106 protein-coding genes and 2 pseudogenes (1 of these 108 only partly in view) are annotated in these 111,189 nt (G+C 72.5%); 62 read left to right on the forward strand and 46 right to left on the reverse strand.

Annotation, left to right across the window (positions count from 1 at the left end):
• Positions 1 to 130 precede the first annotated feature (130 nt).
• From ACTWQH_RS05320 to ACTWQH_RS05340, 5 genes are all read right to left on the reverse strand, one after another.
• Entirely contained in the window at positions 131 to 2,698 is a 2,568-nt protein-coding gene (locus ACTWQH_RS05320) for an ABC transporter permease (RefSeq protein ID WP_443285153.1), read from the reverse strand.
• Positions 2,699 to 2,705: 7 nt separating this feature from the next.
• A complete protein-coding gene (locus ACTWQH_RS05325) occupies positions 2,706 to 3,488 on the reverse strand; it encodes an ABC transporter ATP-binding protein (RefSeq protein WP_443285154.1) in 783 nt (260 codons plus the stop codon).
• A gap of 119 nt (positions 3,489 to 3,607) precedes the next feature.
• Complete coding sequence (locus ACTWQH_RS05330) at positions 3,608 to 4,636, reverse strand: ABC transporter ATP-binding protein (protein WP_443285155.1); 1,029 nt, start codon at positions 4,634 to 4,636, stop codon at positions 3,608 to 3,610.
• 24 nt (positions 4,637 to 4,660) lie between these two features.
• The gene (locus ACTWQH_RS05335; protein WP_443285156.1) at positions 4,661 to 5,494 is read right to left on the reverse strand and encodes an ABC transporter permease; all 834 of its coding nucleotides are present in this window, start codon (positions 5,492 to 5,494) and stop codon (positions 4,661 to 4,663) included.
• Positions 5,487 to 6,230, reverse strand: a complete 744-nt coding sequence (locus tag ACTWQH_RS05340) for an ABC transporter permease (RefSeq protein WP_443285157.1) — start codon at positions 6,228 to 6,230, stop codon at positions 5,487 to 5,489. Before ACTWQH_RS05340 ends, ACTWQH_RS05335 begins: the two co-directional genes overlap by 8 nt.
• Before the next feature lie 164 nt (positions 6,231 to 6,394).
• Between ACTWQH_RS05340 and ACTWQH_RS05345 the strand changes: the two genes are divergently transcribed.
• Positions 6,395 to 6,883: a GNAT family N-acetyltransferase gene (locus ACTWQH_RS05345; RefSeq protein ID WP_443285158.1), complete on the forward strand. Its 489-nt coding sequence runs from the start codon at positions 6,395 to 6,397 to the stop codon at positions 6,881 to 6,883.
• Positions 6,884 to 6,910: 27 nt separating this feature from the next.
• Here the strand turns inward: ACTWQH_RS05345 and ACTWQH_RS05350 are convergent, their stop codons facing one another.
• Genes ACTWQH_RS05350 through ACTWQH_RS05370 form a run of 5 tightly spaced genes read right to left on the reverse strand, consistent with a single transcriptional unit; the run spans position 6,911 to position 13,674 of the window.
• A complete protein-coding gene (locus tag ACTWQH_RS05350) occupies positions 6,911 to 8,521 on the reverse strand; it encodes a hypothetical protein (RefSeq protein WP_443285159.1) in 1,611 nt (536 codons plus the stop codon).
• Between the two features lie 12 nt (positions 8,522 to 8,533).
• Positions 8,534 to 9,964, reverse strand: a complete 1,431-nt coding sequence (locus tag ACTWQH_RS05355) for an ATP-binding protein (protein WP_443285160.1) — start codon at positions 9,962 to 9,964, stop codon at positions 8,534 to 8,536.
• Between the two features lie 25 nt (positions 9,965 to 9,989).
• Positions 9,990 to 11,546: an SCO6880 family protein gene (locus ACTWQH_RS05360; protein ID WP_443285161.1), complete on the reverse strand. Its 1,557-nt coding sequence runs from the start codon at positions 11,544 to 11,546 to the stop codon at positions 9,990 to 9,992.
• A gap of 3 nt (positions 11,547 to 11,549) precedes the next feature.
• Positions 11,550 to 12,848 (reverse strand): hypothetical protein, encoded by a 1,299-nt coding sequence (locus ACTWQH_RS05365; RefSeq protein ID WP_443285162.1) that lies wholly within the window; start codon positions 12,846 to 12,848, stop codon positions 11,550 to 11,552.
• The gene (locus tag ACTWQH_RS05370) at positions 12,838 to 13,674 is read right to left on the reverse strand and encodes a hypothetical protein (protein ID WP_443285163.1); all 837 of its coding nucleotides are present in this window, start codon (positions 13,672 to 13,674) and stop codon (positions 12,838 to 12,840) included. The genes ACTWQH_RS05365 and ACTWQH_RS05370 overlap by 11 nt, the downstream gene beginning before the upstream one ends.
• A 279-nt stretch (positions 13,675 to 13,953) precedes the next feature.
• Between ACTWQH_RS05370 and ACTWQH_RS05375 the strand changes: the two genes are divergently transcribed.
• A complete protein-coding gene (locus ACTWQH_RS05375; protein WP_443285164.1) occupies positions 13,954 to 15,366 on the forward strand; it encodes an arylsulfotransferase family protein in 1,413 nt (470 codons plus the stop codon).
• Between the two features lie 58 nt (positions 15,367 to 15,424).
• Here the strand turns inward: ACTWQH_RS05375 and ACTWQH_RS05380 are convergent, their stop codons facing one another.
• The 4 genes from ACTWQH_RS05380 to ACTWQH_RS05395 all read right to left on the reverse strand — a co-directional run bounded on the left by ACTWQH_RS05380 (position 15,425) and on the right by ACTWQH_RS05395 (position 18,272).
• The gene (locus ACTWQH_RS05380; RefSeq protein WP_443285165.1) at positions 15,425 to 15,718 is read right to left on the reverse strand and encodes a transcriptional regulator; all 294 of its coding nucleotides are present in this window, start codon (positions 15,716 to 15,718) and stop codon (positions 15,425 to 15,427) included.
• A complete protein-coding gene (locus ACTWQH_RS05385) occupies positions 15,715 to 15,984 on the reverse strand; it encodes a hypothetical protein (RefSeq protein ID WP_443285166.1) in 270 nt (89 codons plus the stop codon). The genes ACTWQH_RS05380 and ACTWQH_RS05385 overlap by 4 nt, the downstream gene beginning before the upstream one ends.
• 112 nt (positions 15,985 to 16,096) lie before the next feature.
• Positions 16,097 to 16,795 (reverse strand): HAD family hydrolase, encoded by a 699-nt coding sequence (locus ACTWQH_RS05390; protein WP_443285167.1) that lies wholly within the window; start codon positions 16,793 to 16,795, stop codon positions 16,097 to 16,099.
• Positions 16,796 to 16,823: 28 nt separating this feature from the next.
• Positions 16,824 to 18,272, reverse strand: a complete 1,449-nt coding sequence (locus ACTWQH_RS05395) for an MFS transporter (protein ID WP_443285168.1) — start codon at positions 18,270 to 18,272, stop codon at positions 16,824 to 16,826.
• A gap of 160 nt (positions 18,273 to 18,432) precedes the next feature.
• On the opposite strand from ACTWQH_RS05395, the gene ACTWQH_RS05400 reads away from it, so the two are divergent.
• On the forward strand, positions 18,433 to 19,032 hold the full coding sequence (locus tag ACTWQH_RS05400; RefSeq protein ID WP_443285169.1) for an NADPH-dependent FMN reductase: 600 nt from the start codon (positions 18,433 to 18,435) through the stop codon (positions 19,030 to 19,032).
• 424 nt (positions 19,033 to 19,456) lie between these two features.
• Positions 19,457 to 20,059, forward strand: a complete 603-nt coding sequence (locus tag ACTWQH_RS05405) for a gamma carbonic anhydrase family protein (protein ID WP_443285170.1) — start codon at positions 19,457 to 19,459, stop codon at positions 20,057 to 20,059.
• Here the strand turns inward: ACTWQH_RS05405 and ACTWQH_RS05410 are convergent.
• Positions 20,044 to 20,559, reverse strand: coding sequence for an Lrp/AsnC family transcriptional regulator (locus ACTWQH_RS05410; RefSeq protein ID WP_443285171.1), 516 nt, complete (start codon positions 20,557 to 20,559; stop codon positions 20,044 to 20,046). The two genes, ACTWQH_RS05405 and ACTWQH_RS05410, sit on opposite strands and share 16 nt — an antisense overlap.
• A 166-nt stretch (positions 20,560 to 20,725) precedes the next feature.
• Between ACTWQH_RS05410 and hppD the strand changes: the two genes are divergently transcribed.
• The 3 genes from hppD to ACTWQH_RS05425 are packed head-to-tail and all read left to right on the forward strand — an operon-like array spanning position 20,726 to position 23,576.
• Entirely contained in the window at positions 20,726 to 21,922 is a 1,197-nt protein-coding gene (gene hppD, locus ACTWQH_RS05415; protein WP_443285172.1) for a 4-hydroxyphenylpyruvate dioxygenase, read from the forward strand.
• Positions 21,923 to 21,927: 5 nt separating this feature from the next.
• Complete coding sequence (gene fahA / locus ACTWQH_RS05420) at positions 21,928 to 23,091, forward strand: fumarylacetoacetase (RefSeq protein WP_443285173.1); 1,164 nt, start codon at positions 21,928 to 21,930, stop codon at positions 23,089 to 23,091.
• Positions 23,079 to 23,576, forward strand: a complete 498-nt coding sequence (locus ACTWQH_RS05425; protein ID WP_443285174.1) for a GNAT family N-acetyltransferase — start codon at positions 23,079 to 23,081, stop codon at positions 23,574 to 23,576. The genes fahA and ACTWQH_RS05425 overlap by 13 nt, the downstream gene beginning before the upstream one ends.
• On the opposite strand, the gene ACTWQH_RS05430 is transcribed toward ACTWQH_RS05425, so the two are convergent.
• Together ACTWQH_RS05430 and fabG are read right to left on the reverse strand one after the other, a co-directional pair.
• Positions 23,494 to 24,570 carry a TIGR03617 family F420-dependent LLM class oxidoreductase gene (locus ACTWQH_RS05430; protein WP_443285175.1) on the reverse strand — a complete coding sequence of 359 codons (1,077 nt, stop codon included), beginning with the start codon at positions 24,568 to 24,570 and terminating at the stop codon, positions 23,494 to 23,496. The two genes, ACTWQH_RS05425 and ACTWQH_RS05430, sit on opposite strands and share 83 nt — an antisense overlap.
• The gene (gene fabG, locus ACTWQH_RS05435; RefSeq protein ID WP_443285176.1) at positions 24,570 to 25,274 is read right to left on the reverse strand and encodes a 3-oxoacyl-ACP reductase FabG; all 705 of its coding nucleotides are present in this window, start codon (positions 25,272 to 25,274) and stop codon (positions 24,570 to 24,572) included. Before fabG ends, ACTWQH_RS05430 begins: the two co-directional genes overlap by 1 nt.
• Before the next feature lie 190 nt (positions 25,275 to 25,464).
• Here fabG and ACTWQH_RS05440 point away from each other — a divergent pair, with 190 nt between their 5' ends.
• The 7 genes from ACTWQH_RS05440 to ACTWQH_RS05470 all read left to right on the forward strand — a co-directional run bounded on the left by ACTWQH_RS05440 (position 25,465) and on the right by ACTWQH_RS05470 (position 33,629).
• Positions 25,465 to 25,755, forward strand: a complete 291-nt coding sequence (locus ACTWQH_RS05440; protein ID WP_443285177.1) for an acyl carrier protein — start codon at positions 25,465 to 25,467, stop codon at positions 25,753 to 25,755.
• A 2-nt stretch (positions 25,756 to 25,757) separates the two neighbouring features.
• On the forward strand, positions 25,758 to 27,017 hold the full coding sequence (locus tag ACTWQH_RS05445; RefSeq protein WP_443285324.1) for a beta-ketoacyl-[acyl-carrier-protein] synthase family protein: 1,260 nt from the start codon (positions 25,758 to 25,760) through the stop codon (positions 27,015 to 27,017).
• Between the two features lie 83 nt (positions 27,018 to 27,100).
• Complete coding sequence (locus ACTWQH_RS05450; RefSeq protein WP_443285178.1) at positions 27,101 to 28,228, forward strand: beta-ketoacyl synthase N-terminal-like domain-containing protein; 1,128 nt, start codon at positions 27,101 to 27,103, stop codon at positions 28,226 to 28,228.
• 231 nt (positions 28,229 to 28,459) lie between these two features.
• Positions 28,460 to 30,778, forward strand: a complete 2,319-nt coding sequence (locus ACTWQH_RS05455; protein ID WP_443285325.1) for an MMPL family transporter — start codon at positions 28,460 to 28,462, stop codon at positions 30,776 to 30,778.
• A gap of 237 nt (positions 30,779 to 31,015) precedes the next feature.
• A complete protein-coding gene (locus ACTWQH_RS05460; RefSeq protein WP_443285179.1) occupies positions 31,016 to 32,008 on the forward strand; it encodes an AvrD family protein in 993 nt (330 codons plus the stop codon).
• Between the two features lie 99 nt (positions 32,009 to 32,107).
• Positions 32,108 to 32,887, forward strand: a complete 780-nt coding sequence (locus tag ACTWQH_RS05465; RefSeq protein ID WP_443285180.1) for an AAA family ATPase — start codon at positions 32,108 to 32,110, stop codon at positions 32,885 to 32,887.
• 82 nt (positions 32,888 to 32,969) lie between these two features.
• Entirely contained in the window at positions 32,970 to 33,629 is a 660-nt protein-coding gene (locus ACTWQH_RS05470; protein WP_443285181.1) for a TetR/AcrR family transcriptional regulator, read from the forward strand.
• 85 nt (positions 33,630 to 33,714) lie between these two features.
• On the opposite strand, the gene ACTWQH_RS05475 is transcribed toward ACTWQH_RS05470, so the two are convergent.
• Complete coding sequence (locus ACTWQH_RS05475; RefSeq protein WP_443285326.1) at positions 33,715 to 34,641, reverse strand: NADP-dependent oxidoreductase; 927 nt, start codon at positions 34,639 to 34,641, stop codon at positions 33,715 to 33,717.
• A 148-nt stretch (positions 34,642 to 34,789) separates the two neighbouring features.
• On the opposite strand from ACTWQH_RS05475, the gene ACTWQH_RS05480 reads away from it, so the two are divergent.
• On the forward strand, positions 34,790 to 35,302 hold the full coding sequence (locus ACTWQH_RS05480) for a nitroreductase/quinone reductase family protein (RefSeq protein ID WP_443285182.1): 513 nt from the start codon (positions 34,790 to 34,792) through the stop codon (positions 35,300 to 35,302).
• 8 nt (positions 35,303 to 35,310) lie between these two features.
• Here the strand turns inward: ACTWQH_RS05480 and ACTWQH_RS05485 are convergent, their stop codons facing one another.
• Positions 35,311 to 36,081 carry an AfsR/SARP family transcriptional regulator gene (locus tag ACTWQH_RS05485; protein ID WP_443285183.1) on the reverse strand — a complete coding sequence of 257 codons (771 nt, stop codon included), beginning with the start codon at positions 36,079 to 36,081 and terminating at the stop codon, positions 35,311 to 35,313.
• A gap of 582 nt (positions 36,082 to 36,663) precedes the next feature.
• Between ACTWQH_RS05485 and ACTWQH_RS05490 the strand changes: the two genes are divergently transcribed.
• From ACTWQH_RS05490 to ACTWQH_RS05500, 3 genes and pseudogenes are all read left to right on the forward strand, one after another.
• Positions 36,664 to 37,461: a sensor histidine kinase gene (locus ACTWQH_RS05490; RefSeq protein ID WP_443285184.1), complete on the forward strand. Its 798-nt coding sequence runs from the start codon at positions 36,664 to 36,666 to the stop codon at positions 37,459 to 37,461.
• Complete coding sequence (locus tag ACTWQH_RS05495; protein ID WP_443285185.1) at positions 37,461 to 38,147, forward strand: response regulator; 687 nt, start codon at positions 37,461 to 37,463, stop codon at positions 38,145 to 38,147. Before ACTWQH_RS05490 ends, ACTWQH_RS05495 begins: the two co-directional genes overlap by 1 nt.
• 196 nt (positions 38,148 to 38,343) lie before the next feature.
• Positions 38,344 to 38,424, forward strand: a pseudogene (locus tag ACTWQH_RS05500) (hypothetical protein); the annotation flags it as partial.
• A 69-nt stretch (positions 38,425 to 38,493) separates the two neighbouring features.
• On the opposite strand, the gene ACTWQH_RS05505 reads toward ACTWQH_RS05500, so the two are convergent.
• Positions 38,494 to 39,591 (reverse strand): sigma-70 family RNA polymerase sigma factor, encoded by a 1,098-nt coding sequence (locus ACTWQH_RS05505; protein WP_443285186.1) that lies wholly within the window; start codon positions 39,589 to 39,591, stop codon positions 38,494 to 38,496.
• A gap of 130 nt (positions 39,592 to 39,721) precedes the next feature.
• Here ACTWQH_RS05505 and ACTWQH_RS05510 point away from each other — a divergent pair, with 130 nt between their 5' ends.
• Positions 39,722 to 41,323, forward strand: a complete 1,602-nt coding sequence (locus ACTWQH_RS05510; protein WP_443285187.1) for a protein kinase domain-containing protein — start codon at positions 39,722 to 39,724, stop codon at positions 41,321 to 41,323.
• 4 nt (positions 41,324 to 41,327) lie between these two features.
• On the opposite strand, the gene ACTWQH_RS05515 is transcribed toward ACTWQH_RS05510, so the two are convergent.
• The 6 genes from ACTWQH_RS05515 to ACTWQH_RS05540 form a co-directional block, all read right to left on the reverse strand.
• Complete coding sequence (locus tag ACTWQH_RS05515) at positions 41,328 to 42,212, reverse strand: Fpg/Nei family DNA glycosylase (protein ID WP_443285188.1); 885 nt, start codon at positions 42,210 to 42,212, stop codon at positions 41,328 to 41,330.
• Positions 42,213 to 42,324: 112 nt separating this feature from the next.
• Entirely contained in the window at positions 42,325 to 42,639 is a 315-nt protein-coding gene (locus ACTWQH_RS05520; protein WP_443285189.1) for a DUF4229 domain-containing protein, read from the reverse strand.
• A 47-nt stretch (positions 42,640 to 42,686) separates the two neighbouring features.
• Entirely contained in the window at positions 42,687 to 43,253 is a 567-nt protein-coding gene (locus ACTWQH_RS05525; RefSeq protein WP_443285190.1) for a GNAT family N-acetyltransferase, read from the reverse strand.
• A 10-nt stretch (positions 43,254 to 43,263) separates the two neighbouring features.
• On the reverse strand, positions 43,264 to 44,433 hold the full coding sequence (gene mqnE / locus ACTWQH_RS05530; RefSeq protein ID WP_443285191.1) for an aminofutalosine synthase MqnE: 1,170 nt from the start codon (positions 44,431 to 44,433) through the stop codon (positions 43,264 to 43,266).
• Between the two features lie 43 nt (positions 44,434 to 44,476).
• Positions 44,477 to 44,938, reverse strand: coding sequence for an Lrp/AsnC family transcriptional regulator (locus ACTWQH_RS05535; protein ID WP_443285192.1), 462 nt, complete (start codon positions 44,936 to 44,938; stop codon positions 44,477 to 44,479).
• Positions 44,939 to 45,005: 67 nt separating this feature from the next.
• Positions 45,006 to 45,710 (reverse strand): UbiX family flavin prenyltransferase, encoded by a 705-nt coding sequence (locus tag ACTWQH_RS05540; RefSeq protein ID WP_443285193.1) that lies wholly within the window; start codon positions 45,708 to 45,710, stop codon positions 45,006 to 45,008.
• Between the two features lie 150 nt (positions 45,711 to 45,860).
• Here ACTWQH_RS05540 and ACTWQH_RS05545 point away from each other — a divergent pair, with 150 nt between their 5' ends.
• The 7 genes from ACTWQH_RS05545 (at position 45,861) to ACTWQH_RS05575 (ending at position 53,031) form a co-directional block, all read left to right on the forward strand.
• Positions 45,861 to 47,159, forward strand: a complete 1,299-nt coding sequence (locus tag ACTWQH_RS05545) for a hypothetical protein (RefSeq protein WP_443285194.1) — start codon at positions 45,861 to 45,863, stop codon at positions 47,157 to 47,159.
• A gap of 70 nt (positions 47,160 to 47,229) precedes the next feature.
• On the forward strand, positions 47,230 to 47,880 hold the full coding sequence (locus tag ACTWQH_RS05550) for a rhomboid family intramembrane serine protease (RefSeq protein WP_443285195.1): 651 nt from the start codon (positions 47,230 to 47,232) through the stop codon (positions 47,878 to 47,880).
• Positions 47,856 to 48,506, forward strand: a complete 651-nt coding sequence (locus ACTWQH_RS05555; protein ID WP_443285196.1) for an O-methyltransferase — start codon at positions 47,856 to 47,858, stop codon at positions 48,504 to 48,506. The genes ACTWQH_RS05550 and ACTWQH_RS05555 overlap by 25 nt, the downstream gene beginning before the upstream one ends.
• Positions 48,507 to 48,941: 435 nt before the next feature.
• Positions 48,942 to 50,894, forward strand: a complete 1,953-nt coding sequence (locus ACTWQH_RS05560) for an AMP-dependent synthetase/ligase (RefSeq protein WP_443285197.1) — start codon at positions 48,942 to 48,944, stop codon at positions 50,892 to 50,894.
• Positions 50,884 to 51,525: a hypothetical protein gene (locus tag ACTWQH_RS05565; protein ID WP_443285198.1), complete on the forward strand. Its 642-nt coding sequence runs from the start codon at positions 50,884 to 50,886 to the stop codon at positions 51,523 to 51,525. Before ACTWQH_RS05560 ends, ACTWQH_RS05565 begins: the two co-directional genes overlap by 11 nt.
• Before the next feature lie 13 nt (positions 51,526 to 51,538).
• The gene (locus ACTWQH_RS05570; RefSeq protein ID WP_443285199.1) at positions 51,539 to 52,468 is read left to right on the forward strand and encodes an SMP-30/gluconolactonase/LRE family protein; all 930 of its coding nucleotides are present in this window, start codon (positions 51,539 to 51,541) and stop codon (positions 52,466 to 52,468) included.
• 11 nt (positions 52,469 to 52,479) lie between these two features.
• Positions 52,480 to 53,031: a DinB family protein gene (locus ACTWQH_RS05575; protein ID WP_443285200.1), complete on the forward strand. Its 552-nt coding sequence runs from the start codon at positions 52,480 to 52,482 to the stop codon at positions 53,029 to 53,031.
• A 63-nt stretch (positions 53,032 to 53,094) separates the two neighbouring features.
• On the opposite strand, the gene ACTWQH_RS05580 is transcribed toward ACTWQH_RS05575, so the two are convergent.
• Positions 53,095 to 53,298 (reverse strand): cold-shock protein, encoded by a 204-nt coding sequence (locus ACTWQH_RS05580; RefSeq protein ID WP_311632077.1) that lies wholly within the window; start codon positions 53,296 to 53,298, stop codon positions 53,095 to 53,097.
• Positions 53,299 to 53,570: 272 nt separating this feature from the next.
• On the opposite strand from ACTWQH_RS05580, the gene ACTWQH_RS05585 reads away from it, so the two are divergent.
• From ACTWQH_RS05585 to mqnC, 3 genes are read left to right on the forward strand one after another with little or no spacing between them, the layout of a single operon-like run.
• Complete coding sequence (locus tag ACTWQH_RS05585) at positions 53,571 to 54,425, forward strand: menaquinone biosynthetic enzyme MqnA/MqnD family protein (RefSeq protein WP_443285201.1); 855 nt, start codon at positions 53,571 to 53,573, stop codon at positions 54,423 to 54,425.
• 11 nt (positions 54,426 to 54,436) lie between these two features.
• Complete coding sequence (locus ACTWQH_RS05590; RefSeq protein ID WP_443285202.1) at positions 54,437 to 56,452, forward strand: serine/threonine-protein kinase; 2,016 nt, start codon at positions 54,437 to 54,439, stop codon at positions 56,450 to 56,452.
• Between the two features lie 56 nt (positions 56,453 to 56,508).
• Complete coding sequence (gene mqnC / locus ACTWQH_RS05595; RefSeq protein ID WP_443285203.1) at positions 56,509 to 57,705, forward strand: cyclic dehypoxanthinyl futalosine synthase; 1,197 nt, start codon at positions 56,509 to 56,511, stop codon at positions 57,703 to 57,705.
• Positions 57,706 to 57,782: 77 nt separating this feature from the next.
• Here mqnC and ACTWQH_RS05600 read toward each other — a convergent pair whose 3' ends face one another.
• The 5 genes from ACTWQH_RS05600 to ACTWQH_RS05620 all read right to left on the reverse strand — a co-directional run bounded on the left by ACTWQH_RS05600 (position 57,783) and on the right by ACTWQH_RS05620 (position 62,214).
• Positions 57,783 to 58,157 carry a hypothetical protein gene (locus tag ACTWQH_RS05600; protein WP_443285204.1) on the reverse strand — a complete coding sequence of 125 codons (375 nt, stop codon included), beginning with the start codon at positions 58,155 to 58,157 and terminating at the stop codon, positions 57,783 to 57,785.
• Between the two features lie 271 nt (positions 58,158 to 58,428).
• Entirely contained in the window at positions 58,429 to 59,778 is a 1,350-nt protein-coding gene (locus ACTWQH_RS05605) for an ABC transporter substrate-binding protein (protein ID WP_443285205.1), read from the reverse strand.
• Between the two features lie 19 nt (positions 59,779 to 59,797).
• Positions 59,798 to 60,763, reverse strand: a complete 966-nt coding sequence (locus tag ACTWQH_RS05610; protein WP_443285206.1) for a carbohydrate ABC transporter permease — start codon at positions 60,761 to 60,763, stop codon at positions 59,798 to 59,800.
• A 27-nt stretch (positions 60,764 to 60,790) separates the two neighbouring features.
• Positions 60,791 to 61,741: a carbohydrate ABC transporter permease gene (locus tag ACTWQH_RS05615; protein ID WP_443285207.1), complete on the reverse strand. Its 951-nt coding sequence runs from the start codon at positions 61,739 to 61,741 to the stop codon at positions 60,791 to 60,793.
• A gap of 176 nt (positions 61,742 to 61,917) precedes the next feature.
• Entirely contained in the window at positions 61,918 to 62,214 is a 297-nt protein-coding gene (locus ACTWQH_RS05620) for a YciI family protein (protein WP_443285327.1), read from the reverse strand.
• A 60-nt stretch (positions 62,215 to 62,274) separates the two neighbouring features.
• Here ACTWQH_RS05620 and ACTWQH_RS05625 point away from each other — a divergent pair, with 60 nt between their 5' ends.
• Positions 62,275 to 62,961 carry a Crp/Fnr family transcriptional regulator gene (locus tag ACTWQH_RS05625; protein WP_443285208.1) on the forward strand — a complete coding sequence of 229 codons (687 nt, stop codon included), beginning with the start codon at positions 62,275 to 62,277 and terminating at the stop codon, positions 62,959 to 62,961.
• Positions 62,962 to 63,051: 90 nt separating this feature from the next.
• Here the strand turns inward: ACTWQH_RS05625 and ACTWQH_RS05630 are convergent, their stop codons facing one another.
• Complete coding sequence (locus ACTWQH_RS05630) at positions 63,052 to 63,744, reverse strand: hypothetical protein (protein WP_443285209.1); 693 nt, start codon at positions 63,742 to 63,744, stop codon at positions 63,052 to 63,054.
• Positions 63,745 to 64,170: 426 nt separating this feature from the next.
• Between ACTWQH_RS05630 and ACTWQH_RS05635 the strand changes: the two genes are divergently transcribed.
• The 9 genes and pseudogenes from ACTWQH_RS05635 to ACTWQH_RS05675 all read left to right on the forward strand — a co-directional run bounded on the left by ACTWQH_RS05635 (position 64,171) and on the right by ACTWQH_RS05675 (position 70,208).
• Entirely contained in the window at positions 64,171 to 64,920 is a 750-nt protein-coding gene (locus ACTWQH_RS05635; protein WP_443285210.1) for an RDD family protein, read from the forward strand.
• An 89-nt stretch (positions 64,921 to 65,009) separates the two neighbouring features.
• Positions 65,010 to 65,528, forward strand: a complete 519-nt coding sequence (locus ACTWQH_RS05640) for a general stress protein (RefSeq protein WP_443285211.1) — start codon at positions 65,010 to 65,012, stop codon at positions 65,526 to 65,528.
• 120 nt (positions 65,529 to 65,648) lie between these two features.
• Positions 65,649 to 66,114, forward strand: a pseudogene (locus ACTWQH_RS05645) (Uma2 family endonuclease); the annotation flags it as partial.
• Positions 66,115 to 66,116: 2 nt separating this feature from the next.
• The gene (locus ACTWQH_RS05650; RefSeq protein WP_443285212.1) at positions 66,117 to 66,902 is read left to right on the forward strand and encodes a helix-turn-helix domain-containing protein; all 786 of its coding nucleotides are present in this window, start codon (positions 66,117 to 66,119) and stop codon (positions 66,900 to 66,902) included.
• Positions 66,899 to 67,138: a DUF397 domain-containing protein gene (locus ACTWQH_RS05655; RefSeq protein WP_443285213.1), complete on the forward strand. Its 240-nt coding sequence runs from the start codon at positions 66,899 to 66,901 to the stop codon at positions 67,136 to 67,138. Before ACTWQH_RS05650 ends, ACTWQH_RS05655 begins: the two co-directional genes overlap by 4 nt.
• Positions 67,135 to 67,764 (forward strand): maleylpyruvate isomerase N-terminal domain-containing protein, encoded by a 630-nt coding sequence (locus tag ACTWQH_RS05660; RefSeq protein WP_443285214.1) that lies wholly within the window; start codon positions 67,135 to 67,137, stop codon positions 67,762 to 67,764. Before ACTWQH_RS05655 ends, ACTWQH_RS05660 begins: the two co-directional genes overlap by 4 nt.
• A gap of 125 nt (positions 67,765 to 67,889) precedes the next feature.
• Positions 67,890 to 68,492 carry a Uma2 family endonuclease gene (locus ACTWQH_RS05665; RefSeq protein WP_443285215.1) on the forward strand — a complete coding sequence of 201 codons (603 nt, stop codon included), beginning with the start codon at positions 67,890 to 67,892 and terminating at the stop codon, positions 68,490 to 68,492.
• Positions 68,493 to 68,924: 432 nt separating this feature from the next.
• Positions 68,925 to 69,149, forward strand: a complete 225-nt coding sequence (locus ACTWQH_RS05670) for a hypothetical protein (protein ID WP_443285216.1) — start codon at positions 68,925 to 68,927, stop codon at positions 69,147 to 69,149.
• Positions 69,150 to 69,371: 222 nt separating this feature from the next.
• Positions 69,372 to 70,208, forward strand: coding sequence for an undecaprenyl-diphosphate phosphatase (locus tag ACTWQH_RS05675; protein WP_443285217.1), 837 nt, complete (start codon positions 69,372 to 69,374; stop codon positions 70,206 to 70,208).
• A 3-nt stretch (positions 70,209 to 70,211) separates the two neighbouring features.
• On the opposite strand, the gene ACTWQH_RS05680 is transcribed toward ACTWQH_RS05675, so the two are convergent.
• Both ACTWQH_RS05680 and ACTWQH_RS05685 read right to left on the reverse strand, forming a co-directional pair.
• Complete coding sequence (locus tag ACTWQH_RS05680) at positions 70,212 to 71,369, reverse strand: abortive phage infection protein (protein WP_443285218.1); 1,158 nt, start codon at positions 71,367 to 71,369, stop codon at positions 70,212 to 70,214.
• A gap of 219 nt (positions 71,370 to 71,588) precedes the next feature.
• Positions 71,589 to 73,175 carry a S8 family peptidase gene (locus ACTWQH_RS05685; protein WP_443285219.1) on the reverse strand — a complete coding sequence of 529 codons (1,587 nt, stop codon included), beginning with the start codon at positions 73,173 to 73,175 and terminating at the stop codon, positions 71,589 to 71,591.
• A gap of 372 nt (positions 73,176 to 73,547) precedes the next feature.
• On the opposite strand from ACTWQH_RS05685, the gene ACTWQH_RS05690 reads away from it, so the two are divergent.
• The 3 genes from ACTWQH_RS05690 (at position 73,548) to ACTWQH_RS05700 (ending at position 75,572) form a co-directional block, all read left to right on the forward strand.
• On the forward strand, positions 73,548 to 74,690 hold the full coding sequence (locus ACTWQH_RS05690) for an amidohydrolase family protein (protein ID WP_443285220.1): 1,143 nt from the start codon (positions 73,548 to 73,550) through the stop codon (positions 74,688 to 74,690).
• A gap of 9 nt (positions 74,691 to 74,699) precedes the next feature.
• Positions 74,700 to 75,302 (forward strand): hypothetical protein, encoded by a 603-nt coding sequence (locus tag ACTWQH_RS05695; protein ID WP_443285221.1) that lies wholly within the window; start codon positions 74,700 to 74,702, stop codon positions 75,300 to 75,302.
• A gap of 99 nt (positions 75,303 to 75,401) precedes the next feature.
• Positions 75,402 to 75,572, forward strand: a complete 171-nt coding sequence (locus tag ACTWQH_RS05700; RefSeq protein ID WP_443285222.1) for a hypothetical protein — start codon at positions 75,402 to 75,404, stop codon at positions 75,570 to 75,572.
• A 10-nt stretch (positions 75,573 to 75,582) separates the two neighbouring features.
• Here ACTWQH_RS05700 and ACTWQH_RS05705 read toward each other — a convergent pair whose 3' ends face one another.
• Positions 75,583 to 75,963, reverse strand: coding sequence for a hypothetical protein (locus ACTWQH_RS05705; protein ID WP_443285223.1), 381 nt, complete (start codon positions 75,961 to 75,963; stop codon positions 75,583 to 75,585).
• Between the two features lie 91 nt (positions 75,964 to 76,054).
• Here ACTWQH_RS05705 and ACTWQH_RS05710 point away from each other — a divergent pair, with 91 nt between their 5' ends.
• Together ACTWQH_RS05710 and ACTWQH_RS05715 are read left to right on the forward strand one after the other, a co-directional pair.
• Positions 76,055 to 76,783 carry a demethylmenaquinone methyltransferase gene (locus ACTWQH_RS05710; protein WP_443285224.1) on the forward strand — a complete coding sequence of 243 codons (729 nt, stop codon included), beginning with the start codon at positions 76,055 to 76,057 and terminating at the stop codon, positions 76,781 to 76,783.
• 70 nt (positions 76,784 to 76,853) lie between these two features.
• The gene (locus ACTWQH_RS05715; protein WP_443285225.1) at positions 76,854 to 78,167 is read left to right on the forward strand and encodes a geranylgeranyl reductase family protein; all 1,314 of its coding nucleotides are present in this window, start codon (positions 76,854 to 76,856) and stop codon (positions 78,165 to 78,167) included.
• A gap of 38 nt (positions 78,168 to 78,205) precedes the next feature.
• Here ACTWQH_RS05715 and ACTWQH_RS05720 read toward each other — a convergent pair whose 3' ends face one another.
• The 3 genes from ACTWQH_RS05720 to ACTWQH_RS05730 form a co-directional block, all read right to left on the reverse strand.
• Positions 78,206 to 81,070 (reverse strand): AfsR/SARP family transcriptional regulator, encoded by a 2,865-nt coding sequence (locus tag ACTWQH_RS05720; protein WP_443285226.1) that lies wholly within the window; start codon positions 81,068 to 81,070, stop codon positions 78,206 to 78,208.
• A gap of 153 nt (positions 81,071 to 81,223) precedes the next feature.
• Positions 81,224 to 82,078: a C40 family peptidase gene (locus tag ACTWQH_RS05725; protein WP_443285227.1), complete on the reverse strand. Its 855-nt coding sequence runs from the start codon at positions 82,076 to 82,078 to the stop codon at positions 81,224 to 81,226.
• 296 nt (positions 82,079 to 82,374) lie between these two features.
• The gene (locus ACTWQH_RS05730) at positions 82,375 to 83,157 is read right to left on the reverse strand and encodes a sulfite exporter TauE/SafE family protein (protein WP_443285228.1); all 783 of its coding nucleotides are present in this window, start codon (positions 83,155 to 83,157) and stop codon (positions 82,375 to 82,377) included.
• A 342-nt stretch (positions 83,158 to 83,499) separates the two neighbouring features.
• On the opposite strand from ACTWQH_RS05730, the gene ACTWQH_RS05735 reads away from it, so the two are divergent.
• From ACTWQH_RS05735 to nuoN, 14 genes are all read left to right on the forward strand, one after another.
• The gene (locus ACTWQH_RS05735; protein ID WP_443285229.1) at positions 83,500 to 83,859 is read left to right on the forward strand and encodes an NADH-quinone oxidoreductase subunit A; all 360 of its coding nucleotides are present in this window, start codon (positions 83,500 to 83,502) and stop codon (positions 83,857 to 83,859) included.
• Positions 83,860 to 83,920: 61 nt separating this feature from the next.
• A complete protein-coding gene (locus tag ACTWQH_RS05740) occupies positions 83,921 to 84,475 on the forward strand; it encodes a NuoB/complex I 20 kDa subunit family protein (protein ID WP_443285230.1) in 555 nt (184 codons plus the stop codon).
• Positions 84,476 to 84,560: 85 nt separating this feature from the next.
• A complete protein-coding gene (locus ACTWQH_RS05745) occupies positions 84,561 to 85,295 on the forward strand; it encodes an NADH-quinone oxidoreductase subunit C (RefSeq protein ID WP_443285231.1) in 735 nt (244 codons plus the stop codon).
• On the forward strand, positions 85,295 to 86,629 hold the full coding sequence (locus ACTWQH_RS05750) for an NADH-quinone oxidoreductase subunit D (protein ID WP_443285232.1): 1,335 nt from the start codon (positions 85,295 to 85,297) through the stop codon (positions 86,627 to 86,629). The genes ACTWQH_RS05745 and ACTWQH_RS05750 overlap by 1 nt, the downstream gene beginning before the upstream one ends.
• A 47-nt stretch (positions 86,630 to 86,676) precedes the next feature.
• On the forward strand, positions 86,677 to 87,534 hold the full coding sequence (gene nuoE / locus ACTWQH_RS05755; protein WP_443285328.1) for an NADH-quinone oxidoreductase subunit NuoE: 858 nt from the start codon (positions 86,677 to 86,679) through the stop codon (positions 87,532 to 87,534).
• Positions 87,527 to 88,882, forward strand: a complete 1,356-nt coding sequence (gene nuoF, locus ACTWQH_RS05760) for an NADH-quinone oxidoreductase subunit NuoF (RefSeq protein WP_443285233.1) — start codon at positions 87,527 to 87,529, stop codon at positions 88,880 to 88,882. The genes nuoE and nuoF overlap by 8 nt, the downstream gene beginning before the upstream one ends.
• A complete protein-coding gene (locus ACTWQH_RS05765; RefSeq protein WP_443285234.1) occupies positions 88,879 to 91,578 on the forward strand; it encodes an NADH-quinone oxidoreductase subunit G in 2,700 nt (899 codons plus the stop codon). The genes nuoF and ACTWQH_RS05765 overlap by 4 nt, the downstream gene beginning before the upstream one ends.
• Complete coding sequence (gene nuoH, locus ACTWQH_RS05770; RefSeq protein WP_443285235.1) at positions 91,578 to 92,963, forward strand: NADH-quinone oxidoreductase subunit NuoH; 1,386 nt, start codon at positions 91,578 to 91,580, stop codon at positions 92,961 to 92,963. Before ACTWQH_RS05765 ends, nuoH begins: the two co-directional genes overlap by 1 nt.
• Positions 92,956 to 93,669 carry an NADH-quinone oxidoreductase subunit NuoI gene (gene nuoI, locus ACTWQH_RS05775; RefSeq protein ID WP_443285236.1) on the forward strand — a complete coding sequence of 238 codons (714 nt, stop codon included), beginning with the start codon at positions 92,956 to 92,958 and terminating at the stop codon, positions 93,667 to 93,669. Before nuoH ends, nuoI begins: the two co-directional genes overlap by 8 nt.
• Entirely contained in the window at positions 93,669 to 94,571 is a 903-nt protein-coding gene (locus ACTWQH_RS05780) for an NADH-quinone oxidoreductase subunit J (protein ID WP_443285237.1), read from the forward strand. Before nuoI ends, ACTWQH_RS05780 begins: the two co-directional genes overlap by 1 nt.
• Complete coding sequence (gene nuoK, locus ACTWQH_RS05785) at positions 94,568 to 94,867, forward strand: NADH-quinone oxidoreductase subunit NuoK (protein ID WP_443285238.1); 300 nt, start codon at positions 94,568 to 94,570, stop codon at positions 94,865 to 94,867. The genes ACTWQH_RS05780 and nuoK overlap by 4 nt, the downstream gene beginning before the upstream one ends.
• Before the next feature lie 14 nt (positions 94,868 to 94,881).
• Positions 94,882 to 96,777: an NADH-quinone oxidoreductase subunit L gene (nuoL, locus tag ACTWQH_RS05790; protein ID WP_443285239.1), complete on the forward strand. Its 1,896-nt coding sequence runs from the start codon at positions 94,882 to 94,884 to the stop codon at positions 96,775 to 96,777.
• A gap of 6 nt (positions 96,778 to 96,783) precedes the next feature.
• Positions 96,784 to 98,400 carry an NADH-quinone oxidoreductase subunit M gene (locus ACTWQH_RS05795; RefSeq protein WP_443285240.1) on the forward strand — a complete coding sequence of 539 codons (1,617 nt, stop codon included), beginning with the start codon at positions 96,784 to 96,786 and terminating at the stop codon, positions 98,398 to 98,400.
• On the forward strand, positions 98,393 to 99,997 hold the full coding sequence (gene nuoN / locus ACTWQH_RS05800; protein WP_443285241.1) for an NADH-quinone oxidoreductase subunit NuoN: 1,605 nt from the start codon (positions 98,393 to 98,395) through the stop codon (positions 99,995 to 99,997). The genes ACTWQH_RS05795 and nuoN overlap by 8 nt, the downstream gene beginning before the upstream one ends.
• 134 nt (positions 99,998 to 100,131) lie before the next feature.
• Here the strand turns inward: nuoN and ACTWQH_RS05805 are convergent, their stop codons facing one another.
• Positions 100,132 to 100,680, reverse strand: a complete 549-nt coding sequence (locus ACTWQH_RS05805) for a hypothetical protein (RefSeq protein WP_443285242.1) — start codon at positions 100,678 to 100,680, stop codon at positions 100,132 to 100,134.
• A 153-nt stretch (positions 100,681 to 100,833) separates the two neighbouring features.
• On the opposite strand from ACTWQH_RS05805, the gene ACTWQH_RS05810 reads away from it, so the two are divergent.
• Both ACTWQH_RS05810 and ACTWQH_RS05815 read left to right on the forward strand, forming a co-directional pair.
• Positions 100,834 to 101,850, forward strand: a complete 1,017-nt coding sequence (locus tag ACTWQH_RS05810; protein ID WP_443285243.1) for a polyprenyl synthetase family protein — start codon at positions 100,834 to 100,836, stop codon at positions 101,848 to 101,850.
• 251 nt (positions 101,851 to 102,101) lie between these two features.
• The gene (locus tag ACTWQH_RS05815; protein WP_443285244.1) at positions 102,102 to 102,974 is read left to right on the forward strand and encodes a LolA family protein; all 873 of its coding nucleotides are present in this window, start codon (positions 102,102 to 102,104) and stop codon (positions 102,972 to 102,974) included.
• 52 nt (positions 102,975 to 103,026) lie between these two features.
• On the opposite strand, the gene cyaB is transcribed toward ACTWQH_RS05815, so the two are convergent.
• From cyaB to ACTWQH_RS05845, 6 genes are all read right to left on the reverse strand, one after another.
• The gene (gene cyaB / locus ACTWQH_RS05820) at positions 103,027 to 103,593 is read right to left on the reverse strand and encodes a class IV adenylate cyclase (protein WP_443285245.1); all 567 of its coding nucleotides are present in this window, start codon (positions 103,591 to 103,593) and stop codon (positions 103,027 to 103,029) included.
• A 144-nt stretch (positions 103,594 to 103,737) separates the two neighbouring features.
• Positions 103,738 to 104,829, reverse strand: coding sequence for a 2-oxoacid:ferredoxin oxidoreductase subunit beta (locus tag ACTWQH_RS05825; protein ID WP_443285246.1), 1,092 nt, complete (start codon positions 104,827 to 104,829; stop codon positions 103,738 to 103,740).
• Positions 104,819 to 106,711: a 2-oxoacid:acceptor oxidoreductase subunit alpha gene (locus ACTWQH_RS05830; protein WP_443285247.1), complete on the reverse strand. Its 1,893-nt coding sequence runs from the start codon at positions 106,709 to 106,711 to the stop codon at positions 104,819 to 104,821. The genes ACTWQH_RS05825 and ACTWQH_RS05830 overlap by 11 nt, the downstream gene beginning before the upstream one ends.
• Before the next feature lie 239 nt (positions 106,712 to 106,950).
• Positions 106,951 to 107,610 (reverse strand): response regulator transcription factor, encoded by a 660-nt coding sequence (locus ACTWQH_RS05835; protein WP_443285248.1) that lies wholly within the window; start codon positions 107,608 to 107,610, stop codon positions 106,951 to 106,953.
• 140 nt (positions 107,611 to 107,750) lie between these two features.
• Entirely contained in the window at positions 107,751 to 109,094 is a 1,344-nt protein-coding gene (locus ACTWQH_RS05840) for a sensor histidine kinase (protein WP_443285329.1), read from the reverse strand.
• An 8-nt stretch (positions 109,095 to 109,102) separates the two neighbouring features.
• A complete protein-coding gene (locus ACTWQH_RS05845; RefSeq protein WP_443285249.1) occupies positions 109,103 to 110,293 on the reverse strand; it encodes a sensor histidine kinase in 1,191 nt (396 codons plus the stop codon).
• 174 nt (positions 110,294 to 110,467) lie between these two features.
• On the opposite strand from ACTWQH_RS05845, the gene ACTWQH_RS05850 reads away from it, so the two are divergent.
• Positions 110,468 to 110,839, forward strand: coding sequence for an NADH-quinone oxidoreductase subunit A (locus ACTWQH_RS05850; protein ID WP_443285250.1), 372 nt, complete (start codon positions 110,468 to 110,470; stop codon positions 110,837 to 110,839).
• Positions 110,830 to 111,189: the 5' portion of an NADH-quinone oxidoreductase subunit B gene (locus tag ACTWQH_RS05855; RefSeq protein WP_443285251.1), read on the forward strand. The gene runs 222 nt beyond the window's last position; only the first 360 of its 582 coding nucleotides appear in the window; it begins with the start codon at positions 110,830 to 110,832; the stop codon falls past the right edge of the window. Before ACTWQH_RS05850 ends, ACTWQH_RS05855 begins: the two co-directional genes overlap by 10 nt.

Here is a 111,189-nt window from a genome sequence, read left to right on the forward strand (position 1 = left end):
CCCGCCCTTCGGGGCTCCGCCCCGGCCCCCGATCGCCGCCCCCACCCCAGCACCCCACCCGGGGGTGAGGCGCCGTCGTCAGCCACCCCGGGTGGCGGCAAACGGGGGTGCGGGGGCTTGAGCCCCCGGGTCACTCCGTCGCGATCGCGCGGAGCACGTTCATGCGGCCCGCCCGGAACGCCGGGACGAGCGCCGCGATGAGGCCCACCACCGCCGAGCCGGCGAAGACCGTCGCGATCGTGCCCCACGGCACCTCCAGCACCGAGAAGCCCGACTCCGCCAGCACCTGCTGCCCCGTCACGCCCCACGCCATGCCAAGCCCCAGGCCCAGCAGCGCGCCGAACAGCGCGATCACCACCGACTCCAGCCGCACCATGCGCCGCATCTGCCGCCGCGACAGCCCGACCGCCCGCAGCAGGCCGATCTCCCGCGTCCGCTCGATCACCGACAGGGCGAGGGTGTTCACCACGCCGAGGATGGCCACGATGATCGCCAGCGCCAGCAGCCCGTACACGATGTTCAGCAGGCCGCCGATCTCGTCCTCCATGAGCTGCTTGTAGTCCTCCTGGTCGCGGACCTCGAACTGCGGGAAGGCCGCGAGGCTCTCCTCGAGCGCGGCATGCATCGCCGCCCGCTGACCCTCATCGGCGGCCTCGGCGAAGACCGAGATGTTCAGCGGCATCTGGTCGGCGGGCAGGTGCGCCCGCGCCGTGGCCGTGCTCAGGTACATCGCGCCCTGGTCGAAGAGCATGTCCTCGGACGTGATCGCCCTCAGCGTCAGCGTGACCCCCTTCTCACCCCCCACGAACCGCGCCGTGACCTCGTCGCCGACCGCCAGCCCGTGCTCCTCGGCGAACGACTCGCCCACCGAGATGCTGTCCCGCTCGTACGCCGCCGCCAGCTCGCCCGCCACCGTCGGCGTCCTCAGGTCCTGGGCGTACGTCGGGTCGGCCGCGACGACCTCCTGCTCCGAGCGCTCGCCGTCCGGCGTCGTCAGCACCAGGTTCACGCCCCGGTACTCCGTGACGTGCGCCAGGCCCGGCGTGCCCTTGACCGCCGCCACGACCTGCGGCGTCAGCGGCGCGTCGCCCCAGGACTCGATGAGGTAGTCCGCCCCGACCGAGCGGTCGAGCTGGTCGGAGGCCGAGGCCACGACCGAGGACGCCAGCACCGACAGCGAGCCGACCAGCGCGAGACCGATCATCAGCGCCCCGGCCGTGGCCCCGGTGCGGCGCGGGTTGCGCAGCGCGTTGCGGCCCGCCATCCGCCCGACCGAGCCGAAGACGCGCAGCACCACGGCGTTCAGCACGCGCACCAGGAACGCCGCCAGCAGGGGGCCGACGACGATCGCGCCCAGCAGCGTCAGCAGCAGGCCGAGCCCCAGGAACGGCGCGCCGTCGGCGGTCTCTCCGGCCGTGGCGGCGGCCAGCAGCGCCGCCGCGCCCGCGCCCGTCAGCAGCAGGCCCAGCGCCGCCCGCACCCGGCCCGGGCGCGCGTCGCCGGGCGGGGTGCCCGCGTCGCGCAGCGCCGCCATCGGCGAGACGCGGCCCGCCCGCCGCGAGGGCAGCCACGCCGCCAGCAGCGTCGTGGCGACGCCGACGACCATGCCGGTGATGGGCGTGGCGGCGTTGACCGTGAGCTGCGAGGTGTCGAGGTTGATCCCGGCGGACTCCATCAGCGTCAGCAGGCCCAGCGCGAGCCCGATGCCCACGCCCACGCCCAGCGCCGAGCCGACGGCGCCCAGCATCAGGGCCTCCACCAGCACCGAGCGGCCCGTCTGGCGGCGGCTGGCGCCGATCGCGCGCATCAGGCCGATCTCGCGGGTGCGCTGGGCGACCAGCATCGAGAAGGTGTTGACGATGAGGAAGATCCCGACCAGCACCGCGACCCCGGCGAAGCCGAGCATGGCGTAGCGCATCACGTCGAGGAAGCCGCCGACGTCCTCGTTCATCGACTGGGCGCTCTCGGCGCGGGTCTCGACGTCGTAGCCGCCGCCCAGGGCGGCGGCGGCGCGCCGCTTCAGCTCGGCGTCGCCGACGCCCTCGGCCGCGTCGAGCTGCACCTCGCTGACCAGGTCCGCGGCGCCCAGCAGCTCGCTGCGCGCGGCGTCCGGCGCCATCAGCAGGTAGGTGGCGCCCGGGTTGGTGCCCTGGAAGGTCGCCAGGCCCGTCAGCGTCACCGGGAAGCCGCCGCCGGCCGTGGTCACCTCCACCTCGTCGCCGACCGCGAGCCCTTCGCGCTCGGCGGTGTCGGCGTCGATCAGCGCCTCGCCCGGGCCGGAGGGCTCCCGGCCCTCGGACAGATCCAGGGTGCGCTGCGCGACCGCGTCCCAGCCGGTGCCGATGGTCGGGCCCTGCGCGTCCACGGACTCGCCGCCAGGGCCGGTGAGCGCGATGTCGTCGGTGAGGACCACGCCGTGGGCGGCGGCGACGCCGTCGACGCCGGCCAGCTCGTCCGCCACCGAGGCGGGCATCGTCACGGGCCGGCCGGTGTCGTTGGCGTTCTCCTCTTCCTCCGGCGCGACGGTGACGTCGGCGCTGATGGAGGTGAAGAACTTGTCGAAGGTGGAGTTGAGGGTGTCGGAGAAGACGAGCGTGCCGCAGACGAACGCCACCGACAGCATGATCGCGACGCCGGACAGCAGCATCCGGCCCTTGTGGGAGAAGAAGCTCCGCAGGGAGGTCCTCATCACGGTCATGGCGCGCTCACGCCTTCCGCTGGAACTGGGCGACGTCGAAGCGCCGCATGCGGTCCAGCACCAGTTCCGCGGTGGGGGCGTACATGTCGTCGACGAGGCGGCCGTCGGCGAGGTAGAGCACGCGGTCGGCGTAGGCGGCGGCCACCGGGTCGTGGGTGACCATGACGATGGTCTGGCCCAGCTCGTCGACGCTGCGGCGCAGGAAGCCCAGGATCTCGGCGCCCGCGCGCGAGTCCAGGTTGCCGGTGGGCTCGTCGCCGAAGATGATCGCGGGGCGGGCGGCGAGGGCGCGGGCGACCGCGACGCGCTGCTGCTGGCCGCCGGACAGCTCGTTCGGCCGGTGACGCAGCCGGTCCGCGAGGCCGACGGTGGCGATGACCCGGTCCAGCCAGGCCTTGTCCGGCTTCCGCCCGGCGATGTCCATGGGGAGGGTGATGTTCTCCAGCGCGTTCAGCGTCGGGAGGAGGTTGAACGCCTGGAAGACGAAGCCCACGTGGTCGCGGCGCAGCCTCGTGAGCCTCGTGTCGCGCAGGCCGGTGATCTCGGTCGAGCCGATCCAGATGCGGCCGGAGGTCACGGTGTCGAGCCCGGCCAGGCAGTGCATGAGGGTCGACTTGCCCGAGCCGGAGGGCCCCATGATCGCGGTGAACGCGCCACGCTGGATGTCCAGGCTCACCCCGTCCAGCGCCATCACCTGGGTCTCGCCCGATCCGTACGCCTTGACCACCGTCTCGGCGCGGGCGGCGACGGCCGCGGCCACGCGGGGAGGAATCGGTACAGCCGTTGCCACGGCAGTCTCCTTGCTTGTCGTTCCTGTGGTGCTGTCATGTCAGGTCAGGTACGCAAGCAACGGTGCCGTTCAGCGGGGGTGCCGCACGATGGTGTGCGTCTCCGTATCGGGCCGGGGGATTACCCCACCCTCACGCCCCCGGCAGACCCCATCGGCCCCCTCTCGCCCCTCTCCCCGCTCTCCCTGCCCATGGCGTACATCCGGGCGATGACCTCCTCGATGTCCGGCTCGCGCAGCGACAGGTCGAGCAGCGGATAGCCCTCGGCGATGCGCGCCACCAGCGGCGCCGCGCTCGCCGTCGCCGGGAACGACAGCCACTGGCGGGGCCCCTCCACCCGAACCGTGCGCGCCCCCTCCACCTCGATCGGCGCCAACTCCCGCTCCAGGTCCACCACCAGCGTCCGCTCGCTCTCTCCCACTTCGTGCAGCCCGCCCAGCGGCCCGTCGTACATCAGCCGCCCGTGGTCGATCACCATCACGCGCGAGCAGAGCTGCTCGATGTCGGTCAGGTCGTGGGTCGTCAGCAGGATCGTCGTGCCGCGCTCGGCGTTGAGGTCTCGCAGGAACTCGCGCACCTTCGCCTTGCTGACGACGTCCAGGCCGATCGTCGGCTCGTCCAGGTACAGCACCTCGGGATCGTGCAGCAGCGCCGCCGCGATGTCGCCGCGCATCCGCTGGCCCAGCGAGAGCTGCCGGACCGGAACCTCCAGAAGCGGGGCGAGTTCGAGCAGCTCCACGCACCGCGCGAGGTTCTCCTCGAAGCGCCGCTTCTCGACGCGGTACATACGCCGCACCAGGCCGTAGGAATCCCGCAGCGGCAGATCCCACCACAGGGTGGTGCGCTGCCCGAAGACGACGCCTATACGCCGCGCCAGCCGCGTCCGGTCGCGCGCCGGGTCGATCCCGGCCACGCGCAGCCTCCCGCCGCTGGGCGTCAGGATCCCGGTCAGCATCTTGATCGTGGTCGACTTGCCCGCGCCGTTCGGGCCGATGTATCCGACCATCTCGCCGCGCGGCACCCGGAAGGAGATCCCGTCCACCGCCCGGACCTCCCGCCGCTGCCGCCGCAGCCTTCCCTTCCGCACCCGCACGTGAAAGGTCTTCTCCAGGTCCGCGACCTCGATCAGCTCGCTCAGATCGTCGTCCATGGGCCCTCCCTCCTCCGCTCCTCGTCAGCTTCCCGTGCTCCGATAGCTCCGCACCCCTGCCCGCCACGCCAGCGCCGCGACGGCGCACATCGCCGCCGCCACCACGGGCGAGAGGAAGTTCACCCAGCCCGGCAGCCCCAGCGGATCCTCCCGCCCCAGCACCCACAGCACCGGCAGCCAGTTGACGAACGCCAGCGGCATCACGAACGTCACCCCCCGCACCAGCTCCCGCGCGAAGATCGACGGCGGGTACTTCAGCAGGGCGTTCCCGCCGTAGGTGAAGGAGCTCTGCACCTGGGCGGCGTCCTCCGCGACGAACTGGAAGGCCCCGCCCAGCGTCCAGATCGAGCCGAAGATCGCCGCGCCGCTGAGCATCATCACCGGCAGCCACGCCGCCTTCGCCACCGTCCAGTCCACGCCGTCGAGCTCGGTCAGCGCCCAGACCAGCACGACCAGCGCCTGCGCGATCCGGCCGAGGCGCCGCAGCGCGAACCGGTCGGCCGTCACCTGGGCGTACACCGGCACCGGCCGCACCAGCATCGTGTCCAGCGTGCCGTCCCTGATGCGGCCGCCGAGCACGTCGAGGTTGCCCAGCACCAGGTCGGCGAGGCCGAGGGAGACGCTGGAGGTGGCATACAGCAGCGCCACCTCGCCGACGGAGAAGCCGCCCAGGGCGTCGATCTGCGAGAACATGACCAGGACGGCGAAGAAGTCGAGCGCGCTGGTCGCGGCGTTGCCGAACACGTGCAGCGCGAACGTCGTCCGGTAGGTCATGGTCGAGCGCACCCACATCGCCGCGATCAGCGCGTACGCCCGCACCACCTCGCCGGGCGCCCCGGGCCCTCCGCGCTCAGCCACCCTGCACCACCACCTTCCGGGTCGCCGCCGCCTGCACTGCCCGCCCCGCCGCGAGCAGCACCACCGCCCACGCGGCCTGGAACGCCAGCGCCCCGGCCACCTCCACGCCCGCGTGCCGCCCGACCAGCACGTCCGCCGGCACCTGCAGCATCCCCGCCCACGGCAGCCACTGCACGACGTCGCCGAAGGTGCCGGGGAAGACGTTCAGAGGCAGGGACAGGCCGGAGAAGAACATGCTGAGCAGGATGGAGATCATGAAGACGCCCGAGGCGTCCAGCAGCCAGAACGCCGTCAGCGCGACCAGGTACCGGAGCGAGAAGCTGAGGACGACCGCCAGCACCGTCGCGCACAGGAACCACAGCCACGTCAACGGGCTGCGCGGCAGCGCCAGATCGAACGCGAGCGCCCCCGCGACCATCGGCACCACCCCGCGGCCCAGCAGCTCGAAGCCCGCCCGGCCCAGGTCGGAGGCGAACCACCAGAGCTGGAAGTCGACCGGCCGGTACAGGTCGATGGCCACGTCGCCGTTGCGGATCCGCTCCTGCAACTCGTGGCCGAAGCCGTGCCCGAAGATCGCGACCGGGGCCAGCAGCGCCTGGCCGATCCACACGAAGGTCAGCGCCTGGGCCTGGTCGTAGCCGCCGAGGTGCGGGCGTTCGTCCCACAGGGCTATGAAGGCGTAGCAGATGATGAAGCCGAAGACGGTGTTGGTGAACACCCCGGCCGCGGTGGCCATCCGATAGGTCGAGTAACGGCGGAATCCACTGATCGCGACGGCCCCATACACAAGCAGACGAGCCTAATCCCGCGCTCCGGCCGCCCGCCACCGAATAAATTCCCCGTCCGGCTCGGCCCGTTCACAAGATTTACTAAGCGGTGAGCTGGTGGAAGCATCGGTCCATGGCGTACAAGATCCGGCGGGCCAGCCGCGAGGACTGGCGGGAGCTGAAGGCGCTGCGGCTCGCCGCGCTCCGCGATCCCGTGGCGCCCGTGGCGTTCTTCGAGAGCTACGAGAGGGCGGCACGGCTCGGGCGCAGGGACTGGGAACGCCGCGCCTCCGGGGAGCTGGACGGCACCGTCACCTTCGTCGGCGAGGACGAGGACGGGCGGTGGGGAGGGATGCTGTCGGTGGTCACGACGCCGCGCTGCGCCGAGGTCATCAGCGTCTACATGCTGCCCCAGCACCGCGGCACTGGCCTGGCGGCGGAGCTGATGCGCACGGCCATCGCCTGGGCGGGCGGCCGGGAGGTCCGCCTCCGCGTCCACCAGAACAACCCGCGCGCCGCCCGCTTCTACGCCTCCCTCGGCTTCCGCCCCACCGGCGGGACGAACCCGGACCCGCGCGACCCGTCGCAGTACGCCTACGAGCTGGCGCTGCGGCCGGACTGACTCCCCGGTCTGCTCGGTCTACTGGGTCTACTCGATGACCGTGAGGCTGGGCTGGTCGGCGGTGACCGCGTCGACCAGGGCGTGGCGCAGCGCCGCCGTCTCCTTCTGGTCACCGACCACGTACAGCGTGCCGCCCTCGCCCGCGACGTTGTCCAGCGCCAGCGTGTCGACCCTCCCCGGCGAGCAGGACTGCCGTATGTGCAGCTGCTCCAGGCCGCCGAGCGCCCTTGCGATCAGGTCGAGCGCGGCGTCACGGCGACCGGGGTGGGTCGTGAGGGTGCTCTCCAGCTCCATCGAGGCGCCGGGAGTGGCGCGCGCGTGGGTGCGCAGGATCTTTCCGGCCTGGCCGGGCTGGCCGGAGGAGTTGCCGCCGTGGTTGGCCCAGCGCAGCACGTGCTGGATCGACTCGCCCGCGAGCGCGGCGGCGTGCAGATAGCAGCGCAGCAGCGTCTCGGCCGCCTCGGCGTCGAGCTGGAAGATCGGCTCGGTCGGCCGCACCGCCGCGAGCAACGCCGCCGCGCGGCGCCGCGCGACGTCCATGTCCCCGCAGCCACGCTGCGGCGCCCACCGCAACCGCACGGGCGCGTCCGTGACATGCCCGGGGTCATAGACGTGCACGGGCCCCACCTTGCCGCGCTGCCGCGCGGTCTTCGCCCACAGCCGCCCATCCGGATCGACGACGACGAGCCCTTCGGGCCCACCCACGACGGCGCCCACGACATCGCGGGCCGCGGCGGCCGGGCCCTGCCGGCCGCCCCGGCCGGGCGTTACGGGCATCCGCGCGGAACTCCCGCTCGCCGCGCCCGCGTCGGCCCCGTCGTGGCCGTCCCAGCCGGGCGCCAACCCGCCGGGACCACCCGCAGCCGGGTCCCCGGGCGCGCCGTGCGTGCCGTACGCCGCCGGTGTACGCGGGTCTTGCCACCCCGCGCCCTCCGGCGCGTAGGGGTCGCCGGTGCCGGCCGCCCCAGGGGTCCGCTGGGCGTCCGGGCCGGATGGATGGGGACCGGCCGCCCCGCGACCGTGCCCGCCGTCCCGACCCGGCGCCGCGTGTGCCTCGGCGGGGCTCCGGCCCGCGCCGCCCGGCCCATGGGGCGAGCCGGGCACCGAAGGCGCCTCGTACTGGCCCGTGGGGACCTCCGGCTCAAGGGCGACCCTGCCCCCGTCCGCGCCCTCCCCCTCCACGGAGCCGGAGGGGCGGAGCCCCTCTGCCGGGGCCTGCTTCTCCCTCCCCGCGTGCTCCCTCCCCGCGTGGCGCTTCGCGCGCCAGCGGGCCACCTGGATCGCGATCAGCAGCGCCGTCGAGAAGAGCATCACGACCTGCGTCAGGAAGACCAGCCACAGCACCGTCGCGCTCGACAGCTGCTCCGGCGGCGTGGCGGGCCACGCCCCGGCCACGTCCCGCGGATCCGTCAGGAAGGACCGCAAGGCCGTGCCCGTCCGCACGAAGCTCACGTTCTCCGGCCAGGAGCCGTGCGCCACCACGCCCCCCAGCCCCGTCGAGGTCCACGTCAGGGCCGCGAGGCTGGCCAGCAGGGCCACGCCGCCGACCAGCAGGCCGTCCGGCACGCCGCCACCCGCGCGCCGTTCCGGCCTGCCCTGCCGCTGCCGCTGCTCCTGTCCGCCCGGCTCGTACGCCACTTCGCGGCCCCTCTACACCACGCCTTGGCCCTGGCGTTTTTCGAACGCCGCCGCGCGCGCCTCCGTCTCGGCCTCGAACAGGTGGTGCTCCTGCCCGGGTTCGAGCTCCAGGAGCTCGTCGCGCTGCAGGGCCGCAGCCGACTCGGTCATGGCGCGGTCGGTGAAGACCAGCGGGCGTTCCGCCTCCGTCACCAGGTGCTTGACGACCTGCACGTTCCCGTTGACGTCCCACACCGCCATGCCCGGGGTGAGCGTCGGGATGATCTCCACCGCCCAGCGCGGCAGGCCAAGCACCTGTCCCGTCGCCCGCGCCTCGTCGGACTTCTGGGCGTAGATCGTCCTCGTGGAGGCCATCTTCAGGATGGCCGCGGCCTCCTTGGCCGCCGCCCCGTCGACCACGTCCGACAGGTGGTGCACCACCGCCACGAACGACAGCCCCAGCCGCCGCCCGAACTTCAGCAGCCGCTGGAAGAGCTGCGCCACCGACGGCGAGTTGATGATGTGCCACGCCTCCTCGACCAGGAAGATCCGCTTCCTGCGGTCCGGCCTGATCCAGGTGTGCTCCAGCCACACGCCGACGATCGCCATCAGGATCGGCATGGCGATCGAGTTCCGGTCGATGTGGGACAGGTCGAAGATGATCAGCGGCGCGTCGAGGTCGATGCCGACCGTCGTCGGGCCGTCGAACATGCCCCGCAGGTCGCCGTCGACCAGCCGGTCGAGCACCAGCGCCACGTCAAGGCCCCAGGCCCTGACGTCCTCCAGGTCCACGTTCATGGCGTCGGCGGACTCCGGCCGGGGGTGGCGCAGCCGCTCCACGATGTCGGTCAGTATCGGCTGGCGGTCGGTGATCGTCTGGTTCACGTACGCGTGGGCGACCTTCAGCGCGAAGCCGGACCGCTCGTCCAGCGACCGCCCCAGCGCCACCTCGATGATGGTGCGCAGCAGCGCGAGCTGCCCGGTCGTGGTGATCGCCGGGTCCAGCGGGTTGAGCCGGACGAGCTCGTCGAGCGAGCCCATCGGGTCGAGCCGGATGGGCGTGATGCCGAGCTGCTGGGCGATGAGATTCCACTCGCCGACGCCGTCCTCGCCCTGCGCGTCCAGCACCACCACCTGCCGCTCGCGGAACCGGAGCTGGCGCAGCACGTACGTCTTCTCCAGCGCGGACTTGCCGTTGCCGGACTCGCCGAGCACCAGCCAGTGGGGCGCGGGAAGTTGCTGCCCGTAGAGCTGGAACGGGTCGTAGATGTACCCCTTGCCCGAGTACACCTCGCGGCCGATGATGACGCCCGAGTCGCCCAGGCCCGGCGCCGCCGTGGGCAGGTAGACGGCCTGGGCCTGCCCGGTGGAGGTGCGCACCGGCAGCCGCACCGTCTCGGTCCGGCCGAAGAGCAGGCTGGTGAACGCCTCGGTGATGGCGTTGAGCGGATCTCGCGGCGGCACGACGGCACCTCCTCCCTCAGCGGTCTCAGCGACGGATCCCGGTCGCGAACGGGAGCGTGTTCACGAACGCCCTGTGATGTTCCCGGTCGCACCACTCAAGCTTCAAATACGATTTACCCGCGGAGGCGCGGATCGTGCGCTTGTCCCGGGCAAGTGCTTCGGGGTTCGGTGAGGATACCGTGAGGTACCCGACCAGATTCACCCCCGCGGCTCCCGAGGCGAGGTCGTCTCCCCGCTGGTCCACGCGGCCGTGCGCGGCGACGTCGCGCGGGTCGACCGTGCGGTTCATCTTCGCCGCCCGCGAGGCCTCCGCCTCGTCGTTCGTCTTCTCCGTCAGCATCCGCTCGATCGCCACCTCGGTCGGCTCCAGGTCCATGCACACCGCCACGGTCCTGATCACGTCGGGGGTGTGCACCAGCAGCGGGGCCAGGAAGTTGACGCCCACCGGGGTCATGGGCCACTCCTTGACCCACGCCGAGGCGTGGCACCACGGCTCCCGCGTCTCCGACTCCCTCGTCTTCGCCTGGAGGTACGTCGGCTGCCGCGCGTCCAGCTCCGCCGGCCAGGCGTTCCGCTGCGACATGGCCTGGATGTGGTCGATGGGGTGGTCCGGGTCGTACATCGAGTGGATCAGCGAGGCCAGCCGCGCCTCGCCGAGCGGCTGCCGCACCCGGATGTCGGCCTCGGTCAGCCGGGCGCAGATGTCGGTCAGCTCCCGCGCCATGATGACCGCCAGCGCCTCGTCCTGCGACATGCGCTTCCGGTCCCGCGTCGCGCGGGCCGCCTTCGCCACGGTCTGCGCCTCCTGGCTCAGCTCCCGCGAGTGGTGCATGCACGCCACCAGGTACGCCCGGTGCTGCTCGCTGGAGGTGGACACCATCGACTGCAGCTGGTCGTAGCTCTCGCGGATCCACGCGGGGGAGTGCTCGTCGCCCCGGTCCAGCACGTCGTTGGCGTGCGCGTCGGGGTCGGCCGGAAGAGTCCTGGCCAGCATCTGGAGCCGCGTCACGTGGCCGTCGCCGTTGGCCACGTGCTTCAGCAGCGTGCCGAACCGCTCGACCAGCGCCTCCTGGTCCTCGCTGTCCCGCAGCCCGACGCCGGGGCCCTCGATCTCTATGGCCGCGGTGATGGTGCGCCGGTCCTGGTGCAGCAGCACCGCGATCTCGTCGGGGCCGAACGCCGCCGCCAGCCACCGCACGCGCCCGACCCCCGGCGGGGTCCCGATCTCGATCTCCCGCCCGTCGAGGGTGATCCCCGCCTCCGGCGCCGCGGAACGGTACCGCGCGCCTCGGCGCACCAGCCGCCGGAAGGATCGCGTCACTTCAAACCACCTGTAGAACGTCCGCCCGTTGTAGGGCACATACACTGCCGCGAGCGCCAGCATCGGAAACCCGGCGAGGCCGACGATCCTGATCGTCAGCACCGGGATGAGGATGCCGCTCATCATTCCGAGGAACGCCCCCGCGACGATCAGCGCGATCTCCCCGGTCTCGCGGTTGCGCCCGACGATGGACTGCGGCCGCGCCCGACCGATCAGGTACGTCCGGCGGCGCGCCTGCAGGGTCTGCTGTGGTGAGGTCACGGCCTAGCTCCCCCCTCCGCGCCCGCCCGGCGTGCCGGGCCCCGGCGTTCCCGCCCGGGGCGGAGGCGGAGGCGTGGCCCCGCCCCGGCCCGCGCCGCCGCGGTTGCCGTGCGCGGCGACGCCGCCCGCGATGCCGCCCGCGATGCCGCCGGCGGTCCCGCCGCCACCCCCGGCGGCGCCCGAGCCGGACGCGCCGCCGCCCCCGGCGTTGGCCCCGGCCGGGGTGCCCCGGGACCCGTGGGCGGTCATGCCGGCCTTCATCGTGTTCGCCGTGGAGGAGACGGCGGCGCCCGCCGCCCGGCTCGCCGTGTCCTGCCGCATCTGCCGCTGGCTGACGATCTCGTCGCCGAAGCCGGGCACGAAGCGGTAGATCATCGCCGAGGCGAAGATCGCCAGCAGGATGATGGACAGCCCCGAGATGATGGCCGAGGTGGCCGTGGGCTCGCCCTCCTCCGCCTCGGTCAGGGCGCCCGCCAACCCCAGCACGATCGCGATCACCGGCTTGATGAGGATCACCGCGATCATGATCCCGGCCCAGCGGCGCACGTGCTGCCAGAGGTTCTTGTCCACCAGCCCGGCGTACACGGCCGTGCCGAGCATCGCCCCCACGTACAGCATCGCGGCCCGGATCGTCAGCTCCAGGAACAGCACCCCCGCCGCGAGGATCGACACCAGCGACACCACGATCAGCATGATCGGGCCGCCCCCGATGTCCTCGCCCTGCTCCAGCGCCGCCGCGAACTCCCCGAAGAACACCTCCGAGTTGCTCCCGGTGCCCGCGATGATCGCGTCCGTCACGCTGTCGGTCGCGCCCACCACCACGTACAGCGCCAGCGGCGTGAAGGCCGAGGCCATGACGCACAGCCACAGGAAGCCGATGGCCTCGCCGATCGCCGTCGTCAGCGGCACGCCCCTGATGGCGCGCTTGACGATGGCCAGCAGCCACAGGATCAGCGTCAGCACGGTCGAGGCGGCGAAGACCACGGCGTACTGCCGCAGGAAGGAGGCGTTGGTGAAGTCGACCGTGGTGGTCTCCGACACCAGCTCCGACAGCTCCGTCACGATCCAGGAGGCCGCCTCGGCGCAGCCGTCGGCCAGCGAGGACAGCGGGTCGAGCGACGAGTCGTAGTCCTCGCCGTTGCCCCCGCCGCCGCTCTCGGGGTCGCCCTCGCAGTAGTCCTGCGCGGCACCGTCGATCAGGTCGCAGGGGTCGTCCGATGGCTCCGCCGACGGTTCCGCCGACGGGTCGCCGGTGGGCTCGTCGTCCTGCAGGGGCAGCGCCCAGGGCGCGCTAGCGCGCATAGGTGAACCCCCCGAACCGCTCGACCGCATCGGACATCTCCTCCGCCGACGACGCGCGCTGGTCGCGCGCGACCGGAACGGGTCCATCCTCCTGGCTGGAGCCGGTCACCTTCCAGTCCCCGTCGGCCCACACCAGGTCGTAGGTGGTGGTGTACCAGCTCTCCGTCACCGGGTTCGTCGACTCGACGCCCGCCAGCCCGAAGAGCGCCGAGTACCACACCGCCACGCGCGCGCTGTCCGCGCCGAACTCCACGACGCTGGTGCCGACCGGCACGACGCGCGAGACGAAGTCCATGCCGGCGGGCACCTCGCCGTCCTCCTCCAGGCCTATGCGGGTGAGGAAGTCGGGGTCGGAGTACGCCGCGTCCAGGTCGGCACTCCGCTCGGCGGCGACGTCCGGGGCGTAGACGGCCCCGACGATCGCCTGCCGCTGCTCGGCGTCGAACATGCCCTCACCCTCGAGCGCCACCGCGTAGTTCGCCGCCGCGCTCTCCGCGCCCTGCTCGGTCTGCGCGAACCCGGAGGGAATCCCCGCGACCTCGCCCTCCACGGGCAGCTCGCCGCTGGGCGCGGTCGCCTCGGCCTGCCCACCGCCCGCCGGCTCGTCCGACGCGCTCCCCTCACTGCCCCCGCCCCCGGTCTGGTTGGCGATGACGATGGCGCCCAGCAGCAGCACGATCACCCCGAGGATGGTGACGAGACTCCGTCTCGGCGAGGCGGGCTGACGAGGCGAGGGATCCTCTTCCTCCGGAAGCCGCGTCCGCGTCCGGGTCTGCACGGGGAGCCGACGGGCGCGCAGGTCGTCCAAGTCGTCGCCGTAACTCATCTCGCGCCCCCTTAGCTGCGCCGAGTCTATGCCTTCCACACACGACGTTAGCGCCCTCGGCTGACAACGGCGTCTGCGCAAGCGGGGTTCACGAGGTCGCGACGGGCGCACGCACGTAACGGGGGAGGACAGCGAGGCGATTGGGGGTAGTGGTGAGGAGGGGGGTGCCGCAACTCACGCAGACACGCGTCTGTGCCTCGTTCGACTGGGAGGTCGCACGCAGTGAAACGCAATCGAGGCTTACGACTGTTAGCGGGAAGCGCCGCCGTGCTGGGCTCGGTGGCGCTTGTTGTGTCCGGCGCGCCCGGCGCGCAAGCCGCGGCGGCCGGAGAGGTCGCCCCGTATCAGGCCGAGATCCTTCGGCAGGCCCCCACCCTCACCACGACCACGACCGGCCAGGAGGACCCCGGCTACCTGCTGACCACACCCGGCGTCGGCATGGGCAGCAACGGCGGCGCGGCGATCTACGACAACAGCGGCGAGCTCGTGTGGTTCAGCGAGGGCAACTACTCCAATCTCAAGGAGATCACCTTCCAGGGCGAGCCCGCGCTCGCCATGCTGCGCGGCGGCGGCCAGGCCGTGGTCCTCGACTCCTCCTACACCGAGGTCGCCTCCTTCGGCATGGACGGCTACGACGCCGACTTCCACGCGCTGGCGTTCAACGAGGACGGCAGCCGGGCGCTGCTGGCCGCCTACAACCCCGTCAGCTACGACCTGAGCCCGTGGGGCGGGCCCGCCGACGCCCAGGTCGTCGATGCGGTCGTCCAGGAAGTGGACACCCAGACCGGCGAGGTCACCTTCGAATGGCACGGCCTCGACCACATCCCGGTGGACGAGACCAACCAGCCGCTGACCGAGGAGGGAGTGGACTACCTCCACGCCAACTCGCTGGCTTACGACAGCGACGGCAACATCCTCATGAGCGCCCGCCACACCAGCGCCGTCTACAAGATCGACATCGCCACCGGCGACATCATCTGGCGCTTCGGCGGCGAGAACAGCGACTTCACCTTCGCCGACCCCGCCGCCATGCCGAGCTACCAGCACGACGCCACCCGCCTGCCCGACGGCAGGCTCGCGGTCTTCGACAACGGCGTCGGGCGCAGCCCGCAGGCCTCGCGCGGCGCCGTCTGGGAGATCGACGAGCAGGCCATGACCGCCGACCTCGTGCTGGACCTCCAGCCGCAGGAGCCCGTCTTCGCGGAGGTCACCGGCTCCAGCCAGCCCACGACCAACGGCAACCAGCTCGTGAACTTTGGCAACACCGGCCGGCTCGTGGAGTTCAGCGGCTCCGAGCCCGTCTTCACCGCGACCTTCGCCAGCACCTCCACCTACAAGGCGGAGCGGAGCACGGACTGGGTGGGCACCCCGGCCACCGCGCCCGACGTGGCCTGGACCGAGGCGGCGGGCGACGGCAGCCGCGACCTCTACATGAGCTGGAACGGCGCCACCGAGGTCGACGCCTGGCGCATCGAGGCCCGTGACGCCGACGCCGACGCGGACGCCGACGCGGCAGGCGGCGGCTCCTTCGAGACGGTGGCGACCGTCGACAGGACCGGCTTCGAAACCGGCGCCGAGGTCGCCGTGCCGCAGGACGCCGACATCCTCCGCGTCAGCGCCCTCGACGACGCGGGCCACGTCCTGTCCGCCCGCACCCTCACCGACGGGGTGACCGCGACCATCGGCGAGTGAGCCACCGGCCCCTCGTGACCCGGCCGCTGCCCTGCCTCCGCAGTGGCAGCGGCCGCCGTCAGAGAGCCGGGTCCGACGGCCCCACGATCGCGCGCAACGCCGCGAGATGGCCGCGGTATGCCTCCCGGCCCTGCCGGGTCAGGCACAGCCACACGCGCTGCCGGGTGTCGCGGACGGCCTTGCGCTGCTCGACGTAACCGGCGTCCATCAGCACGGTGACGTGCTTGCTCAGCACGGAGGCCGAGACGTCGAGCTGCCGCTGGACCCGGCCGAACTCCGCCTCGCCCGCGGTGTCCAGCAGGGCGCAGATGCGCAGCCGGTTCGGGGCGTGGATGGTGGTGTCGAAGCTCACGCGGCCGTCCGGGGCTGGGTCCTGCGGTGCAGGCGCACGAAGGCGAGGTGGCAGCCGATCGACGCGGCGGCGCTGATCAGTGAGGCCGCGATCAGCCACACCGGCCACCCCGTGACGCGGAACGCCACCGCCGCGCCCGTCACCAGCGCCGGCAGGCCGACCATGAGCGGCACGGTCGCCCGCTTCGGCAGCACGTCGAAGCGCAGCGCCACCCCGGTCTTCTCACGCCATGCCCTGGCCGCGCGGCTCAGGAGTCCCAGGTACACCGCGATGATCGTCAGCGTGATGCCTATCCAGGCCGGGCGCGGCAGCAGCCACTCCGATTCGGCTACGACGCCCCCGTAGGTGATCGGGAGCGCGGCGGCGGGATCGGCTTGATCAGAAGAGGTCGAGGAGCTCGGTGAGGGAGGAGATCCAGGGCACCCCGCCGTTCGCCGCCGGGGGCGCGTCCCGGCACATCGCGCGTCCCGCGTAGCCGAGGTCGATCGCCGCCGCGACCAGGGCGGGGTCGTCGTCGATGAACAGGCACTGGGCCGGAGCCAGGCCCAGGGCGGTGCTGGCGTGGTGGTACATGCGCGGGTCGGGCTTGTTGCAGCCCAGCTCGGCGGAGATCGCGTACGCCTCGAAGAACTCGTGGATGCCGAGGGCGGCGTGGAGGTCGGGCAGCCCGGGCCAGGCATCCGAGACCACCGCCATCCGTATGCCCCGGCGGCGAAGCTCCTCGAGGGTGCGCGTGACGTCCGGGAAGGTCTCCAGGATGGTGGCCGGGTCGACGGGGCGGCTCAGCTCGGCGAGGAGTCGGGGCGTTGGGTCGATGCCGAGGTGGGTGAGGAGCACGCGGTGGTAGTCGTCGTAGTCGGGCGTCGAGTCCGACGCGTCGAGGAAGCGGTCGCCCGCGGCGATGGCGGCGGCGAAACGCTCGGGAGAAATGGAGGGGACATGGCCGAGGACGGTCGGCTCGAAGTCGGCGCGCGGGTTCCACCGGCCGCCGATCGGCTGCATCAACACGCCGCCGGAGTCGAACAGGACGGCACGCAGGTCCCCCGTGGGCAGCGGCTCTCGTGGCTCTTGCGTCACCTTGAGACACTACGCGACGCCGCGCGGGTCATCGATCTGCCGCCCGCCCGCGCGGGAGGAACGGCACCAGCACCATCGCGGCGCCCGTGATCAGGCCCGCGGCCAGGAAGGCGTCGGCGTACCCGTCCACCACGTCGCCGGACTCGGCCGCCACCGCGCCGAGGATCGCCAGGCCCAGCACCGAGCCGATCTGCCGCGAGGTGTTGATCAGCCCCGCGATGCCGCCCGCGTCGGCCGCGTCGGCGCCGGTCGTGGCGGCGTCCGTCAGCGGCGTCATCAGCAACGCCAGGCCCGCGGACATCACCAGCCCCGGGCCGAGGATCGAGGAGAGGAAGGTGCCGTCGGCGTCGAGGACCGCGCTCTGCCACAGGAAGCCGCCCGCCGTCAGCAGGCCGCCCGCCACCGTCAGGGCGCGGCTGCCGACCCGGGCCATCAGCGCGGGGGAGAGCTGCGAGGCGGCGACCAGCGCGGCGGTGTGCGGCAGGAACGACAGGCCGGTGCGCACGGCGCTGTAGCCGAGGACGTTCTGCATGTAGAGGGTGAGGAAGTACCAGAGCGCGAAGCCGCCGACCATGCTGGTCAGCGTCACGAGGTTGCCGACGGCGACACTGCGGACGCGGAACAGCCGCAGCGGCATCAGCGGGTGCGGGCTGCGCGCCTCCACGGCCACGAACGCCGCGAGCGCGAGCAGGCCGCCGACCGCCCAGCCCAGCGCCCCGGGCGCCGTCCAGCCGCTCGACTCCGTCTCGGTGATGCCGTACGCCAGCGCCGCGACGCCGCCGGTCACCAGCACCGCGCCCGGCAGGTCGAGACCTCCGGACCGACCGGGCCGCTCGCCGCCCGGCTCGCGCAGCCACAGCAGCGCGACCGCGCCGACGAGCAGGCCGATCGGCACGTTGATCAGCAGCACCCAGCGCCAGGAGGCGTAGTCGGTCAGCGTCCCGCCCACGAGGCCGCCCGTGGCGCCGCCCGCCGCGCCCACCGCCGTCCAGGCCGCGATGGCGCGGGTGCGGGCGGCCCCCTCCGGGAGGTTTCCGGTGAGGAGCGAGAGCGTGACCGGCGCGAGGATGGCGGCGCCGACGCCCTGCGCGGCGCGGGCGGCGATGAGGAGCCCGCCGCCCTGGGCCAGGCCGCCGACCAGGCTGGCGGCGGCGAAGAGCCCGAGCCCGGCCAGCAGGATCGGCTTGCGGCCGAAGAGGTCCGACAGCCGGCCGCCGAGCAGCAGGAAGCCGGCGAAGGTGAGGGCGTAGGCGTTGACGACCCACTGGAGGCCGGAGGGGCTGAGGGTCAGGGCCTCGCGCATGCTCGGCAGCGCCACGTTGACCACCGACACGTCGAGCACGACGAGGAACTGGCCGACGTAGGAGGCGAGGAGCACCGGCCAGATGCGGGCCCCGCCGGTGGTGGCGCCGGTGGTGGTGGGGCGGGGGCTGGCGGCGGGGGAGGACGACGGTGCCGTCGTCGACTGCTCGGTCATGCCCGCATCGTGTCCGGGCGCACCCCCGGACCGGATCGGGCCCCGGGCCGATCTGATCCGTACCTGTGTCCTAGGACCGAGTCCGGCTTGACCTCAACCTCGGTTGAAGTTCCACGCTGGGACTCACGAGATCCCCCACCGAAACAGACAGGACCGAGGTATGCCAACGCCAACGCCGACGCACAGCAACGCCGAACGCCTCACCATCGCCGTCATCACCGGAAGCGTCCGCGAGGGCCGGCTCGGCCCCACCGTGAGCCGGTGGTTCGCCGAGCAGGCCGCCGCGTACGCCGCCGACACCGCGACCGTCGACCTCGTGGACCTCGCCGCCGTCCCGCTGCCCCTGACCATGCCGGGCTCCGACGCCGCGCTCGCGGACGTCAGCCCCCGGCTCGCCGCCGCCGACGCGATCGTCGTCGTCACGCCCGAGTACAACCACAGCTTCCCGGCGTCCCTGAAGAACTTCATCGACTGGCACAACCACGAGTGGCACGCCAAGCCCGTCGGCTTCGTCTCCTACGGCGGCCTGTCCGGCGGCGTGCGCGCCGTCGAGCACCTGCGGGCCGTCTTCGCCGAGCTGCACGCCGTGACCGTCCGCGCGACGGTCGCCTTCCCCGACTGCTGGCGGCAGTTCGACGCCGACGGGCAGCCGGTCAACGCCGAGGCGAGCGCCCTCGCCGCCAAGTCCCTCCTCGACCAGCTCATCTGGTGGGGCAGCGCGCTCCGCGCCGCCCGCACCGCCAACCCCTACGTGGGGTAGAGCGCCGCGTGTTCGGCGCGGAGTCACTGCCCTGGCGCCGCGCCGTAACGCATCGGCCAACGGCTCCTCGTAGACAACCGGCGGAGAACGCCGTGCCGGCCCACCCGAGGAGACACCCGACGAGAACCGCCACCCGCGTCATGCTGGCCGCCGCCGTGCTGGCCACGGCGGTGGCCGCGCCCACCGCCGCCGGGCAGGCCCGTCCTCGCACCCGCAGTCGCACCCGCAGTCGCACCCGCAGTCGCAGGACGAGCCCGTCGTCCAGGCGGTGCGTCAGGTGGGCCGACCACCGGCGGCGGCGGCACGCTGCGCATGTGGGCCGCGCCCGACGACGGCGAGGAAACGGCCGGCACCGAGATCCTCATCTACGAGGCCCAGGTGGACTGATCTCCACCGCGCGAGGCACCCGAGGGAGGATGTCCGCATGACGACTCCCGCATCGAACGGCACACCGAACGGCACACCGAACGCCTCACCGAACAGCGCCGCACCGAACGCCGCGTCGCCCGCCATCGTCGAGTTCGGCGGCGCCCGCCCCCGCGTCGATCCCGAGGCGTGGATCGCGCCGGGCGTGGTGCTCGTCGGCAACGCGCGCGTCGCCGCGCGGGCCAGCGTCTGGTACGGCGCGGTGCTGCGCGCCGACATGGACAGCATCACCCTCGGGGCGCGCAGCAACATCCAGGACGGCTGCGTCCTCCACACCGACTACGGCTTCCCGACCGTCGTCGGCGAGGGCGTGAGCGTCGGGCACCGGGCGGTGCTGCACGGCTGCACCATCGGCGACGACGTGCTCGTCGGCATGGGGGCGATCGTGCTCAACGGCGCCCGCGTCGGGGAGGGCTCCCTGATCGCGGCCGGGGCGGTGGTGCTGGAGGGCGCGGAGATCCCGCCGGGCTCGCTCGTCGCCGGCGTGCCCGGCAAGGTGCGGCGCGAGCTGGCGCCCGAGGAGCGCGACCGCGTCCGGGTCAACGCCGAGCACTACGTCGACCTGGCCGCCCGGCACGCGGCCGCTCACTCCTCCCGGTAGGCCGGGGCCCGGCGCGGCCCGGAGCGCGGGTGCTCGGCCAGCAGCGGCAGGGTGCGCGGCGCCACCACCGTCGACAACACGACGACGCTGGTGGAGCGGGCGATGCCGGGCGAGCGGTTGAGCTTCAGCAGGATCTGCTGGAGGTCCTCGTGCGAGGAGGCCGCCAAGCGGCAGATCACGTCCGAGGAGCCGGTCGTGGCGTACGCCTCCAGCACGGCCGGGATGGCGGCGAGCTCGTCGGCCACCCTGTCCAGGGCGCCCTGCGCGATCTCCAGGGTGACGAACGCCCGCACCGGGAAGCCGGCGGCGGCCACGTCCACGTCCGGGCCGTAGCCCGTCACCACGCCCGCCCGCTCCAGGCGTTCCAGCCGGGCCTGGACGGTGCCGCGCGCCACGCCGAGCGTCCGGGACAGCTCCAGGATCCCGGCCCGGCCGCCGGCGGCCAGCGCGCGCAGCAGGTCGACGTCGAGCGAGTCGAGGGCGTAGGGCACGGGCGGCATGGGGTCTCCTCAACAACCGGCGGCGACTGGCGGCACATGGTCGGCAGCTGGCGGCAACTGGTCGGATTGTCCAGCAGATGCGGGCATCCGGCCCGCGATCTGGACAGCGCTACCAGAAGGACGCGCCATTGTTGCGCAGTCAGGCGGGGCGCGCTCTCCTGGTCACATGAGCGGCGCGGAAGGCATGCGACTCACCGGGCAGGAGAAGGCGGCGCGGCTGAACGCCGAGCAGCTGCGGCAGCTCGTCGGGCTCGTGGAGCACGACGCCGAGGGCGACCCGTTCCCGGTCTCCGGCTGGGACGCGGTGGTGTGGGTCGTCGGCAACGCCACCCAGGCCGCCCTGTACTACCAGGCGGTCCTCGGCATGGAGCTGGTCGCCTACTCGGGGCCCGAGACCGGCAACCGCGACCACCACGCGTACGTCCTGCGCTCGGGCGCCGTCCGCTTCGTCGTCAAGGGCGGCGTGGACCCGGCCAGTCCGCTGCTCGACCACCACCGGCGGCACGGCGACGGCGTCGTCGACATCGCGCTGGAGGTGCCGGACGTGGACCGCTGCGTCGCGCACGCGCGGGCGCGGGGGGCGCGGATCCTCGAGGAGCCGCGCGAGGTGGGCGACGAGCACGGCACGGTGCGGCTGGCGGCGATCGCGACGTACGGCGAGACCCGGCACAGCCTCGTGGAGCGCTCCCGCTACGCCGGCCCCTACCTGCCCGGCTACGAGGCGCGCGAGCCGACCGGCGAGCCCGCGCGGCTCTTCCAGGCGCTCGACCACGTGGTGGGCAACGTCGAGCTGGGCCAGATGGACCGGTGGGTGGCGTTCTACAACCGGGTGATGGGCTTCACCAACATGGCGGAGTTCGTCGGCGAGGACATCGCCACCGAGTACTCGGCCCTGATGAGCAAGGTGGTGGCCAACGGCGACCACCGGGTGAAGTTCCCGCTCAACGAGCCGGCGCGGGGCAGGAAGCGCTCGCAGATCGACGAGTACCTCGACTACTACACCGGCCCCGGCGTACAGCACCTGGCGCTGGCCACCAACGACATCCTCGCCACGGTCGACACGCTGCGGGCGCGGGGCGTGGAGTTCCTGCCGACGCCGGACACCTACTACTCCGACCCCGAGCTGCGCGCCCGCATCGGGCACGTGCGGGTGCCGATCGACGAGCTGCGCGGGCGCGGCATCCTCGTCGACCGCGACGAGGACGGGTACCTGCTCCAGATCTTCACCCGGCCGCTCGGCGACCGGCCCACGGTCTTCTTCGAGTTCATCGAGCGGCACGGCTCGCTCGGCTTCGGCGTCGGCAACTTCAAGGCGCTGTTCGAGGCGATCGAGCGGGAGCAGGCGCGGCGGGGCAACTTCTAGTGCCGGTGGAGCCGACGCTGCCCTACGGCAGCTTCACCACGGCCGACCAGCCCGGCCGCCCCCGCGTCGGCGTCGCCCGCGGCGACACCGTGCTGGACCTGACCGCCGCCTCGGCCTCGCTGCTGCCCGAGCACGCCGCGCTCTTCGCCGCCGGCACGCTCGACCCGCTGCTCGCCGCCGGGCCCGAGGCGTGGGCGCGGGTGCGCGCGGCCGTGACCGGGTGGCTCGTCGAGCCGGGCGGGGGCGACCTCGCGCCCGAGCTGCTCGTGCCGCGCGCCGCCGCCCGGATGCGGCTGCCGTTCGCCGTCGCCGACTACGTCGACTTCTACGCCAGCGAGCACCACGCCGCCAACCTCGGCCGCATCCTGCGCCCCGGCACCGACCCGCTCACCCCGAACTGGCGCCACATGCCCATCGGCTACCACGGCCGCGCCGGCACGGTGGTCGTCTCGGGAACGCCGGTGACGCGGCCGTGCGGCCAGCTCCGGGCGGCCGACGGGAGCGTGGCGTACGGGCCCTCGCGGCGGCTGGACTTCGAGGCCGAGCTCGGCTTCGTCGTCGGCACGCCCTCGGCGCCGGGCCGCCCGGTGCCGCTGGCCGAGGCCGGGCGGCACCTGTTCGGCGTGTGCCTGGTCAACGACTGGTCGGCCCGCGACATCCAGGCGTGGGAGTACGTGCCGCTGGGCCCGTTCCTCGGCAAGTCCTTCGCCACCTCGATCTCGCCGTGGGTGGTGCCGCTGGCCGCGCTGGAGAGCGCCCGCGTGCCGCCGCCGCCCCGCGACCCGCGCCCGCTGCCGTACCTCGACGACGCCGGGGCCGAGCCGCCGTGGGGCCTGGACATCCGGCTGGAGGTGGCGCTCAACGGGCACGTGGTCTCCCGGCCGCCGTTCGCCGCGATGTACTGGACGGCCGCCCAGCAGCTCGCCCACCTGACGGCGAACGGCGCCTGGCTGCGCACCGGCGACCTGCTGGCCTCCGGCACCGTCAGCGGCCCGGGGCGGGACGAGCGCGGCTCGCTCATCGAGCTGTCGTGGAACGGCGCCGAGCCGCTGACGCTACCCGGCGGCGCCGAGCGGGCGTTCCTTCAGGACGGCGACGAGGTCACCATCACCGCCCGCGGCCTCGACTTCGGCGAGGTGCGCGGGCGCGTGGTGGGATGGGGGGCATGAGTGATGTGCACATACGGGCCGCCGGGGCCGGGGACGCCGAGGCGGTGCTGGCGTTCTGGAAGCGCGCGGCCGAGGGAGTGAGCGTCAGCGACGACATCGAGGGCGTGCGCGGGCTGGTGGCGCGCGACCCGGAGGCGCTGCTGCTGGCCGAGCGGGACGGCGAACTGGTGGGCACCGTCATCGCGGGGTTCGACGGCTGGCGGTGCCACCTCTACCGGCTGGCGGTGGCGCCCGAACGCCGGCGGCAGGGCGTCGCCACGGCCCTGCTGGCGGCGGCCGAGCGGCGCTTCGCCGCGCTCGGCGGGCGCCGCGCGGACGCCATGGTGCTCCACGCCAACGAGCAGGCCCACCACGCCTGGGCCGCCCGGGGCTACGAGCGGCAGCCGCACTGGGGCCGGTGGGTCAAGCCGCTGCCGGGGCAGGGGCCGGCGCCGACAGCAGGCGCAGCTCGCTCACCAGCGGAAGCCAGCGCTGCGGATCGGTGACGTTGGGCTCGTAGAAGCCCATCGTGGTGGCCATCCCGGCGTACTCCTCGTGCAGCGCCCGGGCCACCTGGGCCGGCTCGCCGACGAACGCGAAGGTGCGCAGCACCGTGTCGTCGATGACCGACGGCATCTCGTCCGTCCTGCCCTCGGCCGCCAGCCGGTGCAGCTCGTCGCGCACCCCGCCCAGGCCGTGGAGCTCCAGGATGCGCTCGTAGGTGGGCGCGGCCGTGTAGAACGCGATCTGGGCGCGGGTGCTGGCCACCGACCGCTCGAACTCCTCCTCGGTGCGGCCCGTCGCGATCATCGGCGTGAAGTGGAGCTCGAAGCCGTCCATCGGCTTCCCGGCCTTCTCCCGGCCGCGCCGCAGCGCGGGCAGCGTCACCTCCTCAAGGAAGAGGCGGGTGCTGATGTTGTGCACCACGAAGCCGTCGGCCACCTCGCCGGCCATCTCCGTCATCGCCTCGCCCACCCCGGCCAGCACCACGGGCGGCCAGCCGTGCGGGTTGGGGCCGGGGTTGAAGAACGGCGCCATCAGCGTGTGGCGGTAGAACTCGCCGCGGAAGCGGAGGCGTTCGCCCGTCTCGAAGCTGCGCCAGATCGCCCGCAGCGCCATCACGTACTCCCGCATCTGGGCCACGGGGCGCGCCCACGGCATGCTGAAGCGCTTGGTGACGTGCGTCTTGAGCTGGGTGCCGAGGCCCAGGGTGAAGCGGCCCTGTGAGACGAGCTGGAGGTCGTTGGCCAGCATCGCCGTGGACATGGGGTTGCGGGCGAAGGCGACGGCGATGCCCGAGCGCAGCGCCATGCGCGAGGTGGAGCCGGCGGCCACGGTCAGGCTCAGGAACGGGTCGTGGCGGGTCTCGGAGACCACCAGCTCGTCGTAGCCCGCCTCCTCCAGGCGGCCGGCGAGCCCGCCGAGCTCGGCCGGGGAGACGGAGATCGCCGCGAAGCCGGTCTTCATCGGCGCGGTGGGGGCGTTGGTCGGTGCGTTCATCAGTACCCCATTCCGTAGCCGCCGCTGACGGGGATGACCGCGCCCGTGATGTAGCTCGCCTGCTCGCCGGCGAGGAAGCGCACCAGCGGCGCGACCTCCTCGGGCCGCCCGGGCCGCCCCATGGGCGTGGCGCCGAGGATGTCGGCGCGGCGGCCGTCGCTGAGGTCGGCCACGAGGTCGGTGTCGATCAGGCCGGGCGCGACGACGTTCGCGGTCACGTTGCGGCGCGCCACCTCGTACGCCAGGGAGCGCGCGAAGCCGATCATGGCCGACTTGGAGGCGGCGTAGTTGCTCACCCCGCTCGCGCCCATCATGCCGGCGGCCGAGCCCATGAAGATCAGCCGCCCCCACCGGGCCCTGGCCATGTCCAGCAGGGCGCGCCGGGCGACCCGCACCGCGCCGAGGAAGTTGGTGTCGAGCACCTCGTGGAAGTCCTCGTGGTCCATGCCGAGGAAGAGGTTGTCGCGGGTGATGCCGGCGTTCGACACCAGCACCTGCACCGGACCGTGCTGGGCGGTCACCTCGTCGAACATGGCCTCGACGGAGCGGGGGTCGGTGACATCGCAGCGAACGCCGAACAGCCCGTCGGGCGGCGATCCGGTGCGGTAGGTGACCGAGACCTTGTCGCCCGCCTCGGCGAACTCCCGGGCGACGGCGAGGCCGATGCCCCTGCTGCCGCCGGTGATGAGGACGGAACGGCTCACTGAATGCCTCCCTGTGCACTGCCGCTGAATTCCCGTTGCCGCCAGACGCTGCTGGGCGCACATCAAAGCGAGGTCAATGCGGCGTCAATGCGTGTCACTTAAGGGGAATTCCGCTGGTGAATTCGGCGAGCGGCTGGTTAGCGTCGGCAGCGCCAAGAACAAAGCCGCAGCAATGGAGGAGTGACATCTCATGGCGGAACAGCTGACCACCGTTGACGCCCCCGTGGATATTCCCGCGATGCGCGACGCGATACGTGAGATCGTCATGGCCGAGCTGGAGGTCGAGCCGGGGGAGCTCAACGACGAGGGCCACTTCGTGGACGAGTACGACGCCGACTCGCTCTCCCTGATCACGATCGTCAGCCGGGTCGAGAAGGAGCTGGGCGTCCGCGTCCCCAAGACTGAGCTGAAGAAGATGACCAACCTCGCCGCCACCTTCGGGGTCGTCGAGGCGCACGTCGACGGCGAGGCGGTGAGGTGACGGTGGGCGCATCCGGCGGTGCACCCGGCGGTGCATCCGGCGGCGGGGCGGGAGCCCGCGTCGCGGTCACCGGCATCGGCGTCGTCAGCAGCGTCGGCGTCGGGGTGGCCGCGTTCAGCGCCGCGATCCGTGGCGGGCGCACCGGAACGTCGCCGATCAGCAGCTTCGACGCGGGCGGCTTCCCGGTCACCATGGCGGGCGAGGTGCGCGGCTTCGCGCCCGGCGAGTGGCTGGAGAACATCAACGCCCGCGACTGGGGCCGCAGCGCCCAGTTCGCGGCGGTCGCCGCCCGGCTGGCAGTGCGCGACGCCGGGCTCGACCCGGACGCGCTCTCCCGCGCCGAGGCCGGCTCGGTGATGGGCACGACGGGCGGCGAGTCCACCGTGCTCCAGGAGCTGGTGGAGTCGGCCCTGGACGACGGCCTCAAGAGCCTCGAACCGGACCTGATCGCGCAGCTGCCGGCCAGTCAGATCGCCAACGCCGTCAACAGCGAGCTGCTGCTGACCGGCGAGGCGCAGACGGTGCCGACGGCCTGCTCCGCCAGCAACTTCGCGCTGGGCTACGCCTATGACCTGGTGCGCGGCGGCGAGGCGGACATCATGATCGCCGGCGGCGCGGACGCCGTGAACCGGGCGACGCACGCCGGGTTCTACCAGCTCGGCGCGCTCTCCCCGGACGTCTGCCGCCCGTTCGACGCCGAGCGGGAGGGCATCCTGACGGCGGAGGGCGGCGTCGCGCTGGTGCTGGAGCCCCTGGAGGCGGCGCTGGCGCGCGGCGCGCGGCCGTACGCCGAGCTGCTGGGGTACGGCGTCAACTGCGACGCCAAGCACATGGTGAACCCGGACGCGGCGAGCATCGCCGAGTGCATGCGGCTCGCGCAGCGCGACGCGGGCGTGGGCCCGGAGGAGATCGACTACATCTGCGCCCACGGCACCGGCACGCCCACCAACGACGCGACCGAGATCGCCGCCGCCCGGCAGGTCTTCGGCGACCGGCTGCCGCCCATCAGCTCCATCAAGTCGATGATCGGCCACACCATGGGCGCGGCGAGCGGCCTGGGCGCGGTGATGTGCTGCAAGGCGCTCCAGGAGGGCTTCCTGCCCCCGACCGCGAACGTGCGCGCCGTCGACCCGCAGCTCGGCCCGGGCGTGGACTGCGTGCCGGGCACGGCCCGGGCGGCCAGCCCTCGGGTGGCGCAGAACCACGGCTTCGCGTTCGGCGGCAACAACGCGATCACCATCTTCGGGAAGGTGGCGGAATGACAGCCACGGCAACGGCGACGGCAACGGCAACTGCGACGGCGACGGCAGCGGCGAGGGCAGCGGCGGCGCCTGCGACGACGACCATGACGATCACCGGCTGCGGGGTTCTCTCCGCGGCCGGGCCCGGCCTCGCGGCGCTGGCGGCGGCGCTCAGGGACGGCGGCGCCACGGCGGCGTCCGAGCCGGCCGCCGACCCGGTCGGCGAGTTCCCGCCCCGGCCGCTGCGGCCGGTGCCGGCGTTCGACATCCGCGACTACCTGGGGCGCAAGGGCACCAGGAAGCTCGACCGCTTCAGCACGCTGGGCCTGGCCGCCGCGCGGCTGGCGCTTCAGGGGCGCGGCGACGGCGGGGAGGCCGTGGATGCCGGCGACGACGAGACGGGCGTGGTGCTGGCCACCAGCACCGGCAGCCTGCGCAGCCTCACCGCCGTCGCCCGGGACACGCTGGTGCAGCCCAAGCCGTACCTCGTGGACCCCTCGGCGTTCCCCAACACCGTCATGAACAGCTGTGCCGGCCAGATCGCGATCTGGAACGGGCTGCGCGGCCTGAACGCCACGGTGGCGGGCGGCCAGGTCTCCAGCATCGCGGCGCTGCGGTACGCCCGCACCGCGCTCGCGCGGGGGCGGGCGCGGCGCCTGCTGGTGGGCGGCGTCGAGGAGCTGACCCCGGCCGTGGCCTGGGGCAGGCACCGGGTGGGAGGCCTGCTGCCGGACGCCGCGCTCGGCGAGGGCGGCGGGTTCCTCGTCGTCGAGCCCTCGGCGTACCGCCCGGCGGAACGCGCCCGCGGCGCGCTCGCCGAGGTGCTGGCCGCCGAGGTCGCGTACTACGGCGGCGCGCTGAACCACCGCGTGAGCCTCGCCGACGGGCTGGCCCGGTGCCTGGAGCGGGCCCTGGCGCGCGCCGGGGTCGACCCCGCCCGGGTCGACGTGGTCTCGGCGGGCAGCGGCCACCAGGTGGCGCTTCGGCGCATCGAGGAGCGCGCACTGGCCCGCGTGCTCCCGGCGGCCGGCGGCCGCGCCGTGATCCGGGTCGCCGACGCGCTGGGCGACTGCTACAGCGCGAGCGGCGCCATGCAGCTCGCGGCCCTGCTCGCCGTGTGGGGGGACGGGGATCACCCGGGGGGACAGCGCATCGGCCTGGTCACGAGCGTCGGCCACGACGGGAACGTGGGCTGCGCCGTGGTGCGCGAGGCGCGCTCCGCCGACTCCTGACGCCCCTGACTGCCCCTGACGCCCCTGACATTCCGACAACCGCCCCACCACGGGGCAATGTTGACAGTGTGAGCATCGCCGATACGATGAGCTCGCGGGGATGTTGTCAGCGTTCACATCCTGGCGGCTCATGCCCACCAGGCGGCTCGCTCACCGATCTCGTCCGTGCACACCACGCACACCACGCACACCATCCACACCGACTCCGGCATCCCGAGGGGGACGCTCATCATGTTCACCTGGCTCGGCCGCCTCGCCTTCCGGCGGGCCCGGCTGCTGCTGATCATCACCGGGCTCGTGGTCGCGGTCGCCGGCGTGCTGGCGACCGGCGCGATGGAGCGGCTCAAGGTCGGCGGGTTCCTCGACCCCGAGGCCCCCTCGACCGAGGCCGCCGAGCTGATCGACTCCCAGTTCGGCGGGCAGGCGAACATCGTCTTCCTCGTCGAGGCGACCGAGGGCGCCGGCGAGGGCGCCGGAGAGGACGCCGGTGAGGGCAGCGGCGGCGGCTCGGTGGACTCGCCCGCCGTGCGCGAGGCGGGCGAGCGGCTCACCGAGCGGCTCGCCGCCGAGCCGGAGCTGAGCAACGTCGTCTCCTACTGGTCCACCGGCGCGCGGGCGTTGAAGTCCACCGACGACCGCTACGCCGTCGTCACCGCCCACGTCGCCGGCGACGAGCACGAGGCGCTGGAGCACACCCAGGACCTCCACGACGAGTACGAGGGCTCGCTGGGCGCGGCCGAGGTGACCTTCGGCGGCTGGCAGGGCGTCAACCGCGACATCTTCGAGAACGTCATGACCAGCCTCGCCATCGCCGAAGCCATCGCGGTGCCGCTGACGCTCATCCTCCTGCTCGCGGCGTTCGGCAGCGTCGTCGCCGCCACCCTGCCGCTGGCCATCGGCCTGCTCGCCATCGTCGGCACCTTCGGCCTGCTCAGCGTCCTCGGCAGCGTCACCGACGTGTCGATCTTCTCCGCCAACCTCACCACCGCGCTCGGCCTCGGCCTGGGCATCGACTACGCCCTGCTGATCGTCGCCCGCTACCGCGAGCGGCTCACGGCGGGCGACAGCGTCGAGGACGCCCTGGTCAACACCGTGCGCACGGCGGGCCGCACCATCGTCTTCTCGGCCGCCATCGTCGCCGCCTCGCTCGCCACGATGCTGCTCTTCCCGCTGTACTTCCTGCGCTCCTTCGCCTACGCGGGCATAGGCGTCGTCACCATCGCGGCCCTGGCCGCCCTCTTCGTCGTCCCCGCGCTGCTGGCGCTCCTCGGGCACCGGATCAACGCCGGCAAGCTGCCCTGGGTCACCGGCATCCGCGGCGGCGACGCCCCGTTCTGGGGCAGGCTCGCCCGCGGCGTGGCGCGGCGCCCGCTGCTGGCCGTGCTGCCGGTCGCCGCCGTGCTGCTGGTCGCGGCGTCGCCGCTGCTGGGCGTCCAGTTCGGCACGCCCGACGAGCGGGTGCTGCGCGACGACGTGGCCAGCCGCGAGGTCAGCACCACCCTGCGGGAGGACTTCGAGGGCTTCGACGACAGCGCCATCGAGGTGGTCACCACGACCGGGCTGTCCGACGAGGCCCTCGCCGACCTCGCCACCCGGATCTCCGAGCGGCCCGGCGTCGTCCAGGTCGAGACCAGCGGCGGGGTCTACGCCTCGGGCCAGGCCGTGCCCGGCGCGCGGCCCGCGGCGGAGCGCGGCAGCGACGACGCCGAGTGGCTGACCGTCGCCACCGACCTGACGCCCAAGTCCGACGAGGCCACCGACCTCGTCCGCGACCTGCGGGCGATGGAGGTGAACGCCGGCGACCCCGGCGGCGGCGAGGCGACGACGCTCCTCGTCGGCGGCACCGACGCCGAGCTCATCGACACCCGCGACGCCATCGGCTCCCGGCTGGCGCTCGCCCTGGCCGTGATCGTGCTCATCACCTTCCTGGTGCTCTTCCTCTTCACCGGCAGCGTGGTGCAGCCGCTGCGGGCCCTGCTGCTCAACGGGCTCGGACTGGTCGCCACGCTCGGCGCCATGGTGTGGGTCTTCCAGGAGGGCCACCTGTCGGGGCTGCTCGGCTTCACCCCCCAGCCGACGGACTCGGCCATGTCGGTGCTGATCTTCTGCGTCGTCTTCGGACTCGCCATGGACTACGAGGTGTTCGTCATCGCCCGGATCAAGGAGATGCACGACGCCGGTCTCGGCGACCGGGAGGCGGTGGAGCAGGGGCTGTCCAGGACCGGGCGGATCGTGTCCACGGCCGCCGGGCTGCTGGCCGTCAGCTTCCTCGCCTTCGGCACCAGCTCCATCAACTTCGTGCAGATGTTCGGCCTCGGCGCGGGGCTCGCGATCCTGCTGGACGCCGTCCTCATCCGCGGCGTGCTGGTGCCGGGCTCGCTGGCGCTGCTGGGGCGGGCGGCCTGGTGGCTGCCGGGCCCGCTCAAGCCGGTGCACGCCCGCCTCGGCCTGTCGGAGGCACCGGAGGAGGCCGCGCCGCCGCCGGCCCCGGCAGCGGGGAGCGGCGATGCCGGGCCGCCCAAGCGGCCCGTGGCCTCCGGACGCCGCTGAGCTGAGGCCGCCGACGTCGGCGACGTCGCCGACGTCGCCGCCCCCAGACCCCCGGCCCGCCCTCCTGTATGACCAGCAGGAAGGCGGGCCGGGGCCGTTTCCTCTCCATCTCCCGTCTCCCGCCTTCCCTCGTCCATCTTCCATCGGAAATTGACGGCGGTTTGATGTCCCGCCGCCAGGATGAGCCCAGAAGAAAAAGGAATCACGTGGTCACCGAAGAACCGGAGGCGAAAAAGGGTGACGACAGCGCTGAGGTTCACCTCGATCGACGATTTCCTGGGCGACGGCAGAAAGCGCTACTTCAGCCAGGGGTTCAAGCGCGTCAGCCAGCGGCTGACCGGAATAGCCGTGGGGCCCGGGGAACACGGCGCCGGCCAGGTCGCCGCGACCGCCGCCGTCACGTACCCCGCCGACTGGTCGCGCAAGAACGCCGCGATGGACCTGCGCCCCCACCTGTCCTCCGTGGACGCCATGGTGATCGGCGTTCAGCTCGCGGAGATCCACCTGACCCACGCCCACCGCCTCACCCCCGAGCAGCGGCGCGCCTGCTGGCTGCGGCGTTTCGTGATGCGCTCCGGGGGCCGCCCCCAGGAGTCCCTGGCCAGCTTCCCCGTGACCGCCGTGCTCCGCGAGACCCGCCCGCGTCACGGGCTCGTGCGGCCCGCGGTGTCCACCTTCGACATCGGCGTCGGCGGAATGCGCATCGCGTGCGAGGTCGAACACGACCTGGGCGACCGGGCTTTCGACGACGCCTGGTACGACACGGCCGAGGACGTCCTCGGCGACGCCGCCGACCGCTACTACGGCGACGGCTTCCGCGCCCGCGACCACGACATCCGCGAGGTGGACCTCGCGCCCGACGGCAGCCACGTGCGGGCGGTGGCCGCGATCGCGGACGCGCGGGTCTCCCGGGAGGGCTTCGGCGCCGCGTACCAGCCCTCGCGCACCATGGTGGACTGCTTCCTCGCCCTGGCGCAGCTCGCCCAGCTCCTCATCTACCACGAGGACAACCTCAGCCGGGGCCAGAGCAACACGCTGTGGATGCGCAGGCTGACGATGACCTGCGACCGCCCGGACGCCCCGCTCGGCGAGGCGTTGCCGCTGGCGGTCCACCGCGAGCGCAGCGACTTCCTCGACACCGGCGACGGGCAGTGGCGCAAGGCCGACATGACCGGCGACTTCCAGAGCGTGCAGGCGCGCTCCTCCATGGCCCACAGGCTGCCCGCCTGACGACGCCTGACGACGCCTGACGAACGACCAGCAGACCAGCAGACCAGCAGAGCGACAGAGCGACCGACCAAGGACCGACGAGGACACAGGACACAGCCGATGGAACGACAGATCAGGCTCGCCGTCTCCGGCACCTACTCGACCGGCAAGACGACGACCACCGAGGCGATCGCGATCGCCACCGGCATCCCCCGCACCCACGCGCTGACCGCCCGCGACATCCTGCACGACCTGCTGCCGGGCAGGCGCCTCGACCAGCTGTCGGCGTCGGAGCTGATGGTGATCGGATTCCGGCGCATGGAGGAGCGCATCCACCACGAGGCCGCCGCGATGGAACGCACCGGGTCGTTCGTCGCCGACGGCTCCGTCATCCACGAGTGGGTCTACGGCCACGTGCGCATGCGCGTCGGCATCAACCCGCAGGCCAACCGGTGGAGCCGCATGGCCCGCGAGATCGCCGGGATCCCGCTGAAGCCGATGGTCAGGCAGACCATGGACGCCTGGGGCACCGTCGTCAAGAACCGGGCCAGGAACTACTACGACGCCTTCATCCACCTGCCGGTCGAGCTCCACATCAAGCAGGACGGGCACCGCCCGGTCTCCGAGGAGTTCCGCAAGCTGGCCGACCGGCTGCTGCTGGAGACGGTCCAGGACATCGGCATCCCGCACCACGTGGTCCGCGGCAGCCTCGCCGAGCGCGTCGGGCGGATCGTCGAGCTGTTCGACCTGCCGCTGGTCATGCCGCTGGAGGACGCCGTGGCCATGGCCGAGGAGTCGGTGAAGCGGCAGCGCGAGAAGCTGGAGCAGCGGGCCCGCCAGCAGGAGGAGTCCAACCCGGTCTCGCGGCGCAAGCGCCTCAAGTACGCCATCCGCTTCTGAGGTTGCGCCTGAGGTTGGGTCCGAGATTCGGTCCGAGATTGGGCCCGGGGCTGGGCCCGAGGCCGGCCGTACACTGGTGGGCGTGACGACGGCGGTGCGCAGCCAGGACGGTCGGGGCGCCAAGGGCGCGGGCAAGGGCGCCTACCACCACGGCGACCTGCACAACGCGCTGACCGACGCCGCCGTCGAGCTGGCCGCCTCGGGCGGGCCGCAGGCCGTCGTGCTGCGCGAGGCCGCCCGGCGGGTGGGCGTTTCCGCGGCTGCGGCGTACCGGCACTTCGACAGCCACGCCGACCTGCTGCGCGCCGTGAAGCAGCGGTCCCAGCGGGCGCTCGACGAGGCGATCGTCACGGCGTTGGCGGCGCAGGAGCCGCTGCCCGACGAGGGCGATGACGCCGTGCGCCGCCTGCGCGCCATCGCCCGCGGGTACGTCACCTTCGCCCTCGCCGAGCCCGGCCTGTTCCGCTCGTGCTTCTGCCACACCCACGGCGACGCCACCGCCGAGAGCGTGCGGGAGTACGACACCTTCCGGCTGCTGCACGAGGTGCTCGACACCCTCGTCGCGGCCGGGCGGCTCAGCCCTGAGCTGCGGGAGGGCGGGGAGACGGCCGCCTGGGCGACCGTCCATGGCCTCGCCACCCTGCTGCTCGACGGACCGCTGAGCGCGCTGCGTCGGGAACACCGCCCCGCCGTCATCGAACGCACCCTGGACGCGGTGGTCAACGGGCTGCGCCTGGAGTGAGCCGACGCCGCCGGGCGGACGCCGCCGGGCGGGTGCCGGGCGTAGCGGCTCACAGCCAGGCCAGCTCACACCACCTCAGGCCACCTCACGCCACCTCGAGCACGATCTTTCCGGTGGTGTGGCCCGTGGCGATCAGCTCGAACGCCTCGGCCACCCGCTCCAGCGGCAGCGTCCGCGTCACGGTCACCTTCAGCGCGCCCCCGGCGGCGAGTTCGGCCAGCCGGGCCAGCTCGGCGTGGTCCGGCTCCACCAGCATGGGAACGCCGCGTCGCCCGTCCGCGCCCGCGATCGGCTGCGGCGGTCCGCCCGCCACCCGCACCAGCGTGCCCCCGGGTCGCAGCGCGGGCAGCAGCCGGGCCGTCTCCTCGCCCCCCAGCAGGTCGAGGATCACGTCGGCCCCCGACACGGCCTCGGACTCGGCCACGTCGGTCGTGGTGTAGTCGATGACCTCGGCCGCGCCGAGCTTCCGCACGAACTCGTGCTTGGCCGCGCTCGCCGTGCCCGTCACCGTGGCTCCCAGCGCCACCGCGAGCTGCACCGCCAGGTGGCCGACCCCGCCGGCCGCCGCCGTCACCACCACGCGCTGGCCGGGCTCGACGCGGGCGATGTCCACCAGCGCCTGCCAGGCCGTCAGCCCGGCCAGCGGCAGCGCCGCCGCCTCGGCGTGGCCGAGGGCCGCGGGCTTGGCCACCAGGTGCCGGGCCGGGCTGGTGACGTACTCGGCGTAGCAGCCCGCCGGGTGCGGGAAGCGCACCAGGCCGCACACCGCGTCGCCGGGCGCGAAGCGCGTCACCATCGGGCCGACGGCCCGCACCACGCCCGACATCTCCCAGCCAAGCGGGAAGGGGTAGCTCACCGGCAGGCCGCCGCCCACGCTCACCCGCCGGTCCGCCGGGTTGACACCGGCGGCCCTGACCTCCACCAGCACCTCGCCGAGCCACGGCGAGGGCCGGTCCCTCTCCCTCACGCGGACCCCGTCCGCGCCGCCGCCCTCGGCGATGGCCGCCCGCATGACCGCTCCCGTAGCTCCCGTAGCTCCCGTGCCGTCGTTCGTCATCGATCAACTCCGTTGTGGTGGCTGTGTCTTCTTGCTCTTCTTGTGTTGTGTCTTTGGAGGCATCGCGCTGCCGCGGCGCCCCGGGATGTGCTGGGCTGGTCGCATGGCCAGTGACGTGGAGGTCGCGCGGGCTGCCGCCCGGCAGCGCGCGCATGCCTACAACCAACGGATCGTGCGGGCGCTGCGCGAGGGCGGCGGCCGGATCGGCGACGGGTCGCTCATCGACAACGGGCACCTCGTGCTGCTGCTGCACACGACGGGATCGCGCAGCGCCCGCGGCCATCTGACGCCGCTGTACTACACGGTCGACGGCGGCGGCGACGGCGTCGATGGCGGCCACGGCCATGGGCGGATCGTGGTCGTCGCGGCGCGGGGCGGCATGGACAGCAACCCCGACTGGTACTTCAACCTCCTGGCCACCCCCCGGGTGGTCGCCGAGGTCGGCGCCGAGCGGGCGGAGTTCATCGCCCGCCCGGTCACCGACCCCGCCGAGCGCGACCGCCTCTTCCGCCGGCACGCCGACCAGCACCCCGTCTTCGACGACTTCGCGCGGCGCACCCGCCGGCGTTTCCCCGTCATCGTGCTGGAACGGGCCGATCGGCCCGCGCCCGGCTGACAGGCGTGTCAGGCGGCCGCGGCCGGCTGGAGCGCGAGCAACTCGCTGTGCAGCCGCTCCACCTCGGGCGAGGGGTCGATGCCGAGTTCGCGCACGAGCAGCGCCCGCAGCGCGCGGTAGGCGGCCAGCGCCTCCGAGCGTCGGCCGGACTCCCGCAGCGCCTCGATGAGCCGCAGGTGGAAGTACTCGTGGAGCGGGTGAGCGGCCACCAGGTTCCGCAGCTCCGGGACGAGTTCGCGGTGGCGGCCGAGCATGATGTCCGCGTCGATGCGGAGTTCCAGCGTGCGCAGCCGCAGCTCGTCCAGGTAGGTGAGGTAGCCGGAGAGCACAGGCCCGGCGGGGACGTTCGTGAGCGTCGGCCCCCGCCACATCTCCAGCGCCTCGTGCAGCAGCGTGGCCGCCTCGGACGCCTGGCCCCTCCCCAGCGCGGCCCGGCCCCGATCGACGGTCCGCGCGAAGACCTCGGCGTCGATCTGCTCGGCCTGGGCGCGCAGCATGTACCCCGAGGGCATGGTCGCCAGCAGCCCTGCGCCGACCGGCACCGGGCAGTCGCGTTCCAGCATGGCCCTGAGGTGGTAGACGTGAGTTCGCAAGGTGGTCATGGGTCTGCGCGGCAATCGGGCTCCCCACAGCTCTTCCGCGATGGTGCCGAGTTCGACAACCTGGTCGCGTCGCGCCACCAGCAGCGCCAGCACGGTGCGGACCTTCGGGCCGCGCGGCACGTATGCGCCGTTGCTGGTGTGGATCTCAAGCGGCCCGAGCACGCCGAATTTGATCATGATTCCCCTCCTGGCTGTGATGCCTGGTTCAATGCGTAGCAGTCGCCGAGTGGGAGGGACAACGCAGACGCATCGAACGACTCTCCGCATGCCTCCAATGAGGTATCGAGTTGTCCAATCTTGTTTCCGCACAGTCATGGGATTGCTACAAAGTGTGGAGGAACTGAGGAGGACTCAGGTGTATGCTGGTTCCCACCAGGGGGTGAGGCGACCCCGATTCCCGATTAACTACTGGATATGACCGTCCGGTAATCGGAACATCGAGAACCACGCACAACTACGCACAACAGCACAGGCAGGGGGCTTGCTGTGGTACACGGGGTAGCGTCGGCGACCGAGGCCGCCGAGGCGGTGGAATCTCGTCGCCCATCGATCCTGAGCGCGTACGAGAACGAGCTATTCCAGATCGGATCGCCGCTCATCGCGGAGGACCAGATCCGAAGAGGCTGCCTATGGCAGGCGAGTAACGCCATCTCCGACTGCGTTCGCAGTGTCGAGGCCGGGCAGGTGCTGTTAGACACGGGCAATCTGCCTCAGCTGGATCAGATGGTCGACAAGTTCACGGCCATGAATCTCCATCCCATGGACTATGTGCTGGCGTCTCACATCTTTCTGGAGAAGGCGACCTCCGAAATATGCCAGGCACTTCTTGACACCGGAAGCACGCACGCGGTTTTCACCACGGCAACATCGTCGCTGGCGCGCAGCGTCAGCAACCGCATCAGGTTCCTCGCCCGGCTCTACGACTCCAACTCGCTCGACGCCATCGGAGAGATCCGCATGGTGGAGCGACGCCGCCTCGCCCGCGACATCCACGACAACATCGGCAACAGCGTGACCCTCGCGATGCGCCACGCTGACAACGCCATGGCGCGCCGCGACGACCGCGACAGAGTGGACGAGCAGGTCCTCAAGACCCGGCGCGCCCTCACCGAGGCCATGCGCCACATCCAGGACGTGCTGTGCGAACTGCGCGGCCAGGACCCGCTCATCGGCCTCTTCGAGGCGCTGAAGATGTTCGCCGAGCACATCGAGCCGGAGACGATGGAGGTCGACTTCTCCCTGACCGGCGAGGACTGGCGGTTGCCCGACACGAACCGCAAGGAGATCTTCCTCATCATCTGCGAGGCGCTGCGCAACGCCGTGGCCCACTCCGGCGGCGACCGCGTCCGGATCTCGGTGGCGGTCCTCGACCAGGAGGTCTCGGCCGAGGTCGCCGACAACGGGAAGGGCTTCGCCGCCGCGAAGCCCTTCTCCACCGGGTACGGCCTGCGGGCCATGCGCGACAGGGCCGCGCTGCTCGGCGGCACGTGCGAGGTGCTGAGCGCGGTGGGCGACGGGACCCGTGTCCAGGTGTCGATACCCCTGAGGGAGAGGTGATGCGGGCCGCACGGCACCCCCGGCGCATCGGCATCCTCCTCGCCGACGATCACGTCCTCATCCGCGAGACCATGCGGGAAATGCTCCTGGCCACCGACCAGTTCGCGGTGGTCGGCGAGGCGGGCGACGGCGAGGAGGTGGTGACCCTCGCGGCCCGCCTCCAGCCGGAGGTGATCCTCCTCGACATCAGCATGCCGAAGAGCGACCCGGCGCTGACCCTGCGCCGCGTGCTGGCGGCGTCGCGCAGGTCGAAGGTCGTCATCGTCACCATGTACGGCGAGCTGCCGCTGGCCCAGCACATGCTGCGCCACGGCGCCCACGGGTACGTGTCGAAGGCCGCCCGCTCCGACGAGCTGGTGGACGCCATCCTCAGCGTGCTGGCCGGGCACCGCCGCATCGTGGTGTCCATCCCCGAACCCGCCGAGCCGGACGAGGCCGGCGGCGACGCCCGGCCGGAGAGGGGAATGTCCGACCGCGAGATCGAGGTCATCTCGCTGGTGGCCGAGGCGCTGAGCAACCGTCAGATCGCGGTCCGGCTCAACATCACCGAGGGCACCGTCAAACGCCACCTGCGCAACATCTTCGGCAAGCTGGACGCGGTCTCCCGCATCGACGCCGTCAACAAGGCGTTCGCCGCCGGGGTGATCCCCTCCCGCGGCGCGGCCGGATCGCGGGACGCGCTCTAGCCGTTCGGGGCTCGCCGATGAGTTCCGCGGCGACGGACGGTCAGAACATGTGGAGGTGATCGCCGTGGCGTCGCGCGAGGGCGGAGGTGAGGTCGTGTTCGTGGTGCGAGGACCGGTCGAGCGGAAGGACGTGCCCGGCGTGGTGGCGCGCCTGCGTGAGCAGCTCGCCGGTCACGGCGAGGCGACGACGGTCGTGGTGGACGCCCAGGAGCTGGGCCCGGCTAGCGCCGCCGCGCTGGACCTGCTGGCACGGATACGCCTCACCGCGGGCCCCCGGCCCGTGCGTTTCACGAACGTGCCGCGGCGCCTCAAGGATCTGATGGAGTGGGTCGGTCTGGGTCACCTCTTACGAGTCGAGCCGGGGCGGCATGCCGAACAGGGGGAAGAAGTGCGGGGTGTCGGGCGCGGCGGCGTCGGCGGCGAGCCGTCCCTCGTTGGTCTCGATGAACTTCTGGGCCTCGGGTGTGAGGAAGACGGTGATGTCGCTGACCCGGCCCCCGGTGATCTCTAGCACCTGCATCGCCCACGGCATGTACCCGCCGCCGCCGTCCCACGCCACGCGGTACTGCGCGAAGGCGGGGGAGCCGTTCGCCCACGTCGGTATGAGCCGGGAGCCGCGGCAGGCTATGCCGGGGCCCAGCATCCAGCCGCGGATATCGGCCGGCCCGCGCAGCCACAGGTCGTATGGCGGCATGGACTGGGTGGCGTCCTCGTGCAGCAGTGAGGTCAGGGACTCCATGTCATAGCGCTCGAAGGCGTCGATGTACCGGGTGAGCAGCTCCTTGTGGTCCTGTGACAGCGCCGCCTGGCCGGGCGTGTCGGAGCCGGGCGCGTCAGAGCCGGGCGCGTCAGAGGAAGCGGCCCCCGTCAGGCCGGTGGCCGACAAGGTGGCGCGCGCCCGCTGCAGGGCGCTGTTGACCGAGGCCACCGAGGTGCCCAGCAGCTCCGCCACCTCGCTCGCCCGCCAGCTCAGCACCTCGCGCAGGATCAGCACGGCACGCTGCCGGGGCGGCAGGTGCTGGAGCGCCGCGATGAGGGCCAGCCGCACCGAGTCGCGCGTCTCGGCCCGCTCGGCCGGGTCGCTCGGCAGCGCGCGGGTGTCCGGCATCGGCTCCACCCACGCCGTCTCCGGCAGCGGCGGGCTCAGCGACGCCGAGCCCGGCGACACCGGGGACGACAGGTCCATCGGCCGGGCCCGGCGCTTGCTGCCGTCCAGCATCGTCAGGCAGACGTTGCTCGCGATGCGGTACAGCCAGGAGCGGAGCGAGGAGCGCCCCTCGAACCGGTCGTACGCCCGCCAGGCGCGGACCATGGTCTCCTGCACGGCGTCCTCCGCCTCGAACGCCGAGCCCAGCATGCGATAGCAGAACCCGGTGAGCTCGGCGCGGTGCCGCTCCAGCTCGGCCTCCACGGGAGGCTCGGTGGTGGTGGTCGTGGTGTTCATCTCGGTCTCCCCTCGGTGTGGTCCACCGTAACCAGGGGGTCTGACAATGGCCCCCACCCCGACCCCCCGATCTGTGCCGTGTCGCGCCCCCGCCCCTTACAGTTGGCTCGACGGAAGGGGGTTCGTCGGGATGTCCGGGGAGCAGCAGCACCAGGTGCTGGACGGCCGGTACCGGATCGGACAGTTGCTGGGCGAAGGCGGCATGGGCAGCGTGTGGGAGGCGCTGGACCTGCGGCTGGAGCGGCGCGTGGCGGTGAAGGTCGTCGGCGCGGGGATCGGCACCGGCACCATGGGGCGCGACCCGAGGCTCGCCGACCGCTTCGAGCGCGAGGCCAAGCTGCTGGCCGCGCTCTCCAGCCCCTACATCGTCACCGTCCACGACGTGGGCGAGGGCCGCTTCGACGGGCAGTCCGTCCTCTACCTGGTGATGGAACGCCTCACCGGCCGCTCGCTCGACCAGGTGCTGGCCGCCGAGCTGCCGCCGCTGGCCGACGTGGCCCGCTGGGGGGAGCAGATCTGCCGGGCCCTGGCCGTGGCCCACGCCTCCGGCGTCGTCCACCGCGACCTCAAGCCGGCCAACGTCATGGTCGAGCCCGACGGCCTGGCCCGCGTCCTCGACTTCGGCATCGCCGCCGTCCTCGCCGAGTCCAGCGACCACGCCCGCCTGACCTCCACCGGCGTGGTCGTCGGCACCCCCGCCTACATGTCGCCCGAGCAGATAGAGGGCGGCACCGTCGAGGCCCGCAGCGACCTGTACTCGCTGGGCTGCGTGCTGTACGCGCTGGCCACCGGCCGTCCCCCCTTCCACGGCGACTCGCTCTACCAGCTGCTGCGCCAGCAGATGGAGCAGGAGGCGCCGCCGCCGAGCTCGCTGCGCCCCGAGCTGCCGCGCGCCTGGGACGAGCTGATCACGGCGTTGCTCGCCAAGCGCCCGGAGCGGCGGCCCCGCAACGCCGCGGAGACCGCCGAGCGGCTGCGCGAGCTGTCGGTGACCACGGCGGCATCGGCGGCCACGGTGGGCTCGGCGGCCGTGGCGGCCACGGCAGCCTCGGCGGCCACGGCCCGGCTGCCCGCCGGCTCGCTCACCAGCTCGGGCGCGTACCAGCCGACGCGGGTCGACCCCCGGGCGGTGCTGCTCGCCAGCTGCCCGCAGCCCGGCGGCGGGCGGCTGCCGCTGGCCACCGGGCAGCGGATGCGCCTGGAGGACGTGCTGCCGGGCGTGGGGAACTTCACCGTCGGCGTCGACTGGGGCGTGCCCGACGGCGTCGAGATGGAGGTGGACGCCAGCGCGCTGGTGGTCGACGGGGAAGGCCAGCTGCTGTCGGACGACCACTTCGTCTTCTACAACAACCCCGGCAGGCGCAAGCACGGCATCCGGCTGACGGACGCCGAGCCGGAGGCCCGCTTCGCGATCGAGCTGCCGTGGCTGGAGGCGCAGGCGCGCGCCAGCCGCGTGCTGTTCACGCTCTCCATTCACGAGGCAGAGGCGCGCGGCCAGGACCTCGCGATGGTGCGCCGGCCCCACATCCGGCTGCTGGAATCCGGCGGCGGCGAGCTGCTGTGCTACGGCTTCCCCATCGGGCCGGCGCGCTGCGCCGGTATGACCCTGGGCGAGCTGGCCCGCGACGACGACGGGGAGGGCTGGGCGTTCACGGCGGTCAGCCGTGGCTACGTCGGCGGGCTGGCGGAGATCGTCGAGGAGCACGGCCTCGAGGTCGCGGCCGGAGCCTGAGCGCTCACTTCAGCAGCCGCGACATGCGGCGGTCGGCGAGCGGCTTGCCGCCGGTCTGGCAGGCGGGGCAGTACTGGAGGGAGGAGTCGGCGAACGACACCTCCCGGATGGTGTCCCCGCACACCGGGCACGGCTGCCCGGTGCGGCCGTGGACCCGCAGCCCGCTCTTCTTCTCCGCCTTCAGCCGCCCGGCGGCCAGCCCTCGCGACCGCTCCACCGCCTCGCGCAGCGTCGCCGTCATCGCCGCGTACAGCCCGGCCGCCTCCTCGTGCGTCAGGCGCGCCGCCAGCCGATACGGCGACATGCGGGCCGCGTGCAGGATCTCGTCGGAGTAGGCGTTGCCGACGCCGGCCAGCACGCTCTGGTCGCGCAGCACGCCCTTGATCTGGCGCCGCTCGCCGGCGAGCAGCGCGGCGAACGCCTCCGGCGTGAACGCCGGGTCGAGCGGGTCCGGGCCGAGCCGCGCTATGCCCGGCACCTCCTCGGGCCTCCGCACGACGTAGACCGCCAGGCGCTTCTGCGTGCCCTGCTCGGTGAGGTCGAAGCCGCCGCCCGCGTCGTCGTCGAGGGCGACGCGCAGCGCCAGCGGCCCCTTGCCGCCGGGCCGCGGCGGCGCCTTCGGCAGCGCGTCGTGCCAGCGCAGCCACCCGGCCCTCGCGAGGTGGATCACCAGGTGCGGGCCCTCCTCGCCGTCCTCGGCGGTGGCGATGTCGAGGAACTTCCCGTGCCGGGCCACGCCGCTCACCGCCCGCCCCTCCACGGCCGACAGCGGCGGGTCGTAGGTCTTGAGGACGTGGAAGGCGACCGGCATCGCGCGCGTGACGGTCCGGCCGACCAGGTGATCGGTCAGAAACGATCGCAACGCCTCGACCTCGGGCAGTTCGGGCATACGCCCACGCTACCCAGACCTGGCCGCCCGCGGGAGACAGGTCGTGGTCGTCGTCGACGACGGCGCTCGAGGATGCCCTCCCGGGCCGCGACGACCCCGGGCGCCGCAAGCGCTACGCGCGCGCCGCATCGTCGTCCGTGTCCTCCATCGTGCGGTTGGCGTTGAGGCGCTCGCGGGCGCGCTCGACGCTGCCGGTTATCTGCTCGGACATCGCGTCCCGCTGGCGGCGCAGCAGCACGAAGCTGATGGGGGCCGAGACGACGATCGACAGCAGCGTGATCCACAGCGGGTTGGAGGCGCCGACACCCTCGGGCAGCACACCGACGTAAGCGAGCACGGCGATCACGACGAAGCAGGCGGCGAAGACGGCCAGCCGCAGCGCGGTGTACCGCAGGGCCGCGTGCCGTGTGGCGGGCATTGCGGACATGAGCCCAGTGAAGCACAGGGCTCCGACAGCCCCGGTCCAGGGGCGGCCTAGGCCGGGGGTGCCAGGGGCAGCCACATCGTGACGTCGTCGCGGAAGTCGTCCTCGCCCACCCGTATCGCGCCGGGCGCCCGGCCGATCTCCCGGTAGCCGCAGGAGGCGTAGAAGCGCTCGAGCCCCAGGCCGCCCCGGCAGGTGAGGCGTATCCCGGCGACGCCCTCCATGCCGCGCGCCGCCGAGGCCGCCGCCGCCATCAGCTCGCGGCCCGTGCCCTGACCCTGCCAGTCCGGGTGCACCATCACCGTCTTCAGCCACACCCAGTGCCGCATCAGCCGGTGCTCGTTGAGGACGAAGAACGCCGTCGCCGCCAGCCGGCCGCTCTCGCTGAAGCCGACCAGCGGGCGGGTGGTGCCCTCGGACACGCCGACCAGGTGGCGGCGCAGGTCCCCCCGCACGTCCTCGACCGTGACGGGCGGCAGGAAGCCGACCGCCCCGCCGGCGTTGGTCACCTCCGCCCACAGCACCTCGAGGCTCTCCCGGAGCTGCTGGGTGACCGGCGGGTCGAGGATGTAACGCAGGCGGCGCCCGGTGCTGGGCGTGCGCGTCGTGGTGGTCATCGCGTCCGCCTCACAGCCGCATCGGCTGCGGAGACTCGCGCCGCCCCGGGTCCGGGCCGTCGTACTCGCGCACCACCTCGTACCGCGTGTTCCGCTCCACCGGACGGAACCCCGCGTCGCGGATCAGCTCCAGCAGGTCGTCCCGGGTCAGCTTGTCCGGCGTGCCGAAGTTGTCCGCGTCGTGCGTGATCTTGTACTCGACGACCGAGCCGTCCATGTCGTCGGCCCCGTGCTGCAACGCCAGCTGCGCGGTCTGCACGCCGTGCATCACCCAGAAGACCTTCACATGCGGCACGTTGTCGAACAGCAGCCGCGAGACCGCGAAGGTCTTCAGCGCCTCCGCGCCCGTCGCCATCCGCGTGCGCGCCTGGAGCGTGTTGCGCACCTTGCCGTCCTTCTTCACGTCCGCGAAGTCGTGCTGGTAGCGCAGCGGGATGAAGACCTGGAAGCCGCCGGTCTCGTCCTGGAGCTCGCGCAGCCGCAGCACGTGGTCCACGCGGTGGCGCGGCTCCTCGATGTGTCCGTACAGCATGGTGCACGGCGTCTTCAGGCCCTTCGCGTGCGCGAGCCGGTGGATGCGCGACCAGTCCTCCCAGTGGGTGCGGTGGTCGACGATCTGCTGCCGGATCTCCCAGTCGAAGATCTCCGCGCCGCCGCCCGTCAGCGACTCCAGGCCCGCGTCGATCAGCTCGTCGAGGATCTCGGAGGCGGGCAGCCCGGAGATCGACTCGAAATGGTGGATCTCCGTCGCGGTGAACGCCTTGAGCGAGACGCCGTCGCCCAGCTCCTCCTTCAGGGCCCGCAGCGAGCGCGGGTAGTAGCGCCAGGGCAGCGTCGGGTGCAGGCCGTTGACGATGTGCAGCTCCGTCAGGCCGTCGCCCTCCATGGCGCGGGCCAGCCGGACCGCCTCCTCGATGCGCATCGTGTAGGCGTCCTTTTCGCCCGGCTTGCGCTGGAAGGAGCAGTAAGCGCAGGAGGCGGTGCAGACGTTCGTCATGTTGAGGTGACGGTTGACGTTGAAGTAGACGACGTCGCCGTTCAGCTTCGTGCGGACCTCGTGCGCCAGGCCGCCGAGCCACGCCAGGTCGTCGGACTCGTACAGCGCGATCCCGTCCTCGCGGCTGAGCCGCTCCCCGGACCTGACCTTCTCCTCAAGCTCCCGCTTCAACCCCGCGTCCATCCGCGCGCCTCCTCCACCAAGGACCCCAAGGACCGCATCGAGCCTACGCCGCCGCGCCGCCGGGCAGCTCACCGACCCGGTTCTCCCACTTGGTGGAGAGCACGATCGTGGTACGGGTGCGCGAGACGCCCTTGGTGCCCGACAGGCGGCGGATGGTGCGCTCCAGGGCGTCCACGTCCTCGGCGCGGACCTTCAGCATGTACGAGTCCTCGCCCGCGATGAACCAGCAGTCCTCGATCTCGTGCAGCTCGCTCAGCCGGGAGGCGACCTCCTGGTGGTCGACGGCGTCGGAGAGCTGGATGCCGATCAGCGCGGTGACGCCCAGGCCCAGGGAACGGGCGTCCACCGTGGCGCGGTAGCCGGTGATGACGCCGGCGGCCTCGAGTCTGTTGATGCGGTCGGTGACGCTGGGGCCCGAGAGGCCCACGAGGCGGCCGAGCTCGGCATAGGAGGCCCGGCCGTTCTCGCGCAGCGCCTGGATGAGCTGCCTGTCCACCGCGTCCATCACGCAGAGCCTTCCTCGTCCCCTGGCAGATTGCACAGACGAATCTAAGGCATACGCCCCGCGCCACCTACGATGGGTGGCCTCGGCGGCGGGCGGAGCCCAGCTCTCCCGACCAGCGCCGGTACAGCCCGTGCCCGGGTGCGGCGCCCGCGGCGTCCAGCGCGCGGCCCGCGACGAAGTCCACCAGGTCCTGGATGTGGGTGGCCCCGGCATAGAACGCGGGCGCGGCGGGCAGCACGGTCGCGCCCGCCTCGTCGAGCGCGACCAGGTGGCGCAGGGTCGGGCCGGTCAGCGGCGTTTCGCGGACGACGACCACCAGCGGGCGGCGTTCCTTCAGCGTGACGGCGGCGGCGCGTTGCAGCAGGTCCTTGGAGAGGCCGAGCGCCACCCCCGCGACGGCGTCGGTGGAGGCGGGCACGATCAGCATGCCGCGGGCCGGGTAGGAGCCGGAGGACGGGCCGGCCGTCAGGTCGCGCGGCGCCCAGTGCCGCACCCGCGCCAGCGACTCGGGCGGGGTGGGGAAGGTGTCCGGCTTGCCGTCGGCGCCGCGCGCCAGCCAGGCGCGCAGGTCCTCGCGCCAGTGGGCGTCGCGGAAGGATATGCCGGTCTCGTCCAGCAGCGTGAGCCGGGCGGCGCGGCTGATGACGAGGTCCACGGCCTGGCCGACGGCCAGGAGCGCGCGCAGCACGGCGGCGGCGTACGGCGTCCCCGACGCGCCGGATACGCCGACGATCCAGGGCTCGCGCCGGTCTCCGGGCTGGCTTGCTGGCATAACCCGAGGCTAACGGGCCGCTTACTGCTGTGTGACGCCTGTGCCACAGACCGCGCCCCGGCGGCCGGCGGGCGGGGCGCGACATGGACACTTGACGCAGAGCCGACCAACCTGCCAGCCAGCCGACAGTCGAGAGGTAGCGACACCAGCATGAGCGAGTACCGCCGCCGCGCCGCGTTCGGCGCCTGCCTGGCCTGCGTCGTCCTCGCCGCCGGGGCGGTGGCCTGCCAGGCGGAGGGGCGGGCCGCCGAGGGAGGCGGCGGGGAGGAGGCCGGGAAGCTGGCGGGCGAGGTGGAGGACGCCGTCGACGAGCTGCTGGCCTGGGAGGGCGTCACGGCGGAGGCGTCGCTGGCCGCACCCACCGAGCAGGCGTACGAGTACCTGCGGCTCGCCGGCGCCGCCAGCGGCACCCAGCCCACGGCCAACGACGCGCGGCGGCTGACGGACCTGGAGCTGACCGTCACGGCCGGATCGCCGACCGAGAACGCCGTCATGCGCGAGCTGGGCGAGGCCGACCCGCTCTACACCGCGATGACCGTCTCCTTCGGCGGCAACGACGCGCTGGGCCTGAAGAACATCGACGGCGCCACCTACGCCCGCGTGAACCCGGTGGCGATCGCCGAGGACGTGCTCCACCGGGACGAGGCGGAGGTCTCCGAGGCCGAGCGCTTCGCGCGCGACGCCACGCGGCTGCCGGGCTCGCTGTACGTGCCGCGCGAGGCGCTGGCGGGGGAATGGGTGCCGGTCGACCCGTTCCTGTACGGCGCCTACGCCGAGGCGCTGAGCACCGGGGAGACGGCCGTCGTCGAGCCCGGCGTGGCGGAGGACGTGGCGGGCGCGCTGACCGACGCCGGGCCGCTGCTGACGCCCGAGGCGGAGCGGGCGTTCATCGACGGGCTGCGGGCGGCGCTGAGCGGGGAGAACGCCGCCGAGGGCGCCACCTACCGGCGCGCGGGCGGGGCGCGGGGCGCGGAGATCGTCGAGCTGCGGATGCCGGCGGGCGAGGCGTGGCAGGCGCTGGGGCCGCTGCTGACGCTCTTCACCGGACAGGCCGAGCGGTTCGGGGTGCCGCCGGTGATCGCCGAGCCGGCGGGCGAGGCGGCGTCGGAGCCGGTGACCGCCGAGCTGGCGCTCCGCAACGGCGTGCTCAGCGGCGTCACGCTCGACCTGGCCCAGTTCGGGCCCGCGACGGAGGGCGGGGACGGGGACGGAGACGGGGGCGGAGACGGAGACGGGGGCGGGGGCGGGGGCGGGGGCGAGCTGCCGTCGCTGCCGCTGTCGGTGACGCTGACGGGCGGCTCGGCGCTCTCCCTGTCGCCGCCCGCGGGCGAGGTGCTGCGGCCGGAGGACCTGACGCTGTCCCTGCTGTACCTGGAGCAGGAGGCCGAGGAGCGGGACACCGAGCCGGGGCGGGACGTGCTGCCCGGTCCCATGCAGCCGGGCTCGTGAGGCGCCGCGGCGCGCGGCGCGCGCCGCGCCCGGGGCGTTGAATCGGTCCATCCCGGGCAGATCAAAAGGTATGACTGACGGCCTGACGCGCGGGCAGCGCGCCCTGGCGGCGGGGGCGCTGATGCTGGCGTGGCTCGCGGTGATGTGGGTCCTGGCCGCCATGGACGGGAACGCCCCGCGCTGCTGGCGCGGCGACCCCGACCCGCCGCTGGTCTGCGCGTACGGCATCCAGCCGCGGGAGACCTCCTCGCTGCTGGACGTCTACCCGGCGGCGTTCCTGCACTTCGGCGGCGACCATCTCGCGGCGAACGCCGTGCCGCTGCTGATCTTCGGCTTCCTGGCGGCGCTGCGCGGCATCGGGCGCTTCCTCGCCGTCTGCGCGGTGATCATCACCGCCTCGGGTCTCGGCGTGTGGCTGACGGCGTCCCCCGACTCGCTGACCGCCGGGGCCTCGGGCGTCGTCTTCGGCCTCTTCGGCTACCTGCTGACGCGCGGCTTCGTGGAGCGGAACGCGCTGGACATCACGGTCGGCGTCGTCGTGCTGCTGTGCTACGGCTCGATCCTGTGGGGCGCGCTGCCCCTGACCGCCCCGGACGACGTCTCCTGGCAGGGGCATCTCTTCGGGCTGGCCGGCGGCGTCCTCGCGGCGCGGTGGCTGCGGCGGCGCGGTCAGTCCGACGGCGTAGGGTCGCGGGCATGGAGATCACCCACCCGGCCCTGACGGAGTACCTGCTCGCCCACGCCACGCCGCCCGCCGACGAGGTGCTGCGGGACCTCGCGGAGGAGACGCGCCGCACGCTGCCGCAATTCACCGGCATGCAGATCACGCAGGACGAGGGCGCGTTCCTCACGCTGCTGGCGCGGCTGGTCGGCGCCCGCCAGGCCGTGGAGGTCGGCACCTTCACGGGATACTCCGCGATCTGCGTCGCCCGCGCCCTCCCGAAGGACGGGCGGCTGCTGGCGTGCGACGTCAACGAGGAGTGGACGGCCATCGCGCGGCGGTACTGGGAGCGCGCCGGCCTCGCCGGCCGCATCGAGCTGCGGCTCGCCCCGGCGGCCGAGACACTGCGGGCGCTGCCCGCGGAGGAGACGATCGACTTCGCGTTCATCGACGCCGACAAGGAAGGCTACCCGCTGTACTACGAGGAGCTGGTCACGCGGCTGCGGCCCGGCGGCGTGATCGTGCTGGACAACGTGCTGCGCGCGGGGCGCGTCGTCGATCCGGCGGCGCAGGACCCGGCGGACCGGGCGATCCGGGAGATCAACGACACGATCGCGCGCGACGAGCGGGTGGAGTCCGTGATACTGCCGCTGCGCGACGGCGTGACGGTGGCGCGCAAGCGCTAGGTGCGTTGCCCTGTCCGGGGGCGTTGCGACGCACGCCCGGGCGGGGGCGCGTCGGCCACGTCCCGGCGAGGGAGGGCGGAGCCCTCCAGCGCTGGAGCCGCGACGAGTCACTGCGGCGCCCCGCCGGAAGCGGCGGTTCGACGGCGAGGGCACCGCGCTTCGCGGGGGGACGCGGCTCGAAGCGCTGAGAGCACCCTGACCCGTGCGTTGAAATGATTCAAGGCTGCTCCTGTGCCCGTTTGGTGAAGCAGATCGAAAGGCGAGCATCAGGGGTCGATTCCAGCCCCAAGCGTCACGGCTCGTGACGGTCCCGTGAAGGTGCTGATGACGCGGGTGGCTGAAAGCCTTTCAACGTGCAGAATGCAATTCTCACTTCAGTCCCGTCGCGTTCCCCGGCATCCGCCGTTCCGGGTCAGAGCCGTTCCGGGAGGGCCCATGGCGCGCACCCAGGTCGTCACCACCGACACCCACGCCCCCTTCACGCCCCCACCCGTCGTCCGCCCCCAGCTCCGCAGGGAGTACGGCATGGTCGTCGAGGCGGCCGTGCCCCCGCTCGTGCCCCCCGCCGAGCAGGGCAGCCTGGCCGACATCCCCTTCCTCAACGCCCGCCAGGCGCCCGACGAGACCGTCATCAGCCGCAAGCAGCCCGACGGAACCTGGCGCGACATCACCTGCGCCGAGTTCGCCGACGAGGTGATGGCCGTCGCCAAGGGCCTCATCGCCCACGGCCTGCGCCCCGGCGACCGCCTGGCCATCATGTCCCGCACCCGCTACGAGTGGACCCTCCTCGACTTCGCCGCCTGGGCCGCCGGCCTGATCACCGTCCCCATCTACCCCACCTCCTCCGCCCACCAGGTCGCCTGGATCCTGCGCGACGCCGGCATCCGCGCCTGCGCCGTGGAACAAATCGACGAGGCCCGCACCCTCACCACCCTCCGCCACGAGCTGCCCGAGCTGCGCCACCTGTGGCAGCTCACCGCCATCGCCGGTGCCGACCAGACCACCATCGCCCACATCGCCGCCGTCGGCCGCGACATCCCCGACTCCGCCGTCACCGAACGCCGCGCGCTCCTCGCCCCCTGGCACGCCGCCACCCTCATCTACACCTCCGGCACCACCGGCACCCCCAAGGGCTGCGTCATCACCCACGGCAACCTCCTCGCCGAGGTCGACAACGCCATCGAGCTGCTCTACCCGATCTTCCGCGAGATCACCGACGAGCCCGCCGCCACCCTCCTCTTCCTCCCCCTCGCCCACGTGCTGGGCCGCATCGTCGCCATCGGCTGCGTCCGCGCCCGCGTCCGCCTCGGCCACGCACCCAGCATCCGCACCGAGCACCTGCTGGCCGACCTCGCCGGCTTCAAGCCGACCTTCCTCTTCGCCATCCCCTACCTGCTGGAGAAGGTCTACAACACCGGCCGCGCCACCGCCGAGAACATGGGCCGCGCCGCCTCCTTCGACCGCGCCGCCAAGATCGCCCAGCGCTACGGCGCCGCCGCCGAGGCCCGGCAGCACGGCCAGGGCCCCGGCCCCGGCGTGGCGCTGCGGACCGCCCGCGCCCTGTACGACGCCCTCGTCTACCGTCGCGTGCGGGCCGCCCTCGGCGGCCACATCAAGCAGGTCATCTGCGGCGGCTCGCCGCTGGGCCGGCGCCTCGCGGCGTTCTACGAGGGCGCCGGCATCAACGTCTACGAGGGCTACGGCCTCACCGAGACCACCGCCGCCGCCACGCTCACCCCGCCCAACGCCCAGCGCATGGGCACCGTCGGCTGGCCCCTGCCCGGCACCGCGATCCGCATCGCCCCCGACGGCGAGGTCCTCGTGCGCGGCGCCCAGGTCTTCGCCGGCTACTGGGACGCCGCCCACGCCCAGGTCGTCCCCGCCCTCGACGACGACGGCTGGCTGCCCACCGGCGACCTCGGCTCCCTCGACGACGACGGCTACCTCCTCATCACCGGCCGCAAGAAGGACCTCATCGTCACCTCCGCCGGCAAGAACATCGCGCCCGCGCCGCTGGAGGACTGCATGCGGGCCCACCCCCTGATCAGCCAGTGTCTGGTCATCGGCGAGGACCGCCCCTACCTGACCGCCCTCATCACCCTCGACGCCGACGGCCTCGCCCACTGGCGCCAGATCACCGGCCGCCGCGACCCCATCGACCGGCTGCGCGACGACCCCGAGCTGCTGCGCCACATCCAGCGCGCCGTCGACGACGCCAACAGCCTCGTCTCGACCCCCGAGTCGGTCCGCCGCTTCCGCGTCCTCACCCGCGACTTCACCATCGAGTCCGGCCACCTCACCCCCTCGCTGAAGCTGCGCCGCGCCGCGGTGCTGCGCGACTACGCGGCGGAGGTAGAAAGGCTGTATGACCCCAGGCATGGACACTAGACCGGCGCTGGACCACGTCCGGTGGATCGGCGGCGGCACCGGCGCGGGCAAGAGCACCGTCGTCGCCCTGCTCGCCCGCCACCACGACGTCAGGGTCTACGACGGCGACCGCGGCGAGGCGGCGTACATCGACCGCGCCACGCCCGAACGCCAGCCCCGCCTCCACGCCCTCGCCCGCATGAACCCGGCCGAGAAGTGGCTCGCCCGCCCCGTCGAGGAGTTCTACGCCGAGATGCCGAGCCTGCACGGCGAGACGTTCCCCCTCGTCGTGGAGGACCTGCTGACCCTTCCCGCCCACCGGCCCGTGCTCGTCGACGACTTCCGCACCCTGCCGCGCCACGTCGCGCCCCTGCTGCCCAGGCCCGAGTACGCCGTCTTCCTGCTGCCCACGCCCGACTTCCGCCGCGAGGCCCTCACTCGCCGCTATGCCGACCCCGGCCGCGCCCGCGCCAACTGGGGCGACGCCGACCCCGCCGAGATGCTGCGCCGCCGCCTCGCCCGCGACGAGCTGTGGGACGCCGAGGTACGCCGCCAGGCGCGCGAGGAATCCCTCTCCGTCATCGACGTCGACGGCCACACCAGCCCCGAGGCCCTCGCCGCCCGCCTTGCCGCCGCCTTCGCCCTGACGTGACGGAGACCGCCTGATGACGTCCGAATCCCTCTACGTGATCGACGACGAACGCTTCGCCACCGGCAACTGCGACAAGGGCGACCGCACCCTGGAGCGGCTGCACGCCGGCAGCCGCTGGGCCGAGGGCCCCCTCTACGTCCCGGCCGGGCGCTACCTGCTGTGGAGCGACATCCCGGGCGACCGCCTGCTGCGCTGGGAGGAGACCACCGGCGCCGTCGGCGTCTTCCGCTCTCCGGCCGGCCACCCCAACGGCAACACCCTCGACACCCACGGCCGCCTCGTCACCGCCGAACAGGGCAACCGCCGCGTCACGCGCACCGAGCACGACGGCTCGATCACCGTCATCGCCGACCGCTACGAGGGCAAGCGCCTCAACAGCCCGAACGACGTGGCCGTGCGCTCCGACGGCTCCATCTGGTTCTCCGACCCCGACTTCGGCATCCTCAGCGACTACGAGGGCCACCGCGCCGACAGCGAGATCGGCGCCCTCAACGTCTACCGCGTCGACCCCGTCACCGCCCGCGTCACCCTCGTCGCCGACGGCTTCGACGGCCCCAACGGCCTCGTCTTCTCGCCCGACGAACGCCGGCTGTTCGTCTCCGACAGCCGCGCCGGCCACGTCCGCGTCTTCGACGTCCGCGACGACGGCCGCACGCTCTCCGAGGGCGAGATCTTCGCCGAGTGCCGCGACGCCACACCCGGCGCCGGCTTCGACAACATCCGCTTCGACGACGCCGGCCGCCTCTGGGCCGGCGCCCTCGCCGGCGGCGTTCACTGCTACGACCCCGACGGCACGCGGCTGGGCAGGATCCGCGTCCCCGAGACCGTCGCCAACATCACCTTCGGTGGCCCGAAGAACAACCGCATGTTCATCGCGGCGACGACCGGCCTGTACTCCCTGATGCTCTCCGTCACCGCCGCCCGCCGCCCGATCAGCGCCTAGACTGCCCGCCCATGACGGACACACCCGACATAGACGAGCACGGCCGCCCGGAGCCGCCCGTCGCGGCCGACGAGGCCGCCACCCTGACCGGCTTCCTGGAGTTCCTGCGCGCCACGCTTGAGTGGAAGTGCCGGGGGCTGGACGCCGCCGGCCTGAGGGCGACGACCGCCGCCTCGTCGATGACCCTCGGCGGGATGCTCAAGCACCTGGCCTGGGTCGAGGACCACTGGTTCTCCCGGATGCTGCACGGGCGGGACCCGGACCCCGCCTGGGAGGGCGTCGACTGGAAGGCCGACCCGGACTGGGAGTGGCACTCGGCCGCCGACGACACCCCCGAGCAGCTCCACGCGCTCTGGCAGGACGCCGTGGACCGCTCCCGCACCCTGCTCGACAAGGCCCTGGCCGACGGCGGCGGCCTGGACCAGCCCGCCCGCCGCGCCTGGGCCGACGGCCGGGCGCCCAGCCTGCGGTGGATCCTGGTCCACATGATCGAGGAATACGCCCGGCACAACGGCCACGCCGACCTCCTCAGGGAGTCGATCGACGGCAGCACGGGCGAATAGGCAGAGGACAGGGCCCCACCCCCGGAGGGGTGGGGCCCTGCGTCTCGACGGTCAGACCGTGGCTCAGACGATGTTGACGTTCTCCGCCTGCGGGCCCTTCGGACCCTGCGTGACGTCGAACGTCACCGCCTGGCTCTCCTCAAGAGAGCGGAAGCCGGTGGCGTTGATGGCGGAATAGTGGACGAATACATCAGGGCCGCCGCCGTCCTGGGCGATGAAGCCAAAGCCCTTTTCGGCGTTGAACCACTTAACGGTTCCGGTAGCCATTAAAGCCCTCCCTGGGCTGAAAGGGGTCGCCCTGCTCCAGAACCTGCATGAATCGAAGAATCCTGCATGAAGCCTGAAAACGACGAAAGCCTGCGGTCACATGCTCCGCAGGCTCGTACTGCAAGGGAAACCAAACTGCAACTCCTCACGAGCCTAGCACGCTGCATCCACGAACAGGAAGGACGGAGGTCACACTCCTCCGACCCCTGGGTCCCCGTCCGGACCCGTCCCTGCCCGCTGGCTCGCACGATCACAGGCGTACCCTCCCAGAGGTGAGCCCTAACCACCCAAGCCGCCCCCGTGTCGGGCACATCCAGTTCCTCAACTGCCTCCCGCTGTACTGGGGCCTGGCCCGCACCGGCACCCTGCTCGACCTGGAGCTCACCAAGGACACCCCCGAGAAGCTGGGCGAACGCCTGGTCGCCGGGGACCTGGACATCGGTCCGATCCCCCTGGTCGAGTACCTGCGCCACGCCGACCGGCTCGTGGCCCTGCCCGACATCGCGGTGGGCTGCGACGGCCCCGTCATGTCCTGCGTGATCGTCTCCCAGGTCCCGCTGGAACGCCTCGACGGCGCCCGCGTCGCCCTCGGCTCCACCTCCCGCACCTCCGTCCGGCTCGCGCGCCTCCTCCTCGCCGAGCGCTACGGCGTCACGCCCGACTACTACACGTGCCCGACCGACCTCGGCGTGATGATGCAGGAGGCCGACGCCGCCGTCCTCATCGGCGACGCCGCGCTGCGCGCCTCCCTCCACGACGCGCCCCGCCTGGGCCTGGCCGTCCACGACCTGGGGACGATGTGGAAGGAGTGGACCGGGCTGCCGTTCGTCTTCGCCGTGTGGGGCGTACGCCGCGACTACCTGCGCCGCGAGCCGGAGACCGTGCACCAGGTGCACCGGGCCTTCCTCGCCTCCCGCGACCTGTCGCTGACGGAGGTCGGCAAGGTCGCCGAGCAGGCCGCCCGCTGGGAGGCGTTCGACGCGGAGGCGCTGGAACGGTACTTCACGACGCTCGACTACCGGCTCGGGCCGCGCCAGCTCGCGGGCGTGGAGGAGTTCGCCCGCCGCGTCGGCGGCCCCGTGCCGGCGGCGGTCGAACTGCTGCCCCCGGCAACGCCCCGCCCGTAGGCTGCTCTTCCATGGAGCCGTTGACCCCGGACGACCCGCCAGCGATAGGCGCCTACCGGCTTCTGGGCCGCCTGGGGCGCGGCGGCATGGGCCGGGTGTACCTGGGGCGCAGCGCGGGCGGCCGCACGGTCGCCGTCAAGGTCGTGCACAAGCAGTTCGCTGCGGACGAGCGCTTCCGTGCCCGCTTCGCCCGCGAGGTGGCCGCGGCGCGGCTGGTCGGCGGCGCGTGGACGGCTCCGGTGCTGGACGCCGACCCCGAGGCGGAACTGCCCTGGGTCGCCACGGGGTACGTGGCGGGCCCCGACCTGCAGCAGGCGGTCGCCGACCACGGCCCGCTGCCCGAGCAGGGCGTGCGGGCGCTGGCCGCCGGCCTGGCCGAGGCGCTCGCCGCCGTCCACGCGCGCGGGCTCGTCCACCGGGACGTGAAGCCGTCGAACGTGCTGCTGGCGCTCGACGGCCCTCGCCTGATCGACTTCGGCGTCGCGCGGGCGGGCGACGCCTCGGCGGTGCTGACCGCGACGGGCGTCGCCGTCGGGTCGCCCGGCTACATGGCGCCCGAGCAGATCATGGGGGGCGGAGGGGAGGTCGGCCCGGCCGGGGACGTCTTCGCCTGCGGCGCGGTGCTGGCGTACGCCGCGAGCGGGCGCGCGCCCTTCCCCGGGGACAGCGCGGCCCAGCTGCTGTACCGGGTGGTGCACGAGGAGCCGGAGCTGGACGGCGTGCCGGGCGGGCTGCGCCCGCTGATAGCCGCCTGCCTGGAGAAGGACCCCGCCCGCCGCCCCACCCCCGCCGCCATCGCCCACACCTGCGCGGGCCCCGGCGGCGCCGCGACCCTGATCCGCCCCGGCTGGCTCCCCCCAGCGGTCGTCGAGACGGTCAGCCGCCGGGCGGTGGAACTCCTGAACGTGGAGGCGCAGCCGCTGGACGGGGCGGAGGCGCCCGCGGCTGCGCCGGGGGTGGATACGGGGCGGGCGGAGCCGGACGGTTCGTGGCCGGGTCCCGCCGGCCCGGCCGCGGCGCCCGCGGGGCCTGGAAGGCCGAGGCCGGCCGGTCCGGCCATCTCCGCGGGCCCGCAGGGCCCGGCTTCGCCGGGGAGCGGCCTGCCCGGCTCTGCGTCGCCGGCAACGCCGGGTGCGGGGCCGCGAGGCCCGCACCCGGGTGGCGGGGAGCCCGGTCCGGCTGCTGATTCGCCGAGTGGCGGCGGCCAGGGTCGCCCGGCCGCTGCGGGATCGGTGGGCCGGGAGCCCACGTCACCGGGCCCCGCGTGGGTGGGTGGCCCCGCGGGTGCGGCACCGGCAGGCGCGGCAGGCGGGGATTCGGGGCCCGGTGCGCAGGGCGGGGCGTGGCCGGTCCCTGCGGGGTCGGTTGCGTGGGGTGGCGGCCGTGACGGTGGGCATCTCGGCCCCGGGCCTGCCGGGCCCGTGAGCCGCGAACCCAGCGCGCCGGGCTCGGCGGACTCGACGGCGGCCGACGCCCCGGCCGGCGGCGGCCGACGGCGGCGGGCGGTCGTCGGTGCGGTGGTGGGCGTCGTCGTGGTAGCCGCCGCAGTCGGGGGGTTTCTCGTCCTCGACGGCGACGGCGACGGCGACGGCGACAGCGAGGACGAGGGGCCCCGCGCGGGTGGCGGGAACAGCCCGTCGCAGTCGCCGACGCCGACGCCGGCAGAGGCGGACGCCCTGCCCGAGCAGTACGTGGGCGAGTGGAAGGGCGACATCACCATCGACCCCGGCGTCCCCGGGGGCACGATGGTGATCGCGTTGGAGCCCGGCCGAGTCGGCGAGGAGATCGGCGCCGCCACCGCCACGGACATCGTCGGCCTCTCCACCTGCGTGGACCGGCTGACGCTCAGCGAGGTCGGCGAGGAGCGGATCGTCTTCGACGCCGAGGTCGACCCCGACCGCTCCAGCGAGTTCGCCTGCTCGCAGGGCGAGTTCCGCTACACCATCGAGCCGAGGGGCGAGGACGCCATCCACTTCTCCACGGACAGCCCCGACGGCCGCAACCGGGGCGTGCTCGACCGGCAGTGAGAGCCGCCGCGTACGCTGGTCGGGTCGTTCCAGGTCCCGTCCGGGAGGTACGTTTCATGCAGACCGTGCTCGACCGCGCCGCCGCCGGGGGCAGGATCTCCGCCGACGAGGCCCTGGAGCTGTACCGTTCCGCCCCGCTGCACGCCCTCGGGCAGGCCGCCGACGCCGCGCGCCGCCGGCGTTACGCGGGCACCGAGCACATCGCGACCTACATCATCGAGCGGAACATCAACTACACCAACTCCTGCGTCACGGCCTGCAAGTTCTGCGCCTTCTACGCCGCGCCCAAGAGCGAGGACGTGTGGGTGCGCTCACTCGACGACATCCTGCGCCGCTGCGCGGAGACGGTCGAGCTGGGCGGCACCCAGATCATGTTCCAGGGCGGGCACCACCCCGACTTCGGCGTCGAGTACTACGAACGCCACTTCGCCGCCATCAAGCGGGAGTTCCCGCAGCTCGTCATCCACTCCCTCGGCGCCTCCGAGGTGGAGCACATGGCGCGGATCTCGGGCGTCACCGCCGAGGAGGCGATCGGCCGGCTGAAGGCCGCCGGTCTCGACTCCTTCGCGGGCGCGGGCGCCGAGCTGCTGCCCGAACGCCCGCGCACCGCGATCGCGCCGCTGAAGGAGTCCGGCGAGCGGTGGCTGGAGATCATGGAGACCGCGCACCGGCTCGGCGTGGAGTCCACCACCACCATGCTCATGGGCACCGGCGAGACCAACGCCGAGCGCATCGAGCACCTGCGCATGATCCGCGAGGTGCAGGACCGCACCGGCGGCTTCCGGGCGTTCATCCCCTACACCTACCAGCCGCAGAACAACAAGCTGCGGGGCCAGACGCAGGCCACCCTCTTCGAGTACCTGCGGATGATCGCCGTCGCCCGCCTCTACCTGGACAACGTGGCGCACATCCAGGGCTCGTGGCTGACGACCGGGAAGGACGCCGGCCAGCTCACACTGCACTACGGCGCGGACGACCTCGGCTCGGTGATGCTGGAGGAGAACGTCGTCTCGTCGGCCGGGGCCAGGCACCGGTCCAATCTCCTGGAGCTGATCCAGCTCATCCGGGGCGCGGGCCGCGTCCCGGCGCAGCGGGCGACGACGTACGAGCACCTCGTCGTCCACGACGACCCGGCCGGCGACCCGGTGGACGACCGGGTGGTCTCGCATCTGTCCTCCACCGCCATCGAGGGCGGCACGGCCCACCCCGAGCTGAAGCTCCTGGACGCGAGCACGAGCGCGAGCGCCAGCTAGGAGATCGGCGAGGGCCGCCGCGTCCTGCGGATCGCGGCGGCCCTGCGTTCTGGCCTTCCGTTACGGCGTGCCGCCGTCTAGCACCGCCCGCTCTTCACGGACTTGGCGCCCTCGCGCCAGCCGAAGTCGTGCACCTTCTCGTTGTTGTTCCCGGAGACTTCCCGCGTTTTGCCCTGGAAGAAGTAGTCGCTGTAGAAGCAGAAGGTCTGCTCACTCAGGTTCAGCGCGCTCTTGGCCGGTGGGTGGAGAACGGGCCTGTCCTCGTCCGGCCACAGGAAGTCGTAGAAGCCGTGTCCGTCGGTCTCTTCATAGAGACACAGCACCTGGGCCCTGTAGCAGGCCCACTGCCCATCCTGCTGCCCCTGCGCCTGACCGGCGGGAACGAGAGCCGTTCCCACGGCCGCGGCCAACACCATCAGGAGGGCCGCGAGTTTGTGCTTGACGTACTTCATATGCCGATCCTTCCACTAGTTCGGCAAATTCCTCCGATACAGTGAATTTCCTAGCGGAAAACCGGCAAACGGGGCGCCGGAAAGGATGAAGAATCGGAAATGGTATATTAGTCGGATTGGGTGCTTTGCAGACGGAAACGGGCGGGGCGTCCGGGCCTTGAAGCGGTCGTGCGAAGGGTTCGCTGAAATTTGCGTCCTCGCTTCCGGCATCGCGTCCGCACGCCCAGGCGGTAGCGCTCGAACCCCTGTGCGCCGCCGCCATCCGCCCCGGTCACTCCTCCTCGAACAGCGCGTTGATCCGCCGGTTCATGCCGTCGAAGGAGTCGAGCGAGGCGCCGTTCAGCACCGACTCCATCGTCCGGGTCAGCTCGGCGGTGATGTCGGCCGGGTTCTCGGCGATGGGGAACGGGAAGGTGGTGCCGTCCTCCACCTGCGTCGTGAAGGGGCTGACGTCGATGCCCTCCTCGGCGTAGTTGGCCTGCTTGATCTCCCACGCCCCCGTGATCGCCGGGAAGACCACGCCCTTCTCCGCCACCACCCGCTGGCAGTCCATCGACCCGAGGTACTTCACCCACTCCCACGCCTCCTCCGGGCTGTCGGTGTCGGCGTTGACCGAGTCGGCGAGCCCGTTGAACATGCTGGCCCGCTCGCCGCCCGGTCCGGTCGGCGTCGGGGCGAGGCCGACGTCGAGGCCCTCGAAGCCGAAGGCGGTGGAGATCATCCAGCTGCCGCTGGTGGCCATGGCGGCGGTCCCGGCCGCGAGCTGGTCGCTCCACTGGACGCCCTCCTGCTCCGCGAGCGAGGGCATGTAGCCCTTCTCGATCAGGCTCCGCCACCAGCCGACGGTCTCCTTGAAGCGCGGGTCGTCGTAGGTGAAGTGACGGCCCCAGGGGTTGGTGTCGGTGTCGGTCCAGCCCGTCGAGCCGGTGTACATCGACCACTGCGTCTGGCCGAAGCCGGAGGCGACGCCGTCCCTGGCGTCCAGCCACAGCCCGTAGGTGGCGACGTGGTTCTTGTCGAAGCCGGGCTCGTCGCCGCGCACGCCCTTGCGGTCCACGGTCAGGTGGGCGATCACGTCCTCGTACGTGCCGCCGTCCTCCGGGTTCCAGCTGAGATCGCGCATCTGCTCCTCGGAGATGCCCGCCTCCTTGAGCATGTCCTTGTTGTAGAAGATCGCGATGGTGTCCCAGTCCTTGGGCAGCCCGTAACGCCGGCCGTCCTCGCCCAGCCACAGATCGGCCAGGCCCTCCTCGTAGATGTCCAGCGGCACGTCGTCGCGTTCGACGAAATCGTCCAGCGGCAGCAGCAGATCGCGCGTGACGAAGTCCGGGTACTTCGCGACGTGGTCGGTGAAGACGTCCGGCGCGGACTCGGCGACGAAGGCGAGGTTGAGGTTGGTCCAGTAGTCGTCCCACCCGATCTGGGAGATCTGGATGTCGATGCCGGGGTGAGCGGCCTCGAAGTCCTCGGCGCACTGCTCGTAGCCGGGCTGCTGGTTGGCGTCCCACAGCCAGTACGTCACCACCTCGCGCCCGTCTCCGCCGCCGTCGGCGGTGCCGCAGGCCGACAGCAGCACAAGCCCCGCGAACGCCGCGCCCGCGCGTACACGCTTGGTGTTCACGCCTTTCACCACTCTCACCTCACTTGACGCCCGTGAACTGAATGGAATTGACGATCCGGCGCCCGAAGGCGAGGAAGATCAGCATCGTCGGCACCGCCGCCACCAGGCTCGCCGCCATCAGCCCCGCCCAGTCGGGCCCGGTCTGCGGCGTGGAGGAGTCGAACGCCCGCAGCGCGACCGTCAGCACCCGCACGCCGTCCTCCTGCCCCACGAGCTGCGGCCAGAAGTACTCGTTCCATGCGTTGATGAAGGTCAGCACGCACAGCGTGGCGATCGGCGCCGAGCTCATCGGCAGGATGACCCGGAAGAAGATCCGGAAGTGCCCGGCCCCGTCGATCTTCGCCGCGTCCTCCACCTCCCGGCTGATGCCGAGGAAGAACTGCCGCAGGAAGAAGACCGCGAACGGCGTCATGAAGACGTACGGCGCGACCAGCCCCGGGAAGGTGTTGAGCAGCCCGAGCTCCTTCACCAGCACGAAGTTCGGCAGCATCACGAAGACCGGCGGCACCATCAGCGCGGTGAGGAAGACGAAGAAGACCGTGTCGCGGCCCGGCCAGTGCAGCCGGGCGAAGGCGTAGGCCGCCATCGCGCTGAAGAAGACCTGGCCGGCGGTGATGACGGTGGAGACGATCAGCGAGTTGCGCAGGTAGAGCCAGAACTCGAGGGACGCCCCCGAGCCGCCCTCGGCCTGCGCCTCGGCCGTCGAGGCGGTGCCGAGCACGCGCTCGAAGGGGCCCCAGGTGAAGTCGACCGGCAGCAGCGAGCCGGGGTCGGTGAAGAGGTTCTTGTTGTTGGACAGGGCGGTGCGCAGCATCCACAGGAAGGGCGCGAGGGTGGCGACGATGATCAGGAGGAGCGCCACCCAGGCGGCGAGCCGCCCCGGGCTGAGGGTGGCGCGCCGCTGACGGGCCGCGCCCGCGGCGGCCTTCGGGCCGGGCGCGGGCCGGGCGGCCGGGGCGGCGGGCGGCTGGGCTACGGATGTCATGACGGTGTCTCCCTCCGTCTCTCGCTGTCAGGCCTGGTCGGACTCGCCGGCGCGCAGCATCTTGAGCTGCGCCAGCGCGACCCCGGCGAGGATGAGGAACAGGACGACCGAGATGGCCGATGCGTAGCCGAAGTCGAAGCGGGTGAAGGCGTTCTCGTAGATGTAGTACTGGATCACCCGGGTCGAGTCGATCGGCCCGCCCTGCGTGGTGACCGCCACGGTGTCGAAGATCTGCCAGGACCCGATGACGGAGATGACGAGGACGAGCGCGAGGACGGGCCGCAGGAGCGGCAGCGTGATCTGGAAGAACATCCGCCGCTCGCTGGCGCCGTCCACGGCGGCGGCCTCGTAGACGTCGCGGTTGATGGTCTGGAGGCCCGCGAAGATCAGCAGCGCCGTGTAGCCCATGTGCCGCCAGACGTTGACGAGCGCGATGGTCGGGATGGCCCACGCCTCGTCTCCGAAGAAGCTGACGGGGTCGATGCCGAACCAGCCGAGCGCCTCGTTGAGGATGCCGAGGTTGTAGTCGGCCATCCAGTACCAGGCGAGGGCGACAACGACGTTGGAGACGAGGTAGGGGAGGAGGATGACGCCACGGATCACCGTGGAGCGGGTGAGGCGGTGGATCAGCACGGCGATCAGCAGCGCCAGCACCATCTGGACGCCGATGTTGATGACGACGTATTGGAGGGTGACCCACAGGGAGTTCCAGAAGACGTCGTCCTCCAGCAGCCTGCGGTAGTTGTCCAGGCCGGTGAACTCGGGGGCGGTGAGCAGGTCGTAGTCGGTGAAGCTGAGGTAGAGGCCGCGCACGGCGGGCCAGGCGTAGAAGACGAGGAAGCCGAGCAGGGCGGGGGAGAGGAAGACGAGGGCGACGCCCAGCTCGCGGCTGCTTCCCTGCCGCCCCTGCCGGCCTTGCCGTCGCGGGCCTGAGCGGCCCTGGCTGCCCTTGCTCGTGGATGGGACAACGGTCGCCACGTGCACCTCCCTGTGCCGGCCACAGCCATGTCCAAATGTCCTGACAGAAGGGCGTTCGGATGTGAGCGAAAATGTGTCGGCTGGGAAGGTGAGTGTCAAGGAGTCGCGGAGCGGGCGTTACCGCAGCGTTATGGGCCAGGAGTGGCCGCGCATGCGGCTGCTCGTCGGCGTGGCGGCTATCCGGCGTTGCGCTGACGCACGGCGGGCCGTACCAGGAGCGTCCACTCCCGCACGCCGGCGACCTCCACGCCCGGCGTGCGGTAGTACGGGTCCCCGGCCATGATCCGCTCCAGCTCCGGGCGGCCCCCCGCCACGTCGAAGACGAGCAGCGCGCCCGAGTCGTCGGCGTACGGGCCCGCCGCCAGCAGGCGGCCCTCGGCGTGGAGGCGCGTCAGCCGCTCGCGGTGCGCCGGGCGGGCCGCGAGGCGTTCGGGGGTGGCGGGGTCGGCGAAGGCGAGTTCGACGATCAGCACGGTCGGCGGGGTCGGCGGGGTCGGCGTGGTCTCCATGCGGGCGACGCTACGGTCGGGGGCGTGAGCACGTCTGTATCACCCGATACACCCGACCCCCGCTGGCGGGCCGTCCCGCTCCTCGCCGCCCTCCCCGAGGAACGCCTCCACAGCCTGTGGACGGCCTCGGCGCCGGGCCGCTACGCCGCGGGTGAGGCGTTGCGCAACGCCGGCGACCCGGCCACCCACCTGCTGGTGCTCCTCCACGGCCGCGTCGCCGCCACCGCCACGACCCCCGCGGGCCGCACCCTCCGCCACGGCGAGTGGTCCGGGCCCTGCGCGCTCGACAAGATCGCCGTCATCGACGGCCACGGCCACACCGCGACCCTCACCGCGCTCACCCCCTGCGCCGTCCGCGCCCTGCCCCGCGAACGCTTCCTCGCCCTCGTCGACGACGTGGCCGCCGTCCGCGCCCACGTCATCCACGTCCTGGCGGAGGCCGCCCGCCACGCGCAGGACCGCTTCGCGGCCACCGCCGCTCTCCCGGCCGAGGCCCGCCTCGCCGCGTGGCTGCTGGCCCAGGCCGCCACCACGGCCACCGTGCCGCTGCCCGGCGGCACCCAGCAGGCGCTGGCCGACCACCTCGGCACGACGCGCGTCACGCTCAACCGCGCCCTCGCCCGCCTGCGCCGCGACGGCCTGATCGAGCTGCGGGGCGCGGCCATCCGCGTACTCGCGCCGGAGCTGCTCCAGCTCCGCGCGGCGCGCTAGGCGCTGAGGGCTGAGGGCTGGGCGCTGGAGCCCGGCTCGGTTCCCCGTGAGGCCGAACCTGTCCCCGCGTCAGCACACGTCAGTCGGCCCTCAGCTGGGCTGCCAGCTCACGGGGACCATGGCCGCCCAGTCGAGCGAGACAACGCCGACGCCGTGCCCCACCAGTACCACCTGGCACTCCGACACCGTCTCGCCGGGCCCGATCGTGGTCGAGGCGGAGGGGGAGGCGTAGTCGCACCACTCCGGCAGGTTCGCCGCGTCCATGGCCTCCACCGTCTCGAACGGGCCGCCGTCGTCGGTCCGGACGTGGATGTCCGTCGAGGGGTGGCCGCCCTCGTAGGCGGTGTGGCTCTCGTTGGTCAGCGTCATCTCGACGTAGTACGGGTCGAGGAAGGCGTGCTCGCCCTCGTACGCCGGGCTGCCCTCCAGGTCCTCCCACGCGCCGGGCTCGAACCGCTCCACCGTGGCGTCGAACTCCCAGCTGTCGCCGTAGGGCACCGGGCCGCTGGCCTCGCCCAGCGGCAGCTCGACGGTGGGGCCGTGCACGGACCCGCCTCCCCCCGACGCCTGGTCCTCGTTCTCGTTCTCGTTGTCGCTCTGGTCCTGGTCCTGGTTCTGGTTCCCCGAGGACCCTCCGCTGCCCTCATCCGCCGCGTTGCCCCCGTCGCCCGCCGGCTTTTCCTCCGAGTCGGAGTCGGAGCCGGAGCCGCAGGCGGTGAGCGTCACGGCGAGCACCACGGCGGGAGCGGCGGCGAGCGGCCAGCGGGGCTTGCGTATCGACATGAGTGGTAATTCCCCTCGGGTCGCGGTGAGTTGCGTTGTGCTGCTGGAACGCGGGCCAGCGTAGGAGTGACGCGAGGGGCCCTCGGGGCGCGTGTCGCGCCGCACCCGCGCGCTGGCCCCTGTCGGACCAGGGCTTTTCCTGTTACTTCTTTCTTCCACGCCCGGATGGCGTTCGCACCCCGCGACAGAACGGTGACACAACCCGAACATGCTGCTCAGGCCGATGACCGGATCAGGCCAGGCGGCGTAGCGGTCCCACTCGTCCCGGTCGCCCAGCACCATCTCGACCAGCTCGCACCCGGCCGCCTCGAACACTTCACGCCTCCGCCGCCCGCCGTCGAACGGAATAGCGGTGGACCGCTGGGGAACCGCTCCAGAGGCGTCGCACGTCACCTTCCGACAAGAGGCGTTCGGGAGGCGGCAGTGATGTGGGGTCAAAGCGGAGAGGCACCGACGGCGGCACGGCGCCCGGCGGCGTGGCGGCGCGGGCTGGCGTGGCTGGTGGACTTCTCGCTCGTGCTGGCGGCGGCGGTGGGGCTGGGGATCTTCACCTTCAACCGGATCAGCGCGATGGTGACCGACGTGCCGGGGCTGGTCGAGAAGGGCGCCTGGCAGGTGATCACCTCCGGCGGCGACCTGGAGGGCGCCGGTGAGGACTTCGGCCGCGCGGTGTGGAACGACGCGATCGGGGCCGTGCAGCAGGGCTTCGCCCTCCTGGTGCTGGCCACGTTCCTCTACCAGTGGCTGGCGCTGGCGTTCACCGGCACCACGCTGGGCAAGGCGTCGCTGGGCCTGCGCGTCGTGGCGCGCGACGGCGGCCGGCTGGGCCGGGGGCGGGCGGCGCGCCGGGCGGCGGTGACGACGATCGCCGACGTCGGGGTCTTCTCGCTGGCCTGCTGCCTGCTGCTGAGCGGCGGTTTCGCGCTCTCCGCCGTGGTCTGGCTGGCGGCGATCGCGCTCTTCTGGGCCAACGCGCTCCCGAGCCTGGTCGGCCCCGGCCGCTCGCTGGCCGACCGCGCGGCGGGCGGCGCGGTGACCGGCGGTCTGCTGCGCGCCGCCGCGACCGCCACCGCCGCGGGCACCCGCGCCGTCATCACCACCGGCCGCGACTACGCCGCCGACCGCTTCCGGCGCGGCGGCGAGGTCCCCGCGGCGCCCGACGCCGACCGGGGGTAGTGCCCGCGTCGGCCCCGCGTTGGCCCGCGTTGCGGGGTGGGCCGGCCGGGGTCACGCTGGTGGAGGAGGTGGGAGAAGGGAGCCCTGCCATGACCCAGTGGTGGCCGGCCCGAGGGCCGCAGGAGCCTCAGGCTCAGGACCCGCTCGGCGTGGTGGTCGAACGCCCGGTCGTCGGGTCGTATCCCAACTACCGGAAGGCGCAGCGCGCGGTCGACTTCCTGTCCGACAACGAGTTCCCGGTGCAGCGCACCGCCATCATCGGCTCCGACCTGCGCATGGTGGAGGCCATCCTCGGCCGCATGACCCGCGGCCGCGCGGCAGCGGCCGGCGCGGGCACCGGCGCGTGGTTCGGCCTGCTGGTGGGCCTGCTGGTCTCGATCTTCGCCGCCGAGGCCGGCGAGGTGGTGCTGCTGATCCTCAGCGGCCTGGTCTACGGCGCGATCTTCGGCGCCATCTTCGGCTTCGTCAGCCACGCGGCCACGGGCGGCCAGCGCGACTTCACCTCCCGCAGCCGGATCGTGGCGGCGCGGTATGACGTGGTGGCGGACGAGGAAGTCGCGGAGGACGCGAAGAACCTGCTGATCAAGCTGGGCTGGCGAGAGGACTGAGGACTGAGGACTGGAGCCTGGCTATGGTGCTTGCGTGGCAAGCAAGAAGGTGACGATCACGCTCGACGAGTCCCTGGCCTGCGCCGCGTGGCCGAGGCATGAGAGAGAGGAGCGAGCGTCATGACGATCGCCCCGGAGTATGCAGGGAGCGACACCGGCCGGTACCAGGCGATGCGAGACATGGTCGAGCGGATACAGGACAGCGTGCCCGGCAAGCTGGAGATCACCAAGGAAGGAATCGTTCACGACATGGTGTCGCCCGGTAGGCCCCCACGAGCTCACGGCGATGCGTGTCAGTCGGCGCCTGGAGAAGGTGATGCCGGACACCCTGGCGGCCCACACGGGCACACCTGACGTGGAGAACCTCAACGAGGGCGTGCTGCGTCATCCAGACGTCATGGTGATCTCCGAGGCGGACATGGAGGGGGATGGTGCGTTCGATCCGCGCGCGATCCTCGCCGCGATCGAAGTGGTCTCCCGGTCGAACCCGGACAACGACTGGGTGAGCAAGATGCGGGACTACCCGCTGCTCGGCATCCCGGTGTACGTGATCTTCGACCCGCGCACGGGCGAGGGGGCCGTCATGCGATGAACATGGTGGGCGCGCTGCTGGCCCACTTCCGCATCCGTGCGGCGTTGACGCAGCCGGAGCTGGCGGAACGGCTGTGCATGAGCGTCGACAAGATCGCGTCGATGGAACAGGGGCGGCGCCCCCTGCACATCGTGGACGCCGAGCACATCGACAAGGTCCTCAACACGACGGGCGCGCTGGCGGCGGCGATCAGCGAGATGCCGGAGCAGGAGAACATCCCGCTGTTCTCCGTCGCGCTCTTCGAGAACGAGGGACGCGCGCGCAGCCTGCACTGGTACGAGAACCACGTGGTGCCGCGCCTGCTCCAGACCGAGGAGTACGCCCGCGCGGTGTTCGGGTGCGAGTATCCGCCGTACGACGAGGAGGAGTTCGAACGCCACCTGAGGAACCGGATGGAACGGCAGCAACTCCTCCAGCGCACCCCACCCCCGGCGATGAGCTACGTCATCGAGGAGACGGCGCTGATGCGGCCAATCGGCGGCCGGGAGTGCCTGCGCCGCCAGATCCGCCACCTGCGGGCCCTGGCGGACCTGCCCTTCCTCGCGCTCTCCGTCATGCCGCTCGACCGGGAGACCCACGCCGGTCTCGCTGGCCCGATGATTCTGATCGAGACGCTGGAGTTCGAACGGCTGGCCTACAGCGAGGGCCAGCGCGGGGCCATCGTGATCGATGACCCGGAAATCGTGAGCAGGCTCTACGACATGTATGTCATGCTGCGCTCGCAGGCGCTCACGCCCGAAGCCACCAAGCGCCTGCTGGAGAAGCTGGCGGGAGAGACATGACCACCGAACTGGCCTGGTTCAAGAGCAGCTACAGCAGCAGCCAGGGCGGCGCCTGCCTCGAAGTCGCCTACGCCTGGCGCCCGTCCAGCCACAGCGGCAGCCAGGGCGGCAACTGCGTCGAGGTCGCCGCATGCCCCCACACCGTCCACATCCGCGACTCCAAGAACCCCACCGGCTCGACCCTCACCCTCACCCCCGCCACCTGGGCGGCGTTCACTACCTTCGCCCGCGCGTGATCTCCCCTTTCCTCCGCACCGCCGAGGCCGTGTCCGGGCTGCTGCGCTCTCCCGCGCTGGCCGAACGCTGGGAGCGGCCGAGCGCGCTGGCCGAATTCCGGGTTAGCGGCCTGGCCGGGCATCTGGCACGGGCGGTCTTCAACGTCGAGCGCTGGCTCGCCGAGCCGCCGCCGCCAGCGGGTGGGACGCCCATCGACGCCGTCGCGTACTTCCTGGCCGGTGCCCGGGCCGCGCCGGATCTGGACGATGCGGTGCCGCGCCGGATCCGTGAGGTGGGGGAGCAGGAGGCGGCCGATGGGCCTGCCGCGCTGGCCAAGGAGTTCGACGCCGCCCGTGCCCGGCTCGCGTCCGTGCTGCCGACCGTGCCGCTTGACCGGCCCGTCGGCATGCTTGGCCACGTGCTCCCGCTGGACCAGTGCCTGCTCACCCGGCTCGTGGAACTCGTCGTCCACCTCGACGACCTGGCCGTCAGCCTGGAGGCGCCAACGCCGCCGGTGCCCGCCGAGGCCGCCGACGCGGTCACCGTCTGCCTCTCCCGCATCGCCGTGGCCCGCCACGGCGTCCTCCCGGTGCTGCGCGCCCTGTCCCGCCGCGAGCGCGCCACCGATCCGATCGCGGCGTTCTAGGTCCACCCCCTAACCGCCGAGGTCAACGCGCGCGTGTCGCTCGCTCATCACTTTGAGTGACGGTACGGTCGTACGCAGGACCACGGTCCGCACTCTCATCCACCCTTGCGTCCATGGGAGCACTGATGACCGAGCGCCAGCCGGAGCGGGCGACGCCAGAGAACTGGTGGTCGCCCCCACAGGGTCGCTGGACGTTCGACCAGGTGAAGGATCTTGAGCTGCCCTTCGACTGGGAGCTGATGGATGGAGAGATCGTCGTTCGCGGGCAGACGCCACAGTGGCACGACATGGTGCGCGACAGGCTGTTTTTTCAGCTGGAGAGCGCGCGGCGTGACCCGCTGGTGGGCAATGTTGAACGATGCGTGATGGTGAATGACCGCACCGTAATCAAGCCCGATGTTGTCCTCTTCGACAAGCGGGACCTCGACTTTTTCACTTTGGAGTGTGTGCCAGCGGCGAAGGTGAGGCTGGCTGTCGAGGTCGTCTCTCCCGGCTCAGAGGGGAAGGACCGATCGTGGAAGCCGTCGATGATGGCCGCGTCCAAGGTGCCGTACTTCTGGCGGATCGAGCGCAGCGAGGACCATCTCCCGTTCGTCCACGAGTTCTGGCTGAACCACGACACGGAGTCGTATATCCCCGCCCCTGAGCACCCCGTGCACAAGGAAAAGCTCATCACCGAGTTTCCCTTCCCGGTCGAGATCGACCTGCGGAGCCTCGTGGAGTTCTGAGCACAAAGCGCGCGGCGGCCTGAAGGCGAGCCAGGCCGCCGCCGCGTCGGGCGGCGTTCGGGCGTGCTGACCGCTCCATCGGATGTGGTTTGTCCGAGCCTGGCGATGCCATGAGACCTTCACCGCACACGAACAAGCAGAACAGTTGCTCCCAGCATTCCAGGATTAACCGGGCATATCGGATGTGCGGACATTCGAGCCGTTCAGCCCGAGTAGTGATGACTTGGCATGGCCGCCCGCAGGCCCATGACGCAAGCGCATTGAGGCTGTTCTGCGAAGGAAGCCGCACACTGGCCGCTCGATACGTTGCCGGTCCTGACGCCCCATCATCACGACTCGTCATGTCACGCGTTCGCCTGCTTTCATCCTGCGCACACCGGCGGCTGCGAACCGCTGCCGCCGCGATACAGAACTGGAAGTTAGGAACAGACCTTGCGTAACGACCTTGAGACCCGTGAGATCGCCGACACCGAGCTGGACGCCGTCGCCGGCGGCGTGGCGGGCGCCGGCGGCAGCGTGGGCGTCGACGCCGCTGCCGCTGCCGCTGCCACCGTTGAGGCGGGCCTGGCTGCCGATGTGTCCTTCCTGTCCGCTGGTGTGGCCGCGTCCGCTGGCGTCGGCGCATCCGCTGCGGGGGGCGCGCACGTCGGTCTCTGACCGGTCCCCCTCGACCTGATCCCGCGAACCCCGGGGCCACAGCCACGTCCCGGGGTTAGCGGCGTGCACGAAGGCCCCATGCCCGTCGATGGGCAGCGCCGGGGGAGTCCTTCCCCATGGGGTTTACGCCCAGTGAGGGGTGCGTGGCGGACGGGTGTCACCGCGCGCCCTCGGCCCTAGTAGGGTGCTGGGTCACGAGTGGCGTGTGGTGAATGAGGTCCCGTGAACATACTGGAAGCGCTCTTCCTCGGCGTCGTGGAAGGTCTCACCGAGTTTCTGCCGATCTCGAGCACGGGTCACCTGACCATCCTTGAGCGCGCCCTCGGATACTCCACGGACGACCCGGACATCACCGCCTTCACGGCCATCATCCAGGTCGGTGCGGTCCTCGCCACGCTGCTCTACTTCCGCAGCGACTTCCGGCGCCTCATCGCGGCCTGGGCGCGAGGCGTGGTGCGGGCGGAGAAGCGCAAGGACCCCGACTACGCCCTCGCGTGGGCCGTCATCCTCGGCGCGATCCCGATCGGGATCGTCGGGCTCGCCTTCAAGGACACGATCGAGACGACGCTGCGCAGCCTGTGGTTCGTCGGGTCGGCGCTCATCCTCTGGAGCGCGGCCATGTGGTACGCGGACCGGCGCGGGACGCAGGACCGCTCCGAGAAGGACGTGACCTGGCGGGACACCCTGATCATCGGCGTGGTGCAGTGCCTCGCCCTGATCCCTGGCGTCTCCCGCTCCGGCGCGACGATGTCGGCGGGCCTGCTGCGCGGGCTCGACCGGGTCACGGTGACCCGGCTGTCGTTCTTCCTCTCGGTGCCGGCGCTGACGGCGGCGGGCGGGCTCCAGTTCGTCACCGAGTTCGACGCCATCACGGACGGCGTCGGCTGGACGGCGACCATCACGGCGACGGTGGCGAGCTTCGCCGTCGCCTACGTCGCCGTCGCCTGGCTGCTGAAGTTCATCGCCAAGCACTCCTACACGCTCTTCATCAACTACCGCGTGATACTCGGCGCCGGCCTGCTCGTCCTGCTCGCCACGGGCGCCCTCAGCGCCACCTGACCGCTACCGGTGGCGCCTGTAGTGGTCGGCCACGGCGTGGAACGCCTGCTTCGGCTCCCAGCGCCACGCCCCCGGGGCCTCGTCCGTCTCCCAGATCGCCTTGACGAGGCCGTAGCTCGCCATGTCCTCGTCGTGTGGCGGGTCATCGGGGCGGTGGGGGGCGTCGGGGCTGACGAACTCGTAGACCAGGGCGGCGTACAGGTCCAGCGTCTCGAAGACCGGCAGCACGTCGGCGAGGTAGGTGGCCTGGGTCTCCTCGCTGCGGACCAGGCTCTCGTCGATCGTCGGCGGCACCGTCGTGTAGTCGACGACGTCCCAGCCCATGCCGCCCGCCTCGGGCGCGCCCTCGTACGTGCACGAGCCGAACTCGGTGATCGCCACCGGCTTGCCCCAGTGCCGGTAGGGGCGCAGGTCGTCGGCGTACGCGGCGCGGCGGCTGCCGTGGTAGGCGTAGTAGTTGACGCTGACGATGTCGAAGAGGTCCCAGTCCACCTCGTCGCCCTCGGCCGCGCCGTACGTCAGGCGGCCGTCGAAGGCGGAGCGGCCGGTGGTGGCGGCCCGGCCGATGAAGTCGGCGAGGCTGCGCTGGAGGTGTACCGGGTTGAAGTCGCCGTTCGTGAGGTTCTCGATGCGCTCCAGGGCGTGGTCGCCGGGCGCGATGCCGGGCGTGAACAGCACGAACTCGCAGCCGACGCTGAGGTGTACGCCCGCGCCCTGGCGCCGCAGCTCCTCGGCCCGGCGGCCGGTCTCGGCGAGGTGGTCGAGGATCTCGCGCTGCGGGCGGTCCGCGAGGCGCGGCTGGAGCCAGACGTGCAGGCCGCGTTCGGCCGCCTCGGTGGCGGTGGCGGCGAGGCGTTCGACGCCGTCGCCGTAGACGACGACCGCGTTGGCGTGCAGCTCGTCGCGGATCGCGCGCATGTCCTCGCGCATGCGGGCGGCGTCCCAGCCCGTCTCCGGGCGTTCGCCGTCCGTCACGTGGTACATCACGCCCCGGTGGCGCAGGCCGGCCGAGGCTTGGCCCGATTCCGCCGATTCCTCGTTCTCCGGCTCGTCCTCCGAGTCCGACTGGCAGGCCGCCAGGAGCGGTGCCGCCGCTCCCGCTCCCAGCCCGGCCAGAAAACGCTTCCGGCTGATGCCGCTGCCGATTCCGCTGCTTCCCATGGTCCGTCTCCCCGTTCCGCTCGTGCTGGCGACGGCCACGAGTCTGGTCGGGGGCGACGGGGGCGGGGGTCGGCCGATGGTCCACGGCGGCGGGACCGGAGTACGAGATCCGGGGCGGGAGCGGGGACTTTGGTGCCGGGGCGCGGAACCGGGGCGCGGAACCGGGAACGCCCCGCCATCACACGTGCCGTGGCGGGGCGCTCCGCTGCGTCAGGGCCTTCAGAAGCGCAGGCCCCAGGAGTTGAGGGTGCCGGTGTCGAACAGGCCGCCGTCGGTGACGCGCAGCGTCCACGTGCCGTTGGCCGCGACGGCCGAGGCGTCGGCCCCGTACGTCGTCTTCACGTTGTCGGCGCTGCCGCCGCTGCCGGACTCCTTCAGCGGGAAGGCGGTGCCGTCGGGGGCGATCAGCTCGATGGTGAGGTCGCCGACCCAGGAGTGGGTGATGTCCACCGGGACGCCGAGCGAGGCGGGCGCGTTGCCCTCGACGCCGGTGACCTCGATCGTCGATTCGACCGTGAAGAGGTCCTCGATGGCGACCGGGGTCGTGTTGTCGAACGCCGGGCCGTCCGGCGGCGGGTCGCTGCCGCCGCCGCCCTCGCCGACGTTCAGCAGCAGGTTGGGGGAGCCGGTGCCGGGGTCGACGAGGTTGTCGGGGATCGCGGTGCTCGTCAGCGCGTCGCTCACCTGGGCGGGCGTGGCGTCCGGGTTGTCCGCCAGGTAGAGCGCGGCGGCGCCCGCCACGTGCGGGGTCGCCATCGACGTGCCGGAGATCGTGTTGGTCGCGCTGTCGCTCGTGTGCCACGCGGAGGTGATGTCCGAGCCCGGCGCGAAGAGGTCCAGCGCGCTGCCGTAGTTGGAGAAGTACGAGCGGGTGTCGGTGTCGTCCGTCGACCCGACCGTGATGGCCTCCTCCACGCGCGCGGGGGAGGTGTCGGCGGCGTCGGCGCCGTCGTTGCCCGCCGCCACGGCGAAGGTGACGCCGGCGGCTATGGCGTTGCGCACGGCCTCGTCCAGCGCCGGGTCGACCGTGCCGCCCAGGCTCATGTTGGCGACGGCCGGCTTCACGGCGTTCTCCGTCACCCAGTCGATCCCGGCGATGACCTGCGCGGTGGTGCCGGAGCCCTGGTTGTTCAGCACGCGGACGGCCACGATGTCGGCTTTCTTGGCGACGCCGTGCGCCGAGCCCGCGACCGTGGCGGCGACGTGCGTGCCGTGGCCGTTGCCGTCCTGGGCGACGTTGTCGCCGTCGATGGCGTCGTAGCCGTTGGCCGCCCGGCCGCCGAAGTCCGAGTGGGAGACGCGGACGCCGGTGTCGATGATGTACGCCGTCACGCCCTCGCCGGCGGAGTCGGGGTAGGTGTAGCTCTGGTTGAGCGGCAGCGTGGACTGGTCGAGCCGGTCCAGGCCCCAGGAGGGCGGGTTGGGCTGCGTGCCCTGGATGGTGAAGCTGCGGTTCTGGATCACCGACTCCACGGCCGGGTCGGCGGCCAGCCGCCTCGCCTCCTCCTCCGAAGCCTCGACGGCGTAGCCGTTGAGGGCCGCCGAGTAGGTCTGGGTGATCTCGGCGCCGTACTCGTCGGCCAGGGACTCGCCCGCGCCCGAGGCGGCGCGGGCGCTGCTCGCGTCGATCGTGACGACGTAGCTGCCGTCGACCGCGTTGGACGCGCCCGCGAACAGGATCGTGCCCTCCGGCGGCTCGGCCGCGCCGGCCGGCAGGGCGGTCATGCCGCCGAGCGCCAGCGTCGCCGCCGTCGCGGCGACGACCGACGCGAGCCGCCCTCGCCGGAGGGGATGTGCAACTGCCATCAGAGGGGTCCTCTCCTCTTGGATGGGTGTGGGGGGCAGGCGTGGCGTGCCAGGAGGTTGGAATGCCATGCCGCACACATGGCCATATGCATGGTCATGACAGCCAGGCTTCTGCCCAGCGCCGGCCGAACCATGTGAACTTCGCAAGAGGGATGAGCCTGCCTGGGCCCGCGATGTGAAGGCCTTTCATCTTGCTGTCACAGGGCCATCCAGGGCCCCACCCGTCCCGCCGGGGGCCGCCAGGGGACGTCCCGCTAGGGGATGTCCCGGAGAAGTCCCCTATCCGTGGGGCCGGTTGTGGACACGCCGGGCGGTCACGTGTCAGCTTTTCTTGACACGTGACAGAAGCAAGGACAAGAAGGAGTGCGGCTCGTGGGCTCGCAGACCTCCCAGAACCACCCGTCCCGCAAGAACCGCGACGGACTGACGCGGCGGGGCATCCTCGCGGTCGCCGGGGTGGGCGCGGTGGCCGCCGCCGGCGCGTTCGGCCCCGGGGCGGGGGACGCCGGGGCGGGGGACGCCGGCGCCGGCACCGACGGAGAGGCGTACGGGCGCATCGACGTCCACCACCACGCCGTTCCCGACGCGATGCGGCGGTGGGCCGTCGAGCAGGGCCTGCTGCCGGAGGAGCCGGAGGCGGGCGGGCCGTCGTGGGCGGAGTGGACCCTCGACTCCACGCTGGAGGTGATGGAGGACAACGCCATCGCCGCGGGCATCGCCTCCGCCCCCGTGCCGTCCGCGGCGTTCCGCGACCGGCGGCAGGCCGAGGAGGGCGTCAGGATCTGCAACGAGTCGCTGGCCGGGCTCGTCGCGGACCACCCGGACCGCTTCGGCTTCTTCGCCAACGTCGCCACCCACCACGTCCGCCTGGCGATCCGGCAGGCGGCGTACGCGCTCGACGAGCTGGGCGCCGAGGGCGTGATCCTGATGACCACCACCGGCGACCGCTACCTCGGCCACCCCGACTTCGACCCGCTCTTCGCCGCGCTGAACGAGCGCGGCGCCGTGGTCTTCGTCCACCCCGGGCCGCTCCCGGAGGGGGCCGTCGAGCTGCCGGGGATCTCGGAGGCCATCGGGGACTTCCCGCTCGACACCACCCGCGCCGCGCTGAACCTGGTCGCCTCCGGCACCCTCGACCGCTTCCCGGAGGTGTCGGTGATCCTCTCCCACGCGGGCGGCTTCCTGCCCTGGGCCGCCGGGCGCGCGGCCTCCGCCGGGCGCCAGGGGGAGGGGCCGGACCCGGCGGCGCTGCGACGCGCGCTGCGGCGTTTCCACTACGACACCGCCCTGCCGATGTCGCCCTACGCCACGCCCACGCTGCTGGCCGCCGCCGACCCGGGGCGTGTGATGTACGGCAGCGACTGGCCCGCCCGCCCGGCCGGCGAGGTCGGCACCATCACCGAGGACCTCGACGCCGACCCCGCCCTCGACCCCGCCACCCTCCGGCGCGTCAACCGCGACAACGCCCTGCGCCTCTTTCCCCGCCTCGCGGCACGGCTGCGAACCGGCCGCTAGTGTGGCTGGATGGAGGCGATGGAACACGGCGCGGCGGAGTCCGAGGGCTGGGCGGACATGATCACCACGCTGCGGCCGAACGGCCTGCCCATCCCGCCCGTGCCGGCGCCGCTGCGCGCTGACCTGGCCGTCCTCGGCTCGTGGTACTGGGGAACGCCGGACGCGCCCGGCGTTCAGCCGATCGGCCCGATGGAGCTGTACACGTTCGCGCCGTCGCTCTTCGAGCGGCTGCGGGGCGACGGCGACGGCACGCACGACCGGGTCGCCGTGTGCCACGCCGGGCACGGCGCCAGCTCCTACGCCATCACCTACGGCCTCGTCTACCGCGGGCTGGTGCTGCTGATCCAGGCCGGCTGGGGCGGGGCGTACATGGACAACGACGCGCAGGCCGCGAGCCTGGCCCAGTCCTTCCGCAGCTGTCAGGGGCTCATCGACCGGGCGGAGGGGCGGGAGCCGGAGGCGGGGCGGCACCTGGTGGCGGCGGAGAGCGAGCTGCGCGGCACGGCGCTGTGCGGCTGGGCGCCCGTGGAGGGGCCGGTGCGCCCTCACCTGGACCGCGTCCGCTACGGCACCGTCCTCGCCGAGGCCGAGCGCCTGCTCGACGCCGCCTGACGCCGCCTGACGCCGCCCCGCGGCCGGCCCGAGCGCGGCGGGCCGAGCGCCGCGGCCCGCGCGGTCGCGGGCCGGGGGCGGGCGAGGTGCAATGGCCCTATGACTGACCTCAGAGATTCGATCGATATGTGGACGGAACGGCTGATCGAGCTCACGGGGGGCGACATCGACGAGGACGAGGCCCGTGCCCTGATCGCGGAGATCCACGACTCCGCCACGGTGGCGTACCGGGAAGGGGTGGCCGAGATGGAGGCCGAGCGCGAGGAGTGACCCGGCCCGGTCAGCCCAGCAGGCGGCCCAGCACCGCGCCGGGGAGCTCACGGGCCGAGGCGCCGTCCGCCAGGGGGCCGGTGAGGACGTCGGTGCCGATGGGGCGGAAGTCGGCGATCTGCGTGCCCGCCGAGTTGGACAGCAGGTCGGTGGTGCTGTTGGCCAGGGGGTTGAGCTGGAGGTCGAGCGCGGGACCCACGGCGTACCCCGTGGCTCCGGTGAGGGTGGCCGCCGTGGAGTCGAGGAGGCCGGACGCCAGCTCGTCCGTGTGGGCGCCCAGGTTCTCCGGGATGACCTCGGCCGACGCCTCGCCCGCCGAGGCCAGCGAGGCCAGGAGCGAGCCGGTCGCGGCGACGACCACGGTCGCGAGGGATCGGTAGAGCTGTGTCATGCCACTGACCGTAGTTTGCCGGGGACGCACCGATCGCCCCTGGGCGGCGGCAAGTCCCCCGAACGGAGGACCCGCCGGGGGCGCGGGCAGAATGGGGGATGTGACCGTGACAACCCGAGCCAGCCTGTCCAAGCGGCCCAGCGAGGTGCGCGCGATGTTCGACGCCGTCGCCGCGCGCTACGACCTCACCAACGACGTGCTGGCCCTCGGGCAGAACCGGCGCTGGCGCAAGGCCGTCGCGCGCGCGGTGGCGGCCCGGCCCGGGGAGCGGGTGCTGGACCTGGCCGCCGGGACCGGGACCTCGTCCGGGCCGTTCGCCGCGGCCGGGGCGTTCACCGTGCCGTGCGACTTCAGCCTCGGCATGCTGGCGGAGGGCAAGCGGCGCGTGCCGTGGCTGCCGTTCACCGCCGGGGACGCGACGCGGCTGCCGTTCGCCGACGGCGTCTTCGACGCCGTCACCATCTCCTTCGGCCTGCGGAACGTGCAGGACACCGACGCCGCGCTGCGCGAGATGCTGCGCGTGACGCGGCCGGGCGGGCGGCTGGTGGTCTGCGAGTTCAGCCACCCCACCTGGCCGCCGTTCCGCACCCTCTACACCGAGTACCTGATGCGGGCGCTGCCCCCGGCCGCCCGCCGGGTCTCCAGCGCTCCCGACGCCTACGTCTACCTGGCCGAGTCCATCCGCGCCTGGCCCGACCAGCCGGCGCTCGCCGCCCGGCTGCTGCGCGCGGGCTGGCGGCGCGTCGGCTGGCGCAACCTCTCCGGCGGGATCGTGGCCCTGCACCGGGGCTTCAGGGCCGCGGGCGGGACCACCCCGTAGACTCAGCGGACTTGCCGACGCTGACCCCATTGCTGACCCATGTGCTGACCCCCTGTTCACCGAACCACTGATGGGAGCGCCGACCGTGGCCGAGACCGTCTCCTCAGAAGCAGCCGCGTCAGAAACAGCCGATGTGATCGTCGTGGGGGCCGGACCGGCTGGGTCCACGGCCGCGTACCACCTCGCCCAGGCGGGTCTTGACGTGCTGCTGCTGGAGAAGACCGCGTTCCCCCGCGAGAAGGTGTGCGGCGACGGCCTCACCCCGCGCGCCGTCAAGGAACTCGTCGCCATGGGCATCGACGTGTCGGAGGAGGCGGGCTGGCTGCGCAACAAGGGCCTGCGCATCATCAGCGGCTCGCAACGCCTCGAACTGGACTGGCCGCAGCTCGCGGCGTACCCCGACTACGGGCTGGTCCGCAAGCGCGACGACTTCGACGAGCAGCTCGCCCGGCAGGCGGAGAAGGCGGGCGCGCGGCTGCACGAGCTGTGCAACGTCGGCGGGCCGGTGCGGGACGAGCGCACCGGGCGGATCGTGGGCGTCACGGCCAGGCTGGGCGAGGAGAAGCGGCAGGTGACCTTCCGCGCCCCGGTCGTCGTCGCCGCCGACGGCAACTCCTCGCGCCTGTCCCTCGCCATGGGCCGCCACCGCGACGAGGGCCGCCCGATGGGCGTGGCGGTGCGGACGTACTTCACCACCCCGCGGCACGACGACGACTACCTGGAGTCCTGGCTGGAGCTGTGGGACCGGCGCGGCGGGCGGGAGCGGCTGCTGCCGGGGTACGGCTGGGTCTTCGGCATGGGCGACGGCACCTCCAACGTCGGGCTCGGCGTGCTCAACAGCTCGCCCGCCTTCCGCGACCTGGACTGGCGCGAGGTGCTGCGGACCTGGTGCGCGGGGATGCCGGAGGACTGGGGCTTCACGCCCGAGAACATGACGGGCCCGATCCGGGGCGCGGCGCTGCCCATGGCGTTCAACCGCAAGCCGCACTACGCGCGCGGGCTGATGCTGATCGGCGACGCGGGCGGGCTGGTGAACCCCTTCAACGGCGAGGGCATCGCGTACGCCATGGAGTCGGGCCGCATCGCCGCCGAGGTCGTGGGCCAGGCCGTGCCGCGCCAGTCCCCGGCCCAGCGCGAGCTGGCGCTGCGCCTGTACCCGAAGATCCTGCGCGACACCTACGGCGGCTACTACACCCTGGGCCGGGCGTTCGTGCGCCTGATCGGCAACCCGAAGGTGATGAGGCTCGCGGCGGAGCGGGGGCTGAGCCACCCGGTGCTGATGCGCTTCCTGCTGAAGCTGCTGGCCAACCTGACGGACCCGACCGGCGGCGACGCGACGGACCGGGTCATCAACGGGCTGGCGAAGGTCGCGCCCAGGTCGTAGGGGCGGGCCGGGGCAGGGACGGGGCGGGGCGGGCCGGTTCAGGGGCCCGCCGAGCCGCCGAGGCGGTCGCGGACCCGGTCGGCGTCGGGGTGGTCGAGGGCTTCGAGGATGTCCAGGGCCTGTTGCCAGGCGTGGCGGGCGGCCTGGGCGTTGCCGGTCTCCTGGTGGGCGTCGCCGAGGCCGAGGAGGATCTCGGCTGGCTCGTAGCGGTAGCCCGTCCCGTCGTACAGCGCGAGGGCGCGCCGGTAGCAGGCGATGGCCTCGGCGTGGTTGCTCAGCTGGTGGTGGGCGTGGGCCAGGGTGTCCCAGGTGGTGGCCTCGCCGCGCGGGTCGTCGATGTGCCGGTGCAGCCCGAGGGCCCGCTCGCACAGGTCGATGGCCTCCCGGCTCTCGCCGAGGAGGCTGAGGGTCCAGGCGAGGTCGTTCAGCCCGCGGGCGATACCGCCCCGGTCGCCGGTCGTCTCGTAGAGCCGCAGGGCGTGGCGTCCGTGGACCAGCGCCTCGCGGTGGCGGCCCTGGGCGTCCAGCGCCCAGCCGATGCTCTGGTGCGCGCGGGCCTGGCCGTGGGCGTCGGCGAGCGCCGTGAACAGGGCCAGCGCGCGCTCGAAGCGGGCGCGGGCGTCGTCGTGGTGGCCCAGATACATCAGGGCCCCGGCCAGCCCCATGTGGGAGTGGGCCAGTCCGAGGCGGTCGTCCAGGCGTTCGGCGGCGGCGACGGCGATGCGCTGGGCGGCGAGGTTGTCGTGGTGGTGTCCGTAGCGGGCGAAGAAGAAGTGCGCCAGGGTCCAGGCCAGTTGCCAGGCGTGTGCGTCGAAGCCGGAGGCGGCGGCGCGGTGGATGGCGGCGAGCACCGCGGGATGCTCCGCGGTGAACCAGGCCAACGCCTGCCGGCCGTCGGCGAGGCGGGTGGCGCCGGCGTGGGGGACGGGCGCGGGCACGCCGATCGGGGTCCGCGCCGGGTCGAAGAGCGTCGCCGCCCGGTGGGCGGTGTGGAGGTAGTGGTCCAGCAGGCGGTGGAGGGCCGCGCGCCGCCCGGCGTCCGGCTCGTGCGCGCGGGCCTGCTCGGTGGCGTACGCCCGCAGCAGGTCGTGGAGGGTGAAGCGGCCGGGGGCCCGCTCGGTGATCAGGTGGGCGCGGGTCAGCTCGGCCAGCAGGGGCCGCACGGCGGTGGCGGTGTCGCCGAGTAACGCGGCGGCGGCATCGTGGGAGACGTCGGGGCCCGGGTGGATGCTCAGCAGCCGGAAGAGGCGGACGGCCTGCGGGCTCAGGGCGCGGTAGGACCAGGAGAAGACCGCGCGGAGGTTGGCGGCCAGCTCGCCCGCGTCGAGGGCGTCCAGGCGGGTGGCGTCCTCGCGCAGCTCCTGGGCGAGCCGGGAGAGGGGCAGGCCGGGGCGCATGGCGGCGCGGGCGGCGATGATGCCCAGCGCCAGGGGCAGCCCGGCGCAGTGGTCCAGCAGGCCGTCGGCGGCGTGCGGCTCGGCCTCAAGGCGGTCGGCGCCGAGATGGCGCGTGAGGAGCTGGCGGCCCTCGGCGGGGGTGAGGGTGTCCAGGGCGAGGGGGCGGGCGCCGTGGGCGGCGACGAGGGCGGGCAGCTGGTGGCGGCTGGTGACCAGGACCGCGCAGGAGGAGCCGCCCGGCAGCAGGGGCGCGACCTGGGCGGAGTCGCGGGCGTTGTCGAGCAGGATCAGCATCCGCCGGTCCGCCACGAGGCTGCGGTAGAGCGCGGCCTGCGCGTCGGGGTCGGTGGGGACGGCGGCGGGGTCGTCGGCGAGGACGTCGAGGAAGCCGCGCACGGCGGCGGTGGGCAGGAGGGGCTCGTCGGTCGGGTCGAAGCCGCGGAGGTTGACGTAGAGCTGGCCGTCGGGGAACGCCTCAAGGCGCCGGTGGGCCCAGTGCAGGGCCAGCCAGGTCTTGCCGATGCCGCCGGAGCCGCCGATCGCCGAGACGACGACGGTGCCGGGGGAGGCGGCCAGGTGGGCGTCAAGGGCGGCGAGCTCGCGGGCGCGGCCGGTGAAGAGCGGGGGCGGGGCGGGGAGCTGGCGCGGCACCGCCGGGGCGGCGGGCGTGGGGGGTCGTGTGGCCTCGGCGACCTCGGCGGCCGGGGCGGCGGGCGTGGCGATGGGAGCGGCCGGGCCGGGCGGGGCGGGCGGCTCGGGGTCGGCGGCGGCCGTGGCGGTGCCGCTGAGGATGTCGTGGTGCAGGCGCCTCAGGTCCGGGCTGGGGTCGGCGCCGAGCTCGTCGGCCAGGCGGTGACGGAGGCGTTCGTAGTGGTCCAGCGCGTCCGCCTGCCGGCCGCTGCGGTAGAGGGCGAGGATGAGCTGGCCCGCCAGGCGCTCGTCGAGCGGCCAGGCGCGGGCGAGCGTGTCGAGCTCGGGCAGCAGGGCGGCGTGGTCGCCGAGCCGCAGCCGCACGTCGTTCAGGTCCAGGCGGGCGGCGTGCCGCTCGGTGTGGAGGGCGTGCCGGGTGCCGGCGAACCACGGGGTGTCGGCGTCGGCGAACGGCTCGCCGCGCCACAGGGCGAGGGCCCGAGCGAACAGGCCGGCGGCCCGGGCGTCGTCGTCGTCGCCGCGGGCCCGCACCAGCAGGCGGCGGAAGGCGTGCAGGTCCACGGCGTCCGCGTCCAGCTCGACGGCGTACCCGCCCGGGCGGCGCTCGATGCCGCACCCGGGCGCGGCGGTCAGGGCGGCGCGCAGCCGGGAGAGGTAGCTGCGCAGCGTGCCCCGCGCGCCCTGCGGCGGCTTCTGCCCCCACACCCGGTCCACGAGCTGGTCCGGGGCGAGGGGGAGGTTGGCGTCGACGAGGAGCGCGGCGAGCACGAGCCGCTGCCGCGCCGGCCCGAGGTCCACCTCGCGGTCGTCCACGCGCGCCGCTATCCCACCGAGCAGCCGGAACTCGATCCCCAACCCTGACGCCTCCCTTGTCCATGACGCCCGAGTCGACGTGGGAGTTCAACGAAACATCAGCCTATCTCCCGCTCTGCGTGCGGGCGGGGACTTTTCGCGATGCGAGACGGCTGCGGGACGGGGCGGGACGGCCGGGCGAGGGGGGCGTTCGCCTCACATGACGCGCACGGCCCCCGAGGGCGGGTCCCAGTCGAGGGTGCGCTCGACGACGCCGGTGGAGGAGTTCTGCGCGCCGATGTAGGCGCCGTCGCCCGTGTAGATCGCGACGTGGTAGGCGCTGCCCGCGCCGCCCCAGTAGAGGATGTCGCCGGGCTGGATCGCGTCGAGCGATATCTGTGTCCCGGCCACGGACTGCTCGGCGGCGGTGCGCGGCAGGGAGACGCCGACGGAGGCGAACGCGGACTGGACCAGGCTGGAGCAGTCCCAGGCGTCCGGGCCGGTGGAGCCGAGGGCGTAGCCGTCGCCGAGCTGGCCGAGCACGTAGCCGACCACGCCCGAGGCGCCCGTGCCGGCGGCGGTGGGCGCGGGCGCGGCCTCGGCGTCGGCGGCGGCACGGGCCTCGGCCTCGGCCTCCGCCTCGGCGGCCTGCTGGGCCTCGCGGGCCGCCTCGGCGGCCGCCGCCGCGGCGGCGCGGCGCTCCTCGCGCTCGCGGCGCTCGGCCGCGTCGGCCTGCGCCTCCTCGATGGCCCGCTGCTGGGCGGTCTCGACGGCCTGGCGGGCCCCCGCCTCGGTGGCGTAGTCCTGGGTGGCTACGGCGGCGCGGCTGGGGTCGAGCACCTCGTTCAGCTCGTTCAGCGCGTTCAGCGCCGGGAGTTCGGCGGTGGTCTCGGTGTCCGCACGGCCCTGCTGGGCGGCGACGGCGGGGCCGGTGGCCTGGGCGGTCACGGCCACGGTGCCGACGACTCCGGACAGCAGGCCGCCGCGGATCAGCCGGTTGGTACGCGGCTGGCGCGGCTTGCGGTGCCTGCCCCGGGTGGCGGCTCGGTCTCGGTCATGAATCGGGGACATGGGAGTCCTGGCTACCAGCAGGCCCCGGTTGAACTCAATTGGTGTGGTATGCGCCACAGTGAGCGTGTACGCGACAAAATAACGGGCTGTTTGTCTGGTATGACGCTTCGCGTCGTCGCCGAGCGAAGTCGATCTTTCATGCCGTTGTGGGGTTGTGTCCTGCACGGTGTCCGGATTGTCGCTCACCGGCCCGCCGCCTAGCATCCGGCGGCCGTCCGTTCAATGTTGCCGTCTCGTTACCGGAGAGCGCAGTGGGATACATCACGCTCAGGTCACGGCCCGCGTCACGCTCGGCCCTACGCCCACCACTGGTCGTAGGCGAGCCGCACGACCAGTGCCGTGACCACCACCAGCAGCACCACGCGGACGAAACCGCTGCCCCGCCTGAGCGCCATCCGGGCCCCCGCCCAGCCGCCCGCCATGTTGAAGACGGCCATGAGGGGAGCCAGCTGCCACAGCACCGTGCCCGCGAGGGAGAAGACCGCCAGTGCGCCCAGGTTTGTGCCGACATTCACGACCTTCGCCGTGGCCGAGGCGGTCAGCATGTCCAGGTGCAGCAGCGCGACCAGGCCGATGACGAGGAAGGTGCCCGTCCCCGGCCCGAGCAGGCCGTCGTAGAAGCCGATGCCGACGCCGATCACCAGCAGCGCGGCCACCGCCCGCCGGCGGGAGGGCGTACCCCCGGCCGCGGCGGTGCCGAAGCGCGGGCGGAGGACGACGAACGCCGCCACCGCGAGCAGCAGCACCATGATCAGCGGCTGCAGCACCTCCTTGTCGACCGCTGATGCAAACGCCGCCCCGCCCGCCGACGCCGCCGCCGCGAGCCCGGCGATGCGCAGCGCCCGCCGCAGGTCGAGCGGCGCGGTGCGGGCGTAGGTGACGGCCGCCATCGTGGTGCCGGTGACGGCGACGGCCTTGTTGGTGCCCAGGGCGTAGGTGGGCGGCTGGTCGGCGGGGAGCCCGATGAGCAGGGCGGGGAGCAGCAGCAGCCCGCCGCCGCCCACGACCGCGTCGATCCAGCCCGCCATGGCGGCCGCGAGGCACAGCAGCACCGCCGTCGTGATGGTTATGTCGGCCACGGAACGGCACGCTAGCCGCGTCCGGCGCCGCCGCGTTTCGGGTGCGAATTTGCTCGGTGGCAGTATGGAGTGCTAGACGGAGCGTCCGGCGGGGCGGGCGCGTTCGACGCCGCGTCGCCGCGCCGACACGGTGCGCGGCGTCGCGTTCGCACGGCCCAGGCGGCACCGCGCGGCCCCCGGCAACGGGTGGGAGAGATCACAGACGTGAAAGGGGACCCCGTGTCGAACGTCACAAGGCCAGGGGCATAGGATGCACCCAGCCTTGTGAACTGACTCACATAGCGATGATCTTGAAGCGGTCGTCGTGCCGGCAGTCGCCGTTGACTGGAAGGAGCGAGGTGCGTGAACACGTACGTTCCCATCCTCGTGCTGGGTGCCCTCGGGCTTGCCTTTGCCGTCTTCTCCTTGGTCGCCGCAGCCCTGATCGGCCCAAAGCGCTACAACCGGGCCAAGCTCGAGGCCTACGAGTGCGGCATCGAGCCGACCCCGCAGCCCGCGGGCGGCGGGCGCTTCCCGGTGAAGTACTACCTCACGGCGATGCTATTCATCGTCTTCGACATCGAGATCGTCTTTCTCTACCCCTGGGCCGTGCACTTTGATTCCCTCGGGATGTTCGGGCTCCTGGAGATGCTCGTCTTTGTCGGCCTGATCGGTGTTGCGTACGCCTATGATTGGCGACGGGGAGGCCTCGAATGGGACTGAGACCGCGGGAAAAGGAAAAAGAAAGAGCAGAGACAGAGGCAGAGAAAGAGGGGACACTCTGATGGGTCTCGAAGAGAAGCTTCCCAGCGGATTTCTGCTCGACACCGTGGAAAACCTGGCCGGGCTGGCCCGGAAGTCGTCGGTCTTCCCGGCCACCTTCGGCCTCGCCTGCTGCGCCTTCGAGATGATGACCTCCGGCGCCGGCCGGTACGACCTGGCCCGGTTCGGCATGGAGGTCTTCCGCGGCTCCCCCCGTCAGGCCGACCTCATGATCGTCGCGGGCCGCGTGAGCCAGAAGATGGCGCCGGTGCTCCGGCAGGTGTACGACCAGATGCCCAATCCGAAATGGGTCATCTCGATGGGCGTGTGCGCCTCGTCCGGCGGCATGTTCAACAATTACGCCATCGTGCAGGGCGTCGACCACGTCGTGCCGGTCGACATCTATCTTCCGGGCTGCCCGCCGCGCCCCGAAATGCTGATGGACGCCATTCTCAAGCTGCACGCGAAGATCCGCGAGGAGAAGCTCGGCATCAACCGCGAGCAGGCCGCCCGCGAGGCGGAGGAGGCCGCGCGGAAGGCTCTTCCGACGATCGAGATGAAGGGGCTCCTCCGATGAGGTGCGCCGGCGCTGGGCGCGCGACCCCGAGCGGCGGGCGGAGCCTCCAGGTTCGGCAGGCTCACCGTGGACGAAGGAGGTTGCCGTGAGCGACGCGCAGCGTGACTCCGTGAACGGGAACACAAGCACAAACGGGACACCCGCCCAGCGGGGCGATGCCGGCGAGGCCATCGCGCGCCGCCGCGGCATGTTCGGCGCGAACAACGGCGGCGACACCTCCGGGTACGGCGGGCTGCGGCGCACCGTCCGCATGCCCGGCCAAAGCGCGCGCCCGTACGGCGGGTACTTCGACGAGGTCGCCGACGAGCTCGAAGGCGCCCTGGAGGAGCAGGGGACCGACCCCGACCAGGCGATCGAGAAGGTCGTGATCGACCGGGGCGAGATGACCCTCCACATCGCCCGCGAGCACCTGCCCCGGGTCGCCCGCACGCTGCGCGACGACCCCGCGCTCCGCTTCGAGCTGTGCACGGGCGTCAGCGGCGTTCACAACCCCGCCGACACCGGCCGCGAGCTGCACGCCGTCTACCACCTGCGCTCGCTGACCCACGGCCGCGTCATCCGGCTGGAGGTCAGCGCCCCCGACGCCGACCCGCACGTCCCGTCGATCGTCGACGTCTACCCCACCAACGACTGGCACGAGCGCGAGACCTACGACTTCTTCGGACTCGTCTTCGACGGCCACCCCGCGCTGACGCGGATCCTCATGCCGGACGACTGGCAGGGCTTCCCGCAGCGCAAGGACTACCCCCTGGGCGGCATCCCCGTCGAGTACAAGGGCGCCCAGATCCCGGCTCCCGACCAGCGGAGGTCGTACAGCTGATGTCCACCACGCACTCCACGCCGCCCGCGGGGACCCGCGAGACCACCGAGGGCACGGTCTACACCGTCACCGGCGGCGACTGGGACGAGGTCGTACGCGCCGCCGCCGCCTCCGACGACGAGCGGATCGTCGTCAACATGGGCCCGCAGCACCCCTCCACCCACGGCGTGCTGCGGCTCATCCTGGAGATCGACGGCGAGACCGTGACCGAGGCCCGCGCCGGCATCGGGTACCTCCACACCGGCATCGAGAAGGGCCTGGAGTACCGCACCTGGACCCAGGGCACCACCTTCGTCACGCGCATGGACTACCTCACCTCGTTCCACAACGAGGCGGCGTACTGCCTGGGCGTGGAGCAACTGCTCGGCATCACCGACGACGTCCCCGACCGGGCCAGCGTCATCCGGGTGCTGCTGATGGAGCTCAACCGCATCTCCTCCCACCTGGTGGCCATCGCCACCGGCGGCATGGAGCTGGGCGCCACGACGCTCATGATCTACGGCTTCCGCGACCGCGAGATGGTCCTCGACCTCTTCGAGCTCATCTCCGGCCTGCGCATGAACCACGCCTACATCCGCCCCGGCGGCCTCTCCCAGGACCTGCCGCCCGGCGCCCTCGACGCGCTGCGCGACTTCGTCGCCAGGTTCCGCAAGAACCTCCCCGAGTACGACAAGCTCGCCACCCACAACCCCGTCTTCAAGGGCCGCCTGCAGGACGTCGCCTACCTCGACCTCGCGGGCTGCCTCGCGCTCGGCGCGACCGGCCCCATCCTCCGCGCCGCCGGACTCCCGCACGACCTGCGCAAGTCCGACCCCTACTGCGGCTACGAGACGTACGACTTCGAGGTGCCCACCACCGACACCTGCGACGCCTACGGCCGCTACCTGCTGCGCGTCGAGGAGATGCACCAGTCGGTGCGCATCATCGAGCAGTGCCTCGACCGCCTCGAACCCGGCCCGGTGATGGTCGCCGACAAGAAGATCGCCTGGCCCGCGCAGCTCGCCCTCGGCCCCGACGGCCTGGGCAACTCGCTCGACCACATCAAGAACATCATGGGCACCTCCATGGAGGCCCTCATCCACCACTTCAAGCTGGTGACCGAGGGCTTCAGGGTGCCGCCCGGCCAGGTCTACGCCGTCGTCGAGTCGCCCAAGGGCGAGCTGGGCGTCCACATGGTCAGCGACGGCGGCACCCGCCCCTACCGGGTCCACTTCCGTGACCCCTCCTTCACCAACCTCCAGACCATAGCGGCGATGTGCGAGGGCGGCATGGTGGCCGACGTCATCGTCGCGATTGCGTCGATCGATCCCGTGTTGGGAGGCGTTGACCGGTGAGCGACGTCAACAGCGCCAACGGCGCCGGCAGCGGCGTACACCTGGGCATGCCCCAGCTGCCCGCCCCCGAGTACCCGCCCGAGGTGCGTGAGCGGCTGGAGCCCGACGCGCGCGAGATCATCGCGCGCTACCCGGACAGCCGCTCCGCCCTGCTGCCGCTGCTCCACCTGGTGCAGTCCGAGGAGGGGCACGTCACGCGCACCGGCATGGCGTTCTGCGCCGAGATGCTGGGCCTGACCACCGCCGAGGTCACGGCCGTGTCCACCTTCTACTCGATGTACCGGCGCAAGCCGTCGGGCGACTACCAGGTCGGGGTCTGCACCAACACCCTGTGCGCGGTCCTCGGCGGCGACGAGATCTTCGCCGCCCTCCAGCGCCACCTCGGCATCGGCAACGGCGAGACCACCGAGGACGGCAAGGTCACGCTGGAGCACATCGAGTGCAACGCCGCCTGCGACTTCGCGCCCGTGGTCATGGTCAACTGGGAGTTCTTCGACAACGCCACGCCGGAGTCCGCCCGGCGGCTCGTCGACGACCTGCGCGCCGGCCGCGAGGTCGCCCCCACCCGGGGCGCGCCGCTGTGCGACTTCAGGAAGACCGCCCGCATCCTCGCCGGCTTCCCCGACGAACGCCCCGAAGCGGTCGCCGCCGGCGGCAGCGCGGGCCCTGCCTCGCTGGCCGGCCTCCGGCTCGCCAAGGGCGCGGCGCAGGCCGGCGCACGCCCCGGCGCGGACGCCCGGACGGACCGCCCCGGCGGCCCGCCGGCCGGGCGGCAGGCCGGCTACCCCACCGACCAGCCGCCGCCGCAACACCCCAGCTCCCACGACGCGCCGCTGCCGAGCTCGGACTCCGACCCGCACCACCCGGCCGGGCCGATCACCGAGCGGACCGAGGAGGGTGAGTGACGCCGTGACCGACGACAAGCTCAACGAGACGAGCCCGGAGAAGCTGCTCGCGCCGGTGCTGTCGTCCTTCTGGGACGACCCCCGCTCCTGGACCCTCGACGTCTACCGCGCCAACGGCGGCTACCGCGCCCTGTCCAAGGCGCTGGCCATGCCGCCCGACGACGTCATCGCGTACGTCAAGGACGCCGGCCTGCGCGGCCGCGGCGGCGCGGGCTTCCCCACCGGCATGAAGTGGCAGTTCATTCCGCAGGGCGACGACAAGCCGCACTACCTCGTCGTCAACGCCGACGAGTCCGAGCCGGGCACCTGCAAGGACATCCCGCTGCTCTTCGCCAACCCCCACTCCCTCATCGAGGGCATCGTCATCGCCTGCCACGCGATCCGCTCCGACCACGCCTTCATCTACCTGCGCGGCGAGGTCGTGCCCGTGCTGCGCCGCCTGCACACCGCCGTCGCCGAGGCGTACGCCGCCGGATACCTCGGCAAGGACGCGCTCGGCCCCGGCAAGGACCTCACCCTCACCGTGCACGCGGGCGCCGGCGCGTACATCTGCGGCGAGGAGACGGCGTTGCTCGACTCCCTGGAGGGCCGCCGCGGCCAGCCGCGCCTGCGGCCGCCCTTCCCCGCCGTCGCCGGCCTGTACGCCTGCCCCACCGTGGTGAACAACGTCGAGTCCATCGCCTCGGTTCCCGCCATCATCGACCGGGGCAAGGAGTGGTTCCGCTCCATGGGCAGCGAGAAGTCCCCCGGCTTCACGCTCTACTCCCTCTCCGGCCACGTCGCCAACCCCGGCCAGTACGAGGGGCCGCTCGGCATCACCCTCCGCGAGCTGCTCGACCTCTCCGGCGGGATGCGGCCCGGCCACCGCCTGAAGTTCTGGACCCCCGGCGGCTCCTCCACCCCGATGCTCACCGACGAGCACCTCGACGTGCCGCTGGACTACGAGGGCCTCATGGGCGCCGGATCCATGCTCGGCACCAAGGCGTTGCAGTGCTTCGACGAGACCACGTGCGTGGTGCGCGCCGTGACCCGCTGGACCGAGTTCTACGCCCACGAGTCCTGCGGTAAGTGCACCCCCTGCCGCGAGGGCACCTACTGGCTCGTCCAGCTCCTGCGCGACATCGAGGCGGGCAAGGGCCTGCTCAGCGACATCGACAAGATCGCCGACATCGCCGACAACGTCAACGGCAAGTCGTTCTGCGCCCTCGGCGACGGCGCCGCCGCCTGCATCACCTCCTCGCTGACCCACTTCCGCGAGGAGTACGAGCGGCACATCACCGAACGTGGCTGCCCGTTCGACCCCGCCCGCTCCACCGTGTGGGCCGACACCCTGGAGGTGAACGCATGACGGTCACCACCGAGGCCACCCCCTCGGGTGGACAGGCGGTGCCGCCCGAGGACCTGGTCACGCTGACCATCGACGGCATCGAGATCTCCGTGCCCAAGGGCACCCTGGTGATCCGCGCCGCCGAGCAGCTCGGCATCGAGGTCCCGCGCTTCTGCGACCACCCGCTGCTGGACCCGGCCGGCGCCTGCCGCCAGTGCATCGTCGAGGTCGAGGGCCAGCGCAAGCCCATGGCCTCCTGCACCATCACCTGCACCGACGGCATGGTGGTCCGCACCCAGCTCACCTCCGCCGTCGCCGAGAAGGCGCAGCGCGGCGTGATGGAGCTGCTGCTGATCAACCACCCGCTGGACTGCCCCGTCTGCGACAAGGGCGGCGAGTGCCCCCTGCAGAACCAGGCCATGTCCGCCGGCGAACCCGAGACCCGCTTCGAGGGCCGCAAGCGGACCTTCGACAAGCCGGTGCCGATCTCGCCCCAGGTGCTGCTGGACCGCGAGCGGTGCGTGCTGTGCGCGCGCTGCACCCGCTTCTCCGACCAGATCGCGGGCGACCCGATGATCGAGCTGCTGGAGCGCGGCGCGCTCCAGCAGGTCGGCACCGGCGAGGGCGACCCCTTCGAGTCGTACTTCTCCGGCAACACCATCCAGATCTGCCCCGTCGGCGCCCTGACCTCGGCGGCGTACCGATTCCGCTCCCGGCCCTTCGACCTCACCTCCTCGCCCAGCGTCTGCGAGCACTGCGCCGGCGGCTGCGCCACCCGCACCGACCACCGGCGCGGCAAGGTGATGCGGCGGCTGGCCGCCGAGGACCCCGAGGTCAACGAGGAGTGGATCTGCGACAAGGGCCGCTTCGCGTTCCGCTACGCGCAGGGGCCCGACCGGCTGTCGACGCCGCTGGTGCGCAACGCCGACACCGGCGAGCTGGAGCCCGCGAGCTGGCCCGAGGCGCTGCTGGCGGCGGCCGAGGGCCTGGCGGCGGCGAGGGCCGGGTCGGGCGCGGCGGTGCTGACGGGCGGGCGGCTGACGGTCGAGGACGCCTACGCCTACGCCAAGTTCGCGCGCGTCGCGCTCGGCACGAACGACATCGACTTCCGCGCGCGCGCCCACTCCGCCGAGGAGGCGGCGTTCCTCGCCTCGCACGTCGCGGGCGAGGGCGTCGACCTGGACGGCGGCGGCGTCACGTACGCCGCGCTGGAGGCCGCGCCCGCCGTGCTGCTCGTCGGCTTCGAGTCCGAGGAGGAGGCCCCCGGCGTCTTCCTGCGGCTGCGCAAGGCCAACCGCAAGAAGGGGCTGAAGGTCTTCTCGCTGGCCACGCACGTCAGCCGGGGCCTGGCCAAGACCGCCGGCACGCTGCTGCCCGCGGCGCCGGGCACGGAGCCACAGTGGCTGGACGCGCTGGCCGCTGCCGCCGCGTCGGACACCGGCGCCTTCGGCGCGGTGTCGCGCGGCGCGGCGGCGGGCCCGGGGCCCGTGCCGGGTGCCGTGGCCGGTGGCACGTCGGCCGCGGCCCACGGCCCAGGCGCGGAGCGCCGGGCCGCACGGGCCGTCGCGGCCCCCGGCACCGGCGACGCCGGGCCGGGTACGGACGCCGCCACGGTCGAGGCGCGTGGCCGCGCAGCGGCCGAGGCGCTGCGGGAGCCCGGCGCGCTGATCCTGCTCGGAGAGCGCCTCGCGGCCGTGCCCGGGGCGTACACCGCGGCCGTGGCCGCCGCGACCGCCCTCGGGGCGCGGCTGGTGTGGATCCCGCGCCGGGCCGGGGAGCGCGGCGCGCTGGAGGCCGGCGCGCTGCCGGGGCTGCTGCCCGGCGGGCGGCCGGAGTCCTCGCCCGCGGCCCGCCGCGAGATCGCCGCCGCCTGGGGCGTGGCCGCGCTGCCCGAGCGGGCCGGCCGCGACACCGGCGAGATCATCGAGGCCGCGGCGGGCGGCGAGCTGGCCGCGCTGGTCGTCGCCGGCGTCGAGATCGCCGACCTGCCCGACCCCGCCCGCGCCCGCGCCGCCCTCGACGCGGTCGCCCGGGACGGCTTCCTGCTCAGCCTGGAGCTGCGGCCCTCGGAGGTCACCGAGCGCGCCCACGTGGTGCTGCCGGTGGCCGCCGCCGCGGAGAAGGACGGCACCTTCCTCAACTGGGAGGGCCGGGCCCGGCCGTTCGCCGCCGCCATCAAGCCCGACCAGGTGACGCGGCGTCACGTCCAGTCCGACGCGCGGGCGCTCCACATGCTGGCCGACGCCATGGACGTCCACCTCGGCCTGCCCGACGTGTACACGCTCCGCCGCGAGCTGGACGGCCTGGCCGAGTGGACCGGCGAGCTGCCGCTCGGCCCGACCGCCACCCCCGGCGCCCTGCCGCGGCCCGGCGCGGGCGAGGCCGTGCTCGCCGGGCACCGGCTGCTGCTGGACCGGGGCGTGATGCAGGAGGGCGACGAGGCGCTTGCGGGGACGCGGCACGCGGGCGACGCCGTCGCCCGGGTCTCGGCCGCCACCGCCGAGGAGAACGGGTTCGCCGACGGCGCCGAGGTCGCCGTCACCGGCCCGTCCGGCGGCTCGGTGCGGCTGCCGCTCGCGGTGACCCGCGAGATGCCCGACCGGGTGGTGTGGCTGCCGCTGAACTCCGTCGGCGGCGGGGTCTACGACGACCTCGGGGCCGTGCCGGGCCAGTTGGTCACGCTGGCGCGGGCCCGTAGCGAGGAGGTACAGGCGTGATGCCCACGGAGGCGCTCGCGCAGGAAGCGGACCTGTCGATGTTCGGGCAGGACCCCTTCTGGCTGATCGTGCTCAAGGCGGTGTTCGTCTTCGCCTTCATCATGCTCACGGTGCTGATCAGCATCGTGATGGAGCGCAAGGTGCTCGGCTGGATGCAGCTGCGCATCGGCCCCAACCGCCACGGCCCCTGGGGCATGCTCCAGTCGCTGGCCGACGGCATCAAGCTGATGCTGAAGGAAGACGTCATCGTCAAGGGCGCCGACAAGCCGGTGTACATCCTGGCGCCCGTCCTGGCGGTGGTCCCGGCGTTCATGGCGTTCGCCGTGATCCCCTTCGGCCCGGCGGACGACCCCGTCAGCATCTTCGGCACCGAGACCGTGCTCCAGCTGACCGACCTGCCGGTGGCGCTGCTGTACGTGCTGGCGACCTCCGCCATCGCCGTCTACGGCACGGTGCTGGCCGGCTGGTCCTCCAACTCGACCTACCCGCTGCTGGGCGGGGTGCGGGCGACGGCCCAGATCATCTCCTACGAGGTGGCGATGGGCCTGTCCTTCGCGGCGGTCTTCCTCTACTCCGGCTCGATGTCCTCCTCGGCCATCGTCGCCGAGCAGGAGGACCGGTGGTTCGTGATCCTGCTGCCGGTCTCGTTCATCATCTACATGATCACGATGGTGGGCGAGGCGCACCGGCCCCCGTTCGACATGCCCGAGTCCGAGGGCGACCTGGTCGGCGGGTACCTCACCGAGTACTCGTCGATCAAGTTCGCCTTCTTCATGATGGCGGAGTACATCCACACCGTCACGGTCTCCGCCCTGATGGTGACGCTCTTCCTCGGCGGCTGGCGCGCGCCCGCGCCGCTCAGCTTCTGGGAGGGCGCCAACTCCGGCTGGTGGCCGATGCTGTGGTTCACCGCCAAGCTCGTGGCCTGCATCTTCTTCTTCGTGTGGATCCGCGGCACGCTGCCGCGGGTGCGCTACGACCAGCTGATGGTGCTGGGCTGGAAGGTTCTCATCCCCATCGCGCTGGTCTGGCTGATGCTCGTGGCCGCCGTCCGCGCCATGCAGAACGAGGACTACGGCTTCCGCGACATCGTGCTCTACGTCAGCGGCGGCGTGCTCGCGCTGCTGCTGATCTCCTTCGTCGTGGACGTCTTCCGCGACCGCGCCGAGCGGCAGCGCGAGGAGGCCGAGACCGCCGAGGCCGCGGCCAAGCCGTTCGACCCGATGGCCGGCGGCTACCCCGTGCCGCCGCTGCCCGGGCAGACGCTGCCACCGGTGCCCAGGCGCCCCTCCCGCGCCGAGAAGGTCGTGGCGGGCGCGCCGGCACCGACCGAGGAACGACAGAACGGACAGGACCGAAAGGGGGGAGGAGTCGACGATGCCTGAGTTCCACAATCCGCTCGCCGGGTTCGGCGTGACCTTCCGCGCCATGTTCAAGCGGCGGCTCACCGAGCAGTACCCGGAGCAGAAGAAGCCGACGGCGCCCCGCTTCCACGGCCGCCACCAGCTCAACCGTCACCCGGACGGCCTGGAGAAGTGCATCGGCTGCGAGCTGTGCGCCTGGGCCTGCCCGGCCGACGCCATCTACGTGGAGGGCGCGGACAACACCGAGGAGGAGCGTTACTCCCCGGGCGAGCGCTACGGCCGCGTCTACCAGATCAACTACCTGCGCTGCATCCTGTGCGGCCTGTGCGTCGAGGCGTGCCCCACGCGGGCGTTGACCATGACCAACGAGTACGAGCTGGCCGACCGCACCCGCGAGTCGCTGATCTACACCAAGGAGCAGCTGCTGGCGGGCCTGGAGGAGGGCATGGTCGAGGCGCCGCACGCCATGTACCCGGGGACGGACGAGCAGTCCTACTACCGGGGCGAGGTGACGGCCGCCGCCCCGGGCACGGTGCGCCAGACGCCGACCTCGCGCGGGGAGGAGTGGCCCACCGGCCGGGAGCCGGTCGACGAGACCGACGCCCTCGCCGCGGCGGCCTCGCTCCGCGACCCCGCGGGCGCCCACCACGGCGAGGCACCCCACGAGCGGGGCGCCGACGGGCGTTCGTCCTCCCCGGGCTCCGGCTCCACCCCGGAGGTGCCCTGATGAGCGGCCTTGCCACCCTCGCCGCGGAGACCTCGACCTCCCAGGGAGAGGCCGCGCAGTTCTGGATCCTCGCCCCGCTCGCCGTCGCCGGCGGGCTCGGCACCGTGCTGATGCGCCGCGCGGTCCACTCCGCGCTCTGCCTGGCCGGGACGATGGTGCTGCTGGCGCTGTTCTACCTCGCCAACGGCGCGTACTTCCTCGGCGTGGTGCAGATCGTCGTCTACACCGGCGCGGTCATGATGCTCTTCCTCTTCGTGCTGATGCTCGTCGGCGTCAGCGCGACCGACTCCCTGAAGGAGACGCTGAAGGGGCAGCGCTGGCTGGCCGCCGGATGCGGCCTCGGACTCGGCATCCTGCTGATCGCCGGGATCGGCCAGGCCTCCATCGGCTCCTTCACCGGCCTGGACGAGGCCAACGCCGACGGCAACGTGCAGGGCCTGGCCTCGCTGCTCTTCACGCGGTACGTGGTCGCGTTCGAGGTGACGGGCGTCCTGCTCACCATCGCCGCCGTCGGGGCCACGCTGCTGACCCACCGCGAGCGCATCGAGCGCAACAAGACGCAGCGCGAGCAGGCCGAGGCCCGCGTCCGCGAGGGCAAGCAGGTCCCGCCGCTGCCCGCGCCCGGCGTGTACGCCCGGCACAACGCTGTGGACATCCCCGGCATGCTGCCCGACGGCTCCCCGTCCGAGCTGACCATCAACGCCACGCTGCGCAAGCGCGGCCAGGTCCGCGAGGTCCACCGCGAGGCAGTCAGGGACGTCGCCGCCCTGGAGCAGCGCACCGCCCGCTACCACGGCCAGACCCCGCCCAAGGCCCTCGGCACCGGCCGGAACGGCGCGGCGGTGAACGGCGCGGAGAGCGGCGGCGGCAACGAGAACGAGGCGGAGGAGGCCCGCCAGTGAACCCCGCGAACTACGTCTACCTCGCCGCCCTGCTCTTCACCCTCGGCGCCTGCGGCGTGCTGCTGCGGCGGAACGCCATCGTCGTCTTCATGTGCGTCGAGCTGATGCTGAACGCCGCCAACCTGGCACTCGTGGCGTTCTCCCGCATGCACGGCAACCTCGACGGCCAGATCATGGCGTTCTTCGTCATGGTGGTGGCCGCCGCCGAGGTCGTGGTGGGTCTCGCGATCATCGTGATGCTCTACCGCTCCCGCCACTCGGCCTCGGTCGACGACGCCAGCCTGATGAAGCTGTAAGGGGAAAGACACCCGTGGAGTCACTGATCGGACTGCTGCTCGCGCCACCGCTCCTCGGCGCCGCCCTGCTCCTCACCGGCGGGCGGCGCCTGGACCGCGTGGGGCACTGGATCGGCGTCCTCATGGCCGCCGCGTCGTTCGTCATCGGCGCCGTCCTCTTCTTCGACATGCTCGGCCGGGACGGCGAGGAACGCGCCCTCCACCAGCACCTGTTCAGCTGGGTGCCGGTCGAGGGCTTCCAGGCGGACGTGGCGTTCCAGCTGGACCAGCTCTCGATGACCTTCGTGCTGCTGATCACCGGCGTCGGCGCGCTGATCCACCTCTACTCGGTCGGCTACATGGAGCACGACGAGCGCCGCCGCCGCTTCTTCGGCTACCTGAACCTCTTCCTCGCCGCCATGCTCCTGCTGGTGCTGGCCGACAACTTCCTCCTGCTGTACGTCGGCTGGGAGGGCGTCGGCCTCGCCTCCTACCTGCTGATCGGCTTCTGGCAGCACAAGCCGAGCGCGGCGACGGCGGCGAAGAAGGCGTTCATCGTCAACCGCGTCGGCGACGCGGGGCTGGCCATCGCGATCTTCCTGATGTTCACCACCTTCGGCAGCTTCGCCTTCGCCGAGGTGTTCCCGAACGCCACGTCCACCAGCGAGGCCACCCTCACCGGCATCGGGCTGATGCTGCTGCTCGCCGCCTGCGGCAAGTCCGCGCAGGTGCCGCTCCAGTCCTGGCTCGGCGACGCCATGGAGGGCCCGACCCCCGTCTCGGCCCTCATCCACGCCGCCACCATGGTGACCGCGGGCGTCTACCTCGTGACCCGCTCCGGCGCGGTCTTCAACGCCGCACCCGACGCGCAGACCGTCGTCATCACCGTCGGCGCGGTCACGCTCCTCTTCGGTGCGATCGTCGGTTGCGCCAAGGACGACATCAAGAAGGCCCTGGCCGGCTCGACCATGTCGCAGATCGGCTACATGATGCTGGCCACCGGCCTCGGCCCGCTCGGGTACGTCTTCGCCATCATGCACCTGGTCACCCACGGCTTCTTCAAGGCCGGGCTCTTCCTCGGCGCCGGGTCGGTCATGCACGGCATGAACGACGAGGTCGACATGCGGCGTTACGGCGGGCTGCGCAAGCACATGCCGGTCACCTTCGTCACCTTCGGGCTGGCCTACCTGGCGATCATCGGCTTCCCGTACCTGTCCGGCTTCTTCTCCAAGGACGAGATCATCTACGCCGGGTTCTCCAAGGGCGGCACCGAGGGCTGGGTGCTGGGCGGCGTGATGCTGCTGGGCGCCGCGCTGACGGCGTACTACATGACGCGGATCATGCTGCTGACCTTCTTCGGCGAGAAGCGCTGGCAGCCCGACGCCCAGGGCCACGAGCCGCACCCGCACGAGTCCCCGGCCGTCATGACGATCCCCATGATCGTCCTGGCCGTCGGCTCTCTCGCCGCGGGCTTCGTCTTCGACGCGGGCGAGCGCTTCGTCCACTGGCTGGAGCCGGTCACGAGCCTGGCCCACGGCCACTCGCCGGTCAGCCACGGCGAGGTGTCGATCGCCGCGACCGGCGTGATGATCCTCGGCGTGGCCGGGGCCTGGTTCCAGTACGGCCGCCGCCCGGTGCCGGCCGTCGCGCCCGCGGCGAGCTTCCCGGTCCGCGCCGCCCGGCGCGACCTGCTCCAGGACGACTTCAACCACGCGGCGTTCGTCCAGCCCGGCACCTACCTCACCCGCGGCCTGGTCTACGTCGATCACAAGCTCGTCGACGGCGCGGTCAACGGCACCGCCGCCACCTTCGGCGGGCTCTCCGGGCGGCTGAGGCGAGTCCAGAACGGATTCGCCCGCTCCTACGCGGTCTCGATGTTCGGCGGCGCGGCCCTGCTGGTCGCCGCGACCCTGCTGATGAGGGCGGTCTGATCTGACATGTCGTTTCCCCTGCTGACGGCCACGGCCCTGACGCCCGCGATCGGCGCCATCGCCACCGCCGCCGTGCCCGCCGCGCGCCGCGAGGCCGCCAAGTGGCTGGCGCTGCTGTTCTCGCTCGCCACCGCCGGCTTCGCCGCCGCCGTGCTGCTGCGCTTCGACACCGGCGACGGCGCCGCCCGCTACCAGCTCACCGAGTCCCGCGCCTGGATCGAGGACTTCGGGGTCCGCTACGAGCTGGGCGTCGACGGCATCGGCGTCGCCCTGATCGCGCTCACGGCGTTGATGATCCCCTTCCTCATCGGCGCCGGCTGGAACGACGCCGACCCGAAGGAGGAGGAGACACAGGCGACCCGGCGCTGGCGGCCCACCCAGGGCTTCTTCGCGCTGATCCTCATGGTCGAGGCGATGGTCATCATGTCCTTCGCCGCCACCGACGTCTTCCTCTTCTACATCTTCTTCGAGGCGATGCTCATCCCGCTGTACTTCCTCATCGGCGGGTTCGGGGACCGCGCGGGGGAGCAGGACGAGGAGGGGCAGGCGCGGCAGCGGACGTACGCCGCCGTGAAGTTCCTGCTGTACAACCTCGTCGGCGGGCTGATCATGCTGGCCGCCGTCATCGGCCTGTACGTCGTCACCGCCGACCAGATGGACGCCGGGACGTTCTCGCTCCAGGCCATCACCGAGGCCCGCGCCTCCGGCCAGCTGGACATGGCCACCGACGTCGAACGCTGGCTGTTCCTCGGCTTCTTCGTGGCGTTCGCCATCAAGGCGCCGCTGTGGCCGGTCCACACCTGGCTGCCCAACGCCATGGGCGAGTCGACCGCGCCGGTGGCGGTGCTCATCACGGCCGTGGTCGACAAGGTCGGCACCTTCGCCATGCTCCGCTTCTGCCTCGGCCTCTTCCCCGAGGCCAGCGACTGGGCGACCCCGGTGGTCATCACCCTCGCCCTGGTCAGCATCGTCTACGGGGCGCTGCTGGCGATCGGGCAGCGCGACATGAAGCGGCTGATCGCGTACGCCTCGATCAGCCACTTCGGCTTCATCATCATGGGCGTCTTCGCCATGACCAGCCAGGGACAGAGCGGCGCCACCCTCTACATGATCAACCACGGGGTGGCGACGGCCGCGCTGATGCTGGTCGCCGGGTTCCTCATCTCGCGGCGCGGCTCGCGGCTCATCGCCGACTACGGCGGCGTGCAGAAGACCGCGCCCGTGCTGGCCGGGACCTTCCTCGTCGGCGGCCTGGCCACGCTCTCGCTGCCCGGCACCGGCCCGTTCGTCAGCGAGTTCCTCGTCCTGGTCGGCACCTTCAGCCGCTACCAGGTGGCCGGCATCATCGCCGTCTCCGGCATACTGCTGGCCGCGCTGTACGTGCTGATCCTGTACCAGCGCACCATGACCGGGCCGGTGAAGGCGGGCTTGGAGAAGCTCCCCGACCTGCGCGTCCGTGAACTCGCCGTGGTGGCACCGCTGATCGGGCTGCTGATCTTCCTCGGCGTCTATCCGAAGCCGCTGACCGACATCGTCAACCCGGCCGTCGAGCACACCCTCTCCGACGTCGGCAAGACCGATCCTGAACCCCAGGTTCCCGTGGAGGCGGGCAGCAATGAATGATCTCCAGGCCCCGGACATCGAGTGGGTCGCGCTCTCCCCGAGCCTGATCGTCTTCGGCGCCGCCATCATCGGCGTGCTGATCGAGGCGTTCGCGCCCCGCTCGGTCCGCTACGTCTCCCAGACGCTGCTCACCGGCCTGGCCATGGCCGGGGCCTTCGCCGCCGTGGTCGCCCTGGCCGCCGGTGACCGCGCCACCAGCGAGTCGGAGGTCGCGGGCATGGGCGCGATCGCCGTGGACGGGCCCGCGCTGTTCCTCCAGGGCGTGATCCTGCTCGTCGGGCTCGTCTCGGTCTTCCTCTTCGCCGAGCGGCGCCTGGAACCCGCCGACGACGGCGGCCGGCCGGTGGACTCCTTCGCCGCCCAGCCCGCGGCGGTGCCGGGCGGTCCGGCGGAGCAGGAGGCGGTGAAGGCCGGCCACACGACGACCGAGATCTTCCCCCTCCTCCTCTTCGCCGTCGGCGGCATGCTGCTCTTCCCCGCCGCCAACGACCTGCTGATGCTCTTCATCGCGCTCGAGGTGCTGTCGCTGCCGCTGTACATGCTGTGCGCCCTGGCGCGCAGGCGGCGGCTGCTGTCGCAGGAGGCGGCGATGAAGTACTTCCTGCTCGGCGCCTTCGCCTCGGCGTTCACGGTCTTCGGCATCGCGCTGCTCTACGGCTACGCCGGGACGGTGTCGTACGCCGGGATCTCGGACGTGATCAGCGGCGAGCCGGCGATGCTGGACCCGGGGCTCGCCTCGACGATGGGCAACGACTCGCTGCTGCTGATCGGCGGCGCCATGGTGCTGATGGGGCTGCTGTTCAAGGTCGGCGCGGTGCCGTTCCACATGTGGACCCCGGACGTGTACCAGGGCGCGCCGACGCCGGTGACCGGCTTCATGGCGGCGGCGACCAAGGTGGCGGCGTTCGGCGCGATGCTGCGGCTGCTGTACGTGGTGCTGCCGGGCATGCGCTGGGACTGGGAGCCGGTGCTGTGGGGCGTGGCCATCGCGTCGATGGTGGCGGGCGCGGTCATCGCCATCACGCAGACGGACGTGAAGCGGCTGCTGGCGTACTCGTCGATCGCGCACGCCGGCTTCATCCTGGCCGGTGTCGTCGCCGTGACCCCGGACGGCGTCTCGTCCGTCCTCTTCTACCTGGCGGCGTACTCCTTCGTGACGCTGGGCGCCTTCGCGGTGGTGACGCTGGTGCGGGACGCCGGGGGCGAGGCCACGCACCTGTCGAAGTGGGCGGGGCTGGGGCGGCGTTCGCCGCTGCTGGCGGCGGTCTTCGCGCTGTTCCTGCTGGCCTTCGCGGGCATCCCGCTGACCTCCGGCTTCGCCGGGAAGTTCGCGGTCTTCCGGGCGGCGGCGGACGCGGGGGCGGTCGGTCTTGTGATCGTCGGCGTGCTGGCGTCGGCGGTGGCGGCGTTCTTCTACGTGCGCGTCATCGTGCTGATGTTCTTCAGCGAGCCGAAGCCGGAGGGGCCGTCGGTGGTGATCCCGAGCCCGCTGACCACGACGGTGGTGGGCCTGGCCGCGGCGGTCACGATCGTGCTGGGCGTCGCGCCGCAGTACTTCCTGGACCTGGCGAGCGACGCGGGCGTCTTCGTGCGGTGATGTGCTGAAGTGCGGTGAAGCCGAGGGACGTTTGGCCCCGTGGGGTCAAGCGTCCCTCGGCTTTCTGCGGCTTTCCGCACGACGCGTCACTACGCGTCCCACGCGCGGAACCCTGGTAGTCCCTCGGCCCGCCGCTAGTTGGTGATGCCCTCCAGGTCCTCCAGGTCCTCCAGGCCCGGCATGTCGAGCATGTCGGTGGGCAGGTCCGTCGGCAGCTGGTCCATGGCCGCGTCGTCCAGCCGCTGGTAGGTCTCCGGCGAGCCCGCCTCCCAGGAGACGTTGAGCGTGTCGCCCTCCTGCGAGATCGTGGCCGCGGTGAACTCGGTGTTGCCGGACTGGCAGACCAGCGCCAGCGTGCCGCCCACCGCCGGGCCCGTGCACACCTCCTCGCCGCTGTCGTTCATGAAGGTCGCCGTCTCGCCGGTGAAGAACAGGATGTTGTACGGCGACTCCAGGCCGGTGGTCCAGGTGCCCTCCAACTCGCCCTCGGCACCGGCGTCCTCGCCGTCCGAGCCTCCGGACCCGGCGTCCTCGCCGCCCCCCGAGCTGGCCCCCTCGGACTGCTGTGCCTCGCCGCCGCCCTCCGACCCGTCCTCGCTGTCGCCCCCGCACGCGCCGAGCAGCAGCACCGCCGACGCCGCGGCAGCCGTCGTGGCGAGCCTGACTGAGCTTGACCTACGCATGGATTTCCCCTCGTGCTGACGAACGCGGTCCGAGCGCACGGTACCCCGCCTCGGGTCCTGGATGGGGATGTGGGGGGTGGTGATCGACTTCCGACCAGTTACCCTGCGGGGGACAAGCCACCCAAAGACAGGCCGGAGACAGGAGTAGCGCTCGTGACGGTCGTGGGTCCCTTCGGGGTGAGTGTGCGGGACGGCGCTCTCGAGGCCGACATCCGCGCGGGTCTTGCGGCCGTCGAGGAAGGGCTGGTCGAGGCCACCAAGAGCGAGGTTCCCTTCATCACGGAGGCGGCCCAGCACCTGGTGCGGGCGGGCGGCAAGCGCTTCCGGCCGCTGCTCACGCTGCTGGCCGCCCGCTTCGGCGACCCCTACGCGCCCGGCGTGGTGCCGGCCGCCGTCACCGTGGAGCTCACCCACCTCGCCACCCTGTACCACGACGACATCATGGACGCGGCCGAGATGCGGCGCGGCGTCCCCAGCGCGAACGCCCGCTGGGACAACTCGGTGGCCGTGCTGACCGGCGACTTCCTCTTCGCCCGCGCCTCCAGCATCGTCTCGGAGCTGGGCACGGAGGCGGTCCGCATCCAGGCGGAGGCGTTCGAACGCCTGGTGACCGGCCAGATCCAGGAGACGGCCGGGCCGCGCGAGGGGCAGGACCCGGTGGCGCACTACCTGGACGTGGTCGCGGGCAAGACGGGCTCGCTGATCGCCGTCGCCGGGCGGCTCGGCGCGCTGATGTCGGGGGCCGACGAGTCGGTCGTCAACGTGCTGTCGCAGTACGGCGAGCGCATCGGCGTCGCCTTCCAACTCGCCGACGACGTCCTCGACATCGCCAGCGACGGCTCGGAGTCCGGCAAGACGCCCGGCACCGACCTGCGGGAGGGCGTGCCGACGCTGCCGGTGCTGCGGCTGCGGGAGATGGCGGCGCGCGGCGGGCCGGGGGCGGCGGCCGACCGGGAGTTGGCGGAGCTGCTCGACGGCGACCTGAGCGACGACGCCCGGCACGCGGAGGCGCTGGCCCGGCTGCGGGAACACCCGGCGTTGCGGCAGGCGCGGAGTGACGCGCTGTCGTACGCCTACGCCGCGCGCGAGACGCTCTCGCCGCTGCCGGACACCCCGGCGCGGCAGGCGCTGGCGGAGCTGTGCGACGCGGTGGCGGACCGCACGGCGTAGGCGGTGGCGTAAGCGCGGCGTGGGCGCGGTGTAAGCGCGGCGTAAGGAGAACCCCTACGGGTCGCGTCCGCTGGGCGGGCCGTCCGCTAGTACCTGGGTATGACCTGGAAGACGACCGTCGTCGGATGCCTTGCGGGGCCGGGCCTGTTGCAATGGAACGTGACAGCCGGTGAGAGCGCGCGAGTGCGACGGGATGGGGATCTGAGATGGCAGCGTCAGGGACTTGGCCGAAGGGCGTCAGGCGGGCAGCGGTGCCGACCGCGGTGGTGGCGGGGATCGCCCTCGTGGGCGCCGGCATCTGGCCCGCGATAGCCAGCGACGGCAGCCCGGACCTTCCGGAGGTCACGGCGGAGGAGCTGCTCACCGAGGTCGCCGCCTCCGACACGGCGCAGCTCTCGGGCACGGTGCGGGTGGACATGGGCTCGGGCCTCGGGATACCCGAGCTGCCGAACCTGGACGGCATGATCAGCGGATTCCTCGGCGACGCGGGCGGCCCGGTGGAGGCGCTGGCCGGGCTGGCGAGCGGCGACAGCACCCTGCGGGTGGCCATGGATGGCCCGGAGCGGCAGCGGGTGGCGTTGGTGAACGGCTCGGAAGAGTTCGCCGTGATCCACAGCGGGGACGAGCTGTGGGCGTACGACAGCGGCAGCAACACGGTCTACAGGGCCGAGGCCCCGGACGGGATGGACCGGGAGGCCCAGGGCGGGCTGGAGGACGCGCTGGGCGGCCTCACGCCGCAGCAGGCGGCCGAGAGGTTCCTGGAGGCGGCCGGGGAGCACGCCGACATATCGGTGGGCGGCACCGCGCGGGTCGCGGGCCGCGACGCCTACGAGCTGCGAGTGGAGCCCACGGGCACGGGCGAGGCGGCGGACGGGCTGGGCGGCCAGGTGACCGAGGTGCGCGTCGCGGTGGACGCGGAGACGGGCGTGCCGCTGGCGGTGACCGCCCAGGGCGAGGAGGGGCGGCTGGTGGACGTGTCGTTCTCCCAGATCACCTACGAGCAGCCGTCCGGCGGCACCTTCGACTTCACGCCGCCGCAGGACGCCGAGGTCCACGACCTCGACCTCGGCGCCCCGCTCGGCGGCCTCCTCTCCGAGGTGCTGCCGGACGAGTCGGCGAGCTGACCCCCCGCTGTCCCGGGCGGGCGCGCCGTCGCGCTGACCGGCGTAAGGGCGGTCAGGCGGCGGCGCGGCGCTGGGCGGAGACGGCCTCGGTGTAGCGCTGCGTGGTGAGGTCCGGATCCTTGATGCCGAGGTCGTGCAGCACGGCCCGCACGTCGTCCAGGGCGGCGTGCAGGTCCTCGTTGTCGGGGATCAGGGTCTCCAGCTCCAGGAAGGTGGCGTCCAGCTCGGGCAGGAACGCCAGGGTCGCCAGCATCTTCCGGCCGCGGGCGTCGAACTCGTAGTTCCGGCAGCGCTTCTCGAAGTCGATCATGGGCTGGTAGCCCAGGCCGGTGAGCATGGCGTGGACGGCGTCCGGGTCGGTGACCCGGGTCTCGTGCTCGGGCTTCGAGCCGGAGCCGGCGTCGAGGGTGGCGCCCTTGTAGGTCAGCACGAAGCGGGTGTCGTGCGGGCTGCTCACCGTGCGCGTGCGCAGCTCGGCGTCCCGAGCGGTGAGACTGCCGTCCGCGTCGTCGTAATAGGTGTCGTGGTAGGTCTCCACATGCCCCGGTCCGTACTGTTCGAGGTTTCGTATGACGTCCTGGGGCGCGTGAACATGGGCCTTCAGTTCCGCTTCGATCACCGCTTGAGCCTCTCCGAGTCGGCGTCGTTTCTCGTCGCATCGTACGTGGTCGGTCACAGACCGCGCATGGAATCCGGCCAGGTGGGGCCATCATCGTAGCGATGATCGATCGCCGGCTCGGGCGGCCGGGAGCGGAAGCGGACCCTAGCCCGCCACGGTCCACGTGTCGCGGCCCGCCAGCAGCGCCCCGAGGTCGCCCTTGCCCTGGCGTTCGACGGCGGCCTCGAGCTGCTCGGCCATCCGCTCCTCGTACACCGGGCGGGACACGTCGCGCAGCACCCCGATCGGCGTGTGGTGCAGCGTCTGCGGGTCGGCCAGACGGGAGAGCGCGAAGGCCGTGGTCGGGTCGTCGGCGTGCGCGTCGTGGATCACGACGCGGTCCAGGACGCCCGGGCCCTCCTCGGTCACGTCGGCGACCCGCAGGGTGCCGCTGGCCGGGTCGCGGACCACGGCCTTGTGGCCGAGGCCGTCCACGTCCTCCGCGGGCGCGCCGAAGCGGACCGGCTCGCCGTGCTCCAGGCGGATCACCGCCTCCTGTGCCTGCTTCTTGTCCTTCAGCGCCTCGAAGGCGCCGTCGTTGAAGATGTTGCAGTTCTGGTAGATCTCCACCAGAGCCGAGCCGTGGTGCGCGGCGGCCGCCCGCAGCACGCTCGTGAGGTGCTTGCGGTCGGAGTCCACCGTCCTGGCGACGAAGGACGCCTCGGCGCCGACCGCCAGCGAGACGGGGTTGAACGGCGTGTCCAGCGAGCCCATCGGCGTCGACTTGGTGATCTTGCCGGTCTCGGAGGTGGGGGAGTACTGGCCCTTGGTCAGCCCGTAGATCCGGTTGTTGAACAGGAGGATCTTGAGGTTGACGTTGCGGCGCAGCGCGTGGATGAGGTGGTTGCCGCCGATCGACAGGGCGTCGCCGTCGCCGGTGACGACCCACACCGACAGGTCGCGGCGGGTGGCGGACAGGCCCGTGGCGATGGTGGGGGCGCGGCCGTGGATGGAGTGCATCCCGTAGGTGTTCATGTAGTACGGGAAGCGGGAGGAGCAGCCGATCCCGGAGATGAAGACGATGTTCTCCCTGGCCAGGCCCAGCTCCGGCATGAAGCCCTGCACGGCCGCGAGCACGGCGTAGTCGCCGCAGCCGGGGCACCAGCGGACCTCCTGGTCCGTCTTGAAGTCCTTCGCGCTCTGCGGGGCGTCGGCGGTGGGCACCAGAGCGAGCGAGGTACGCGTCTCAGTGGACACGGTTGAGGGCCTCCTTGAAGGCGGTTTCCAGCTGCTCGGCCTTGAAGGGCAGGCCGGTCACCTGCGTCACGGATTCGATGTCGACCAGGTATTTCGCGCGCAGCAGCAGGGCCAGCTGGCCCAGGTTCATCTCCGGCAGCACCACGCGCTCGTAGGAGCGCAGCACCTCGCCGAGATTGGCGGGAAACGGGTTCAGGTTGCGCAGGTGGGCCTGGGCGATCCGGCCGCCGGACCGGCGGATGCGGCGTACGCCGGCGGTGATCGGGCCGTAGGTCGAGCCCCAGCCGATCACCAGCACCTTGGCGTCCCCATCGGGATCGTCCACGACCACGTCCGGCACCTCGACGCCGTCCACCTTCGCCTGGCGGACGCGGACCATGTGGTCGTGGTTGGCCGGGTCGTAGGAGATGTTGCCCGAGCCGTCCTGCTTCTCGATGCCGCCGATGCGGTGCTCCAGGCCCGGCGTGCCGGGCACCGCCCAGGGCCGGGCCAGGGTGTGCTCGTCGCGCTTGTAGGGCCAGAAGACCTCGGTGCCGTCCGCCAGCTCGTGGTTGGGCCCGGAGGCGAATTGCACCCGCAGGTCGGGCAGCTCGTCGACCTCCGGGACGCGCCAGGGCTCGGAGCCGTTGGCCAGGTACCCGTCGGACAGCAGCAGCACGGGCGTGCGGTAGGTCAGCGCGATCCGCGCCGCGTCCAGGGCGGCGCCGAAGCAGTCGGCCGGGGTCGCCGGGGCGACGACGGGCACCGGGGCCTCGCCGTTGCGCCCGAACATGGCCTGGAGCAGGTCGGCCTGCTCGGTCTTGGTGGGCAGGCCCGTGGAGGGCCCGCCGCGCTGGATGTCGACGATCAGCAGCGGCAGCTCCAGCGAGACGGCCAGCCCGATCGTCTCCGACTTCAGCGCCACGCCCGGCCCGGAGGTGGTGGTCACGCCCAGCGACCCGCCGAAGGCGGCGCCCAGCGCCGCGCCGATCCCGGCGATCTCGTCCTCGGCCTGGAAGGTGCGCACGCCGAAGTTCTTGTGCTTGCTCAGCTCGTGCAGCACGTCCGAGGCGGGCGTGATCGGGTAGGAGCCGAGGAAGAGCGGCAGCTCGGAGCGCTGCGAGGCGGCGATCAGGCCGTACGCGAGGGCGAGGTTGCCGGAGATGTTGCGGTAGGTGCCGGCGGGGAAGGCGGAGGCGGCGGGCGCCACCTCGTAGGAGACGGCGAAGTCCTCGGTGGTCTCGCCGAAGTTCCACCCCGCGCGGAAGGCCGTGATGTTCGCCTCGGCCAGCTCGGGCCGCTTGGCGAACTTGCCGCGCAGGAACGCCTCGGTGCCTTCGGTCGGCCGGTGGTACATCCACGACAGCAGGCCCAGGGCGAACATGTTCTTGCTGCGCCCGGCCTCCTTGCGGGTCAGGCCGAACTCCTTGAGCGCTTCCACGGTGAGCGAGGTCAGCGGCACCTCGTGCACCCGGTACCCGTCGAGCGAGCCGTCCTTCAGCGGGTCGGAGGCGTATCCGACCTTCGCCATGGCGCGGGAGGTGAACTCGTCGGTGTTGACGATGATCTCCGCGCCGCGCGGCAGGTCCGGAACGTTCGCCTTCAACGCCGCGGGGTTCATCGCGACCAGCACGTTCGGGGCGTCGCCCGGCGTGAGGATGTCGTGGTCGGCGAAGTGCACCTGGAACGACGAGACGCCCGGCAGCGTGCCGGCGGGTGCGCGGATTTCTGCCGGAAAGTTCGGCAGCGTCGCCAGATCATTTCCGAGGGACGCCGTCTCCGAGGTGAAACGGTCCCCCGTGAGCTGCATCCCGTCCCCGGAATCGCCGGCGAACCGGATGATCACCCTGTCGAGGCGTCGTACGTCCTTGTTGTCCCGGCTCGCGTTGACCTCGGTGGTCACTGCTGTAGCCCTCCTTCGAGGCGGCTCATGTAAGCCATCGTACGCGGGTAAGGGTCGCCTTCCTGAAGGTGATCACATCATGGACGGGCTCACACCCTCATCGCCTTCCCCCAGGGATTACAGGACGGTCCTAAAGTCCCATTGACCGCCCACTGACGACCCACGGACACTCCGGCCGAAGTCCTAAGCCCTCCCGCCGCTCACGGCGCCCCTCGGCGGTTCCAGGCTGGCACTCGCCTCTAGGAATTGAGATATGTCAGAACCGCCAGAACTCGGCGGTGATCTGTGTCACTCTGCGCCAAGCCGAGCTTCATGAAGATGTTGCTCACGTGCTTTTCCACGGCGCCGTGGCTGACGACGAGCTGCTGGGCGACCGCCGAGTTGGTGCGTCCCTCCGCCATCAGCGCCAGGACCTCCCGCTCCCGGGGCGTGAGGCCGGCCAGCACGTCCTGCTTCCGGCTGCGGCCCAGCAGCTGCGCGATCACCTCCGGGTCCAGCGCGGTGCCGCCCGCCGCGACCCGGGCCACCGCCTCGACGAACTCGCTCACGTCGGCGACCCGGTCCTTCAGCAGGTACCCCACGCCCCGGCTCGACCCGGCGATCAGCTCGGTGGCGTACTGCTCCTCCACGTACTGGGAGAGCACGAGCACGCCCAGGCTCGGGTAGCGCTGCCGCAGCTGGACCGCCGCGCGCACGCCCTCGTCGGTGTGGGTCGGCGGCATCCGCACGTCCGCCACGACCACGTCGGGCGGCGTACCGGCCTCCGTCAGCTCGCCCACCGCCACGATCAGGCCGTCGGCGTCGCCGACCCCCGCGACCACCTCGTGCCCCCGATCGTTCAGCAGCCGGGTCAGCCCCTCCCGCAGCAGCACCGAATCCTCGGCGATGACCACCCGCACGTGTCCGACTCCGTTCCGCCGATGTTGGCTCTTCCCCCGCCCACCCGCCCCCGGGGGCTCCGCTCCCGGGCCCCCGTCGCCGCCCACATCCCGGCACCCCGCCCGGGGCCGAGCGCCGTCGGTGGGCGGGGGACAGCATCTCACCCGGGCGCGCCCACCCGGTCCCGCCAGGGGAGCACCGCCGTGATGGTGGTGGGGCCGCCTGTGGGGGAGTGGACGGCCAGGAGGCCGTCGACGGCGGCGAGGCGTTCGGCCAGGCCGGCCAGCCCGCTGCCGGCCGCCGGGTCGGCGCCGCCGCGGCCGTCGTCGGTGACCTGGAGCATCAGGCGGTCGTCGGCCCGCCAGATGTCGACGCCCGCCTGACGGGCGGCGGAGTGCTTGGAGACGTTCTGCAGCAGTTCCGAGGCCGTGAAGTACGCGATCCCCTCGATCGCCTCGGCCGGCCGCCACGGCAGGTCCACCTCGACCGTCACCGGCACCCGCGACCGCGCCGCCACCGCCGAGAGCGCCGGGCCCAGGCCCCGGTCGGTCAGCACGGCCGGGTGGATGCCGCGCGCGAGGTCGCGCAGCTCCTGGAGCGCCAGCTTGACCTCGCCGTGCGCCTCCTCCACCATCCGCGCCGCCGTCTCCGGGTCCTCGGTCAGCTTCTCCTTCGCCAGGCCCAGCTCCATCGCCAGCGCCACCAGCCGCGCCTGCGCCCCGTCGTGCAGGTTCCGCTCGATACGCCGCAGGTCGGCCGCGGAGGTGTCCACCACCTGCGAGCGGTCCGACTCCAGCTGCCACATCCGCGTCGCCGCCTGCGAGGGCCCCAGCAGCAGCGACACCAGCGCCCGGTCGCCGTGGGCCATGACGCGGATCACGACCGCCGCCAGCATCAGCAGCAGGAAGCCCAGCACCACCGCCATCACGTACTCCGGCGGCCCGTCCCAGATCCAGCCCTCCTCGGGCCCCTCGCCCGTGTTGACGCCGACGCCGGGCTCGTCGGTGAAGGCGGGGATGGTCCACGCCCACAGCGGGAACAGGAACATCGACCAGCCCGCCGCCCACAGCGAGATCACCACGCAGAAGGTGAAGACCGCCCACGGGAAGTGCAGCAGGGCGTACGCGGCCGCCCGCCACGAGACGTTGCTGCGCAGCATCGCGCTCATCCACGCCAGCGGCCCCCAGCGGTCCTGCCGCAGCCGCAGCGGCTCGGGCCTGGCCACCTCCTGGCCGAGCAGCGCGCGGGCCCGCTGCCGCTCCAGCCAGCCGTAGCCGCGCAGCGCCAGCAGGACCAGCGCCATCAGCGGCAGCCCGACGAAGGTGATCAGCAGACCGGCGCTGACGGCCAGCCCGGCGACGGCGAAGACGAACGCCGCCAGCGCGACGGGGAAGTTCAGCAGCAGGTGCAGCCCCTCGCGCAGCGTGCGCGCCCGGAAGGGCAGCAGCAGCGTGTTGCGGAGGCCGGCGTTCCCGGCGTTCCTGGGCTCTGCCGAGGTGCTCATGGGCGTGCTCATGGGCGTGATCCTTCGCGCGTGCCGGTGCGCTCCCGCCACGGGAGCTCGGCGGTGATGGTGGTGGGGCCGCCTGTGGGGGAGTGGACGGCCAGGAGGCCGTCGACGGCGGCGAGGCGTTCGGCCAGGCCGGCCAGTCCGCTGCCGGCGGCCGGGTCGGCGCCGCCGCGGCCGTCGTCGGTGACCTGGAGCATGAGGCGGTTGTCCGCGCGCCAGATGTCGACGGTGGCCTGGCGGGCGGCGGAGTGCTTGGAGACGTTCTGCAGCAGCTCGGAGGCGGTGAAGTACGCGATCCCCTCGATGGCGGGCGCGGGCCGCTCCCCCAGGTCGTCCGTCACCCGCACCGGGACCGTGGAGCGCGAGGCGACCGCCGAGAGCGCCGGGCCCAGGCCCCGGTCGGTCAGCACGGCCGGGTGGATGCCGCGCGCGAGGTCGCGCAGCTCCTGGAGCGCCAGCTTGACCTCGCCGTGCGCCTCCTCCACCATCCGCGCCGCCGTCTCCGGGTCCTCGGTCAGCTTCTCCTTCGCCAGGCCCAGCTCCATCGCCAGCGCCACCAGCCGCGCCTGCGCCCCGTCGTGCAGGTCCCGCTCGATACGCCGCAGATCCGCGCTGGCGGTGTCGGTGACCGTCAGCCGCCCCGACTCCAGCTCGGCGATGCGCCGCTCCAGCTCGTCGGAGGGCGAGAGCAGCACCCGCACCAGCGCCCGGTCCACGCTGCTCATCCACCGCGCCAGCCACGGCAGCAGCGGCCACAGCACGAACAGCGAAACGAAGACGACGACGAAGGCGAACAGCGCCCACGGCAGCCGGACGACGAACAGCAGCGCGGTGCGCCAGCCGACCGGGTCCTTCAGCGTGGACCACATCCAGGGGAAGAAGCCCCGCTGGCGGCGGCTGCGGTGCAGCGGGCTCGGCTCGTCTATGTCCAGCCGCAGCAGCGCGCGGGCGCGTTCCCGCTCCCAGCGGCCGATGGCGCGCAGGCCGGCCAGACCCGCCGCCAGCACCGGCAGGCCGATCAGCGTGAGCGACAGCAGCACGCCGGCGAAGAGCCACACCGCGACGTACCACAGCACGGCCACGTCCAGCGGCCAGCTCGTCAGCAGGTACGCGATCTCCCGCCACGTCTGCTGGCCGAGGGCCGCGCGCGGCGGCGGCAGCCGGTCCGTCTCCCTGGGGGCACTGCTTGTCATGGTGTACAGACTGCCGGGCGCCGAGGGGCGGCTGCCATGGGGTGGATCGGTGATCGTGGGTAGGGATATCCCCACCCCAGACGTTTCCCAGATATCACGGAGCACTGGTCACAAGGGGCCCGTCACCCCCTAGACTCCCGTGCTGACAGTTCACTCCGCCGGAGGCCGAAAAACGTGCCCGACTACTTCCACGGCTATGCGGTCGTCGGTCTGGTCGCGGTCGTCGGCGTGCTCTTCGTCACGGTGGCGTTCACCGCGGGCCGGCTGCTGCGGCCCGAGGTGCCCAGCGAGGAGAAGCTGCTGACGTACGAGTGCGGCGTCGACCCCGTGGGGGAGGGCTGGGCGCACACCCAGATCCGGTACTACCTCTACGCCTTCCTGTACGTGATCTTCGCCGTCGACGCCGTCTTCCTCTTCCCCTGGGCGCCGGTCTTCGCCGCCGACGGCTTCGGCGGGGCCACGCTGGTGGAGATGTTCCTGTTCCTCGGCTTCCTCGGCGCGGGGCTGCTGTACGCCTGGCGGAAGGGCGTACTGGAATGGACCTGAGACCCACGCTGGGGCCCCTTGCGCGGCTGGCGCCCGAGCCGATGAAGGTCATCCTGAACTGGGGCCGCCGCTACAGCCTGTGGGTGTTCAACTTCGGGCTCGCCTGCTGCGCCATCGAGTTCATCGCCGCCTCCATGGCGCGCCACGACTTCATCCGCCTCGGCGTGATCCCCTTCGCGCCCGGCCCCCGGCAGGCCGACCTGATGGTGGTCTCCGGCACGGTCACGGACAAGATGGCCCCGGCGGTGAAGCGGCTGTACGAGCAGATGCCCGAGCCGAAGTACGTGATCTCCTTCGGCGCCTGCTCCAACTGCGGCGGCCCGTACTGGGACTCGTACTCGGTGACCAAG

Origin of the sequence: Streptomyces sp. 6N223, from assembly GCF_052246635.1 — a bacterium.
In the GTDB taxonomy this organism is placed as follows: domain Bacteria; phylum Actinomycetota; class Actinomycetes; order Streptomycetales; family Streptomycetaceae; genus Streptomyces.

What these genes read in the sequence shown, in the direction of transcription:
- ACTWQH_RS05320 (WP_443285153.1), bottom strand. Translation starts at nt 2,698, where the DNA reads ATGACCGTGATGAGGACCTCCCTGCGGAGCTTCTTCTCCCACAAGGGC.
- ACTWQH_RS05330 (WP_443285155.1), bottom strand. Translation starts at nt 4,636, where the DNA reads ATGGACGACGATCTGAGCGAGCTGATCGAGGTCGCGGACCTGGAGAAG.
- ACTWQH_RS05340 (WP_443285157.1), bottom strand. Translation starts at nt 6,230, where the DNA reads ATGGCCACCGCGGCCGGGGTGTTCACCAACACCGTCTTCGGCTTCATC.
- ACTWQH_RS05345 (WP_443285158.1), top strand. Translation starts at nt 6,395, where the DNA reads ATGGCGTACAAGATCCGGCGGGCCAGCCGCGAGGACTGGCGGGAGCTG.
- ACTWQH_RS05365 (WP_443285162.1), bottom strand. Translation starts at nt 12,848, where the DNA reads ATGCGCGCTAGCGCGCCCTGGGCGCTGCCCCTGCAGGACGACGAGCCC.
- ACTWQH_RS05370 (WP_443285163.1), bottom strand. Translation starts at nt 13,674, where the DNA reads ATGAGTTACGGCGACGACTTGGACGACCTGCGCGCCCGTCGGCTCCCC.
- ACTWQH_RS05395 (WP_443285168.1), bottom strand. Translation starts at nt 18,272, where the DNA reads ATGACCGAGCAGTCGACGACGGCACCGTCGTCCTCCCCCGCCGCCAGC.
- ACTWQH_RS05400 (WP_443285169.1), top strand. Translation starts at nt 18,433, where the DNA reads ATGCCAACGCCAACGCCGACGCACAGCAACGCCGAACGCCTCACCATC.
- ACTWQH_RS05405 (WP_443285170.1), top strand. Translation starts at nt 19,457, where the DNA reads ATGACGACTCCCGCATCGAACGGCACACCGAACGGCACACCGAACGCC.
- ACTWQH_RS05410 (WP_443285171.1), bottom strand. Translation starts at nt 20,559, where the DNA reads ATGCCGCCCGTGCCCTACGCCCTCGACTCGCTCGACGTCGACCTGCTG.
- hppD (WP_443285172.1), top strand. Translation starts at nt 20,726, where the DNA reads ATGAGCGGCGCGGAAGGCATGCGACTCACCGGGCAGGAGAAGGCGGCG.
- ACTWQH_RS05425 (WP_443285174.1), top strand. Translation starts at nt 23,079, where the DNA reads ATGGGGGGCATGAGTGATGTGCACATACGGGCCGCCGGGGCCGGGGAC.
- ACTWQH_RS05430 (WP_443285175.1), bottom strand. Translation starts at nt 24,570, where the DNA reads ATGAACGCACCGACCAACGCCCCCACCGCGCCGATGAAGACCGGCTTC.
- ACTWQH_RS05440 (WP_443285177.1), top strand. Translation starts at nt 25,465, where the DNA reads ATGGCGGAACAGCTGACCACCGTTGACGCCCCCGTGGATATTCCCGCG.
- ACTWQH_RS05450 (WP_443285178.1), top strand. Translation starts at nt 27,101, where the DNA reads ATGACGATCACCGGCTGCGGGGTTCTCTCCGCGGCCGGGCCCGGCCTC.
- ACTWQH_RS05455 (WP_443285325.1), top strand. Translation starts at nt 28,460, where the DNA reads ATGTTCACCTGGCTCGGCCGCCTCGCCTTCCGGCGGGCCCGGCTGCTG.
- ACTWQH_RS05465 (WP_443285180.1), top strand. Translation starts at nt 32,108, where the DNA reads ATGGAACGACAGATCAGGCTCGCCGTCTCCGGCACCTACTCGACCGGC.
- ACTWQH_RS05475 (WP_443285326.1), bottom strand. Translation starts at nt 34,641, where the DNA reads ATGCGGGCGGCCATCGCCGAGGGCGGCGGCGCGGACGGGGTCCGCGTG.
- ACTWQH_RS05480 (WP_443285182.1), top strand. Translation starts at nt 34,790, where the DNA reads ATGGCCAGTGACGTGGAGGTCGCGCGGGCTGCCGCCCGGCAGCGCGCG.
- ACTWQH_RS05485 (WP_443285183.1), bottom strand. Translation starts at nt 36,081, where the DNA reads ATGATCAAATTCGGCGTGCTCGGGCCGCTTGAGATCCACACCAGCAAC.
- ACTWQH_RS05490 (WP_443285184.1), top strand. Translation starts at nt 36,664, where the DNA reads ATGGACTATGTGCTGGCGTCTCACATCTTTCTGGAGAAGGCGACCTCC.
- ACTWQH_RS05495 (WP_443285185.1), top strand. Translation starts at nt 37,461, where the DNA reads ATGCGGGCCGCACGGCACCCCCGGCGCATCGGCATCCTCCTCGCCGAC.
- ACTWQH_RS05505 (WP_443285186.1), bottom strand. Translation starts at nt 39,591, where the DNA reads ATGAACACCACGACCACCACCACCGAGCCTCCCGTGGAGGCCGAGCTG.
- ACTWQH_RS05510 (WP_443285187.1), top strand. Translation starts at nt 39,722, where the DNA reads ATGTCCGGGGAGCAGCAGCACCAGGTGCTGGACGGCCGGTACCGGATC.
- ACTWQH_RS05515 (WP_443285188.1), bottom strand. Translation starts at nt 42,212, where the DNA reads ATGCCCGAACTGCCCGAGGTCGAGGCGTTGCGATCGTTTCTGACCGAT.
- ACTWQH_RS05520 (WP_443285189.1), bottom strand. Translation starts at nt 42,639, where the DNA reads ATGTCCGCAATGCCCGCCACACGGCACGCGGCCCTGCGGTACACCGCG.
- ACTWQH_RS05525 (WP_443285190.1), bottom strand. Translation starts at nt 43,253, where the DNA reads ATGACCACCACGACGCGCACGCCCAGCACCGGGCGCCGCCTGCGTTAC.
- mqnE (WP_443285191.1), bottom strand. Translation starts at nt 44,433, where the DNA reads ATGGACGCGGGGTTGAAGCGGGAGCTTGAGGAGAAGGTCAGGTCCGGG.
- ACTWQH_RS05535 (WP_443285192.1), bottom strand. Translation starts at nt 44,938, where the DNA reads ATGGACGCGGTGGACAGGCAGCTCATCCAGGCGCTGCGCGAGAACGGC.
- ACTWQH_RS05540 (WP_443285193.1), bottom strand. Translation starts at nt 45,710, where the DNA reads ATGCCAGCAAGCCAGCCCGGAGACCGGCGCGAGCCCTGGATCGTCGGC.
- ACTWQH_RS05545 (WP_443285194.1), top strand. Translation starts at nt 45,861, where the DNA reads ATGAGCGAGTACCGCCGCCGCGCCGCGTTCGGCGCCTGCCTGGCCTGC.
- ACTWQH_RS05550 (WP_443285195.1), top strand. Translation starts at nt 47,230, where the DNA reads ATGACTGACGGCCTGACGCGCGGGCAGCGCGCCCTGGCGGCGGGGGCG.
- ACTWQH_RS05555 (WP_443285196.1), top strand. Translation starts at nt 47,856, where the DNA reads ATGGAGATCACCCACCCGGCCCTGACGGAGTACCTGCTCGCCCACGCC.
- ACTWQH_RS05560 (WP_443285197.1), top strand. Translation starts at nt 48,942, where the DNA reads ATGGCGCGCACCCAGGTCGTCACCACCGACACCCACGCCCCCTTCACG.
- ACTWQH_RS05565 (WP_443285198.1), top strand. Translation starts at nt 50,884, where the DNA reads ATGGACACTAGACCGGCGCTGGACCACGTCCGGTGGATCGGCGGCGGC.
- ACTWQH_RS05570 (WP_443285199.1), top strand. Translation starts at nt 51,539, where the DNA reads ATGACGTCCGAATCCCTCTACGTGATCGACGACGAACGCTTCGCCACC.
- ACTWQH_RS05575 (WP_443285200.1), top strand. Translation starts at nt 52,480, where the DNA reads ATGACGGACACACCCGACATAGACGAGCACGGCCGCCCGGAGCCGCCC.
- ACTWQH_RS05580 (WP_311632077.1), bottom strand. Translation starts at nt 53,298, where the DNA reads ATGGCTACCGGAACCGTTAAGTGGTTCAACGCCGAAAAGGGCTTTGGC.
- ACTWQH_RS05590 (WP_443285202.1), top strand. Translation starts at nt 54,437, where the DNA reads ATGGAGCCGTTGACCCCGGACGACCCGCCAGCGATAGGCGCCTACCGG.
- mqnC (WP_443285203.1), top strand. Translation starts at nt 56,509, where the DNA reads ATGCAGACCGTGCTCGACCGCGCCGCCGCCGGGGGCAGGATCTCCGCC.
- ACTWQH_RS05600 (WP_443285204.1), bottom strand. Translation starts at nt 58,157, where the DNA reads ATGAAGTACGTCAAGCACAAACTCGCGGCCCTCCTGATGGTGTTGGCC.
- ACTWQH_RS05610 (WP_443285206.1), bottom strand. Translation starts at nt 60,763, where the DNA reads ATGACATCCGTAGCCCAGCCGCCCGCCGCCCCGGCCGCCCGGCCCGCG.
- ACTWQH_RS05630 (WP_443285209.1), bottom strand. Translation starts at nt 63,744, where the DNA reads ATGTCGATACGCAAGCCCCGCTGGCCGCTCGCCGCCGCTCCCGCCGTG.
- ACTWQH_RS05635 (WP_443285210.1), top strand. Translation starts at nt 64,171, where the DNA reads ATGTGGGGTCAAAGCGGAGAGGCACCGACGGCGGCACGGCGCCCGGCG.
- ACTWQH_RS05640 (WP_443285211.1), top strand. Translation starts at nt 65,010, where the DNA reads ATGACCCAGTGGTGGCCGGCCCGAGGGCCGCAGGAGCCTCAGGCTCAG.
- ACTWQH_RS05650 (WP_443285212.1), top strand. Translation starts at nt 66,117, where the DNA reads ATGAACATGGTGGGCGCGCTGCTGGCCCACTTCCGCATCCGTGCGGCG.
- ACTWQH_RS05655 (WP_443285213.1), top strand. Translation starts at nt 66,899, where the DNA reads ATGACCACCGAACTGGCCTGGTTCAAGAGCAGCTACAGCAGCAGCCAG.
- ACTWQH_RS05665 (WP_443285215.1), top strand. Translation starts at nt 67,890, where the DNA reads ATGACCGAGCGCCAGCCGGAGCGGGCGACGCCAGAGAACTGGTGGTCG.
- ACTWQH_RS05680 (WP_443285218.1), bottom strand. Translation starts at nt 71,369, where the DNA reads ATGGGAAGCAGCGGAATCGGCAGCGGCATCAGCCGGAAGCGTTTTCTG.
- ACTWQH_RS05685 (WP_443285219.1), bottom strand. Translation starts at nt 73,175, where the DNA reads ATGGCAGTTGCACATCCCCTCCGGCGAGGGCGGCTCGCGTCGGTCGTC.
- ACTWQH_RS05695 (WP_443285221.1), top strand. Translation starts at nt 74,700, where the DNA reads ATGGAGGCGATGGAACACGGCGCGGCGGAGTCCGAGGGCTGGGCGGAC.
- ACTWQH_RS05700 (WP_443285222.1), top strand. Translation starts at nt 75,402, where the DNA reads ATGACTGACCTCAGAGATTCGATCGATATGTGGACGGAACGGCTGATC.
- ACTWQH_RS05705 (WP_443285223.1), bottom strand. Translation starts at nt 75,963, where the DNA reads ATGACACAGCTCTACCGATCCCTCGCGACCGTGGTCGTCGCCGCGACC.
- ACTWQH_RS05710 (WP_443285224.1), top strand. Translation starts at nt 76,055, where the DNA reads ATGGGGGATGTGACCGTGACAACCCGAGCCAGCCTGTCCAAGCGGCCC.
- ACTWQH_RS05715 (WP_443285225.1), top strand. Translation starts at nt 76,854, where the DNA reads ATGGGAGCGCCGACCGTGGCCGAGACCGTCTCCTCAGAAGCAGCCGCG.
- ACTWQH_RS05725 (WP_443285227.1), bottom strand. Translation starts at nt 82,078, where the DNA reads ATGTCCCCGATTCATGACCGAGACCGAGCCGCCACCCGGGGCAGGCAC.
- ACTWQH_RS05740 (WP_443285230.1), top strand. Translation starts at nt 83,921, where the DNA reads ATGGGTCTCGAAGAGAAGCTTCCCAGCGGATTTCTGCTCGACACCGTG.
- ACTWQH_RS05750 (WP_443285232.1), top strand. Translation starts at nt 85,295, where the DNA reads ATGTCCACCACGCACTCCACGCCGCCCGCGGGGACCCGCGAGACCACC.
- nuoE (WP_443285328.1), top strand. Translation starts at nt 86,677, where the DNA reads ATGCCCCAGCTGCCCGCCCCCGAGTACCCGCCCGAGGTGCGTGAGCGG.
- ACTWQH_RS05765 (WP_443285234.1), top strand. Translation starts at nt 88,879, where the DNA reads ATGACGGTCACCACCGAGGCCACCCCCTCGGGTGGACAGGCGGTGCCG.
- nuoH (WP_443285235.1), top strand. Translation starts at nt 91,578, where the DNA reads ATGCCCACGGAGGCGCTCGCGCAGGAAGCGGACCTGTCGATGTTCGGG.
- nuoI (WP_443285236.1), top strand. Translation starts at nt 92,956, where the DNA reads ATGCCTGAGTTCCACAATCCGCTCGCCGGGTTCGGCGTGACCTTCCGC.
- ACTWQH_RS05780 (WP_443285237.1), top strand. Translation starts at nt 93,669, where the DNA reads ATGAGCGGCCTTGCCACCCTCGCCGCGGAGACCTCGACCTCCCAGGGA.
- ACTWQH_RS05795 (WP_443285240.1), top strand. Translation starts at nt 96,784, where the DNA reads ATGTCGTTTCCCCTGCTGACGGCCACGGCCCTGACGCCCGCGATCGGC.
- nuoN (WP_443285241.1), top strand. Translation starts at nt 98,393, where the DNA reads ATGAATGATCTCCAGGCCCCGGACATCGAGTGGGTCGCGCTCTCCCCG.
- ACTWQH_RS05805 (WP_443285242.1), bottom strand. Translation starts at nt 100,680, where the DNA reads ATGCGTAGGTCAAGCTCAGTCAGGCTCGCCACGACGGCTGCCGCGGCG.
- ACTWQH_RS05840 (WP_443285329.1), bottom strand. Translation starts at nt 109,094, where the DNA reads ATGAGCACCTCGGCAGAGCCCAGGAACGCCGGGAACGCCGGCCTCCGC.
- ACTWQH_RS05845 (WP_443285249.1), bottom strand. Translation starts at nt 110,293, where the DNA reads ATGACAAGCAGTGCCCCCAGGGAGACGGACCGGCTGCCGCCGCCGCGC.